The sequence below is a fragment of the Streptomyces sp. NPDC040610 genome, assembly GCF_055594065.1.
Genome location: NZ_JBVIXA010000007.1, coordinates 251,060 through 365,730, shown reverse-complemented (window position 1 = coordinate 365,730; position 114,671 = coordinate 251,060). Strand labels below are relative to the sequence as shown.

The 114,671-nt window shown below is 73.5% G+C and carries 97 protein-coding genes and 1 pseudogene (1 of these 98 cut by a window edge); 68 read left to right on the top strand and 30 right to left on the bottom strand.

Annotation, left to right across the window (positions count from 1 at the left end; all coding sequences use genetic code 11):
* Positions 1-57, bottom strand: the 5' end (the start) of a protein-coding gene (locus ACZ6AA_RS25280; protein WP_405662965.1) for a VOC family protein. The gene continues 303 nt to the left of window position 1, outside the view; only the first 57 of its 360 coding nucleotides appear in the window; the start codon lies at positions 55-57; the stop codon falls past the left edge of the window.
* A 136-nt stretch (positions 58-193) separates the two neighbouring features.
* Between ACZ6AA_RS25280 and ACZ6AA_RS25275 the strand changes: the two genes are divergently transcribed.
* Positions 194-910, top strand: a complete 717-nt coding sequence (locus tag ACZ6AA_RS25275; RefSeq protein WP_471460106.1) for a hypothetical protein — start codon at positions 194-196, stop codon at positions 908-910.
* Here the strand turns inward: ACZ6AA_RS25275 and ACZ6AA_RS25270 are convergent.
* Together ACZ6AA_RS25270 and ACZ6AA_RS25265 are read right to left on the bottom strand one after the other, a co-directional pair.
* The gene (locus ACZ6AA_RS25270) at positions 885-1,451 is read right to left on the bottom strand and encodes a hypothetical protein (RefSeq protein WP_468454598.1); all 567 of its coding nucleotides are present in this window, start codon (positions 1,449-1,451) and stop codon (positions 885-887) included. The two genes, ACZ6AA_RS25275 and ACZ6AA_RS25270, sit on opposite strands and share 26 nt — an antisense overlap.
* 84 nt (positions 1,452-1,535) lie before the next feature.
* Positions 1,536-2,639, bottom strand: coding sequence for an enolase C-terminal domain-like protein (locus ACZ6AA_RS25265; RefSeq protein WP_468482629.1), 1,104 nt, complete (start codon positions 2,637-2,639; stop codon positions 1,536-1,538).
* A gap of 149 nt (positions 2,640-2,788) precedes the next feature.
* Here ACZ6AA_RS25265 and ACZ6AA_RS25260 point away from each other — a divergent pair, with 149 nt between their 5' ends.
* From ACZ6AA_RS25260 to ACZ6AA_RS25210, 11 genes are all read left to right on the top strand, one after another.
* Positions 2,789-4,150: an NAD(P)/FAD-dependent oxidoreductase gene (locus tag ACZ6AA_RS25260; RefSeq protein WP_471460104.1), complete on the top strand. Its 1,362-nt coding sequence runs from the start codon at positions 2,789-2,791 to the stop codon at positions 4,148-4,150.
* A gap of 117 nt (positions 4,151-4,267) precedes the next feature.
* Positions 4,268-4,597, top strand: a complete 330-nt coding sequence (locus ACZ6AA_RS25255) for a gas vesicle protein GvpO (RefSeq protein WP_471460102.1) — start codon at positions 4,268-4,270, stop codon at positions 4,595-4,597.
* Positions 4,598-4,737: 140 nt separating this feature from the next.
* Complete coding sequence (locus ACZ6AA_RS25250) at positions 4,738-5,172, top strand: gas vesicle structural protein GvpA (RefSeq protein WP_468482627.1); 435 nt, start codon at positions 4,738-4,740, stop codon at positions 5,170-5,172.
* Complete coding sequence (locus ACZ6AA_RS25245) at positions 5,169-5,927, top strand: GvpL/GvpF family gas vesicle protein (protein ID WP_468454608.1); 759 nt, start codon at positions 5,169-5,171, stop codon at positions 5,925-5,927. Before ACZ6AA_RS25250 ends, ACZ6AA_RS25245 begins: the two co-directional genes overlap by 4 nt.
* A 15-nt stretch (positions 5,928-5,942) precedes the next feature.
* Positions 5,943-6,221, top strand: a complete 279-nt coding sequence (locus ACZ6AA_RS25240; RefSeq protein WP_468454610.1) for a gas vesicle protein GvpG — start codon at positions 5,943-5,945, stop codon at positions 6,219-6,221.
* 13 nt (positions 6,222-6,234) lie between these two features.
* Positions 6,235-6,831, top strand: a complete 597-nt coding sequence (locus tag ACZ6AA_RS25235; RefSeq protein ID WP_471460099.1) for a DNA primase — start codon at positions 6,235-6,237, stop codon at positions 6,829-6,831.
* The gene (locus tag ACZ6AA_RS25230) at positions 6,824-7,984 is read left to right on the top strand and encodes an SRPBCC family protein (protein ID WP_471460097.1); all 1,161 of its coding nucleotides are present in this window, start codon (positions 6,824-6,826) and stop codon (positions 7,982-7,984) included. The genes ACZ6AA_RS25235 and ACZ6AA_RS25230 overlap by 8 nt, the downstream gene beginning before the upstream one ends.
* Positions 7,981-8,379, top strand: coding sequence for a gas vesicle protein (locus ACZ6AA_RS25225; protein WP_468454616.1), 399 nt, complete (start codon positions 7,981-7,983; stop codon positions 8,377-8,379). The genes ACZ6AA_RS25230 and ACZ6AA_RS25225 overlap by 4 nt, the downstream gene beginning before the upstream one ends.
* Complete coding sequence (locus ACZ6AA_RS25220) at positions 8,369-9,244, top strand: GvpL/GvpF family gas vesicle protein (RefSeq protein WP_468454618.1); 876 nt, start codon at positions 8,369-8,371, stop codon at positions 9,242-9,244. The genes ACZ6AA_RS25225 and ACZ6AA_RS25220 overlap by 11 nt, the downstream gene beginning before the upstream one ends.
* Complete coding sequence (locus ACZ6AA_RS25215; protein WP_471460095.1) at positions 9,241-9,513, top strand: gas vesicle protein; 273 nt, start codon at positions 9,241-9,243, stop codon at positions 9,511-9,513. Before ACZ6AA_RS25220 ends, ACZ6AA_RS25215 begins: the two co-directional genes overlap by 4 nt.
* Before the next feature lie 65 nt (positions 9,514-9,578).
* Positions 9,579-9,848 carry a gas vesicle protein K gene (locus ACZ6AA_RS25210; RefSeq protein ID WP_468454622.1) on the top strand — a complete coding sequence of 90 codons (270 nt, stop codon included), beginning with the start codon at positions 9,579-9,581 and terminating at the stop codon, positions 9,846-9,848.
* A gap of 37 nt (positions 9,849-9,885) precedes the next feature.
* Here ACZ6AA_RS25210 and ACZ6AA_RS25205 read toward each other — a convergent pair whose 3' ends face one another.
* Positions 9,886-10,713 (bottom strand): class I SAM-dependent methyltransferase, encoded by an 828-nt coding sequence (locus ACZ6AA_RS25205; RefSeq protein WP_471460094.1) that lies wholly within the window; start codon positions 10,711-10,713, stop codon positions 9,886-9,888.
* A 78-nt stretch (positions 10,714-10,791) separates the two neighbouring features.
* Entirely contained in the window at positions 10,792-12,279 is a 1,488-nt protein-coding gene (locus ACZ6AA_RS25200; protein WP_468454626.1) for a phosphatase PAP2 family protein, read from the bottom strand.
* A gap of 160 nt (positions 12,280-12,439) precedes the next feature.
* On the opposite strand from ACZ6AA_RS25200, the gene ACZ6AA_RS25195 reads away from it, so the two are divergent.
* The 3 genes from ACZ6AA_RS25195 (at position 12,440) to ACZ6AA_RS25185 (ending at position 16,096) form a co-directional block, all read left to right on the top strand.
* The gene (locus tag ACZ6AA_RS25195; protein ID WP_468482622.1) at positions 12,440-14,068 is read left to right on the top strand and encodes an ABC-F family ATP-binding cassette domain-containing protein; all 1,629 of its coding nucleotides are present in this window, start codon (positions 12,440-12,442) and stop codon (positions 14,066-14,068) included.
* The gene (locus ACZ6AA_RS25190; RefSeq protein ID WP_468482621.1) at positions 14,035-15,084 is read left to right on the top strand and encodes an AraC family transcriptional regulator; all 1,050 of its coding nucleotides are present in this window, start codon (positions 14,035-14,037) and stop codon (positions 15,082-15,084) included. Before ACZ6AA_RS25195 ends, ACZ6AA_RS25190 begins: the two co-directional genes overlap by 34 nt.
* A 427-nt stretch (positions 15,085-15,511) precedes the next feature.
* Positions 15,512-16,096 carry a TIGR03086 family metal-binding protein gene (locus ACZ6AA_RS25185; protein WP_468454632.1) on the top strand — a complete coding sequence of 195 codons (585 nt, stop codon included), beginning with the start codon at positions 15,512-15,514 and terminating at the stop codon, positions 16,094-16,096.
* Between the two features lie 71 nt (positions 16,097-16,167).
* Here ACZ6AA_RS25185 and ACZ6AA_RS25180 read toward each other — a convergent pair whose 3' ends face one another.
* Together ACZ6AA_RS25180 and ACZ6AA_RS25175 are read right to left on the bottom strand one after the other, a co-directional pair.
* Positions 16,168-16,557: a CBS domain-containing protein gene (locus ACZ6AA_RS25180; RefSeq protein WP_468454634.1), complete on the bottom strand. Its 390-nt coding sequence runs from the start codon at positions 16,555-16,557 to the stop codon at positions 16,168-16,170.
* A gap of 138 nt (positions 16,558-16,695) precedes the next feature.
* Positions 16,696-17,070 (bottom strand): hypothetical protein, encoded by a 375-nt coding sequence (locus tag ACZ6AA_RS25175; protein WP_471460218.1) that lies wholly within the window; start codon positions 17,068-17,070, stop codon positions 16,696-16,698.
* Positions 17,071-17,336: 266 nt separating this feature from the next.
* Between ACZ6AA_RS25175 and ACZ6AA_RS25170 the strand changes: the two genes are divergently transcribed.
* Positions 17,337-18,275, top strand: coding sequence for an RNA polymerase sigma factor SigF (locus tag ACZ6AA_RS25170; RefSeq protein WP_471460092.1), 939 nt, complete (start codon positions 17,337-17,339; stop codon positions 18,273-18,275).
* Here ACZ6AA_RS25170 and ACZ6AA_RS25165 read toward each other — a convergent pair.
* The gene (locus ACZ6AA_RS25165) at positions 18,256-19,377 is read right to left on the bottom strand and encodes a PAS domain-containing protein (RefSeq protein WP_468454637.1); all 1,122 of its coding nucleotides are present in this window, start codon (positions 19,375-19,377) and stop codon (positions 18,256-18,258) included. The two genes, ACZ6AA_RS25170 and ACZ6AA_RS25165, sit on opposite strands and share 20 nt — an antisense overlap.
* An 81-nt stretch (positions 19,378-19,458) precedes the next feature.
* Between ACZ6AA_RS25165 and ACZ6AA_RS25160 the strand changes: the two genes are divergently transcribed.
* The 4 genes from ACZ6AA_RS25160 to ACZ6AA_RS25145 all read left to right on the top strand — a co-directional run bounded on the left by ACZ6AA_RS25160 (position 19,459) and on the right by ACZ6AA_RS25145 (position 23,528).
* The gene (locus ACZ6AA_RS25160) at positions 19,459-20,160 is read left to right on the top strand and encodes an ANTAR domain-containing response regulator (RefSeq protein WP_468454639.1); all 702 of its coding nucleotides are present in this window, start codon (positions 19,459-19,461) and stop codon (positions 20,158-20,160) included.
* Positions 20,161-20,238: 78 nt separating this feature from the next.
* Positions 20,239-21,066 carry a hypothetical protein gene (locus tag ACZ6AA_RS25155; protein WP_468482620.1) on the top strand — a complete coding sequence of 276 codons (828 nt, stop codon included), beginning with the start codon at positions 20,239-20,241 and terminating at the stop codon, positions 21,064-21,066.
* Between the two features lie 108 nt (positions 21,067-21,174).
* Entirely contained in the window at positions 21,175-22,422 is a 1,248-nt protein-coding gene (locus ACZ6AA_RS25150) for an aminotransferase class I/II-fold pyridoxal phosphate-dependent enzyme (protein WP_468454643.1), read from the top strand.
* Positions 22,404-23,528, top strand: a complete 1,125-nt coding sequence (locus ACZ6AA_RS25145) for an MBL fold metallo-hydrolase (RefSeq protein ID WP_468454645.1) — start codon at positions 22,404-22,406, stop codon at positions 23,526-23,528. The genes ACZ6AA_RS25150 and ACZ6AA_RS25145 overlap by 19 nt, the downstream gene beginning before the upstream one ends.
* 55 nt (positions 23,529-23,583) lie before the next feature.
* Here ACZ6AA_RS25145 and ACZ6AA_RS25140 read toward each other — a convergent pair whose 3' ends face one another.
* On the bottom strand, positions 23,584-24,216 hold the full coding sequence (locus ACZ6AA_RS25140) for a DedA family protein (RefSeq protein WP_468454647.1): 633 nt from the start codon (positions 24,214-24,216) through the stop codon (positions 23,584-23,586).
* Positions 24,213-25,010, bottom strand: coding sequence for an MBL fold metallo-hydrolase (locus ACZ6AA_RS25135; protein WP_471460088.1), 798 nt, complete (start codon positions 25,008-25,010; stop codon positions 24,213-24,215). Before ACZ6AA_RS25135 ends, ACZ6AA_RS25140 begins: the two co-directional genes overlap by 4 nt.
* Positions 25,011-25,092: 82 nt before the next feature.
* On the opposite strand from ACZ6AA_RS25135, the gene ACZ6AA_RS25130 reads away from it, so the two are divergent.
* The 3 genes from ACZ6AA_RS25130 (at position 25,093) to ACZ6AA_RS25120 (ending at position 30,181) form a co-directional block, all read left to right on the top strand.
* Positions 25,093-25,521 (top strand): hypothetical protein, encoded by a 429-nt coding sequence (locus ACZ6AA_RS25130; protein ID WP_468454651.1) that lies wholly within the window; start codon positions 25,093-25,095, stop codon positions 25,519-25,521.
* Positions 25,522-26,392: 871 nt separating this feature from the next.
* Positions 26,393-28,696: a phage holin family protein gene (locus ACZ6AA_RS25125; RefSeq protein ID WP_471460086.1), complete on the top strand. Its 2,304-nt coding sequence runs from the start codon at positions 26,393-26,395 to the stop codon at positions 28,694-28,696.
* Positions 28,697-28,780: 84 nt separating this feature from the next.
* Positions 28,781-30,181 (top strand): amino acid permease, encoded by a 1,401-nt coding sequence (locus tag ACZ6AA_RS25120; RefSeq protein WP_468454655.1) that lies wholly within the window; start codon positions 28,781-28,783, stop codon positions 30,179-30,181.
* 53 nt (positions 30,182-30,234) lie between these two features.
* On the opposite strand, the gene ACZ6AA_RS25115 is transcribed toward ACZ6AA_RS25120, so the two are convergent.
* Together ACZ6AA_RS25115 and ACZ6AA_RS25110 are read right to left on the bottom strand one after the other, a co-directional pair.
* The gene (locus tag ACZ6AA_RS25115; RefSeq protein ID WP_468454657.1) at positions 30,235-31,866 is read right to left on the bottom strand and encodes a DUF6345 domain-containing protein; all 1,632 of its coding nucleotides are present in this window, start codon (positions 31,864-31,866) and stop codon (positions 30,235-30,237) included.
* A 313-nt stretch (positions 31,867-32,179) separates the two neighbouring features.
* Positions 32,180-35,476 (bottom strand): S8 family peptidase, encoded by a 3,297-nt coding sequence (locus ACZ6AA_RS25110; protein ID WP_471460216.1) that lies wholly within the window; start codon positions 35,474-35,476, stop codon positions 32,180-32,182.
* A gap of 349 nt (positions 35,477-35,825) precedes the next feature.
* Between ACZ6AA_RS25110 and ACZ6AA_RS25105 the strand changes: the two genes are divergently transcribed.
* Complete coding sequence (locus tag ACZ6AA_RS25105; protein WP_144321797.1) at positions 35,826-36,251, top strand: OsmC family protein; 426 nt, start codon at positions 35,826-35,828, stop codon at positions 36,249-36,251.
* 201 nt (positions 36,252-36,452) lie between these two features.
* The gene (gene dnaK, locus ACZ6AA_RS25100) at positions 36,453-38,486 is read left to right on the top strand and encodes a molecular chaperone DnaK (protein ID WP_471460083.1); all 2,034 of its coding nucleotides are present in this window, start codon (positions 36,453-36,455) and stop codon (positions 38,484-38,486) included.
* 59 nt (positions 38,487-38,545) lie between these two features.
* Here the strand turns inward: dnaK and ACZ6AA_RS25095 are convergent, their stop codons facing one another.
* Positions 38,546-39,433 carry a helix-turn-helix domain-containing protein gene (locus ACZ6AA_RS25095; RefSeq protein WP_471460082.1) on the bottom strand — a complete coding sequence of 296 codons (888 nt, stop codon included), beginning with the start codon at positions 39,431-39,433 and terminating at the stop codon, positions 38,546-38,548.
* A gap of 67 nt (positions 39,434-39,500) precedes the next feature.
* On the opposite strand from ACZ6AA_RS25095, the gene ACZ6AA_RS25090 reads away from it, so the two are divergent.
* From ACZ6AA_RS25090 to ACZ6AA_RS25075, 4 genes are all read left to right on the top strand, one after another.
* Entirely contained in the window at positions 39,501-40,613 is a 1,113-nt protein-coding gene (locus tag ACZ6AA_RS25090) for an ADP-ribosylglycohydrolase family protein (protein ID WP_468454663.1), read from the top strand.
* 168 nt (positions 40,614-40,781) lie between these two features.
* On the top strand, positions 40,782-41,150 hold the full coding sequence (locus ACZ6AA_RS25085) for a 4a-hydroxytetrahydrobiopterin dehydratase (RefSeq protein ID WP_468454665.1): 369 nt from the start codon (positions 40,782-40,784) through the stop codon (positions 41,148-41,150).
* 193 nt (positions 41,151-41,343) lie between these two features.
* Positions 41,344-42,087 (top strand): class I SAM-dependent methyltransferase, encoded by a 744-nt coding sequence (locus tag ACZ6AA_RS25080; RefSeq protein WP_468454667.1) that lies wholly within the window; start codon positions 41,344-41,346, stop codon positions 42,085-42,087.
* A gap of 306 nt (positions 42,088-42,393) precedes the next feature.
* The gene (locus ACZ6AA_RS25075; protein WP_468454669.1) at positions 42,394-43,320 is read left to right on the top strand and encodes a methyltransferase; all 927 of its coding nucleotides are present in this window, start codon (positions 42,394-42,396) and stop codon (positions 43,318-43,320) included.
* A gap of 21 nt (positions 43,321-43,341) precedes the next feature.
* On the opposite strand, the gene ACZ6AA_RS25070 is transcribed toward ACZ6AA_RS25075, so the two are convergent.
* A complete protein-coding gene (locus ACZ6AA_RS25070) occupies positions 43,342-44,043 on the bottom strand; it encodes a bleomycin resistance protein (protein ID WP_468454671.1) in 702 nt (233 codons plus the stop codon).
* An 85-nt stretch (positions 44,044-44,128) separates the two neighbouring features.
* Entirely contained in the window at positions 44,129-45,679 is a 1,551-nt protein-coding gene (locus tag ACZ6AA_RS25065) for a glycosyltransferase family 39 protein (RefSeq protein WP_471460079.1), read from the bottom strand.
* A gap of 157 nt (positions 45,680-45,836) precedes the next feature.
* Between ACZ6AA_RS25065 and ACZ6AA_RS25060 the strand changes: the two genes are divergently transcribed.
* From ACZ6AA_RS25060 to ACZ6AA_RS25040, 5 genes are read left to right on the top strand one after another with little or no spacing between them, the layout of a single operon-like run.
* Positions 45,837-49,655, top strand: a complete 3,819-nt coding sequence (locus tag ACZ6AA_RS25060) for an nSTAND1 domain-containing NTPase (RefSeq protein ID WP_471460077.1) — start codon at positions 45,837-45,839, stop codon at positions 49,653-49,655.
* A 47-nt stretch (positions 49,656-49,702) separates the two neighbouring features.
* A complete protein-coding gene (locus tag ACZ6AA_RS25055) occupies positions 49,703-50,041 on the top strand; it encodes a CU044_2847 family protein (protein ID WP_468454676.1) in 339 nt (112 codons plus the stop codon).
* An 8-nt stretch (positions 50,042-50,049) separates the two neighbouring features.
* Positions 50,050-51,963, top strand: a complete 1,914-nt coding sequence (locus ACZ6AA_RS25050; RefSeq protein ID WP_471460075.1) for a VMAP-C domain-containing protein — start codon at positions 50,050-50,052, stop codon at positions 51,961-51,963.
* A gap of 1 nt (position 51,964) precedes the next feature.
* Entirely contained in the window at positions 51,965-53,221 is a 1,257-nt protein-coding gene (locus tag ACZ6AA_RS25045; RefSeq protein ID WP_471460073.1) for an AAA family ATPase, read from the top strand.
* A complete protein-coding gene (locus tag ACZ6AA_RS25040) occupies positions 53,211-57,611 on the top strand; it encodes an SAV_2336 N-terminal domain-related protein (protein ID WP_471460071.1) in 4,401 nt (1,466 codons plus the stop codon). Before ACZ6AA_RS25045 ends, ACZ6AA_RS25040 begins: the two co-directional genes overlap by 11 nt.
* 53 nt (positions 57,612-57,664) lie before the next feature.
* Here the strand turns inward: ACZ6AA_RS25040 and ACZ6AA_RS25035 are convergent, their stop codons facing one another.
* Entirely contained in the window at positions 57,665-58,447 is a 783-nt protein-coding gene (locus ACZ6AA_RS25035; protein ID WP_468455053.1) for an aldo/keto reductase, read from the bottom strand.
* A gap of 324 nt (positions 58,448-58,771) precedes the next feature.
* Between ACZ6AA_RS25035 and pqqA the strand changes: the two genes are divergently transcribed.
* From pqqA to ACZ6AA_RS24990, 9 genes are read left to right on the top strand one after another with little or no spacing between them, the layout of a single operon-like run.
* Positions 58,772-58,909, top strand: a complete 138-nt coding sequence (gene pqqA, locus ACZ6AA_RS25030; RefSeq protein WP_468454684.1) for a pyrroloquinoline quinone precursor peptide PqqA — start codon at positions 58,772-58,774, stop codon at positions 58,907-58,909.
* 9 nt (positions 58,910-58,918) lie between these two features.
* A complete protein-coding gene (gene pqqB / locus ACZ6AA_RS25025) occupies positions 58,919-59,830 on the top strand; it encodes a pyrroloquinoline quinone biosynthesis protein PqqB (protein WP_471460069.1) in 912 nt (303 codons plus the stop codon).
* Positions 59,827-60,615: a pyrroloquinoline-quinone synthase PqqC gene (gene pqqC, locus ACZ6AA_RS25020; RefSeq protein WP_471460067.1), complete on the top strand. Its 789-nt coding sequence runs from the start codon at positions 59,827-59,829 to the stop codon at positions 60,613-60,615. The genes pqqB and pqqC overlap by 4 nt, the downstream gene beginning before the upstream one ends.
* Positions 60,608-60,952, top strand: a complete 345-nt coding sequence (gene pqqD, locus ACZ6AA_RS25015) for a pyrroloquinoline quinone biosynthesis peptide chaperone PqqD (protein WP_471460065.1) — start codon at positions 60,608-60,610, stop codon at positions 60,950-60,952. Before pqqC ends, pqqD begins: the two co-directional genes overlap by 8 nt.
* A complete protein-coding gene (pqqE, locus tag ACZ6AA_RS25010) occupies positions 60,949-62,043 on the top strand; it encodes a pyrroloquinoline quinone biosynthesis protein PqqE (protein WP_471460063.1) in 1,095 nt (364 codons plus the stop codon). The genes pqqD and pqqE overlap by 4 nt, the downstream gene beginning before the upstream one ends.
* Positions 62,043-63,260: a glycoside hydrolase family 88/105 protein gene (locus tag ACZ6AA_RS25005; RefSeq protein ID WP_471460061.1), complete on the top strand. Its 1,218-nt coding sequence runs from the start codon at positions 62,043-62,045 to the stop codon at positions 63,258-63,260. Before pqqE ends, ACZ6AA_RS25005 begins: the two co-directional genes overlap by 1 nt.
* A gap of 7 nt (positions 63,261-63,267) precedes the next feature.
* Positions 63,268-64,062: a Tat pathway signal sequence domain protein gene (locus tag ACZ6AA_RS25000; protein ID WP_468482614.1), complete on the top strand. Its 795-nt coding sequence runs from the start codon at positions 63,268-63,270 to the stop codon at positions 64,060-64,062.
* Between the two features lie 40 nt (positions 64,063-64,102).
* Positions 64,103-65,128 (top strand): chitinase, encoded by a 1,026-nt coding sequence (locus ACZ6AA_RS24995; protein WP_471460059.1) that lies wholly within the window; start codon positions 64,103-64,105, stop codon positions 65,126-65,128.
* Positions 65,129-65,181: 53 nt separating this feature from the next.
* Entirely contained in the window at positions 65,182-66,300 is a 1,119-nt protein-coding gene (locus tag ACZ6AA_RS24990) for a PQQ-dependent sugar dehydrogenase (protein WP_468454700.1), read from the top strand.
* A gap of 47 nt (positions 66,301-66,347) precedes the next feature.
* Here the strand turns inward: ACZ6AA_RS24990 and ACZ6AA_RS24985 are convergent, their stop codons facing one another.
* Both ACZ6AA_RS24985 and ACZ6AA_RS24980 read right to left on the bottom strand, forming a co-directional pair.
* A complete protein-coding gene (locus tag ACZ6AA_RS24985; RefSeq protein ID WP_471460058.1) occupies positions 66,348-68,171 on the bottom strand; it encodes an AMP-dependent synthetase/ligase in 1,824 nt (607 codons plus the stop codon).
* A 204-nt stretch (positions 68,172-68,375) separates the two neighbouring features.
* Positions 68,376-69,890, bottom strand: coding sequence for an MFS transporter (locus ACZ6AA_RS24980; RefSeq protein WP_471460056.1), 1,515 nt, complete (start codon positions 69,888-69,890; stop codon positions 68,376-68,378).
* 125 nt (positions 69,891-70,015) lie between these two features.
* Between ACZ6AA_RS24980 and ACZ6AA_RS24975 the strand changes: the two genes are divergently transcribed.
* Complete coding sequence (locus ACZ6AA_RS24975) at positions 70,016-71,026, top strand: Lrp/AsnC family transcriptional regulator (protein ID WP_471460054.1); 1,011 nt, start codon at positions 70,016-70,018, stop codon at positions 71,024-71,026.
* Here the strand turns inward: ACZ6AA_RS24975 and ACZ6AA_RS24970 are convergent.
* Positions 71,023-71,892 (bottom strand): LysR substrate-binding domain-containing protein, encoded by an 870-nt coding sequence (locus ACZ6AA_RS24970; RefSeq protein ID WP_471460052.1) that lies wholly within the window; start codon positions 71,890-71,892, stop codon positions 71,023-71,025. The genes ACZ6AA_RS24975 and ACZ6AA_RS24970 overlap by 4 nt on opposite strands.
* A 180-nt stretch (positions 71,893-72,072) precedes the next feature.
* Here ACZ6AA_RS24970 and ACZ6AA_RS24965 point away from each other — a divergent pair, with 180 nt between their 5' ends.
* Positions 72,073-73,185 carry a bile acid:sodium symporter family protein gene (locus ACZ6AA_RS24965; protein WP_471460050.1) on the top strand — a complete coding sequence of 371 codons (1,113 nt, stop codon included), beginning with the start codon at positions 72,073-72,075 and terminating at the stop codon, positions 73,183-73,185.
* Here ACZ6AA_RS24965 and ACZ6AA_RS24960 read toward each other — a convergent pair.
* The 3 genes from ACZ6AA_RS24960 to ACZ6AA_RS24950 all read right to left on the bottom strand — a co-directional run bounded on the left by ACZ6AA_RS24960 (position 73,121) and on the right by ACZ6AA_RS24950 (position 77,485).
* On the bottom strand, positions 73,121-74,452 hold the full coding sequence (locus ACZ6AA_RS24960; RefSeq protein WP_471460048.1) for a DUF4185 domain-containing protein: 1,332 nt from the start codon (positions 74,450-74,452) through the stop codon (positions 73,121-73,123). The genes ACZ6AA_RS24965 and ACZ6AA_RS24960 overlap by 65 nt on opposite strands.
* 10 nt (positions 74,453-74,462) lie before the next feature.
* Positions 74,463-76,415 carry an exo-alpha-sialidase gene (locus ACZ6AA_RS24955; protein ID WP_471460047.1) on the bottom strand — a complete coding sequence of 651 codons (1,953 nt, stop codon included), beginning with the start codon at positions 76,413-76,415 and terminating at the stop codon, positions 74,463-74,465.
* A 146-nt stretch (positions 76,416-76,561) separates the two neighbouring features.
* Positions 76,562-77,485 (bottom strand): quinone oxidoreductase family protein, encoded by a 924-nt coding sequence (locus ACZ6AA_RS24950; protein WP_471460045.1) that lies wholly within the window; start codon positions 77,483-77,485, stop codon positions 76,562-76,564.
* A gap of 95 nt (positions 77,486-77,580) precedes the next feature.
* Between ACZ6AA_RS24950 and ACZ6AA_RS24945 the strand changes: the two genes are divergently transcribed.
* The gene (locus ACZ6AA_RS24945) at positions 77,581-78,087 is read left to right on the top strand and encodes a MarR family winged helix-turn-helix transcriptional regulator (RefSeq protein WP_471460043.1); all 507 of its coding nucleotides are present in this window, start codon (positions 77,581-77,583) and stop codon (positions 78,085-78,087) included.
* A 96-nt stretch (positions 78,088-78,183) separates the two neighbouring features.
* On the opposite strand, the gene fdhD is transcribed toward ACZ6AA_RS24945, so the two are convergent.
* The 8 genes from fdhD to ACZ6AA_RS24905 form a co-directional block, all read right to left on the bottom strand.
* The gene (gene fdhD, locus ACZ6AA_RS24940) at positions 78,184-79,050 is read right to left on the bottom strand and encodes a formate dehydrogenase accessory sulfurtransferase FdhD (protein ID WP_471460041.1); all 867 of its coding nucleotides are present in this window, start codon (positions 79,048-79,050) and stop codon (positions 78,184-78,186) included.
* A 5-nt stretch (positions 79,051-79,055) separates the two neighbouring features.
* Positions 79,056-79,916, bottom strand: coding sequence for a 2Fe-2S iron-sulfur cluster-binding protein (locus ACZ6AA_RS24935; protein ID WP_471460040.1), 861 nt, complete (start codon positions 79,914-79,916; stop codon positions 79,056-79,058).
* On the bottom strand, positions 79,913-81,850 hold the full coding sequence (locus ACZ6AA_RS24930; RefSeq protein ID WP_471460038.1) for an NADH-ubiquinone oxidoreductase-F iron-sulfur binding region domain-containing protein: 1,938 nt from the start codon (positions 81,848-81,850) through the stop codon (positions 79,913-79,915). The genes ACZ6AA_RS24935 and ACZ6AA_RS24930 overlap by 4 nt, the downstream gene beginning before the upstream one ends.
* A gap of 6 nt (positions 81,851-81,856) precedes the next feature.
* Positions 81,857-83,836 (bottom strand): molybdopterin oxidoreductase family protein, encoded by a 1,980-nt coding sequence (locus tag ACZ6AA_RS24925; protein ID WP_471460036.1) that lies wholly within the window; start codon positions 83,834-83,836, stop codon positions 81,857-81,859.
* Positions 83,833-84,813, bottom strand: coding sequence for a 2-dehydropantoate 2-reductase (locus ACZ6AA_RS24920; protein WP_471460034.1), 981 nt, complete (start codon positions 84,811-84,813; stop codon positions 83,833-83,835). Before ACZ6AA_RS24920 ends, ACZ6AA_RS24925 begins: the two co-directional genes overlap by 4 nt.
* Before the next feature lie 165 nt (positions 84,814-84,978).
* Positions 84,979-86,406: a rifampin monooxygenase gene (rox, locus tag ACZ6AA_RS24915; protein WP_471460032.1), complete on the bottom strand. Its 1,428-nt coding sequence runs from the start codon at positions 86,404-86,406 to the stop codon at positions 84,979-84,981.
* 204 nt (positions 86,407-86,610) lie between these two features.
* The gene (locus tag ACZ6AA_RS24910; RefSeq protein WP_468454729.1) at positions 86,611-87,147 is read right to left on the bottom strand and encodes a hypothetical protein; all 537 of its coding nucleotides are present in this window, start codon (positions 87,145-87,147) and stop codon (positions 86,611-86,613) included.
* Positions 87,148-87,151: 4 nt separating this feature from the next.
* Positions 87,152-87,922 carry a TSUP family transporter gene (locus ACZ6AA_RS24905; RefSeq protein WP_468482603.1) on the bottom strand — a complete coding sequence of 257 codons (771 nt, stop codon included), beginning with the start codon at positions 87,920-87,922 and terminating at the stop codon, positions 87,152-87,154.
* An 84-nt stretch (positions 87,923-88,006) separates the two neighbouring features.
* On the opposite strand from ACZ6AA_RS24905, the gene ACZ6AA_RS24900 reads away from it, so the two are divergent.
* The 22 genes and pseudogenes from ACZ6AA_RS24900 to ACZ6AA_RS24795 all read left to right on the top strand — a co-directional run bounded on the left by ACZ6AA_RS24900 (position 88,007) and on the right by ACZ6AA_RS24795 (position 114,518).
* The gene (locus ACZ6AA_RS24900) at positions 88,007-88,963 is read left to right on the top strand and encodes a LysR family transcriptional regulator (RefSeq protein WP_468454733.1); all 957 of its coding nucleotides are present in this window, start codon (positions 88,007-88,009) and stop codon (positions 88,961-88,963) included.
* A gap of 197 nt (positions 88,964-89,160) precedes the next feature.
* Complete coding sequence (locus tag ACZ6AA_RS24895) at positions 89,161-90,507, top strand: OFA family MFS transporter (RefSeq protein WP_471460030.1); 1,347 nt, start codon at positions 89,161-89,163, stop codon at positions 90,505-90,507.
* On the top strand, positions 90,464-90,625 hold the full coding sequence (locus ACZ6AA_RS24890) for an MFS transporter small subunit (protein ID WP_468454736.1): 162 nt from the start codon (positions 90,464-90,466) through the stop codon (positions 90,623-90,625). The genes ACZ6AA_RS24895 and ACZ6AA_RS24890 overlap by 44 nt, the downstream gene beginning before the upstream one ends.
* A gap of 132 nt (positions 90,626-90,757) precedes the next feature.
* Positions 90,758-91,705, top strand: coding sequence for a beta-ketoacyl-ACP synthase III (locus ACZ6AA_RS24885; protein WP_468454738.1), 948 nt, complete (start codon positions 90,758-90,760; stop codon positions 91,703-91,705).
* Positions 91,706-91,850: 145 nt separating this feature from the next.
* Positions 91,851-92,528 (top strand): GntR family transcriptional regulator, encoded by a 678-nt coding sequence (locus tag ACZ6AA_RS24880; RefSeq protein WP_468454740.1) that lies wholly within the window; start codon positions 91,851-91,853, stop codon positions 92,526-92,528.
* Between the two features lie 317 nt (positions 92,529-92,845).
* Positions 92,846-94,027: an ROK family transcriptional regulator gene (locus ACZ6AA_RS24875; RefSeq protein WP_289944158.1), complete on the top strand. Its 1,182-nt coding sequence runs from the start codon at positions 92,846-92,848 to the stop codon at positions 94,025-94,027.
* 212 nt (positions 94,028-94,239) lie between these two features.
* Entirely contained in the window at positions 94,240-95,826 is a 1,587-nt protein-coding gene (locus ACZ6AA_RS24870) for a sugar ABC transporter ATP-binding protein (protein ID WP_471460027.1), read from the top strand.
* Positions 95,823-96,842: an ABC transporter permease gene (locus tag ACZ6AA_RS24865; protein ID WP_468454744.1), complete on the top strand. Its 1,020-nt coding sequence runs from the start codon at positions 95,823-95,825 to the stop codon at positions 96,840-96,842. The genes ACZ6AA_RS24870 and ACZ6AA_RS24865 overlap by 4 nt, the downstream gene beginning before the upstream one ends.
* Before the next feature lie 13 nt (positions 96,843-96,855).
* Positions 96,856-97,899 carry a substrate-binding domain-containing protein gene (locus ACZ6AA_RS24860; protein WP_030360262.1) on the top strand — a complete coding sequence of 348 codons (1,044 nt, stop codon included), beginning with the start codon at positions 96,856-96,858 and terminating at the stop codon, positions 97,897-97,899.
* Positions 97,900-97,998: 99 nt separating this feature from the next.
* A complete protein-coding gene (locus ACZ6AA_RS24855) occupies positions 97,999-99,423 on the top strand; it encodes a Gfo/Idh/MocA family protein (protein WP_468454746.1) in 1,425 nt (474 codons plus the stop codon).
* Between the two features lie 12 nt (positions 99,424-99,435).
* Positions 99,436-100,440, top strand: a complete 1,005-nt coding sequence (locus ACZ6AA_RS24850) for a sugar phosphate isomerase/epimerase family protein (RefSeq protein ID WP_468454748.1) — start codon at positions 99,436-99,438, stop codon at positions 100,438-100,440.
* Between the two features lie 243 nt (positions 100,441-100,683).
* Positions 100,684-103,143 carry a PQQ-dependent sugar dehydrogenase gene (locus ACZ6AA_RS24845; RefSeq protein ID WP_471460024.1) on the top strand — a complete coding sequence of 820 codons (2,460 nt, stop codon included), beginning with the start codon at positions 100,684-100,686 and terminating at the stop codon, positions 103,141-103,143.
* A 15-nt stretch (positions 103,144-103,158) separates the two neighbouring features.
* Complete coding sequence (locus ACZ6AA_RS24840) at positions 103,159-104,589, top strand: ThuA domain-containing protein (RefSeq protein ID WP_468454752.1); 1,431 nt, start codon at positions 103,159-103,161, stop codon at positions 104,587-104,589.
* A gap of 241 nt (positions 104,590-104,830) precedes the next feature.
* Positions 104,831-105,400, top strand: a pseudogene (locus ACZ6AA_RS24835) (inositol-3-phosphate synthase); the annotation flags it as partial.
* A complete protein-coding gene (locus ACZ6AA_RS24830; protein ID WP_471460214.1) occupies positions 105,389-106,546 on the top strand; it encodes an inositol-3-phosphate synthase in 1,158 nt (385 codons plus the stop codon). The pseudogene ACZ6AA_RS24835 and the gene ACZ6AA_RS24830, both read left to right, overlap by 12 nt.
* A gap of 160 nt (positions 106,547-106,706) precedes the next feature.
* Complete coding sequence (locus ACZ6AA_RS24825; protein ID WP_471460022.1) at positions 106,707-107,966, top strand: UbiA family prenyltransferase; 1,260 nt, start codon at positions 106,707-106,709, stop codon at positions 107,964-107,966.
* The gene (locus ACZ6AA_RS24820; RefSeq protein WP_471460020.1) at positions 107,963-108,904 is read left to right on the top strand and encodes a sugar phosphate isomerase/epimerase family protein; all 942 of its coding nucleotides are present in this window, start codon (positions 107,963-107,965) and stop codon (positions 108,902-108,904) included. Before ACZ6AA_RS24825 ends, ACZ6AA_RS24820 begins: the two co-directional genes overlap by 4 nt.
* A complete protein-coding gene (locus ACZ6AA_RS24815) occupies positions 108,901-109,812 on the top strand; it encodes an EboA domain-containing protein (RefSeq protein ID WP_471460018.1) in 912 nt (303 codons plus the stop codon). The genes ACZ6AA_RS24820 and ACZ6AA_RS24815 overlap by 4 nt, the downstream gene beginning before the upstream one ends.
* Entirely contained in the window at positions 109,812-110,660 is an 849-nt protein-coding gene (locus ACZ6AA_RS24810) for a TatD family hydrolase (RefSeq protein ID WP_471460017.1), read from the top strand. Before ACZ6AA_RS24815 ends, ACZ6AA_RS24810 begins: the two co-directional genes overlap by 1 nt.
* 3 nt (positions 110,661-110,663) lie before the next feature.
* Entirely contained in the window at positions 110,664-111,872 is a 1,209-nt protein-coding gene (gene eboE / locus ACZ6AA_RS24805) for a metabolite traffic protein EboE (RefSeq protein ID WP_468454762.1), read from the top strand.
* Positions 111,869-113,269 (top strand): nucleotide pyrophosphatase/phosphodiesterase family protein, encoded by a 1,401-nt coding sequence (locus tag ACZ6AA_RS24800; RefSeq protein WP_468454764.1) that lies wholly within the window; start codon positions 111,869-111,871, stop codon positions 113,267-113,269. The genes eboE and ACZ6AA_RS24800 overlap by 4 nt, the downstream gene beginning before the upstream one ends.
* Before the next feature lie 184 nt (positions 113,270-113,453).
* A complete protein-coding gene (locus tag ACZ6AA_RS24795; protein ID WP_471460014.1) occupies positions 113,454-114,518 on the top strand; it encodes a sugar phosphate isomerase/epimerase family protein in 1,065 nt (354 codons plus the stop codon).
* Positions 114,519-114,671: the final 153 nt, after the last annotated feature.

Here is a 114,671-nt window from a genome sequence, read left to right as displayed (position 1 = left end):
GACGGACGCCTCCAAGTCGCTGACGCACACGCGCAGCACGGTTCCCAGGATCTCCATGGGGACGAGCCTAGTTGGCGCCGCGCGGACACGAGATCGTTTCCGGTTCTCGGGGCACCCGGGACCCGATGCCGTTACGCACCGCGGCCGTCGGGTACCCGTCCGCCCCGACCGCTTCGACAGGAAGGACGAGAAGATGCCGGTCCAGGACAAGAACGTACCGCTGACGGACAGGACCCTGGGCGACGCCCTGTCGCAGGTCGTCCGTGACGCGGTGCACGAGTCCCTGCGGGAGACGGTGCGGCAGTCGCTGCGCGAGGAGCTGCGCCACGAGTTGCGCGAGGAACTGCGCACGGAGGTCTCCGGGGTGGCGCGCAAGCAGCGCCGCAAGGCCGCGCTGTACGCGTCCTCCGGCGTCGCCGCCCTGTACGCGGGCGCCGCCGCCGCGCTCGCCCTCGGCCTGGTCATCGCCCTCGGCCTGCCCGGCTGGGCGGCCGCGCTGATCGTGACCGCGCTGCTCGCCGTGGCCGCCGTGGTGCTGCGCAACGCGGCCCGGTCCCCGGGGAAGGCCTCCGGGGCGCGTGAGGCTCCCAGGGCTCCGGCGGTCCCGGAGGCGCCTGCGCCCCGCGCGGCCGCCGCTGCTTCTGAGGCTCACGCCGCCCCCGAGGCTCCCGTGGTTCCCGAGGCGCCCGCACCCTCCACACCGACCGGGACCCCGGCGGCGACGAAGCCCTCGGCCGCCCCGCACACCCCGGCGACCCCGGCGAAGCCCGCGACCCCCGTGGAGCCCGCGCCCCCGACAACCCCGCCCGCCCCCACCGGCGGCACGCCCCCGACCGGCACCGCCGACTTCCCGACGGTCCCGCCGTCCCGCGAGCCCGAGCCCCTCAGGCCGCCCAACCCGCCCGTCTGATCACCTCCGCCGCGATGGCACCCACCGTCCGGCCGTCCGTCGGCACCCGGTGGGTGTCCGGCGGCACCAGCTCGTCCAGGTGCCGGGACATGAACGCGCTGCGCCGCAGATGCCGCTCCAGCTCCGAGCCCGACTCGCGCTGTTTGAGGCGCTGTTCGGCGGTGACGTCGGTCGCCGTGAGCAGGATCCGGATGATCCGGGGGTGGCCGAGGGCCTCGGTGAACAGCCACTCCTCGGAGGGCAGGACGCTCGCTGTGTTCGTGTAGACGAGGCGGCGGCAGCCGAGGTCGGCGTAGTTCGCCCAGAGGGCGGCGAGGTTGCGGCAGGTGAGCCGGGAGCGGTGAGGGTCGTCCGCCGGGGTGGGGTGGACGGCGTCCAGGAAGTCGCCCTCGACCAGGGCGTGGCCGACGTCCGCGGCCACCAACTGCGCCGCGACCTCCCAGCCGACGGAGGACTTCCCCACTCCTGAGCGGCCCCCGATCAGCACGACGTCCGGCCCCTCGTGCGGCCCGGCCGACCCCGTATCCCTCATCGCGTCCATGACCGCCGAGCATGCCCCCGCCCCGCCGTGCCGCGCGACCGATATTCACCGCACCTCACGCGACTCCACGCCGCGGACGCGCCCTCACGCGACCCGGTACTCCTCCACGTCCGGCGTGCGCAGCAGCAGCCCGTGGCCGGTGCCGCCGCCCGGGCGGACCGTGCCGCCGGTCGGGTCGAGGACGCCGTCGAAGAGGATCGACTCGACCCGGACGTGGTCGTGGAACCACTCGACGTGCCGCAGGTTCGGCACGCACGCCGCGACCGCCGCGTGCGCGTGCGGGGCACCGCGTGCCGACACCTCCAGGCCGTGGGCCTCGGCGAGCGCGGCGGCGCGCAGCCACGCGGTGAGGCCGCCGCAGCGGGTGGCATCGGCCTGGAGGCAGTCGACGGAGGGGACCATCCGGGCGAAGTAGGGGAGGCCGTGCCCGTACCCGCCCGCCGCGACGTCGCAGACGAGGGCGTCGCGCACCAGCGCGAGCCCCCGCAGGTCGTCGGGGGACACCGGCTCCTCGAACCAGCCCACGCCGTGCTCGGCGAGCACCCGGCCGATCCGTATCGCCTGCTTGCGGGTGTAGGCGCCGCCCGCGTCGACGTACAACTCGGCCTGCCGCCCGATGACATCGCGGGCCCGCCGCACCCGCGACACGTCGCGCGCCGCGGCCCGCCCCCAGCTCTCGCCGACCTTGATCTTGACGCGCGGTATCCGCTGGCCGTGCACCCAGCCGTTGAGCTGGGCCGCCAGATGCGTGTCGTGGTACGTGGTGAAGCCGCCGCTGCCGTAGACCGGCACGTCGTCGCGGGCCGCCCCGACGAGCCGGACCAGCGGGACCTCGAAGAGGCGGGCCTTGAGGTCCCACAGGGCGATGTCGAGGGCCGAGATCGCACGGGCGGCGAGGCCCTCGCGGCCGGTGTCGCGCACCGCCTTGGTGAGCGCGTCGTGCGCGGCGGGGATGTCGAGGGCGTCGCGGCCCGCGAGGACGGGCGAGAGCTGCTCCCGTACGAGGTCGACGGTGGCGGCGGGCGCGTAGGTCCAGCCGGTGCCGGTGGCGTCGCCCGCGGAGACCTCCGCGACGACGATCGTCGTGGTGTCCCACGCGAACGTGCCGTCGGCCTCGGGAGCGTCCGCCGGGATCGTGTACGCCGACACCATGGGCGGCTCCACGCTGACGTATCCGGACTCGGCCATGGGGCACACGCCCTTCGCTGTGGTGTGAAGGTCGGGTAACCCGGGGGCGCGGCGGCAAACGGCGGGCGTTTCACCGGGGGCGGGTCAGGGCACGCGGGAGGTCCGTTCCGGAACACACCGGACGTACCGGACCACGCCGGAGGCACACTGTGAGCCGAACTGCCAGCCGACCGCACGTCGTCATCGTCGGTGCCGGCTTCGCGGGGTTCCAGGCCGCCCGCACTCTGTCGCGACTTTCCCGAGGCCGGGCCGACATCACCCTGCTCAACCCCACCGACTACTTCCTGTACCTGCCGCTGCTTCCCCAGGTCGCCGCGGGCGTCCTCGAACCGCGCCGCGTCACCGTGTCGCTCTCGGGAGCGCTGCGCCGCGTACGCCTCGTGCTCGGCGAGGCCGACGGCATCGACCTGACGCGGCGCACCGTGCACTACGCCGACCCCGAGGGCCAGGACGGCGAACTCTCCTACGACCGCCTGGTGCTGGCCGTCGGCAGCGTCAACAAGCTGCTGCCCGTCCCCGGGGTCGCCGAGCACGCGCACGGCTTCCGCGGCCTGCCCGAGGCCCTGTACCTGCGCGACCACGTGACCCGGCAGATCGAGCTCGCCGCGGCCTCGGACGACGCCGCCGCGTGCCGGGCGCGCTGCACGTTCGTCGTGGCGGGCGCCGGTTACACGGGCGTGGAAGTCGCCGCGCACGGCGAGCTGTTCACGCGTTCGCTGGTACGGCGGCAGCCGCTGCGGACCGGGATCGAGCCGCGCTGGGTGCTGCTCGACATCGCCCCGCGGGTCCTGCCGGAGCTGGACCGGCGGCTGTCCGACACCGCGGACCGGGTGCTGCGGCGGCGCGGCGTGGAGGTCCGCACGGGGACGTCCGTGAAGGAGGCGACCCGCGAGGGCGTGCTCCTCTCTGACGGCGATCACCTGCCCACCCGCACCCTGCTGTGGTGCGTGGGCGTGCGGCCCGACCCGCTCGTCGCCGGGATCGGCAGTCCCCTGGAGCGGGGCCGGCTGCTCGTCGACCCGTTCCTGAACGTGCCGGACCACCCCGAGGTGTTCGCGTGCGGCGACGCGGCGGCCGTGCCCGACCTGACCGAGAAGGGGCAGTACACGGCGATGACCGCGCAGCACGCCTGGCGGCAGGGCAAGACCGCGGGCCACAACGTCGCCGCCTCCTTCGGCCGCGGCAAGCGGCGCCCCTACCGCCACCACGACCTCGGCTTCACCGTCGACCTCGGCGGCGTCAGCGGCGCCGCCAACCCGCTGGGCGTCCCGCTGTCCGGCCCCCTCGCCGGGGCCGTCACCCGCGGCTACCACCTGGCCGCGATGCCTGGCAACCGCGTCCGGGTCGCCGCCGACTGGCTCCTGGACGCCGTACTCCCGCGCCAGGGCGTGCAGTTGGGCCTCGTCCGGTCCTGGTCGGTGCCGCTGGACACGGCGTCGCCGGAGACCGCGCGGGTGGCGGGGGCGCCGGAGCGGACGCGGGACGCCGCCGAGCGGCCCCCGGAGCAGTAGCCGCGACGCACGGCGGGGCCCGTCGCGGGGTGCCGGGCGGCGCATCTCGGCGGTGCGGGCCCCGCACCCCACCGGTTTGGCCCGCGCCCACCGGGTCACTCGGACCAGGAGGTGGCCATGACCCAGACGTCAAGGAAGCAGAACACCAACAAGAGCCAGGCCGACACCGACGACCTGCCCGGGCCCGTCGCCGTGCTGCGCTGCGCGCGTGAGCAACTGGCGGAACTCACCGGCCTGACGGTCGAGTCCGTGTCGTCCTTCGAAAGGACCGAAGAGGGCTGGGACCTGGCCGTCGAGGTCGTCGAACTGGTCCGCGTGCCGGACACGATGAGCCTGCTCGCGACCTACGCCGTGACCCTCGACCCGCAGGGCGACCTGACCGGGTACCGGCGCGTGCGGCGCTACGAACGAGGGCGGGCCGACCCGCCCCGGCCGGGCGGCGGCTGACCCCCGCCCCGCCGGACGGCGACCGACCCGCCCCGGACCTCCGCGGCGCGCCCGAACGCCCCGGCTCCCCCGCCGGGCCCCGCACCCCCAGCCCTTCCCGACAACCCCCGACACTCCCCACGCAAGGAGGACAGCTCGGCATGACCGTCGTCCCAGCACAGCAGTCCGGCGGAGCAGGCGGCACCAGTGGCCTGTACGACGTCATCGAACTCATCCTGGACCGCGGGCTCGTCATCGACGCCTTCGTCCGTGTCTCGCTCGTCGGCATCGAGATCCTGAAGATCGACGTGCGGGTCGTGGTCGCGAGCGTCGACACGTATCTGCGGTTCGCCGAGGCCTGCAACCGCCTCGACCTGGAGGCGGGCCCGCACAAGAGCCCCGGCCTGCCCGACCTCGTCGGCGAGATCACCGAGTCCGGCGCGCGCGGCAAGTCCAAGGGCGCGCTCTCCGGCGCCGCCGAGACCGTCTCCGACGCGTTCCGGCAGGCCCGCGACGAGAGCCGCGGCGAGGAGGAGCCCGCGCGGCCGCGCGCCCGGCGCACATCGTCCCGCACCCGGAAGGAGGAGCAGGAGTGACCACGTACATCTACGGCATCGCCGCCACCACGCACCCGGCGCTTCCCGAGGGCATGGGCGGCATCGGCGACCCCGCGCACAAGGTCCGCGTCGTACGGCACGAAACCCTCGCCGCGCTCGTCTCCGACAGCCCCGAGGACCTGCGGCCCAAGCGGCGCGACCTGCTCGCGCACCAGAGCGTCCTGGACGAGGCGGGCGCGGGCGGACCGATCCTTCCGATGCGCTTCGGCAGCATCGCGCAGGACGACGACGCCGTCGTCGCGGTGCTCGCCGAGCAGGCCGAGCACTACGAGGAGCGGCTGCGCGCCCTCGAGGGCAAGGCCGAGTACAACGTGAAGGCCGCCCACGACGAGCAGGCCGTGCTGCACCAGGTGCTCGCCGAGAACCCCGAGCTGCGCTCCATGGTCGAAGCCAACCGGCAGGCGGGGGGCGGCAGTTACGAACAGAAGCTGCGCCTCGGCGAGCAGGTGACCGCGGCCGTGCGGGCCCGCGAGGCCGGGGACGGCGCCGAGGTGCGGCGCGTCCTTGAGCCGTGCGCCGACTCCGTGAGCGCCGGACCCGAGGGCACCGGCTGGCTCGCCAACGTGTCGTTCCTGGTGAGCCGCGACCGCGCCGACGGATTCGTCGCCGCCGTCGAGGAACTGCGCCGCAGCCGGCCCCACTTGGAGCTGCGCGTCCATGGCCCGCTGCCCCCGTACAGCTTCGTCGACCTGGGCCCGGCACGGCCCGCGGACGACGCGGCGGGCGTGGGCTGAGGCGGACGCCCGGCCATGGGACTCATCGGCGAACTGCTCGCCCTGCCACTGGCACCGGCCCGGGGCACCCTGTGGGTGCTCCGGCAGGTGGCCACGGAGGCCGAGCGGCAGTACTACGACCCGTCGGCCATCACCGAGGAACTCGCCCTGCTCGCCGAGCGGCTGGACGCCGGTGAGATCGACGAGGACGAGTTCGACCGCCGCGAGGACGAACTCCTCGCCCGTCTCGGCCACGGACCCGTCGGCGACGTGGCGCAGACGGACGACCGACCGCCGGCACCGTCAGGGCAGTGAGGACAGGAACGTCATGAATCGACTGGCAGTGGGCCTCGCCGTGGGCGCGGGGTACCTTCTCGGACGCACGAAGAAGGCGAAACTCGCCTTCGCCGTGGGCACGATGGTGGCGGGCCGCAGGCTCCAGCTGAGCCCGGGCGCGATCGCCGGCGCCGTGACCCGGCAACTGGAGAACAACCCGCAGTTCAAGGAGATCGGCGACCAGCTGAAGCAGGATCTGCGGGGCGTCGGCAAGGCGGCGACCGGCTCGCTGCTCGACCGGCAGCTCGAAGGCATCGCCGACCGGCTGCACGACCGCACCCTGGACGTGCGCGACCGGCTCTCGGGAGTCGCCCCCGACACGGACTCCGTGCCCGGCGCGGACAAGGCGTCGGACAAGGCCCGGGACACGGGCAAGAGCGCGGGCGGCGCGGCCAAGTCGGGGACCCGCAAGGCGGGTTCGGCGACGAAGAAGGCCACGTCGGCCGCCCGGGGCGAACGCAAGACGGGCCCGGACCGCAAGGCACAGGCCACGCGCGGCACGGCCGGAGCACGCGGCTCGCAGCAGCGCGGCACGCAGCGGCGCACCGCGAAGAAGGCCACCCGGGCGCGGGGAGGCAGCGATGACTGACACCCGCGAACAGACCCGCGATGACGCCGGGAACGGCAGCCGGTCCGAGGCCCCGAACATGCTGCGGTCCGCCGTCAACAGCCCGGCGGCGGACCGCCTGAAGGACGAGGCCAAGGCCTACGCGATGGCACAGGCGGAGCGCGCCCTGATCGGGGTCGGCCGCAAGCTCGGCGAGACCACCGTCAAGCTCAACGACATCGCGGACGGCCGCAGCCCCGGCTTCGGCAAGCTCGCCCTCGAAGGCGGCCGCAAGCTCGCCCAGGGCAAGGGCCCGCTGCGCAGCGCCGCGGAGCTGGGCGGCAGCCGCATCAAGGACTCCGTCAAGGGCGCCCTGAAGAACCTCACCGGGCGCCGCAAGAAGGGCGGGGGCGGCCAGAAGCCCACCGTCATCCTGGAGTACGTCGACGTCGGCGTGCCGGTGCGCGAGGCCTACGACCAGTGGACGCAGTTCCAGGAGTTCTCCACGTACGCCAAGGGCGTCAAGAGCGCGAGCGCGGCGGGCGACACGGACTCCGACTGGCAGCTCAAGGTCTTCTGGTCGAGCCGCAGTTGGAAGGCCCACGTCACCGAGCAGGTGCCGGACCAGCGGATCTCCTGGACGTCGGAGGGCGCGAAGGGCACCACGAAGGGCGTGGTCACCTTCCACCCGCTCGGCGAACAGCTGACCCGCGTCCTGCTCGTCGTCGAGTACTACCCGAAGGGCCTGTTCGAGAAGACCGGCAACATCTGGCGCGCCCAGGGCCGCCGGGTCCGCCTCGACCTCAAGCACTTCGCGCGGCACATCTCGATGCGCGGCGAGGCGAGCGACGGCTGGCGCGGCGAGATCCGCGACGGCGAGGTGGTGCGCGGCCACGAGGAGGCGGTCGCGGACGAGGAGGGCGCGCACGAGGAGGACGCGGAAGGCGCGCACGAGGAACACGAGGAAGAGGACCAGGGCGTGTACGAGGAGGAGGACGAGGACGGCGAGGGGGCCTACGACGAGGACGGTGAGGGGCCCTACGACGAGGTCGACGGGGACGCGCCCGCCGACGAGGAGGACGAGGCCGACGTGGACCCGGAGGCGGTCGACGACGGCGAGTACGTGGACGGCGATGACGCCGAGGACGCCGACGACGAACTCGTCGCTGCCGACGGCGGCCGGAACCGCCGATGACGACCGCGAGCCGGTTGCCCGAGCCCTACCCGCAGGGCGGTTCGAACCTTGCCGACATCCTCGAACGCGTCCTGGACAAGGGCATCGTCATCGCGGGGGACATCCGGATCAACCTGCTCGACATCGAACTCCTCACCATCAAGCTCCGCCTCGTCGTCGCCTCCGTGGAGCGCGCCAAGGAGATGGGCATCGACTGGTGGGAGGACGATCCGGCGCTGTCCAGCGGCGCGCGCAGGACCGCGCTCGCGCGGGAGAACGAGGAACTGCGCCGCCGTGTAGAGCAGTTGGAGGCGGGTGAGCCCGTGGCGGGCCGCGGCGCCCTCGACCGCGGCGGAAGCACCGCACCTGACGGCACCGGGCACGACGGCCGAGGAGAACGTGAACGTGAACGATGACCTGCGCTATGTGTACGCCGTGTGCCGCCCGCCGGCCGCGCCGCTGCACGCCGACCTCACCGGCGTGGGCGGCGCCCCGCCGCGCCAGCTCGCCCACGAGGGCCTGGTGGCCGTCGTCAGCCCCGTCCCCGAACGGGACTTCGGCCGGGAGGCGCTGCACGCGCACCTGGAGGACCTGCCCTGGCTGGCCGCGACGGCCCGCGCCCATCAGAACGTCGTGGCCGCCCTCGCGACCGTGACCTGTCCGCTGCCGCTGCGGCTCGGGACGGTCTTCCACGACGACAGCGCCGTACGCGCCATGCTGGAGGACGAGTCCGAGCGGCTGCACCGGATCCTGGACCGGATCGACGGCCACGTCGAGTGGGGCGTGAAGGTGTGGCTCGGCGCCTCGGCCGACGACGGGGGCGGCGGCGCGGACGGGGGCAGGGGCGCCGACGGGGCCGCCGCACCGCCGCCCTCGCGTGCGCCGAGGTCCGGGCGGGACTATCTGCGCCGCCGCAGGGCCGGGAACGCGGCGCGCGAGGAGGCCGTGGCGCGGGCCGAGGTGTTCACGCGGCGCCTGCACGGCGACCTCGCCCGGTACGCGGCCGACGCGCGGCTGCACCCCGTGCAGAGCGGGCCGCTCATCGACGCCGGATCCGGCCGGAACATCCTCAACTCCGCCTATCTGGTGCCCCGTACCGGGTCCGAGGAGTTCCTGGAACTGATCGGCCGCACCGAGGGAACCCGGCCGGGGCTGCGCGTGGAGGTGACCGGGCCGTGGGCGGCGTACTCCTTCACGGACGACCCCGGCGGCCCCGACGCGGGGGAGGAGGCGCACGGCGGGGAGGGCGCGGTACGCCAGGACGCGGGCGGGTCGCCGTGAGCGCGTCGGCCGACCGTGCCGGGCGTGCGTCCGTCGAGCCGTTCGCGCGGCGGGAGATCGCGCTCGTCGACGTCCTCGACCGGCTGCTGGCCGGTGGCGTGGTCATTGCGGGCGACATCACCCTGCGCATCGCGGACGTCGACCTCGTCCGCATCGACCTGAAGGCGCTGATCAGCGCGGTCAACGCACAGGTGCCTTCGCCGTGGCCGACGGCCGAGGGGGGCGACCGGGCCGGGGGTGAGCGGTGGGCCGCCCCGGAGAGGCCATAGACCCGGAGGTGTCATAAACCCGGGGCCGACATGAAGCCGGAGCCGACCATGAAGCGGGAGCCGTCATGAAGATGGACCTGGAACCGGACACCGTGGAGCGCGACCTCGTCGCCCTCGTCCTGACCGTCGTCGAGCTGCTGCGCGAACTGATGGAGCGCCAGGCCATCCGCCGCTTCGAGTCCGGCGAGCTGACGGAAGACCAGGAGGAGCGGGTCGGCATGACGTTGATGCTCCTGGAGGACCGCATGACGCGGCTCCGCGAGCGCTACGGGCTGCGCCCCGAGGACCTGAACCTGGACCTCGGCCCCCTGGGCCCGCTGCTGCCCCGGGAGTGAGCCCCCGCGCCGCCCCCGCCGACCGCGTCAGGTCACCTCACGCCCGGCACAGCAACTCCCCGTGCAGCACCACGAACCAGCCGTCCTCCGCCCGCCCCCACTCCCGCCAGGCCGCCGCGACCGCCGCGAGCTGCTCCTGGTCCGCGTGCCCGCCCGCCGTCGCCCGCTCCGCGTACGCGGACGCCACCGTGCGGTCCGCCCACAGCCCGCTCCACCAGGCCCGTTCCTCGGGCGTGCTGTAGCACCAGGTGCCCGCGGACGCCGTGACCTCGGTGAACCCGGCCTCCCGCGCCCAGGACTTGAGGCGCCGCCCGGCGTCCGGCTCGCCGCCGTTGGCGCGGGCGACCCGCCGGTACAGATCGAGCCAGTCGTCCAGGCCCGCCAGGCGCGGGTACCAGGTCATCGCCGCGTAGTCGCTGTCGCGCACCGCGACGACGCCGCCCGGGCGGCACACCCGGCGCATCTCGCGCAGCGCCCGCACGGGATCGCCGACGTGCTGGAGCACCTGGTGCGCGTGCACGACGTCGAAGGTGTCGTCGGGGTGGTCGAGAGCGTGCACGTCGGCGACGGTGAACGTCACGTTGTCCAGGCCGCGTTCGGCCGCCGTGGCGCGCGCCCGGTCCAGGATGTCGGGCGCGCGGTCGACGCCGGTGACGTGCCCGTCCGGGACCAGCGCGGCCAGGTCGGCGGTGATGGTGCCCGGGCCGCAGCCGACGTCGAGGATCCGCAGGTGCGGCCGGAGCGAGTCGAGGAGGTAGGCCGCCGAGTTGGCGGCGGTGCGCCAGGTGTGGGAGCGGAGCACGGACTCGTGGTGCCCGTGCGTGTAGACGGCGGTCTCGGCGTGGGGCGGCTGCGGTGCTGACATGACGGCACTGTAGGCCGCTCATGCCGAATAATGAGACCCCCGTCTCGCAATATGGTCAGCCGGGCTGGGCGGCGCTGGTCACCTCGCCAGCGACGGCCGATACACGGCCAGCGCCTCCGGCAGCTTGTCCAGGAGCAACTCACCCTCCACCGAGGCGAGTTCACCGTCGTAGGCGATCTTCGTGCCGGGTGCGAGCCCGTCGATGCGCAGGCGTCGCGGGCGGGCCGTGGTCTGGACGGGGGAGCGCTCCAGCGGAGCCGTCAGCGCCGCGGCGAGGAGCCGGGAGCCGGGCCTGCGGCCGCCGTGCACGACGCGCACGTCGAGCAGCCCGTCGGCGAGGTCGAAGCGCCGCGTGGGCGCCGGGCCCAGGCGGTTGTACGTGCAGTTCCCGGCGAAGAGCAGCCACAGCGGCCGCTCGGTGCCGCCGATCTCGGCGCGCAGCGGGTGCTGGTCGGAGCGCAGGACGCGCGCCGCGGCGAGCACCCCCGCGGGCCAGCCGCCGATCCGGGGCGACCACCGCTCCCGCTCGCGCACCAGCTCGGGGTAGACGCCGAGGCTGAAGGTGTTGAGGAAGTGCCCGGAACCGGTGTGGGAGCGGAAGCGGCCGACGTCCACCGCGACCGCGTCGCCCACCTCCACGGCCCGCGCCAGCTCGCGGGGCCCTTCCACCCCGAGGTCGTACGCGAAGTGGTTGAGCGTGCCGCCGGGCAGCACCGCGAGCGGCACGCCGTGCCGCAGGGCCACCGAGGCGGCCGCGTTGACGGTGCCGTCGCCGCCGCACACCCCGAGGGCGCGGGCGCGGACCGCGGCCTTCTCCAGCTCGGCCACGAGGCCGTCCGGCGCGCACGTCACCACCTCGGCGTGCGGCAGGACGTCGAGCAGCTCACGCACCCGGTCGGAGGTCTTCGCGCCGCTGTTGGTGACCACGACGAGGCCGCGCCCGCCGGGCAGGGCGGGGGCCTCGGCGCGCGGGCGGCCCGGCAGCGGCAGCTGGGACCGGGTCGGCACAAGGCCGCGTACGGCGAACGCGGCACCCGCGCCCAGGGCGGCGCCGGCGAGGACGTCGCTCGGGAAGTGCACGCCCGTGTAGACGCGGGACAGCGCGACGGCGCCCGCGAGCGGGGCGACGGCCGCGCCGAGCCGGGGCGACTCCAGGGCCACCCCGACCGCGAAGGCCGCCGCGGACGCCGCGTGCCCCGAGGGGAACGACGTGGTGACGGGCTGCCGCTTCAGCCTGCGCACGAGCGGCACGGTGTCCAGGGCGGGCCGGGGACGCCGCACGGAGCGCTTGCCGAGCGTGTTGATCGTCGCGGACGCCAGCGCGAGGGACGCCACGCCCCGGGCGGCGGCGCGCTTGGCCCGCGGGCCCCGGGTCGCGGCGAGCACGCCCGCCGTGGCGAACCACAGGCGCCCGTGGTTCGCGGCGTGGCTGAGCCGCGGAAGCAGCCGGTCGGCGCCTGGCCAGTACCGGGCGGCCACCGCGTCGAAGACCCGGCGGTCCAGCGCGATCAGTCGGTTCCGGGGCCCGCGGGCCGGGGACAGGGGGCGGTCGGCATCTGAGGTCATACGAGTCGCGTACCCCCCGGCGGCGATCTGCAACGGATCAACCCGCCGAGGCCCCCTGAGGCCGTCCTGGCGGCTCGGAGGTCCCCGGGGATCCGCCCGCCCAGGCCCCCTCCCGGGAAATCGTTTGCTGTCACCGAACGGCGCCCCGGACAATCGCCCCATGGGACATCTGGAAGCCGCGCACATCGAGTACTACCTGCCGGACGGGCGAGCGCTGCTCGGTGATGTCTCGTTCCGGGTGGGCGAGGGCGCGGCGGTGGCGCTGGTCGGGGCGAACGGCGCGGGCAAGACAACGCTGCTGCGGCTCATCGCGGGGGAGCTCAAGCCGCACGGCGGCACCGTCACGGTGTCCGGCGGCCTCGGCGTGATGCCCCAGTTCGTCGGCTCCGTGCGCGACGGCACGACCGTGCGCGACCTCCTGGTGTCCGTGGCGCAGCCCCGCATCCGCGAGGCAGCCCGGGCCGTCGACCGCGCCGAGCACGCCATCATGACGGTCGACGACGAGGCGGCCCAGCTCCAGTACGCCCAGGCGCTCTCCGACTGGGCGGAGGCCCGGGGGTACGAGGCCGAGACGCTGTGGGACATCTGCACGACGGCGGCGCTCGGCGTCCCGTACGACAAGGCCCAGTGGCGTGAGGTGCGCACGCTCTCCGGCGGCGAGCAGAAGCGCCTGGTCCTCGAAGCGCTGCTGCGCGGCACCGACGAGGTGCTGCTCCTGGACGAGCCCGACAACTACCTGGACGTCCCCGGCAAGCGCTGGCTGGAGCAGCGCCTGAAGGAGACCCGCAAGACCGTCCTGTTCGTCAGCCACGACCGGGAGCTCCTCGCCCGCTCCGCCGAGAAGATCGTCAGCGTGGAGCCCAGCCCCGGCGGCTCGGAGGTGTGGGTGCACGGCGCGGGCTTCGCGACGTACCACGAGGCGCGCCAGGAGCGCTTCGCGCGCTTCGAGGAGCTGCGCCGCCGCTGGGACGAGAAGCACGCCCAGCTCAAGAAGCTCGTCCTGGACATGCAGCAGTACGCCGCGCGCAGCGACGAGATGGCGTCCCGCTACCAGGCGGCGAAGACCCGGCTGCGCAAGTTCGAGGAGGCCGGACCGCCGCCCGAGCCGCCGCGCAAGCAGGACATCACCATGCGCCTGCACGGCGGCCGCACCGGCGTCCGGGCCGTCACCTGCAAGAACCTCGAACTGACCGGCCTGATGAAACCCTTCGACCTGGAGGTCTTCTACGGCGAGCGGGTCGCCGTCCTCGGCTCCAACGGCTCCGGCAAGTCGCACTTCCTGCGCCTCCTCGCGGGTGACACCGACAACCCGGTGGCACACACGGGGGAGTGGAAGCTCGGCGCCCGCGTCGTGCCGGGCCACTTCGCGCAGACCCACGCCCACCCGGAGCTGCTCGGCCGCACCCTCCTCGACATCCTGTGGCGCGAGCACGCCAAGGATCGGGGCGCGGCGATGTCCCGGCTGCGCCGCTACGAACTCACCGGGCAGGCCGAGCAGCGCTTCGAGAAGCTCTCCGGCGGCCAGCAGGCCCGCTTCCAGATCCTGCTCCTGGAGCTGGAGGGCGCCACCGCCCTGCTGCTCGACGAGCCCACCGACAACCTCGACCTGGAGTCGGCCGAGGCACTGCAGGAGGGCCTTGAGGCGTACGAGGGCACGGTGCTCGCCGTCACCCACGACCGCTGGTTCGCCCGCTCCTTCGACCGGTACCTGGTCTTCGGCGCCGACGGCCGCGTCCGGGAGACCCCGGAGGCCGTATGGGACGAGCAAAGAGTGGAACGGGCCCGCTAGCGCTGCGGGTAGCGTGGTCAAACCACGCCGTACGCTGCGCAGTTGGAGAGACCGTGGCCGCCAGGACACCTTTTCGGACCAGTGATGTGGACGAGGCCCGGGAGGTGTTGGTGGCTGCCTACTACAGCAATTTCCTGGACGTGCTCGACCGGCAGCGGTCCTTCCGCGCGGAGTTCACCATCGGGCACCTCGGCGCGCTCACCGTCGGGGGCCTGACCTGCGGCACGGACGTGCGCGTACGCCTCGGGGAACTCGGGGCGTACCACGTCAACATCCCGCTCAGCGGCCACATGGTCTGGCGCCAGGGCTCCGCCGCGTGCACGCTCACCACGTCCGAGAGCGCCGCCGTCTACCAGCCGTGCGGCGACACCGTCGTCGACCGCTGGTCGGGCGACTGCAGGGTGCTCGCCGTGAAGCTGGACCGGGTCGCTCTCGAGGACAGCCTGGAGACGCTGCTCGACCGGCCCACCCGCGGCCCGCTGCCGCTCGACCCCGGCTTCGACACCAGCCAGGGGCCCGGCCGGAGCTGGACCCGGCTCGTGCGCGCGGTCGCGGACGACCTCCTGGACGAGTCCGCGACGCTGAGCGGATCCCTGGTCGCCGCGCCCCTGCAGGAGGCGCTCCTGAACGGCCTGCTGCTCGCCGCCGGACACCGCTACCGCGACCAGCTCACCGACCCCGTCGCCCGGTTGCGGCCCGCGCCGGTCAAGCGCGCCATGGATGCCGTGCAGCAGCGCCCCGAGCACCCCTTCACCGCCGCGGCCCTCGCCGCCGAGGCCCGCGTCGGGGTGCGCTGGCTCCAGGAGGCCTTCCGCCGCTACGTGGGGATGTCCCCGATGGCGTACGTACGCGACGTAAGGCTGCAGCGCGTGCGGGACGAACTGCGCGCGGCCGTGCCCGAGGAGCGGTGCGTGAGCGACGTCGCCCACCGCTGGGGCTTCACGCACCTCGGCCGGTTCGCCGAGCAGTACCGGGCGCGCTTCGGGGAGCTGCCGTCGCAGACGCTGCGCGGGTGAGGGTGCGCGGCGGTGCGCGGGGCGGTGCGGTGCGGTCCGTGACGCGGAACGGCGTGTCGCGGTGCGTTATGCGGTGCGTTATTCGGACACCCGCCGCGTCGAGCGGATCGTGGGCCCGGGGGCGCCCGCCTAGGGTGTCGCAGGTGCCGGGTGGACCGGTCGCCGTCGCGGGAGCCCTAGCCTTCTTCCGGGGCGCCGGCCGTGGACGGAACCTCGGTGCTTCCGGCCCGGCGGAGCCCGCCGGGCCGGCTCGGACCGCGGGCCCGGTCGTTCCCCCTCGGCACCCGCGCGGTGCCATCGGGCCCGCCCTTCCGGCCTCTTTTCCGGCCTTCCGGCTCCCTCCCGCTGCCCGGCACGCACGGCGGGGTCACACTCGAAGGTGCGTGCGCACGGCCGTGCCGCGCACCGGAGACGCACCGGAGGCGGCATGAGCGCGACGGACACCACCCACCTGCTGCGGCGCCACGGCCGGGCCCTCGACCTGTTCACCGACCGGGTGCACGCCGTCCGCGCCGACCAGTGGGACGCGCCGACGCCCTGCACGGAGTGGACGGTACGTGACCTCGTCGGCCATCTCGTCGTCGAGCAGCTGTGGGTGCCGCCGCTGGTCCGCGACGGCGCCACCCTCGCGTCCGTCGGCGACAGCTTCGACGGCGACGTCCTCGGCCCCGACCCGGTCGCCTCCTGGGACACCGCGGCCGACGCGGCCCGCACCGCGTTCGGCGAGCCCGGTGCCCTGGACCGCGCCGTGCACCTCTCGTACGGCGAGACACCCGCGCCCGACTACTGCGCCCAGATGGTCACCGACCTCGTCGTGCACACCTGGGACCTGTCCCGGGCGACCGGCGCCGACGAACGGCTCCCGGACGACCTCGTCGCGGCTGCCCTGCGCGAAGTGACGCCGTACGCGGCCGAGTTGAGCAAGAGCGGCCTGTTCGGCCCCGCCGTGCGGCCCCCGGCGGGGGCGGACGCGCAGACCGAACTCCTGAACCTGCTGGGCCGGACTCCCTGACGCCCGGCCTTTGATGCCCGGCCCTTGACGCCCTGGCCCTGCGGACGCCCGGCCCCCGCACGCGGGACCGCTCAACTCCAGGCCCCGCCGCCCCGCTCGGCCGACAGATCACCGATGCTGACCATGCCGACGGGCCTGCCGTCCTCGACGACGGGCAGCCGGCGCACCGCGTGGGCCCGCATCAGGCCGACGGCCTCCGACACCGCGTCGTCGGGGGCGACCACCACGGGGTTCGGCGTGCACACGGACTGCGCGCTGACCGTCAGCGGGTCGGCGCCGTCGGCCACGGCGCGCAGCGTGATGTCCCGGTCGGTGAGCACCCCGAGGACCCGGCCGCCGCCCGTCACGACGACACCGCCGATGTCCTCGGCGCGCATCACCTGCGCGGCCTCCACCAGTGACGCGTCGGGCCTGACCGCCGCCACTCCCGGTGTCATGACGTCCCTCACGTACCGCTCCATGGCGTCGAGCCCCTCTTTCCGGTCCGTCCGGCCTTCCGTCCGAGCCACCGCTGTCCGGGTGCCCATCCGGCGGGGGTTCTCACATCGATGTTCAGGGTGGGCCGGGAGGACTGGGGGGAGGGGGCGGGAGCAGCGAGATCAGCCGAAGACGAGGCCCACGTCGTGCGTGACGCAGTGCTCCAGGACGGCGACCAGTTCGCGTACGTCGTCCACGCGCCGCCGGTGCGCCGGATCGGCGCCGCCCATGTGCCGCTCGTCGGCGATCTCCCGCAGGCGCGGCAGCATCGCGGCGCACTGGGCCGGGGCGAGGTCGGGGCCGTCGTCGTCGGCGTGGCCGAGCAGCGGCGCCAGCGGGGTGGAGGCGTCGCTCCAGGGGCTGCTGCCGCCGAAGCCGCGCATCGCGTCCGGCGCAAAGCCCTCGGCCCGCGCCGGCCACCGCCGGAACATCGAGAAGCCGGTGTACGACCACGAGACATCCGGGCTTTCGGCGTCGGCACCCGCCGGGTACGGCATCAGCCCCACCGCGCCCTCCTCTGCCTGGTCGGCGGCCGGACGCACAGGATACGGAGACGTCCTCGCCCGGCCGGTGCGGACCCGGTGCGTCCGGTGGGGCGTTTGCCCCGCGGCGCGCGGGGCAGGCGGAAAGACAGTGCTTCGGACCGGAGGCACGTCCGTGGGAGCGGTGTCGCTCGCCCGGGTGTGCCCAGGTGCGATGAGCGCACGCCCTCCCACGGTGACCGTCCACACCAGGCACCGGCTCAAAGGGAGTTGCACGCATCATGCGATCCGATGCAGCACGATTCCAGGACGCCACCCGCCACCACGGCGCCGTACGTCCCGCCCACCCCCAGCCCCCGCGTCCGCAGCGGACGCGTTCCAAGCGGCACCCGCACGACGACGCCCCCGACACCGCCGCGGCCTTCCGGCGGCTCTGCGAACTGCCCCACGGACCCGAACGCGACGCCCTGCGCGAAGAGTTGGTGCGGGCCTGGCTGCCCATGGCCGACCGGCTCGCGGGCCGCTTCCGCAACCGCGGCGAAGCCCTCGACGACCTGCGTCAGGTCGCCGCCCTCGGCCTGGTCAAGGCCGTCGACCGCTACGACCCCGAGCGCGGCAACGCCTTCGAGAGCTACGCCGTGCCGACCGTCACCGGCGAGATCAAGCGCCACTTCCGCGACCACATGTGGACCCTGCACGTGCCGCGCCGCGTGCAGGACCTGCGCAACCGCGTGCGGTTCGCCTGCCAGGACCTGACCCAGACCACCCCCGGACGCACCCCCAGCGTCGCCGAGATCGCCGAGCGGGCCGGGATGAGCGAGGAGGACGCGGCGACCGGACTCGAAGCGCTCGACAGCTTCACCGCACTGTCCCTGGACGCCGAACTCCCCGGCAGCGACGACGGCTACGCCCTGCGCGACACCCTCGGCGGCCCCGACCCCGCCCTCGACGTCGTCGTCGACCGCGAGGCCGTCAAACCCCGCCTCGCACAACTGCCGGAACGCGAACGGACCATCCTCTACCTGCGGTTCTTCCGCGACATGACACAGAGCCGCATCGCCGAGCACCTGGGCATCTCCCAGATGCACGTGTCGCGCCTGATCAGCCGCTGCTGCGGGCGGATGCGCGAGGAGGTCCTGCGCGAGGCGACCCACCACGCGGGCGCCGCCCGCCGCGAGGAGCGGGCCCGCGCCGCCCGGGTCACCCCGAGCGCCGCATAGCCAGGGCGATGTGCCGGGACATCACATCCACGGCGCGCGCCTCCGCCATCGAGAAGGCGAGGCGCGCGCCGGTCCTGAACAGGCTCAGCACCCCCTCGACCGGACCGCCGGGCCCCGGCGCGATCGGCACGCACAGCAGGGACGTGACATGCGCGCGCACCAGGACCGGGGCGCCGCTCGCGTCCCGGCCGAAGCTGTCCGGCGGATCCGGCCGCACCTGAAGCGTCGGCGCCCCGCAGCGCGCCGTCTCCATGACCAGCGGGCAGTCGGCCGGATCCTGCGCGAGGACGTCGGCGACCGGGCCGCCCTCGGGGCCGAGGACCGTGCGCCGCCGCGGCCGCTCGGTGCCCTCGTCGGCGATCACCCAGTCGGCGAACCGGCCGTGCAGCACCTCGGGGACCCGGGCGAGCACCCGGGTCGGGTCCCCGCTCGGCGCGGTGAGCAGCGTGACCGTCATGGCGTCGGTCAGTTCGACGAGTTCGGCGTTGCGGGTCGCCTCGGCGAGGTCCGGCGTCCGGCCCCGCACGCTGCGCGGCAGCGGGTCCCGGGTGCCCGGCGGCTGCAGGACGACGAGGACGACCGTACGGGGCTCGGTGCCGGGCCGCAGCGCGGTCAGCGTCGCCCGCACCGGGATCCGCGGCTGGTGCTGCAACCGGACCGTCAGGCTGCGGTCGCCCTCGCTGCGGGCCACCGCCGCGGCCTGCGAGCGGAACGCGGTCCGGTCGGACGGCGTCAGGAAACCGGCGAACGGCCGCCCCGTCGCGTACCCGCCGCGCACCCCCGTGAGGTCCGCCGCCGCGGCGTTCAGGCGCCGCACCACCGTCTCGCCGTCGACCAGCGCCACCGGCAGCGGGAACCGCTGGAACACGGTGCGCAGCAGCCGCTGTTCGTCCCGCACGGCCGTCGTGCCCGGCGCCGGGCCGTCCGCGGCGAGCCGCTCGAAACCGGGCCACAGCCGCTCCGCCACGTGGTCGAGCTCGAACAGCGCCGCGTCGAGCATGGTGCGCAGGTCGCCGGAGGGAACCGTGCGCGAAGCCTTCAACTCCGCGACCCGGCGCACGAAGTCCGCCAGGTCCTCGCCGAAACGGTCGGTGTCCGCCATGCCATGAACGTATCGGCTGGGGCCGTTTTCCGGGGGTGTCAGGGGGAACCCGACAGAGAGGAAACGAGGAGGCGCGTCACCATGCCGATGCTGCTCGGAACGGACGGGCCGGAATCCGCCCTGCCGGCCCGCAGGCTCTCGGAACTCGCCGAACAGGCGCTGCGCTGCACCACCGAGTGCTGCGGCGCCGGCGCGACCGTCACCGAGGGCGGCCAGGTCCACCCGGCCGCCGTCACCCACCCCGACCTGTCCGGCCTCGTCTCGGCGCAGCTGCGCTCCGGCGACGGGCCGATCCCCGCGGCCCAGGAGCGGGGCGCGCCGGTGGACGCGGAGGACCTGCTGCACGACGACCGCTGGCCGGAGTACCGCGCGCTCGCCCTGGACTCCGGGGTCCGCGCGAGCATCACGCTGCCCTTCCGGCGCTCCGGGCTCACCCTCACCCTCAGCCTGTTCAGCTTCCGCCCCGGCACCCTCGACGACGCGGGCTGCGGCCCCGCGCAGGCGCTCGGCGACCTCGCGGCGGCGGGCCTGGTCCGCGACCGCCACTACCGCGCCGCGCTCACGGAACTCGACCACCTGGGCGAGGCGCTGCGCACCCGCCCCGTCGTCGATCAGGCCTGCGGCATCATCATGCACATCGTGACCTGCGACGCCGACCGTGCCTTCACTCTTCTGCGCCGCATCTCCCAGCAGTCCAACCGGAAACTCGCCGAGGTGGCGGCTGCGCTGGTGGAGACGCGGGGCAGGGGTCTGGAGGCCGAGCTGACGGCACTGGCCGAGTGAGGCGCGGGGCCGGGGCCCCGGTCACCCGGCCGGAGGCCACACCGCGCGGATGACGCACCCCCACGCTCGAATGACCTCATGCGCACTTCCGTCCCGCACCTCGCCCTGACCCTCACCACGGCCGCCCTCTGCACCCTCGCCGCAGCCCCGTCCGCGTACGCGGGAGACGCCACCGCCGACGTCACGCCCAAGCACCTCGCCCCCGGCGAACAGATCACCGTCTCCGTGTCCTGCCCGGACACCGGCGGCACACCCCCGCAGACCATGACCGCCAGCTCCCAGGCCTTCGAGCAGGGCAGCGTCCAGCTCCAGCGCGTGCAGGGCGGCCAGGGGCTGCCGAACGAGCGGCAGCAGCACGAGCAGGGCGACCCGTACGGCCTCACCGACCCGCAGGGACTCGAACCCGGCACCGAGCCGGGCCTTGAGCCCGGCCTGGAGTCCGACCTCGGGACCGTACCCGGCGAGGAGGCCGGTCCCGGGACGGGCGCGGACATGGGGACGGGGGCGGACGCGGGGACAGGGGCGGGCGACGAGGCCGGGCTCAGGGACGACGCCGAGAACCCGGGCGGTGCCGGGGCCGCCTACCAGGGCACGGCCCGCATCGCCGCCGCCGCGTCCTTCGAGGGCGGCGGCCCGAACGCCGTGGGCCCCGAGTCGCAGTGGGCCGTGGACGGCGCCTGCCACGACGACGGCCGGTGGAAGGCGACGTTCACCGTCACCCGTACCGCCCACACCCCCACCCACGCCCCCACCCATACGGCCCCCGCCGCCCACGGCGTCCACGCCGGGCGCGACGGCGGCTTCACCGACTCCCCGGCGGCCATCGCCGCGGGTGGCCTGCTGGTCAGCGGGGCCCTGGGCGCCGCCGTCCACCGGCTGCGCCGCGACCGGACGTCCGCCCGCTGACCGCCGGTCAGGTCAAGTGGCCGACCACCGGGACGTGGAGCGGCGCCGCCGTGGGTACGGAGACACCCGACGGCACACGAGAGGTCACGGGAGCGCACGGAGGTACCCATGCGGCGGACGGACCACGAGGGCCGCGGCCGCGTCCGGTACGGCCCGCCCCTGCCGGAGCCCGGGCTCCCGGTCCTCGCGGAGCTGACCGCCGCCCTCGCGTCCGCCGCGGGCCGCTCGCACGCACAGCCGCCCGGCGGCGACCCGGCGCTGCTCGACGCGGCCTGCGGCTACTGGACCCGGCGCGGCCTGCCCGCCGAGCGCGACCACGTCGCCGCCGCGCCCGGCGCCGCGCCGCTGCTGCTCGCGCTCACCGCGGCCGTCGGCGGCGACGTCCTCCTGCCGCGCCCGTGCGCCGCCTGGTGGGAGCCCCAAGTGCGCCTGCTCGGCCGGTCGGTGTACCACGTGCCGACGCCCGCCGAGTGCGGCGGCGTCCCCGACCCGTACGCCCTCCTCGAAACCGTCCGCCGCGTCCGCGCCGAGGGCGGCTCGCCGCGCCTGCTCGTGATGTCGGTCGCCGACGACCCGACGGCCACCGTGCCGCCGCCCGACGTCGTGTACGAGGCCGTCGAGGCCGCGGCGGGCGAGGGCCTGCACATCGTCAGCGACGAGACCTGGCGCGACACCCTGCACCGCCCCCGCGAGACCGTCCTGGTCGGCCCCGCCGAGATGGCCCCCGAACGCGTCACCGTCGTCTGTGACCTGTCCGGCGCCTTCCTGCCGCCCGCCCTGCCCGCGGCCATCGCCCGGTTCCCGGCGGGCGGCCCCGCGGCGGCCCTGCGGGACCGCGTCCTGGACGTCCTCACCGCGCTCGGCGCGTCCCCGGCCGCACCGGTCGCCGCCGCGGCCGCGTACGCCCTGGGGGAACCGGACGAGATCACCGCCCGCCTGAGCGCCGCGACCCGGCTGCACGCGCGCGTGGCCGCGGCTGTCCGGCAGGCGGTGGTCGCGGCGGGCGGCTTCGCCCGGCCGCCGCGGGCGGGGCGGCACCTGTACGCCGACCTCGGGCCGCTGCGGTCCGACCTCGCCGCACGCGGGGTGACCGACGCGCAGGAACTGGAGGACTTCCTGGCCGCCCACCTCGGCATGCCCGCCCCCGGCGGCCACCGCTTCGGCGACGACATCGCCGCGCTGCGCGTCCGCCTGTCCACGGGGCCGTTCCTCGGCACGGACCCCGGGCAGCGGATGGCCGCGCTCGCCGCCCCCGACCCCCTGCAACTGCCGCACGTGGAACGGGCTTTGACCCTGTTCGGAGCGGCCTTCGACGACCTCCGTGCCGAAGCACAGCGATGGGAGCCTCCTCGGTGACGCAGCAGACGCAGCAGCAGCCACGGGACAGCGAACAGGCGGAGCAGACGCAGCCGGTACGGCGGGGGCGGGATGCCCCGGAAGGGCGGGACGCGCGGGGTGGCCGTGGCGGGCGGGCCGTGCGGACCGGTGCCGTTCCCGTCGCGCCGCGCACGCCCGGCGCCGTCCGGCTGTGGCCCAAGTCCTTCGCCGACCGGCTCACCGCGCCGCTGCCCGGGCTCCGGGCCTTCGCCCGGTTCGCCCGCGAGGGGGTGCTCAGGCCGCCGCCCGCGGCGCTCGCCGACGTCCCGCGGCTGCCGTACGCACCGGGCCCGCTGCCCCGCGTCGACGCGCGTACGGTCGCGGTGACCTGGGCCGGGCACGCCAGCTGGGTGGTGCGCGTCGGCGGGCTCACCGTCCTCACCGACCCCGTCTGGTCCCGCCGGATCCTCGGCACCCCCGCCCGGGTCACACCCGTCGGCGTCCCCTGGAGCGCGCTGCCCCGCGTCGACGCGGTGGTCATCAGCCACAACCACTACGACCACCTGGACGCGCCCACCCTCAGAAGGCTCCCGCGCGACACCCCCGTCCTCGTCCCCGCGGGCCTCGCCCGGTGGTTCACGCGCCGCCGCTTCACCCGGGTCGTCGAGCTCGACTGGTGGGAGGGCGCCGAACTCGGTCCGGGAGTGCGCTTCGACTTCGTACCGGCACACCACTGGTCCAAGCGGGGCCTGCGGGACACCTGCCGGAGCCTGTGGGGCGGCTGGGTGCTCACCGACGCGGACGGGCAGCGGGTGTACTTCGCCGGGGACACGGGATACGGGCACTGGTTCGAGCGGATCGGGGAGCGCTACCCCGGGATCGACTTGGCGCTGCTTCCCATCGGGGCGTACGAGCCGCGCTGGTGGCTGCGGGACGTGCACTGCGACCCGGAGGAGGCGGTGCGGGCCGCGCTGGACGTGGGGGCGCGGCGGATGGCGCCCATGCACTGGGGGACGTTCCTGCTGTCGGCGGAGCCGGTCCTCGAACCGCTGATGCGGGTGCGGGACGCCTGGGCGGCGGCCGGGAGGGAGCGGGGGGATCTGTGGGATCTGCCGGTGGGCGGGTCCCGGGTGCTTCCTGGCTGAGGTGCCGGTGCGTTCAGGCCGGTGCGTTCGAGCCGGTGTGATCGGGCCGGTGCGTTCAAGAGGCCGTCGAGCGGGCCCCGCGGAGGCGGCGCCACGCCGTCGGGGCCAGGCTGATGACGACCGTGAGGCCGACGGCCAGGGCCACGCCCTGCCAGGGCTCCTTGAACAGGGAGCCGCCGAGAATGCCGATGAGCTGGTACGTCACGGCCCAGGCCAGGCAGGCCGGGAGGTTGCCGCGGGCGAACCGGCGCAGGGGCAGCTTCGCGAGGAGGCAGGCCAGCATCACCGGGAGACGGCCCGCGGGGACGAGCCGCGACAGGACGAGCACCAGCACGCCGTGGTCCTGGAGCTTGTCCTGGGCCTGGGTGAGCCGCTCCTCCGGAGCCCGGTCCCGGATGGCCTCCAGCCAGCGCGAGCCGTTCTTCGACCGCATGCCGCGCTGCCCGAGCCAGTACAGGCCCATGTCCCCGGTGAACGCCGCGAGCGATGCCACCCCGAACACGATGAGCAGCGCGAACGGCGAGGTGTCGGACTGGTGGAAGGCCACCACCGCCGCCGAACTCACCAGCGCGCCCGTCGGCACCACAGGCACCAGCGCGCCGAGCACCACAAGCAGAAACAGCGACGGATAGCCCACCGCCTGCTGCGTGGATTCCGGCGTCACCGCCGCCGCGGCGGCGAGGATCATCGAGCGACCTCCGGCCGTACGGACTCGCCGTGCCCGAGCCGGTGCACGGCGACCTCCGGCGCGCGGCGGGCCGCCTGGCGGACGAACTCGTCCCCCGGGCCGTGGAATTCGTGCGGCCGCACCGCGTCCATGCCGATCGGCCAGTACGTGCCGTAGTGCACCGGCACCGCGCTGCGCGGCGCGATCCTGGCGAGGGCCTCGGCGGCGCGGGCCGGATCCAGGTGGCCGTGGCCGAGGTAGGGGCCCCAGCCGCCGACGGGAAGCAACGCCACGTCGACGGGCCCCACCTCGTCGGCCATCGCGTCGAACAGGCCCGTGTCGCCCGCGAAATACGTGCGGGCGCGGCCCTCGACGACATAGCCGAGGGCGGGGGAGCGGTGCGGGCCGAGGGGGAGGCGACGGCCGTCGTGGAGGGCGGGCACGACGCGCACGACCACGCCGCCGTCACCGCCGCCGCTCTCGACGGGCACCTCGTCGCCCGGAGCGACCTCCGTGAACCGCAGGTGGGACAGCCCGCGCAGGCCCGGCACGGAGCGGGGGGCGCCGCGCGGGACCAGGACGCGCGTGCCCGGGGCCAGGCGGGCCAGGGACGGCACGTGCAGATGGTCGGCGTGCAGATGCGACAGCAGGACGACGTCCGCGACGGCGGCCCGCGCGGGCGGAAGCGCCCCCCTGCGCCGGCGCAAGTGCGCGAGACGGCGCGCGAACAGCGGATCCGTCAGCACGCGGGTGCCCGAGTCCTCCACCGTGCACGTGGCATGGCCCCACCAGGTGACCGTGACGTCGGCCCGCACCCGTTCCTCCTTCGTGTGACTGTCTCCGAGCCTACGGCCAGGAGTAGTGTCGACGGCTGACGGCAGAGGTGAGGGGGACGCCATGGGAGATGCCGGCGGGGGGACCGCCCGCGCGGTGCGGGTCGCGGCGATCGCCAGCCTGACGCCCCTGGAGGAGCTGGACGCCGACCCCTTCCTCGTCGACTCGCGCAGCCAGCACGCCATGTGCGCGAAGTGGGCTGCCGCCCAGGGGTACGTGGTGACCCGCGAGCTCGTCGTCCGCGGTCTGCGCGCCGATCACGCCGTCCTCTGGGGCGACGTCGACTCCGGACTCGTCGACCTCTTCGTCGTCCCCTGCCGCCGTGTGCTCGAACTGGCCCTCCAGTCCGCCGACGAGTTCACCGCGGAGTGCGCGCGGCGCGGCGTGCGCATCGAGACGGCGGGGTTCGCCGAGCCGGCGTACGACTCGGGGATGAAGGCGCGGGTGCATCGGCGGCTGTCTATGCCTACGGCTGGGTACGACGGCTGCTGAGCCTGGCCCCGGGGCCTTCACCAGTCCTCGCCTCCGCCCTGCGGCAACCCTCCCGCCGCTCCGCGGCGGTCTCCCCCACCCACCCACCCGTTACCCCCGTCCCCGCCTCACCCTCGGCGGCCTGGCCCGCCCGCCCGTTGCTGTCGTCCCCGGCTCACTCTCGGCGGCCTGACCTGCCCGCCCGTTGCTGTCGTCCCCGGCTCACTCTCGGCGGCCTGACCTGCCCGCCCGTTGCTGTCGTCCCCGCCTCACTCTCGGCGGCCTGGCCCGGCCGCCCGTTGCTGTCGTCCCCGGCTCACTCTCGACGGCCCGGCCCGCCTGTCCGTTACTTCCGTCCCCGCCTTGCGCTCGGCGGGCCGGCTCGCCTGTCCGTTACTTCCGTCCCCGGCTCACCCTCGACGGTCCGGCCTGTCCGCCTGTTGCTGTCGTCCCCGGCTGGCTCTCGGCAGCCTGGCCTGTCCGCCTGTTGCTGTCGGTCTGCCTCGCCCTCGGTGGCTTGGCCCGTCCGCCCGTTGTGTGGTCTCCGGCTTGTCCTGGCGGCCCGCCCGCGGCTGCCGTCTCCGACTCGCCCTCGGTGGCCTGCCCCCCCCGGCCCACCCCTTTGAGGGCGTTGTCCCCGAGTGCCTCTCGGCGGCGCGAGGCGCGGCGTCCAGTGGTCGTCCTCCTCCGTCGGCCTTCGCGGTCCCCGGGGAGCCGGGGGTATGACGGGTTCGACAGCAACGGGCGGGTGGGTGGGGAGAGCCGCCGCGGAGCGGCGGGGAGGGTTGCCGGTGGGGGCCACGGTCGTGGGGGCGGGCGGGGTGGACGGTCGAGGCCCACGGCCTGTGACACGCTGGGGGCAAGGGCAGAGCACGTGAGGTGGGCGGACGCGGTGCGCGACGGACGATGGCGGGCAGTGGGACGCGCACTGTGGCGTGTGATCGCCGTATGGGCGGTGAGCACGGTCACGATGCTCGCCCTCGCCGGCATCCTCCCGGACTTCAAGCTCCAGTCGGACGACGGCGACAGCGCCACCCGCATCGCGATCACCGCGGCCCTGGGCGCGGGCGCCTTCGGCCTCCTGTCGGCCCTGGTGTGGCCGCTGCTCGTACGTGCGCTGCTCCTCGTACCGGCTCTGGTGCTCGGCCTGCTCAACTTCTTCCTGAACGGCTCCCTGCTGCTGCTCGCCCTGCGCCTCATCCCCGACGGCCGCGGCGACGCCAACGCCGAGACCGCCGTGGTCGTCGCGGCCGTCATGTCGGCCGTGGCCTCGGCGACCGGCGGCGCCCTGGCCGTCCGCGACGACGACGCCTACCGCCGCCGTCTGTACCGTCTCGCCGACCGAAGACGCCGCCGCGCCGCCGGGTCCCAGGGGCCGAGCACCCCGGGCATCCTCTTCCTGCAGCTGGACGGCGTCGGCCACGACGTCCTCCGCGACGCCGTCCGCAAGGGCCTCATGCCCACCGTCGCCCGCTGGCTCGGGGAGAGCGAAAGCGGCAGGGCGGGCGAGGGCGCGCCTGCGCGAGGGAGCAGCCCCCGGACGCCGGGCGCACCCTCCGTGCCCCCGACGCCCCCCACCCACCGCCTCACCCCCTGGCGCACCGACTGGTCCAGCCAGACCGGTGCCAGCCAGCTCGCCATCCTGCACGGCAGCAACTTCGACGTCCCCGCCTTCCGCTGGTACGAGAAGGACACCGGCGAGGTCATGGTGTCCAACCGCCCCGCCTCCGCCGTGGAGCTGCAGCGTCGGGCCGTCGCCCGCACCGGTGACCCGGGGCTGCTCGCCGACGACGGCGCCAGCCGCGGCAACCTGTTCAGCGGGGGCGCCGACCAGCTCGCCCTCGTCCTGTCGATGGCCGCGCGGCGCGACAAGCGCAACCGTTCCCGCGCCGGGTACTTCGCCTACTTCTCCGACCCCGCGAACGCGGTCCGCACCGCACTGTCCTTCGTCGCCGAGGTCGGCCGGGAGATCGGCGAGTCCACGCGCGCCCGGCTCTGCCGACGCCGCCCCCGCGTGAGCCGCGGCGGGCTCTACCCCTTCATCCGCGCCTTCGCCACCGTCGTGGAGCGCGACGTCGTCGTCGCCGCCGTCATCGGCGACATGCTCGCCGGGCGCGCCGCCGTCTACGCCGACCTCGTCGCCTACGACGAGGTCGCCCACCACTCGGGGCCCACCAGCGGCGACGCCGAGCGGGTGCTGCGCCGCCTGGACCGCTCCCTCGCCCTGATCGAGCAGGTCGCCGACCACGCGCCCCGCCGCTACCGCATCGTGCTGCTCTCCGACCACGGCCAGAGCCCCGGTGAGACCTTCCGCGCCCGCTACGGCCTGTCCCTCGCCGACCTGGTGCGGGCCGGGTGCGGGCTGCCCGTGCCCCGCAGGGCGCGGCGTACGCACAGCGGTGCCGAGGCCCGTTCGGCGGTGCGGGCCGCGCTGCGCCGTCCCGTCGAGGAGGGCGCGGACGAGCACCGGCCGGGCCGCCGCGCCGAGCCGATCGTCCTCGCCTCCGGCAACCTCGGCCTCGTCTCCTTCCCCGACGTGCACCACCGCATGACCCGCGAGGAGATCGACCGCCGCCACCCGGCGCTCCTGCCGACCCTCGCCAACCACCCCGGCGTCGGCTTCCTGCTCGTCCGCAGCGCCGAGCACGGCCCGCTCGTCCTCGGGGCGCGCGGCGCGGAGCTCCGCCTCGACGACGTCCCGGACGGCGCCGGTCCCGACGGCCTCGGCCCCCTCGACGACTTCGGGCCCGGCGCCGCCGACGCCGTGCGCCGCACCGACTCCTTCCCGCACACCGCCGACATCATGGTCAACTCCTGGTACGACCCCGAGGACGGCGAAGTCCTCGCCTTCGAGGAGCAGATCGGCTCCCACGGCGGGCTCGGCGGCGCCCAGTCCCGCCCGTTCCTGCTGTCCCCGCTCGCGCTGTCCCCGGCCGTCGAGGACGGCGGCGAACTCGTCGGCGCGGAGGCCGTGCACGCCGTACTGCGGAGGTGGCGGGAGGAGGAGTGCGGGCACGGGGCGGGGATGAAGGCCACGGCGGCCGCAGCCGAGCCCGTGGCCGCGGCCGCCCCCGCGGTGACCGCCGGCCCGACGGTCACCGACCCCGCCGCCCCCGCGGACGATTGCCTCCCCCAAGCCCCGCCTCCGACAGCTTTTCCTGTCGCCGACCACGCCGTACAGGACAAAACTTCTTGATTTTGCGCTGCGTGTGCCGTGCCCGACCATGGGCGGGCCCCCGGCGATCCCGGGCGCACGGCACAACGAGAGGCGCACCACCCCATGCACGACACCGGAACCGTTTCCACGTCGGCTCCGGCCCCTGACCTGGGGGAACTTCCGGCCGAGCGGGGCCAGGACGGCGGCGACAAGCACGCCCGCCGCTTCGGGCTCCCCATCGCCACCTGCCTCGTGATGGGCAACATCATCGGCGGCGGCATCTTCCTGCTGCCCGCCTCCGTCGCGCCGTTCGGCACCATCAGCCTCGTCGCGTTCGCCGTCCTGACGGCGGGTGCGATCTGTCTGGCGCTGGTCTTCGGGCGGCTCGCGAGCCGTGACCCGCGCACCGGCGGGCCGTATGTGTACGCGCGTGCCGCGTTCGGCGACTTCGCGGGGTTCCTCGCCGCCTGGTCGTACTGGATCACGACCTGGGTGTCGAACGCGGCGCTCGCCGTCGCCGCCGTCGGCTATCTCGACGTGCTGATACCGGTGGCGGACCACAAGTGGACCGCCTGCCTCGCCGCGCTGACGCTGCAACTGCTGCCCGCGCTCGCCAACTTCGCCGGGACCCGTTACGTCGGCGCCGTCCAACTCGTCGCCACCGTCCTGAAGTTCCTGCCGCTGCTGCTCGTCGCCTTCGGCGGTCTGTTCTTCTTCGACAGCGCGAACCTCGGGCCGTTCCGTGCGGGCGACGAGAGCCCCGTCGGCGCGGTGTCCGCGTCCGCCGCGATCCTGCTCTTCTCGTACCTGGGCGTGGAGTCCGCCGCCGTCAGCGCCGGTGAGGTGCGCGACCCCCGGCGCAACGTCGGGCGCGCCACCGTCCTCGGCACCCTCGGCGCCGCCCTCGTCTACCTCCTGGGCACCCTCGCCGTGTTCGGGACGGTCGCGCACGACAAGCTCGTCACCTCCACGGCGCCGTTCACGGACGCCGTGAACGCCATGTTCGGCGGCTCCTGGGGCGGCACGGCCGTGGCGCTCGCCGCGCTCGTGTCGATGGTCGGCGCCCTCAACGGATGGACGCTCCTGAGCGCCCAGACGCCGTACGCCGCCGCGCGCGACGGTCTCTTCCCGAGCGCGTTCGCCCGCAAGCGGCGCGGTGTGCCGACCGTCGGCGTCCTGGTCACCGTCGTCCTCGCCTCGCTGCTCACGGTCTACAACTACACGGCCGGTTCGGCGGGCGTCTTCGAAGTCCTCGTGCTCGTCACCACGTTCACCGCCACCGTGCCGTACCTCCTCGCCACCGCCGCGCAGATCTACTTCCTCGCCTCCGGGCAGGGCGAGCGCGTGCACCGGGGGCGCCTCGTGCGCGACGCGATCCTCGCCGCGCTCGCGTTCGGCTTCTCGATGTGGCTGGTCGCGGGCGCCGGGTACGCGGCGGTCTACCAGGGCGTGCTGTTCCTCTTCGTGGGTGTCCTCGTGTACGCGTGGATGGCGGCCCGCAAGCAGCGGACCGCCACCCAGTAGCGCCCTCTCTCCGTCACCCGGTCGACCCGTCCACCAGGCTGCCGGTCGACTCGTTACCTCGCCAGTGGCGCGATCACCCAGCGCTGCGTCTTGAAGCCGCTGTCCCGCGGGCCGATCTCGACCAGCTTGCGGGCCGCGAGATAGGCCTCGTTGCCCTCGACCTCGTAGCCGACCCGGAGCGTGCCGGGCACGTCCCTGATCTCGGGCCGCTGCTCCCGCCCGACCGCCGCCGGGTAGTCGCCGTCCTCGGGCGTGCCCCGGACCGCCAGCTCGGCGAGCAGCCGCTCCTGGGCCGCGGCGAGCGCCTCCTGCGGGTCGCGCGGGGCCGGTGCCGCGGCGCCCTCGGCTCCGGGAGGCGTCACGAGGGCGCCGGCCTCGCGCGTCGTGCCCGTCGCCGTACGCGTGGACAGCTGGGCCTGCACGACCGTGCCGTCGTTGTCGAGGCCGACCCGGATCACGCCGCGGTCCGGGGTGATGACGGGGACGCCGTCGAAGGCCTGCCGGAACGTGACGTGGGTCTGCAGCGACACCGGGGCGCCGATCTCCGAGCCGTCCTTCGTGCCGGAGTTCTGCATCAGGTCGTGCACACCGTCGACGATCAGTTCGGCGCCGTCGGCGTGCTGCTCGGCGAAGGCGCGCGCCAGCTCGACGGCGCGGTCGGTGGGCAGCGCCGTGGTGTTGCGGTGGTTGGGCTCGGCGAGCCGCACCCAGCGCACCGCGTGCGGGCCCGTGGACGCGACGCGGTCGCCGGAGGTGGCGCTGAGCACGCCCTGCCGGTCGACCTGGACCTCTTCGAGGGCCGCCGTCGGGAAGCTCGCGATCCGGCCCGCCCCGGCCAGCTCGGCGCTCGGGTCGCGCGGCGCGAGCTGGATCACCTGCGGGTTGTCCGGGGCGGCGGTGAGCTGCTCGGCGAGCGACTCGCGGGCGTTGTACCAGCGCCACGCGTACCAGTTGTCCGGCACGGCGTCGCGGTAGAAGTTCCGCTCGGTGTTGAGGCGGTTCACGGCCTCGGCCTGGGTGGCGCCGACCGCGCACACCGACGGGGCCTGGCCGTGGTGGATGTCCCAGCTCGCGTTCAGCCAGGCGTCGCAGTACGTCTGCCCGGACCGCCACTTGTCCCAGAACTTCCGGCCGTAGTCCGGGTGGTCGATGCTGGTGGTCTCGAAGCCGAAGAGCATCCGGAAGCCGACGTTCGGACCGGCCCAGGTGCGGATCGGGGAGTGCCCGGAGAGGACCCGCAGCGAGAAGCAGGTCGACCAGAAGATGTACCGGCACTTCTCGTTGCCGAGCGCCATCCGGTTGGAGGTCGCCTCGGTGCGCCCGTCCCAGGCCGCGCCGAGCGGCGCGTGGAAGACGCCGTTGCCGTCCATGTCGCCGTGGCCCGAGTGGTACACGGCGCACACCGCGTCCATCCCGTAGCGGTCCTGCCAGTTGTCGTAGGTCTCCTCGTACGCCCAGACCTGCACGCCCCCGTCGGCGAACCAGAAGTTGCGGTCGTAGAACTGCTGGAGGTACGCCAGCCAGCCGGTGGCGTCCTCGTGGGTGTAGAACAGCGGCGACGCGGTGGCGAACTTCTCGATGCTGAAGGCGCCCCACCAGCCGAACGTCGAGTCCCGGTCCCCGGCCGCGCCGGGCTTGTCGGGCTCGAGCGGCGACGGACCGCGGTCCGTATAGATCATGCGCATGCCTTACCCCCTGAGTGGTGCCCCCGATGTGCCCGGGCGTTGCGCCGCGCAGCCGTCACGTGGCTGGGTCCGCACGGTCGAGGGGGCCTAAAAGTGTCACCCCGTGGGGGCCTTGCCCAGTTGCCATTCCGGCCATAGGTACCCCGTACCGCCCATGTCGCGTGCCCCACGCGCCCCCGTGGCGGGGGCGCGTGGGGTGGTACAGGGCCGGGTGTCCGAGGGGGATCGGCGCACGGCACGGAACGCGCCACAGTGCCTCACTGTTCGTACCGCACCCCGCGCACCAGCGCGGCCCCCTCGAACACCCTTGGTGCTACTTGCCGTAGTACGCGTGGAGGACGGACAAGGTCGACTTGTTGCCCTTCCTGTCGGTGATCTTGGCGTGGAAGGAGATGCCCTTGCCCGCGGCGGGGTTCTTCACCGTGACGCGGCCGTCGGTGACCTTGAGCTCCTCCCAGTGGCGGCCGTAGTCGTAACTTGCGTACACGTGCAGCGACTTCAGGTTCGCCCCGGCCGCCGCGCCCTGCACGGTCACCGGCACCCGCTGCGTCTCGCCCGCGGGCGCCCGGCTGGTCAGGTCCAGCTTGGGCGCGAACCGGGCCGTGGACACCGGGAGTTCCTTCGGGCCGCCCCGCTTGGAGCGGAACGTCCAGGAGGCGTCGACGCGGGTGGAGGCCGCCGAGAGGGCGACCGAGCGCTTCACGGAGGTGGTCAGCCGGTATTCGGCGTCCGTGTCCGGAACGTCGAAGGCCCCGTCCTCACCCGAGAGCGGGTCCTCGTTGGCGCCGATCCTCCTGCCGTCGCGGTACAGCTCCGTCTTCGCCGAGGTGAGGTCCGTCCAGCCGACGTTGCCCTTCCCGTCGGCGAACAGCGGCAGGCTCCCGTACAGCTTCGAGCCGTCCCGGAACACACCCGCGTCCGCGCCGAGGCGCGGGCCGAACACGCCGACGCCGAACGACTCCTGATAGCTCCGCCCCGCCTTGTAGGCGCGCGGCTCGGCGAACCGGTAGTAGCTCTCGATGAGAGGGTTGCCCTCCTCGTCGACGCCACCGTACTGCTCGAAGCCGAGGTCCCACGTGACCTTGTCGAGCGCCGACAGATGCAGTGTCTTGGTGCGCGGCAGCTTCTGCAGCGGCGGGATCATGGAGATGCCGCCCGCCTCGGGGAGATATCCCGCCGCGCTCAGGCTGCCCGTCTTCCGCGCCGACGACGCCCCCATTTTCACCTTCACGGTCGCGAAGTCTGCGGGCTTGAGGTGCTTGACGTAGCCGGTGGCGAGCTTGGTCACCTTGCCGCCGACGAGCATCTCGTACGCGGTGTCGGCGCCCTTGCGCCAGGTGCCGAGCCACTGCTGGCCGAGCCCGTCGGGCACCGCGGGGCCGAGGTGGGCGGTGCGCATGCTCTGGAAGGCGCTGACGCGTAGGGCGCCCATCTCGTAGCCCGCGTAGGTGTAGCGCGCGTCCATGAAGGCGAGCTTCGCGCTCCGGTCCGGGACGGTGATGTCGACGGGCTCGGCCTTGCGGGCGTCGAGCGTGACCGTCATCTTCTTGTCGACGGTCAGCTTGGGCCGCACCAGCCAGTCGACACCCTTGTCCCCGTTCTGCGGATCGACGTAGACCGCGGAGTCCAGGAGGTAACTGCCCTTGGCCACGCGGACCTTGACGGTGCCCGAGGGATCGTACGGGAAGCGGTTCGTGCCGGTGTCGGCGCCGGTGATCGCCGACAGCATCGTCTCGTGGTGCGGCGCGGGCCGCCCGTCCCGGCCGATCGACTTCAGCGTCAGGTCGTACGACTCGACCTCGCGGTCGACCGCGGCGGCCGTGCGGACGCTCTGTCCGCCGCCGGTCGCCACCACGTACGCGGAGTAGCCGCCGTCGACCGCTCCGCCCAGGCGCGTGTCGGCCGTGAGGTCGACGGAGGCCGTGCCGCCCGCGGGGACGGTGACCTTCTTCGCGCCGAGGGCGAAGAGCCCGGCGGGCGCCGGACGCCCCTTCGGGTCGAGGGCCGACACGGTCAGGTCGAGGGTGACGTCCTTCGTGCCGCGATTCTTGTACGTCACCTTCTTGGTGACCGGCTTGTCGTCGGTGTGCGGCCACAGCTGGGTGCCGTAGTCGAGGGACACCGGGTCGGCGTACACGGTCTGCTTGATGGCCCTGTCGACGGCGATGCGGCCCGAACCCTGCTGGAAGGGCGTGTACTTGCCGCCCTTGGTGGACGCGGTGAGCGCGCCCTTCAGCTCCGGCTGCTTCCAGTCGGGGTGCTGCTGCTTGAGGAGGGCGGCGGCGCCCGCGGCGTGCGGGGTCGCCATCGAGGTGCCGGAGATCGTCAGATAGCCCTCGGGCTTCTGGCCGACCTCCTTCTCGATCTCGCTGCCGGGTGCGGCGGCCGCGGTGATGTCGACGCCGGGCCCGGTCACGTCCGGCTTGATGGCGCCGTCACCGACGCGCGGGCCCCGGCTGGAGAAGTCGGCGAGCTTGTCGTTGTCGTCGACCGCGCCGACGGTGAGCGCCGCGTCCGCGCTGCCCGGGGAGTTGACGGACCCCGGTTCGCCGCTGTTGCCCGCCGCGACGGCGAACAGGATGCCCTTCTCGGCGGAGACCCTGTTGATCGCGGCCTCCATCGGGTCGACGCCGGGCGTGTCGCCCCCGCCGAGGCTCATGTTCACCACGTCGGCGCCCTGGGCCGCGGCCCAGTCGATGCCCGCGATGATCTCGGAGTCGCTGCCCCGGCCGTCGTCCCCCAGGACCTTGCCGTTGAGGATCTTGGCGCCGGGCGCCACACCCTTGTACGCGGCGTTCTTGGCGCCCGTGCCCGCCGCGATGGACGCCACGTGCGTGCCGTGCCCGTACCGGTCCTTGCTGTCCGGCGACGGCGTGAAGTTCTTGTCCCCGACGACCTGTTCCTTCAGGTCCGGGTGGGTGGCGTCGACGCCGGTGTCCAGGACGGCGATCTTGACGCCCTTGCCGTCGTACCCGGCCTCCCACGCCTTCGGCACGCCGATCTGCTTGACGGACTTGTCCAGGCTCACCCGGCGGGTGCCGTCCAGCCACAACTGGCCGACCCCGGCGGCCGCGGTCGCCGCACCGCCCCGCTCGTCGGTGAGCGCCTTCCACAGCGCTGCCGCGTCCCGCTTCGGCGTCGTCACGGCGTCCGCGTTCAGCGACGTGAAGGAGCGGCGGACCGTGGTGTCACCGGCCGCGCGCACTCCGGCACGGGCGTCGCGGGCCGCGGTGCCCCGATAGCCGACGATGAGCTTCAGGCCGTCCTTCTGGGCCTCGCGGTTCGCCGTCCGGCTCAGCTCCGTGACGTCGAACAGGCGCTGGTCGACCCTGCCCGCGGCGATGAGCCGCTGTGCGTCGTACGGCAGGACCAGCGTGTGCCCGGCGAAGGCACGGGTGCGCACGGGTATGTGCTCGCGCCCCTTCGCGGGCCGGAATCCGGTGATCCGCCCCTTGGCGTCGACGGTGACGCGGTCACCGGTGACCAGGGTGAGGCGGTGCCCCGACCCCGGCTTCACGGCGGTCGGGCCGGTGCTCCGGTCGGTGGCGGCCGTGCCGGTGCCCCGGCTGTCCTGCGCGCGGTCCGGGTCCGCCGCCGCCGGGCCGGTCATGCCCGCGGCCAGCGCCACGGCCGCCGCAGCGGCGACGGTCGCCGCGTACGCTCTTCGCCGCCGGGGCGCCCCGCCCGCCCCTCGTGCCTCTGTCGTTCCCTCGGTGTGATGGTGCAACGTGTCCCTCGCGATCGTCGCGTCCTGGCCGAGGCGCTCGGTCGTGCGCCTCAACTCACCTCTTCAGACGCACGGTTGAGGCCATTACGTTGCATGGCGCACCTGGGACGTGCGGGGCGGCCCCGGGCCGGGCGGTCCCTCCTTCGGCGGCGCACGGCCGCCCGACGCGCGGACCGGCCCCGGAGTGTGATCGGATGGACCCCAAGGAACTTCACCGAAGGGATTTGGCATCGTGGCTACCACGCGCTCCGCACACACGGTCTGGGAAGGCAGCCTGACCGAGGGCTCCGGCACCGTCACCTTCGACTCCTCGGGCATCGGGCAGCAGGCCGTCTCCTGGCCGTCCCGCGCCGAGGAGGCGAACGGCAAGACCAGCCCCGAGGAGCTCATCGCCGCCGCGCACTCGAGCTGCTTCTCCATGGCTCTCTCCCACGGCCTCACCGGCGCGGGCACCCCGCCCACCAAGCTCGTCACGTCCGCCGACGTGACCTTCCAGCCGGGCACCGGCATCACCGGCATCCACCTCACCGTCGAGGGCGAGGTGCCCGGGCTCGACGAGGCCGCCTTCGTCTCGGCGGCCGAGGACGCCAAGGCCAACTGCCCGGTCAGCCAGGCGCTCACGGGCACGACGATCACCCTCTCGGCCAAGCTGGCCTGAGCCCCGCACGACCGCGACGAAGCCGCCGACCGGAGCCATCGGTCGGCGGCTTCGCCCTGTCCGTCGCCGGACGCCCCGCCCGGGCGTCCGGCCCCGGTGCCCGGCCCGCACACCCCGCCCCCGTACGCGGCATTGACAATGGCCCGCTCAAGTTTTGTGCTGGAGGGTGAAGTAGCGCCGCGTCGGAAGGGGTTGTTGGACATGGCACGTGCGGTCGGGATCGATCTCGGGACGACGAACTCGGTGGTGGCCGTCCTGGAGGGCGGCGAGCCAACCGTCATCGCGAACGCGGAGGGAGCCCGCACCACCCCGTCGGTCGTCGCCTTCGCCAAGAGCGGCGACGTTCTCGTCGGCGAGGTCGCCAAGCGCCAGGCGGTCACCAACGTGGAGCGCACCGCCCGCTCCGTCAAACGCCACATGGGCGACGGGAGCTGGCGCTTCCCGGAGGGCGGCTCCGGCATCGACGGCACCCGCTACACCGCTCAGGAGCTGTCCGCCCGCGTGCTGCAGAAACTCAAGCGGGACGCCGAGTCCTACCTTGGCGAGGACGTCACCGACGCGGTGATCACCGTGCCCGCGTACTTCGACGACGCCCAGCGCCAGGCCACCAAGGAGGCCGGGGAGATCGCGGGCCTGAAGGTCCTGCGCATCATCAACGAGCCGACGGCCGCCGCCCTCGCCTACGGCCTCGACAAGGGCGACGACCAGACCGTCCTCGTCTTCGACCTCGGCGGTGGCACCTTCGACGTGTCGCTCCTGGAGATGGGCGACGGCGTCATCGAGGTCAAGGCCACCAACGGCGACACCCAGCTCGGCGGCGACGACTGGGACCAGCGGGTCGTCGAGCACCTCGTACGGCAGTTCAAGAACGCGCACGGCATCGACCTCGGCAAGGACAAGATGGCGCTCCAGCGGCTGCGCGAAGGGGCCGAGAAGGCGAAGATCGAGCTGTCCTCGTCCAGCGAGACCGACATCAACCTGCCCTACGTCACCGCGTCCGCGGACGGCCCCCTGCACCTCGCCGAGAAGCTCACCCGGGCCCAGTTCCAGGAGCTGACCGCCGACCTCCTCGACCGCTGCAAGCGCCCCTTCGACCAGGCCGTCAAGGACGCCGGCGTGGAGCTCGCCGCCGTCGACCACGTCATCCTCGTCGGCGGCTCCACGCGGATGCCCGCCGTCGGCGACCTGGTGCGGGAACTCACCGGCAGGGACCCGCACAAGGGCGTCAACCCCGACGAGGTCGTGGCCCTCGGAGCGACCCTCCAGGCGGGCGTGATCCGCGGCGACGTGAAGGACGTCCTGCTGCTCGACGTGACACCGCTGTCCCTCGGCATCGAGACCAAGGGCGGCATCATGACCAAGCTCATCGAGCGCAACACCACCATCCCCACCCGCCGTTCGGAGACCTTCTCCACCGCCGAGGACAACCAGCCCTCGGTCGGCATCCAGGTCTTCCAGGGCGAGCGCGAGATCGCCGCGTACAACAAGAAGCTCGGCGTCTTCGACCTCACGGGCCTGCCGCCCGCACCCCGCGGCGTGCCGAAGATCGAGGTCACCTTCGACATCGACGCCAACGGCATCATGCATGTCTCCGCCAAGGACGAGGCCACCGGGCGTGAGCAGCGCATGACCGTCACCGGCGGCTCGGCGCTGCCCAAGGACGCCATCGACCGCATGGTCCGCGAGGCGGAGGCGCACGCCGAGGAGGACCGCAAGCGCCGCGAGGCCGCCGAGACCCGCAACCAGGCCGAGCAGCTCCTCTACCAGACCGAGCGGTTCCTGCGGGACAACGGCGGCGAGGACGGGCGCATCCCCGCCGACACCAAGGCCGAAGTGGAGGCCGCGGCGGACGAGTTGAGGCCCCTGCTCACCGGCGACGACACCCTCGCCATCCGGGCCGCGGCGGAGAAGCTCGCCGCCGTCAGCCAGCGGATGGGGCAGGCCATGTACGCGGCCGCGCAGGCGAACCAGGGCGACCAGGCCGGTCAGGGGGCTCAGGAGAGTGGCGGCGGCGCGCAGGACGCCCCGCCGCCGGGGGACGCCGCCGGGCAGGGAGACGGCGGGGCCGGGGCCCGGGGCGGCGCCGACGAGGGCGTCGTCGAGGCGGAGATTGTGGAGGACGAGCCGGAGGGCGGGAAGCGGACGGACGACGGGGCGGGGCAGGGCGGTGGCCCGGGGCACGGTGGTGGCCCCGGGCAGGGCAGCGGCGAGGACGGGCAGCCGCCCCGCGCCTGACGGCGATCAGGACCCGTCAGGCCCGGGCCCCCGTTCCCCGAGGGCGCGAGGCGCCCCGGCTACGCCTTGGACTGGAGGTACTTGACCGTCGCCGGGTCGGCCGGCAGCAGGGTCTCGATGGCCAGCTCGGCGACGGTCACGTCCATCGGCGTGTTGAACGTGGAGATCGACGACACGAAGGACAGCGTCCGGCCCTCGTGCTCGATCCTGAGCGGCAGCGCGAAGTGCGCCACGTTCCCGTCGGCGGCCGCGTCCTCGCCGGGATCGGCCACGGGGTACGCCGCCACCTCGTCGTACAGCGCCTTCAGCTCCGCCGACCGGTGCAGGGCGATCTGCCGCCCCATCTGGTGCAGCAGGTGCTCGCGCCACTCCCGCAGATTGCGGATCTTCGGGGCGAGGCCGCGCGGGTGCAGGACGAGCCGGATCGCGTTCGGAGGCTGTTCGAGCAGATCCTCGGGGATGCCGTCGAGGAGCATCGCGATGCCGCTGTTCGCGGCGACCACCTGGTACGTGGCGTCGACGACCAGGGCCGGATACGGCTCGTAGCCCTGCAGCAGCTGTTCGAGACCGGCGCGCAGCGTGGCCATCGACGGATCGTCCAGCGGCGTCTGCTTGAAGCGGGGCGCGTACCCGGCGGCGAGCAGCAGCGCGTTGCGTTCGCGCACGGGCACGTCCAGGTGCTCGGCGAGCTTCAGGACGAAGTCCTCGCTGGGCTTGGCGCGGCCCGTCTCCACGAAGCTGATGTGGCGTGCGGAGGAGTCCGCGCGCAGGGCGAGATCCAGCTGGCTGACGCGCCGCTCCTCCCGCCAGGCGCGCAGCAGCGCGCCCACCTCGGACGGCTCGGCCGCACCGGACGGCGCGGCGGCGCGTGGGCCCTTGGCACGGGTGGCCCGGGCGTTCTGGGGGCCGACTTCACTGTTCCGGCGGCGAGGCGCGACAGTTGGCATGGCAAAACGGTAATCGAGCAAGACGGTAATCGAGCAAGACGGCAATCGAGGAGGAGCGGAGGAGCGCATGACGAATCCATGGGACCCGCTGTCGTGGGAGGCCACCGCCGCGTACCGGGCCCGGGTGCGCGGCTGTCTGCTCGGCGGCGCGGTCGGAGACGCGCTCGGGTACGCGGTCGAGTTCAGCTCCCTCGACGCCATCCGCGCCGACCACGGCCCGCGCGGACTGCGGGCACCGGTGGCCGACGCGACCGGCGTCAGCCGGATCAGCGACGACACCCAGATGACGCTGTTCACCGCCGAGGCCCTGCGGACCGCGCACGCCCGCGAGCGCCGCAAGGGCATCGGGGGCGCGGCGCCGAGGCTGGTGCAGCAGGCGTATCTGCGCTGGCTGGACACCCAGCACAAGCCGCGCCCCGAGCCCCGGCCGAACCTGGGCGCCGACCCGTCGGACGCCCCGCAGGGACCCCCGCACCCCGCCGACCTCAGCTCCCAGGCCTGGCTGTACGCCCGGCGGGCCCCCGGCAACGCCTGCCTGAGCGGAGCGGCGCAGGGCTACGCGCCCGACCCCGCCCTGGAGCTCGGCCCGCACGGCCGCGTCAACCCCGATTCCAAGGGGTGCGGCACCGTGATGCGCTCGGCACCCTTCGGGCTCACGCGCGCACCCGCCGACCGCGCCTTCGAACTCGCCGCGCGCTGCGCCCAGATCACCCACGGCCACCCGACCGGCTACTACGCGGCGGGCGCGCTCGCCGCGATCGTCGCGCACCTCGTCGAGGGCGACTCCCTGGAGGGCGCCGTCCTGCGCACCCTGCGGCTGCTCACCCGCTACACCGGACACGAGGAGACGTCCACGGCCCTGACCGCCGCCGTCGACCTGGCCGCCGCGGGCGGGCCGAGCGCGGAGCGCGTCGCGTCCCTGGGCGAGGGCTGGGTCGCCGAGGAGGCCCTGGCCATCGGCGTGTACGCCGCCCTCGCCTGCCCCGGCGTCGAGGACGCGCTGCTCCTCGCCGTGAACCACTCGGGCGACAGCGACTCCACCGGCTCCGTCTGCGGCAACCTTCTCGGGGCGCTGCGCGGCGACCACGAACTGCCCGAGGAGTGGGTGCGGTTGACCGAGGGCCGCGCGGTGATCGCGGCGGTGGCGGACGACTTGGCGGGGGAGTGCGCGCGGCGCTGAGGGCCCGCCGGGCGGGGGCGGTCGCGCGGCGGGGGCGTCGGCCGCGCGGCCGGATGTGTGCGGCGGTGGCCCGCGGAGGTGTGCCGCCGGCGCTCCGCCCGGCAGGGTGCTGTGGCAGGCTGGCAGGACAGGGTGCACACCCGCACAAACGCAGGAAGGAGCGCGGCCATGCCTCTCGAACCGCTGTCGCAGAAGGAGATCGAGGACCGGCTCGCCGAGCTTCCCGGCTGGTCCCTCACGTCGGGCGGCACCGAGTCCGCCGCCTCCGCCGGATCGGGTGCCTCCGCCGGATCCACTGCCGCCGAGGTGAAGCTCACCCGCGCCTACGGCCTCCCCTCGCACTTCGCGGCGACCGCGTTCGTCGTGCACATCTCCCAGGTCCAGGAGGAACTGGACCACCACGCCGAGCTGACCCTCGGCTACAACACCGTCACCCTCGCCGTGAACACCCACAGCGCGGGCGGCACCCTCACCGACCTCGATTTCGAACTGGCCCGCAGGGTCGAGGCACTGGCGACGGGCCACGGAGCGGAATGATGCGGGACGGAACGGGGCGGGCCGCCGTGGCGGGACGTGCGCTGCCTCCTGGGGTACGTCCCGGGGCGGCCGTGCGCCGGTCGCCCGGGCCGGTCACGGCCATGCGGCGCCCGCCCGGTGCGCGACCCGCAGGAAGCCGTCCGCCGGGACCGGGGCCCGGCCGGGGCCGCGCGGGGTCCGGAGCGGGTGCCTGATGCTCGACTACGGCAAGGAGGCGGTGCGGTACGACGCGTCGCGCGGGGGTGAGCCACGGGCCGTGGCCGCCGCCGACGCGGTGCTCTCGCTGCTGCCGCCGGGGACGGACGCGCTGCTCGACGTGGCCTGCGGCACGGGCCTGGTCACGCGGTGCCTCGCGACGCGGCCGGGGCTGCGGGTGGTGGGTGTGGACGCGGCGTACGCCATGGCGCGGATGGCCGCCGACCGCGTACCCGGTGGGATCGTGCTCGGGGACAGCAGGCGCCTGCCGTTCCCCGACGCCACCTTCGACGCGGCGACGGCGGTGTGGCTGCTGCATCTGCTGTCCGACCCGGACGAGGCGGCCGCCGTCGTCGGGGAGTGCGCACGGGTGCTCCGGCCCGGCGGGGTCCTCGTCACCACCGTCGACAAGGCCGCCTCGCACGACGTGGGCAGCGACATCGACGCGGCGCTCGCGGGCCGCCCCGTGCGCTCGGCGGTCGACGGGGCGGCCCGCGTCGAGCAGTACGCGGCCGCGTACGGTCTCATCCGCGCGGGCCGGGCCCGCTTCCGGGGCCACGGCCAGGGCCGCAGCCCCCGCAGCACGGCCGAGGACCTGCGCCGGGGCTGGTTCACCAGCGTCCCGCCGGACAGCCCACTGGCGACCCGCTTCGAGCGCCGCCTCGCGGAACTCCCGGACCAGGAAGTCCGGCGCCCCGACCCGGAGTTCGCCCTGCACGCGTTCCGCAAGCCGCTGGACTGAGGAGTCGGGCCCCGACCCCGCCCGGGCACCGCTTTGCCGAAACGGCAACGCAGATGGCCGAACTCGCTGGAGAAGGGGCAGGCTGGCGACGTAACCACAAACGGGTGCGGAAGCGCTGAGGGCGTAGGAGAGGCGGCGGTGGCTGTGGCGGAGCATGAGGGTGCGGCGCACGGGGCGGACGCGGGGCAGGGGCGCGGGGCTGAGCGCGGGTCTGGCCATGGGTATGGCCACGGGGGCGGCCAGGGCGAAGGCCATGGCCATGGGCACGGGCACAGCCACGGGCACGCCGACATCGACTGGGCCGTCATGGCCCCCGTCCTTGAGCAGAACGCGGAGGTCACGGCCCCCGTCTACCGCGAGGTGGCGGCCTGGCTGCGTGACCTGCGCGAGGTACGCGAGGGCGGGCGCTCCGGAGTCGATGGTCGCCCCGGTGCCGACGGCCGCCCCGCAGTCGACGGTCGCGCCGACGGGAGCCCCGCCGACGGCGACCCGTCCCTGATCGTCGACGCGGGCAGCGGCCCGGGCGTCGTCACCTGCCTGTTCGCCGAGGTGTTCCCGCAGGCCCAGGTGATCGCTGCGGACCCCGAGGAGGCGCTCTTGGAGCGCACGGTGGAGCGGGCGGCACGCCTCGGCCTCGCGGACCGGGTGCGCACGCACCGCGCGGAACTCCCCGACGGCCTCGGCGAGTTGCCGCCCGCCGACCTCATCTGGGCGGCGCGCTCCGTGCACCACGTGGGCGACCAGGTGGCCGCCCTGACGGCGCTCGCGGACCGGCTCGCGCCGGGCGGCACGCTCGCGATCCTGGAAGGGGGCCTCGCGCCGCGCAGCCTCCCGCGCGACTTCGGCATCGGCCGCCCCGGGCTCCAGGCCCGCCTGGACGCGGCCAACGAGGAGTGGTTCGCGCGGATGCGGGCCGACCTGCCGGGCGCGAAGGAGGCGACGGAGGACTGGGCCGCGCTGCTCACGGCGGCGGGCCTGCGCCACGTGGCGACGCGCAGCTTCCTCGTCGACCTGCCCGCGCCGCTGGACGACGGGGCCCGCGACCACATCGTCACCACCTTCGGCCGCTACCGCGACCTCGCCGCCGACACCGAGAATCCGATCCTCGCCCCCGAGGACCGCGCCACCCTCGACCGCCTCCTCGACCCGCAGGACCCCGAGAGCCTGCACCGGCGCGCCGACCTGTTCCTGCTGACGGCGCACACGGTGCATGTGGCGGTGCGGGAGGCGTGAGCCGCTCACCCGCCCGCCCCCTCACCCCCGCAACTCCTCCAACCGCACCAACGCGTCCCGCACCGCCACCCGTTCCTCCTCCGTGAGCTGGACCCCGGCAGCCCGTTCGAGCAGCCGCGCCGCGAGCGCGTCCTCCCCGAGCCGCTGGGCGATGTCCCCGCGCAGCACCAGGAGCCGCAGGTGCTGCGCGGGCGTGGGCTGTTCGTCGGTCAGGGCGAGGGCCCGGTCGATGACCTTCGCGGCGCCCGCGAGGTCCTCCTTGGAGTCGACGAAGACGTCCGCGAGGTGCAGGGCCCGCGCGAAGGTCTCCTTCGGGGCGGGCCGGTGCGTCTGGTCGTCGCTGATCGGCTGGCCGACGCGGATGCTGTTCCCCGCCGGGTCGGTCATCAGGAACTGCCGCACCCCGTACGACATGTCCTTCAGCGGCCCGATGCGCGGCAGCCCCCGGCTCGGGATCCTCCCGTACGCGGCCTTGAGCCCCGCGCGGAAGGCGGTGTGCAGCGAGTCCACGTCGTCCGTGAGGATGTAGCACCCCGATATCGACGCGGCGGGGTCGTACTGCTTCATGCCGAAGAACTGCAGCTCCACGGTGCCGCGTTCGACGACGGCGTACGCGTACGGGCTCTTCTGGAGGTAGGTCGTCTCGAACCCCAGGGCGGTGTAGAAGTCGACGATCGGCTGGACGGTCACGCAGGGCAGCAGGGGGATGGTTTTCTCGGCCATGCCGGTCAGTCTAATCAAACTTGAATAGATGGAGTGAGGGGTTACGCCTCGACAGCAGGGACTCCCTTGCGGGCGGTCGCCGGTCTCAGCAGTGGCCAGGCCGGGCGTACAGAGTCACGCGGGCGTGCGAGGACCGCCAGGAGCGGCACGCCTCGAAGCCGTCGCCGAGAACGTCCCGCTTCGCGGCGGCCAGGGCGGCCGGGTCCGCGGGGGCGCCGGTGGGATCGCCGACCGCGAGGACGCGGTCCTGTGCGCGCACGCGGGCGCGGAGCGTGGCAGCGGGGACCTCGCTGCCGTACAGGGTGTGGGAGGCGGACGGGCTCCGGTCCAGGGCCACGTCGCGCAGGCCGTCAGCCGCCCAGGGGTGGGGGAGCGTGGACACGCGGCGCCAGTGCGGCAGATACAGCACGGCGTCGCCGTCCGACCCGAGGGCGTGCATCGCCCGTGCGACGGCGCTGACATCGTCGCTGCGCCCTGCCGGTGTGCGCAGCTCCGCCATGGCCGGGACCTGCACGACCACCGCGACCGCGGCGACGGCACCGGCGACGGCCGCGCGCCACCCGCGGGCACGGGCCGCGCGGTCGAGGGCCGCGCCGACAAGCAGGGCGAACCCCGCGAGGCAGTACAGGACGTAGCGGTCGACGTAGAGGGGTTTGACCACGGCGAGCAGCATCAGAAGCAGGGTGGGTGCGGCGAGGAGCGCGAAGGCGAGACGAGGGAGGCGGGTGGACTCCCAGGGGTCCCGGGTGGACTCCCGGGCCCTGGCCGGTGCGCTCCACACGAGGAACGTGGCGCAGGCGAGCCCGATCACGCACAGGCGGACCGCGCCGGTGTATGCGTCGGTGTTGACCTCGAGCCAGTCCACCTGAGCCGATTGGCGTCGGCTGAACAGGGCAAGCGGTGTGACCGCGACGACCACCGCGGCGGCGGCAGCGGCCCACTGACGACGCGCGCCCCGCCCCACCGCCACCGCGTGCGCCGGCAGCGCGAACACCGCGAACTCGTGCAGCAGGCAGGCCGCCAGCATGAGCGGCGCGTACCCCGCCCAGAACCGGGGCCGTGGCGCCTCGGCCGCGCGCACCAGCGCATACGTCGCCCAGACGACGAGCGCGCACACCATCGCGTACGAACGCCCCTCCTGCGCGAAGCGCTGCACCGGCGGCTGCGCCGCGAAGGCGGCTCCGGCGAGCAGTCCGGCGCGCGGCCCCTGGAGCCGCCGCCCGATGAGGGCCACGCCCGCCGTCGTGGCGGCTGTCGCCAGGACGGACGGCAGCCTCAGCACGAGCAGCGGGTCGATGTCCCCGAAGAGCGAGCAGAGCGTGAACAGGCCTTTCATCAGGAGGTAGTAGAGCCCATGCACGGCGTCGGCCGTGCCCAACGTCTGCCACAGGTCGCCGACTCCGCGGTTCGCCATGTCGTACGTCACCGCTTCGTCGCGCCACATGGCGCCACCGCGCCGGATGCCCCACACGCCGAGCGCGAGCGACAGCAGCACCCCGGGAAGGGCCGCCGCGGCTGCCGCCCGGCGGGTGCGCGCGGGTCTGCGCGGAGCGGGCTCGAGGTGGCGGGCCGGGGTGGCCGGGCGGGCTGTCTGAACGGCGGCGATGGCGTGCTCCTGGGCGTGAACGTCGGACAAGGGGGCCTCGTGCGATGACCGACGGGGTCTCGTCCGATGACCGAAAGCCGAGTTCAGCGGCGCGCCCATTGATAGGCAGCCCCGCTTCGCCGCGCCTATCAATTGCTAGCGTGGGAGAGGACTTTGATCAGGGGGCGGCCACGGGGGGCGGTTCTGGATGGGGCGTCGCGAGAAACCGCTGGAGCCGTCCGCGGGGCCGGTGCAACGGCTCGCGTACGAGCTGCGCGAGCTCCGCGCGGAGGCGGGCGGACCGACGTACCGCACGCTCGCGCACCGTGTCCCGTACTCCGCGCCCACGCTGTCGGCCGCCGCCGCGGGCGAACGCCTCCCGTCACTGCCGGTGCTGCTCGCCTACGTCGAGGCCTGCGGCGGGGGCGTCGAGGAGGCGGAGGAGTGGGAGCGGCGTTGGTACGAGACGCTGGCCGCCGCCGAACCGGCCCCCGACGGGGGAGAGTCTCCCTACCCCGGCCTCGCCCGCTTCGGCCCCGCCGACCGCTCCCGCTACCACGGCCGCGACGACCTGGTCGCCGAACTCCTCGCCCTCACGGCCCGCCGCCGCGTCACCGCGATCGTCGGGGCGTCGGGCAGCGGCAAGTCGTCGCTGCTGCGGGCGGGGTTGGTGCCGGTTCTACGGGAGTCGGGGGCTGGGGAGGCGGACGCCCCGGCTGATGCGGCTCGGCCACGCGCCGAGACTTCCGAGGGGGCGGCAGCTGAGGGAGTGCTGCCCCGGGGTGCGCGTGCCGGGCGGACGGCCGACGCCTCAGGCGCGGTGCGGCTCGCCGCGATCCGTATCCTCACGCCCGGCGAGCGCCCGGCCCACACCCACCGCGCCCTCTTCGAACCCGATGGCGGCGCGGGCGACACCCTCCTCGTCGTCGACCAGTTCGAGGAGGTCTTCTCGCTCTGCCGCGACCGGGCCGAACGCGACAGGTTCCTCCAACGACTGCTCGCCGCCCGCGACCCCGGCAGCCGACTGCGCGTCGTCCTCGCCGTGCGCGCCGACTTCTACGGCCGGTGCGCCGAGCACGGCCCCCTCGCCGACGTCCTGCGCGACGCGGCCCTCCTCGTCGGCCCCATGCCGCCGCACCGCCTCCGCGAGGCCATCGTCCGGCCCGCCGCCGCCGAACGCCTCGTCGTGGAGCGTGCGTTGACCGCGCGCATGGTCGCCGACGTCGGCGACGAGCCGGGCGGCCTGCCGCTCATGGCGCACGCGCTGCGCGAAGTCTGGCGGCGGCGGAGCGGCAAGACGCTGACCCTGGCGGCGTACGAGGCGATCGGCGGTGTGCGCGGCGCCATCGCGCACACCGCCGAGGACGTCTTCGGGAGCTTCGGCGCCGCCGAGGCCGCGACGGTGCGGGCGCTGCTGTTGCGGATGGTCGCGCCGGGTGACGGCACGCAGGACACCCGGCGCACCGTCGACCGCGCGGAGCTGCCCGCCGACTGCGGCGCCGTACTCGAACGCCTCGTCGCCGCCCGGCTGCTGACCGTCGACGGCTCCCGCGTCGACCTGGCCCACGAGGCGCTGATCAGCGCGTGGCCCCGCCTGCGCGGCTGGATCGAGACGGACCGCGAACGGCTGCGGCTGCACCGCTCGCTCACCGAGGCGGCCCTGATCTGGCGCGATCTGGACCGCGACCCCGGGGCGCTCTACCGGGGCACGCGCCTGGCGGCCGCCCGTGAGGCCTTCACCGACGCCTCCGGAGCCGAGGAACTCACCGCTCTGGAGCGCGAGTTCCTCGACACGGCGGTCGCTGCGCACGACCACGGCGCCCGCGTGCGGGCCCGCTCCGTGCGCCGCACCCGTACGCTCCTGTCGGCGCTCGCCGTCCTGCTGTGCCTCGCGGCGGTCGCGGGCACGGTCGCCTGGCAGCAGAACCGTGCGAGCGACCGCCGGGCCGCCGAGGCCGAGGCCCGCCGCATCGCGGGCATCGCCCAGACCCTGCGTGCCTCGGACCCGCGCACCGCGATGCGTCTGGGCGTCGCGGCGTGGCGGATCGCGGATCTGCCGGAGACGCGGGAGGCGGTGCGGACGGCGGGGGCGCAGCGGGAGAAGGGCTCGTTCTTGGGCAGCGCCGCCTTGAACACGCTGGACGCGCGGGGCGGCATGAGTGCGGACGGCCGTGAGGCGATCGTGACCGACCGTGGCCGGGTGACGCGGTGGGACCTGCGCGACGGGAGGCGCGTCGCGACGTACGACATGCCCGGTGGCTCCCAGGAGTTCTACTTGGTCAGTGGCGACGGGCGCCTCATCGCCAAGCCGGGGAAGCGCGGCTACACCATGTGGGACGTGCGGAAGGGCCGCGTCCTGGGGAAGCCGCTCGGGCCGGGCTACGCAGCCGACACGGAGGCGGACTTCGGCGCGGACAACCGGTCGTTCGTCATCCAGACGAGGCGCCGTGACGGGACCGCCGTCGAGGTGTGGGACGTACGGCGGCAGCGCAGGGTCGCGCGGTTCACCGGGGACATCACGAGCAACAGCCCCTTCCCGCTGCTCAGCCCCGATGGGCGGCTGCTCGCCACCTGCTCGAACGACGGGCGTCGCCTGACCGTTCGGCAGTTCGGCGGCGCACGGCCTCTGCGTATGACCTGGCCGTCAAAGGTGCAGAGGCAGGCCTGCGGCGCCGAGGAGTGGACCTTCACACCGGACAGCCGTGCTGTCGCCTTCACCGCCGAGGGCGGCTTCCGTACCTGGGAGGTGCGGTCCGCACGGGAGCGCCCACGCATCGACCTGCCCTACGCCGAGGAACGATCCGTGGACTTCAGCGCGGACGGTACCTGGGCGGCCACGGTCAGCGGCAGGCAGGTCGCCCTGTGGCGGACGGCGACGCCCGGCACGCCGCTGATGCGGCACACCCTTGAGAGCCGCGGTGTCGGCGGTGTACGTCTGGACGAGTCGGATGGCGCCGTCCGGCTCCAGGACGGAGCGCGCATGATCGCCATCGACGTGCGTGACGTCCTCAAGAACAGATGGCTCGAACAGCCTCTTGAATCAGCCGAGTTCAGCCCGGACGGGCGCACGCTGGCAGCCGCCCAGGCGCGAGGGAAGGGCACGGCGATCCAACTGCGCGACGCCCGTCGTGGCGGCGTCACCACCTCGCTCCTGAGTCGGACGTGCCAGTCCTGCGACCGCCCCCTCCTCGCGTTCTCCCCGAGCGGTGGACGCCTCGCGTACGCGAGCGACGAGAAGGGCCAGGGGGCGACGACCGTCCGCCGGTGGAACGTCGCCACGGGCCGCCAGGAGCCGCGTACGACGGTCCCGTCGACCGTCGAGAGCCTCGCCGTACCCGACCAGGGCCGTCCCCTCACCACATCGGGAACGCCCGCCGAGATGAACGACGACGAGAACCGGCAGGTCGATGTCTGGAGAGTGGACGGCGGCACCGAGACCCGGCTGCTGCGTCGGCGCACCACTGCCTTCGGCAGCGTGCTGTCGTCCGACGGCCGCACCATCCTGACACTGAGCGGCAACCTGATCGACCTCCGAACCGGCCGGTCGACAAGCGTCCTGCGCGGCGCGAGCCAGGTGGAGACGGCGGTCTTCAGCCCGGACGGCCGCTTCCTCGCCGTGTCCGAAGGCGGCGGCAAGGTCACCCTGTGGAACGCACACGGCACCCGCCTGCTCGGCCTCCTCACACCCGGCTCCTACGACATCGCCGCGGGCGATCCGCTGCTCCTCGCCTTCTCGCCCGACAGCCACCACCTGGCCCTGGGCCGCGAGGACGGCACCGTACGCCTCTGGGAGACCGGCACCCCGCGCCTCGCCAGCGCCGAATACCCCGGCACCGACGGCCCCGTCCTCGCCCTCGGCTTCACCCGCGACGAACTGCGCGTCACCACCCCACGCACCCCCGTCCGCACCCTCCCCCTCTCCCCGGAGCGGGTCGCCGACCGGGCCTGTGCGCGTGCCGGAGGTGGTCTCACCCGTAACGAATGGCGGACGTATTTGCCCACTCTGGAGTATCGGCGGACGTGTTGAGGGATGGTGGGGGGAGGGAACGGGACACCTGACCCAGGGGGGCGCGGATGGCGAACGAGCTGATGCGGTGGGAGTCGGACGAGGGGCCGGTCGTCGTGGAGGTGGACTCCAGGGACCCGGGGTACAGGTCCGTGTCGCGGCGGGACGGCGACGGTGAGATCCACGATGTGGAGGGCCGGTTCGAGTCGGCGCTCAGCAACGTGCGCGGCGCCGCGCTCTCCGCCCTGCGGACCTTCCGTACGCAGGCACTCGACCCCGACGAGATCTCGCTGGAGTTCGGGGTCAAGCTGAGCGCCGCCGCGGGCGCCGTCATCGCGAAGACCGCCGCCGAGGGGCACTTGACCGTCAAACTCACCTGGTCCCGCGAGGACGCGCAAGGCGAATAATGGCGGACATGCACTGGCGTGCCCGCATCGGCACGGTCGGCGGTGCGCCGCTGGGCGCGGGCGTCCTTGTCGACAGCACCCGCCTGATCACCTGCGCCCACGTCGTCGACGGCCTGCGCGAGATCCGTGTGGCGCTGCCCGGCCGCGCCGACGGACTGCGGGCCACCGTGTCCTGGTCCGGGGACTGGCGGCGCTTCGGCGACACCGGCGACATCGCGGTGCTCACGCTCGACGAACCCTTACGCGTACCGGCCTGCGTCTTCGCCCCGCTCGGCGCGCTGCGGCCGCGCGCGGGCCGCACCGCGTACGTGCTGCGCGCCCTCGGCTTCCCCGAAGGGCACGAGGAGAACGGCACCCATGTCACGCTGCGCACCAGTGAGGACCGGCAACTGAGCAGTGAATGGCTGGAGATGGATGTCGAGCAGGCCCATCTCCAGCGCCTGGACGAGGGGTTCAGCGGCGCCGCCGTGTACGACATCGAGTCCCGCCAGGTCGTCGGGATCGTCACCGACGCGGTACTCGCCGGCGACCAGGAGGGCTACCTGGGCCGGATGCTCTCCCTGGACGTCATCCGCCGCCACTGGGAGGGCCTGGACGACCTGCTGCCCCTCGACTGGCTGCCGCCCGCGCCGCGACGCGAGCTGCGCGCCCTGTTCGATGGCATTCAAGTCGAGCCGAACGCACTGGAGTTGGCGGTGCGGCGGGCCTTTCCCACGCTGCGGCGCGATCCGCCGCCCTTCCGGTCGGTGTGGCAGACGGTCCGGTACGTCGCCGAGGAGCTGACCGGCGAGGACCGGCTCGCCCGGCTCCTCTGGGAACTCGGGCAGTGGTCGCCGGGCGGCAGCGGGCCGGGCGTCGCGGCCTGGACTCGGCGGTGGGTCCCTGGCGATCGGGAGGGGGAGTGGGAGGGGGAGGGAGAGAGGGTGGGGGAGCCCGGCGCGGGGCTTCATGGAGGGATCCAGGGGTGGCGTCCCGGAGAGAGACAGGGGGGACGTCACGGCGGGATCCGTGGAGGGGGTTACGGGGGGATCCAGGGCGGGCCCCACGCCGGGCCGGGTGAAGGGCCGGGCGGGGGCGCTCGGGCCGAGGCGCCCCCTCCCACCGGCTCCGTCGTGTTCCGCGCCGAGCCCATGACCCGCGGCGGCAGCCTGGAGCTGTCCGTGTGCACAGTCGTCGACGGCGTGCCGGTGGGGAGGGCCGGGCCCGTGCGGATCCGCCGTCAGCAGTTGCAGGCGCGCGTCGAGGCACTGCTCGCCGAACAGGTCGGCAGGATCCACGAGTTCGACTGGATGCTGGAGTTCGTGGTGCCGCCGGGGCTGATGAGTGAGCCGTACGAGGAGTGGCACATCCGTGAGCCCGGTGCCGCCCGGCCCCGCCCCATGCGCACCGTGCCCGTCGTCGTCCGGCACGTGGAACGCCTCAAGCCGCTGACCGTCTCCCGGCTCACCCGCAAACGCTGGGAGACCGTCCGGGCACGCGGCGAGACCCGGCCCGTGCCCGTCGACTGCGGACTTCGCTACGGCTACGAGCAGTTCTACGGCTGGCTCGACGCCGACGACGACCTGTGCGCCCTCGCGTACGCCGCCCGGCCCGTCGACGACTGGCTCTCGGCCGCCCTCGACACCGGAGTGCCCATCATGCTGTGGCGGCGGCACGACTGTGGCGACGACGACCACGCGATGTGCGCGCCCAAGGCGTTCCTGGACCGGCTCACCGAGGCGGTCGCCACCCTGGAGCCCGACCGACTGCCCGTGGAAATCATGAAGTTGCGCAAGGAGGCGCGCTCCCCGCACAAAGGGGACGCCGATCACTGCGGGCACCGCCTGACGTTGTTCTGGGACGACCCGGAGCGCATGCCTGATCCACCGCTGGCCATGGGGAACACCATGGGGAGCCCGATGGGGAACAAAGGGAGCGCCTGAGATGCCGACGCCGCCGACGCCAGCCTCGTCCGACCCACCGCCGCACACCCCGCCTTCCGGCCCTCCGCCTTCCGGCCCTCCGCCTTCCGGCCCTCCGCCCTCCGACTCCTCGCCCCCTGGCCCTGCGCCCTCCAGCCCCCCGACCTCCTGGCAGATCTACTCCGGCACCCGCACCCCGCACGACGGCATCACGCGCCTCCCGGCCCCGCCGCCCTGGCGGACCTTCAAGGGCGGCCCGCCCCTGCCCACCCCGCCCGGCGACTCCGGCAACCAGCACGCGGCCGTCAGCTACCGCCCGAGCGCCGACGCCGTCCGCCAGGTCAACGCCGCCCTCTATCTGCGCAGGCCGCTCCTGGTCACCGGCGCCCCCGGCACCGGCAAGTCCTCCCTCGCCTACGCCGTCGCCCACGAGCTGGGGCTCGGCAAGGTCCTGCACTGGCCGATCACCAGCCGCGTCACGCTCCGCGACGGCCTCTACGCGTACGACCCCCTGACCCGCCTCTACGCCGCCGAACGCGCACGCCACGACGGCACGGGCGGCAACGGCGCGGGAGGCAACGGGGCGAGCGAGGCGCGGGGCAACGGGGTGGACGGCGGCGGTGCGGACAGCGCCGGGGCAGGCGACCGCCCGGCGGGCGACGACATCGGCGACTACCTCCGCCTCGGCCCCCTCGGCACCGCCCTGCTGCCGTTCGCCCGGCCCCGCGTCCTGCTCGTCGACGAGATCGACAAGAGCGACATCGACCTGCCCAACGACCTGCTCACCATCTTCGAGAAGGGCTCCTACGAACTCGTCGAGCTGGCCCGCCGCGCGGCACCCACCGCCCGGGTGATGACGGCCGACAGCACCAAGGACCGGGTGGAGATCCGCGACGGCACCGTCACCTGCCGGGCCTTCCCCCTCGTCGTCATGACGAGCAACGGCGAACGCGAGTTCCCGCCCGCGTTCCTGCGCCGCTGCGTCACCGTGGACCTGAAGCAGCCCGCGACCCTCGACGAGCTGACCGCCATCGTCCGTGAGCACCTGGGCCCCGTCGTCGAGGATGCGGACGGGGCGCTCCCGGCCGGGGTGCGGGACGTCATCCAGCGCTTCTTCGACCGGCGCAGCGGCGGTCTGCTCGCCAACGACCAACTCCTCAACGCCATCTACATGTGCCACCACGCGGCCCTCACGGAATCGCCCGAGAGCGTCGCGAAGCTGGCCGACCAGGTGATGCCGTTCCTGACCGCCGAGGCGGCGCGGTCCGATGACGCTTGACCGGCTGCGGGACCTGCTTGCCGCCCTCGGGCCGCCCGTCACTCCGCTGGCCCTCGCCGAGATGCTGTGGCTCGCGGAGCGGCTGCCGCCGGGCGAGGACGGAGCCGGGGGCGGGCAGCTGCCGCCGCTCGGCGAGGGGAGGGTGGGAGGCACCCGCACGCCCGGCCGTCCCGGCGGCCACGGCCCGGGAGCCGGGGGAGGCGGAGGAGCCGGGGGAGCCGAGAGCGCCGGAGGATCCGGTGAGGCCGAAGGCGGCAGCCCCGGCCACGACGGCCGCGACCCCTCCGGACCGGCCCGCACGGACGCCGACGCGGCCACCACCGACCCCGGCGCGACCACCACCGACACCGCCCCCAAGGCCCCCAGAGCCGCCCTGCACCTCCCACGCGGCGCCCCCCACCCCGGCGCCGACGCCGACGACGTCCTCGTACCCGCCCCGCAGGCCCTGCGCCACGAGCTGGCGATCCAGCGCGCCCTGCGCCCCCTGAAGCAGCGCGTCCCCGACCGTCGCCGCCGCGTCCTCGACGAGGCGGCGACGGCCGCGCGCGCCGCGGAACACCCCGGTTCGCTCCCGTGGGCCCCGGTCCTCGTGCCCGCCACCGACCGCCTGCTCAGCCTCGCCCTCGTCGTCGACACCGGCCCGGCCATGACCGTGTGGCGGCCCCTTGTACGGGAGTTGCGCGAGGCCATGCAGCGCACCGGCGCGTTCCGTGACGTCCGCGTGTGGCACCTCGCCGACCTCGGGAAGCGCGTCGGCGTGCGCTCCTCGCCCCGCGGCCCGGCCATCGCCCCCGCGGCCGTGCTCGACCCGACGGGCCGTCAGGTCGTCCTCGTCCTCAGCGACTGCTCGGGCCCCCACTGGTGGGGCGGCCGCGCGGGCCCCGCCCTGCACCTGTGGGCCGGGCGCGGCCCCACCGCGCTCCTCCAGCCGCTCCCCGAACGCCTCTGGCGGCGCACCGCCGCCCCCGCCGTCCCCGGCCGCGCCATCGCCTCCCGCGCGGGCGCCCCCAACACGGCCCTGCGGTTCACCCCGCACGACGGCAGCGCCCGCCGCCCCGCCGGGGCCGTCCCGGTCCCCGTCCTGGAGCTCGCCCCCGAGTGGCTGGCCGACTGGGCCGGTCTCCTCATGGCCCAGGGCGACCACCACCGCGACACCGCCGTCACCTACGTCACCGCCGACGCCTGCCCGCAGGAGCAACCCGTCGCCGAAGAGGGCGACTTGCCGATCACCGAACGCATCCTCCGCTTCCAGTCTGCCGCCTCGCCCACGGCCGCCGACCTCGCGGCGCACGTCGCCCTCTCGGTGCCCGCGCTGCCGGTGATGCGCCTCATCCAGCAGCGCGTCACCCCCGGCTCCCGGCCGAGCGACCTCGCCGAGGTGCTGTTGAGCGGCCTCCTTGAGCCGGTCGACCCGGCCAGCGGCCTCTACGACTTCGTACCGGGAGCGCGCAGCGCCCTGCTCCAGACCCTGCCGCGCCCCGAGTCCCTGGCCGTCGCCGAACTCCTCGGCCGCATCGGCGCGGAGATCGAGGCCCGGGCGGGCTCGGCGACGCGCGCGTTCCGGGCGGTGGTGGCCGTGGCGGAGGGGGCGGGCAGCCGGGGGCTCGGGGCGGCGGGGGAGCCGTTCGCGCTGGTGAGCGAGGAGGCGTTGGGGCTGTTGCGGGGGCGGGCGATACCGGTGGTGGAGCGGCCGGTTGAGGCGGAGCGGCCGACGGCAGTGGAGGGGGAGTCGGTCACCGCGCCGCCCCCGCCGGCCCTGTCGGCGGCGGTGAACATCCCGAGGCCCAGCGCGGCGTTCGTCGGCCGGTCCGGGGAACTCCAGCGCCTCGAAGCGGACCTCTTCGGAACAGACGTCCCCTCCGACAGGTTGCGGGTGGTCGTCGTCCACGGCATGGCGGGCGTGGGCAAGACGGAGCTCGCGGCGGCGTGGGTGGAGAGGACGGTGCCGACCCGCCCGCGGGGGACCTGGTGGTGGGTGCGTGCGGACTCGGCGGAGGAGATACGCGAGGGTCTGCTCGCGCTGGCCCACGCACTGAACCCCGCTGTCGTGGGCGCGCTGCCCCGGAGCGCGGGCGTCGAATGGGCCGTGTGGTGGCTGGCCTCGCACTCGGACTGGGTGCTCATCCTCGACGACGTGCGCGACTCCGCCGACGTGCGGGACGTCCTGGCCCGACTCGGTGCCGGTGGCCGGGTCCTGATGACGAGTCGGATCACGACCGGGTGGGGTCCGACGTTTCTCGCGGGCCAGGGGGCCGTCCTGACGCCGATGAACCTCGGGTCTCTCCAACTCCCCGAGGCCGTCGAATTGTTGACCACGTTGGCGGGCAAGGCCGCGGCGCTGGACGGCGCGGCGGCCCTCTGTGAGGAACTCGACTGTCATCCGCTCGCGGTGACGCGGGCCGCCGTGAACATCGCCCGTACGAGAATGTCCGTCAAGGAGTACCGGAGGCTGACCGGCCGCCGTCAGGGCGGCGACCGGAGTTCCCTCTTGCGGAAGGTGGTGCGCGCGTCCGAGGATCCCTTGGCGGCGCGGGTCCTGAACGTGCTCGCGTGGCTGGCCCCCGATCCCGTACCGCGCTCGGTGGTGTCCCGCGTGGCAAGTGTCCGGGAGCTGGGCAGAGCCCTGCGGTTTCTGGAAATCCTCGGCCTCGTCGGTGTCGACGACGAGGTGATCCAGGTGCACCCCGGAGTCCAGCACGCGGTCCGCACGGCGGACGACTCCACTCCGTTCCGGAGCCGCGAGGCCGTCGGCTGGGCCCGTGCCGAGGCCGCCGTCTGCCTCGCCAACACCCTGCCGCGGGACCCGAAGGCCGTCTACACCTGGCCACGCTGGCGCGAAGTGCTGCCGCACGTCCTCGCGTTGGCGGAGCACGTCCGGCCCGAGGACGACTCCGCGCCGCTCGCCTCCTCGCTCGCGCTGACGGCGGGATACGTCCTCGCCCAAGGGCAGCCGGAACGGGCCGTCGGGATGCTGGAGCGTGCCGTCGAGAGCCTGCGCAGGATCTCCGGGGCGGACGCGCCCGAGACCCTGGCCGCGTCCGGGCAGCTCGCAGGGGCGTACCGTGCGGCAGGGGACGCGCGGCGGGCCGTCGCGCTGTACGAGAGCATGGTGCTCGCCCTGGGCAGGACGCTCGGCGCGGGCCAGAGCGAGACCCTCGCGCTCCGCCTCGAACTCGCGGCGACGCACCTGGAACTGGGATCCGTGCCGGAGGCCCGGCAGCAGTTCGACGCGGTGCTCCAGCTCAGCACGGAGAGGTACCCGCAGGACGACGAGCACGCGCTGGCCGCACGCGCGGGCCTGGCGGACACCGTGCTGGAGGACAACGCGCAGGAGGCGGTGTCCCTGTACGAGGACACCCGGGCGGAGTGCCGCAGGATGCTGGGCGACGAGCACCCCCTCACGATCGACGTACGCGGCAAGCTGTCCGCCGCCGCCCACCGGGCGGGCGACCACACGCGGGCGCAGAGCACGGCGGAGTCGACGCTGGCCTCCTGCCGCCGCGCCTTCGGGGACGACCACCCGCGGACCATCAGGGCCATGAGCGACCTGGCGTACTTGTACGAGGACTCCGAACGCCTGCGGCCCTGGGCGGTCGAGGCGTACGAGGAGGCGCTGGCGAACAGCACGGCGGTACGCGGCCCGCGGCATCCGGAGACCCTGGCCCTGGGGGACCGGCTCGCGGGGGTGCACACGCGGGACGAGAACTGGCAGCGTGCGATCGCGCTGTACGAGAAGTCGCTCGCGGCCCGCGCCGCCGGGCTGGGCGACGACCATCCGGAGACCCTGCGCACGGTGGAACACCTCGCCGGGGCGCACGGCTCCGCGGGGGCCTGGGACAAGGCCGTCGCGCTGCGCGAGCGCGTCCTCGACGCCCGGAGGAGAGCGCTGGGGGACGGGCACGCCGACACCTGGCCGTCCTACGACCGGCTCGCGGACGCCCAGCGCGAGGCCGGCAACGTACAGGACGCCCTCCAGCTGTACGAGCGGGTCCTGGACTTCAGGAGGGCGGCGCTGGGCAGGCAGCACCACGACACCGTGACGACCCTGGAGGCCGTGGCGCGCGTGCGCTTGGACGCCGACGACGTGGACCAGGCCCTCGCCGCGTACGTGCAGGCCATGGAGTTGCGGCGGGGTGCGCAGGGGGAGCTGCACCCCGACACGCTCGCCGCCGTCCGCCGTGTCGCCTGGCTGTACGCGCAGACGGGTGACACGCAGAGCGCCGTCGTGACGTACCGCAGGACCGTGAACCACTGCGCCGCCGTGGGCGATGTCTGGCACGCGGTCGCCCTGCTGGAGTGGGCACGTGCGCATGTGGCCCCCGCACTCGGCGACGACCATCCGGAGTCCCTCAGGATCCAGGAAGAGCTGAATCACCTGCGCCGCCGCTGAAGGGGCGGCGCAGGTGGTCCGCAGGAGTCACCTGTCCGTCAGGACTGCCGGAACTACATCTCCGCCGGGTCGGGGCCGAGCCGCCGGTCCTCGTTCAGCGCGCTGATCGCCGCCATGTCCTCCGGGTCCAGCTCGAAGCCGAACACGTCGATGTTCTCCTTGATGCGGGAGGGGGTCACCGACTTGGGGATGACCACGTTCCCGAGCTGGATGTGCCAGCGGAGCACGATCTGCGCGGGCGTGCGCCCGTGCTTCTGGGCGATGGCGATGATCGCCGGGACCTCCAGGAGGCCCTTGCCCTGGCCGAGCGGCGACCAGGCCTCCGTGGCGATGCCCTGCTGGGCGTGATACTCACGGGAGGCGCGCTGCTGGAGGTGCGGGTGCAGCTCGATCTGGTTCACCGCGGGGATCACCGACGTGGCGTCGATGAGGCGGTCCAGGTGCTCCGGCAGGAAGTTGGAGACGCCGATGGACTTGGCGCGGCCGTCGGCGAGAATCTTCTCGAAGGCCTTGTACGTGTCGATGTACGTGTCCGCGGACGGCATCGGCCAGTGGATCAGGTACAGATCGACGTAGTCCAGGCCCAGCTTCTCCAGGGAGGTGTCGAACGCGCGCAGCGTCGAGTCGTACCCCTGTCGGTCGTTCCAGAGCTTCGTCGTGACGAAGAGCTTGTCGCGGTCGATTCCGGAGGCGGCGATGCCCTTGCCGGTGCCCACTTCGTTCTCGTAGACGGCCGCCGTGTCGATGCTGCGGTACCCGGACTCCAGGGCCGTCGCCACGGCCCGCTCCGCCTCGTCGTCCGGCACCTGCCAGACACCGAAGCCCAGCTGCGGCATCTCGATGCCGTTGTTCAGGATGATCGGGGGGACCTTGCTCACGAGCTCTCGATCCTTATACGTCGTCGGGTGGTACATCCATGGTCAACGATCAGGGACCGGGCCGCATTCCTGGCGTGGCGTTCCCGCTGTCCGGCGCCCTGAGAATGGCTAGATATAGCTCCGACCTTATCGGTCCGAACCATTGACCGCGTCCCGTCATGACGCAACTCTGTTGCACGTCACTGAACGCAGGCCATCCATGTGAACACCCAAGGCGCATGTGTGGCAACTCGTCTCAGTGACTCCTGAACCCCCACTTTTCAGGAAGGCAGGAACACGCACATGAACACTCATGAGACGGAGACCCCGGAGGTCGCCCCGGTCTCTCCCGAGACCGGGCCCATCGGCTGGCAGACCCCCGAGTACACGGTCGTGGAGACCTCGCTCGAGGTCACCGCGTACCGCCTCGCCGACCGGTAGACCCGCCCGATGCTGCTCCAGGTGCTCGGCACCGCGGCGGGCGGCGGGCTCCCCCAGTGGAACTGCGCGTGCCCCGGCTGTGCCGGGGCACGCGCCCACCCGGAACGCCGCCGCCTGCACGCCTCGCTCGCCCTGCGCGCGAGCCCCGGCCGCTGGTACGTCGTCAACGCCACCCCCGACATCGGCGAACAGATCGAGACCTGCCCCGGCCTGCTCCCCGAACCGGGCCCCACCGCCGACACCCGGCTCTCCCCGCTCGCCGGCGTCGTCCTCACCGACGCCGAACTCGACCACACCCTCGGCATCGCCCGGCTCCGGGAGGCCCGCGACGGCGTCGACGTGTTCGCCACCGCGCCCGTGCTCGGCGCCGTCCGGGACCGCCTCGGACTCGGCGCCGTGCTCGGCCCGTACACGCCGACGCGCTGGCACGAACTCACGGGCGCCGGGCGGCAACTGAACGACCAGTCAGCAGTGCGGGTCGCCGCGGTGCGGATTTCGGCCAAGCGGCCGCGCTACGCCGCCGACCTCGGCCCGGACGACGCCGCCTGGTCCGTCGCCCTGCGCCTGCACGACACCGGGACGGGCCGCACCGCCTTGTACGCCCCGGCGCTCGCCGCCTGGACCGACGCCTTCGAGGAGGCCGCCCGCGAGGCGGACGTCGTCCTCGTCGACGGCACCTTCTGGGACGAGGAGGAACCCCGGCGGGCCGGATTCAGCGACCGCACGGCCACCGGCATGGGCCATCTGCCCATCTCCGGACCCGACGGCACCGCCCACCGCCTCGCCGCGCTGCCCGGACGATGCCTCTACACGCACCTGAACAACACCAACCCGCTCGGCGACCCGAGCGCCGAACAGCACAAGCAACTCGCCGACCGGGGGCTCGAAGTCGCGCAGGACCGGATGGTGATCGAGCTGTGACCACGACCGTCAAGACTGTGACGGGCCCCGGGGCGGGGGCCGACCGGGCGCCCTGGACCCCCGACGAACTCACCGCGCGGCTGCGCGCCGTCTCCGCCGCCCGCTACCACGACCGCCACCCCTTCAACGTACGCATGCACGAAGGCACCCTGACCCGCGCCGAGTTGCGCCGCTGGATCGCCAACCGCTTCCACTACCAGCGGCACATCCCCGTCAAGGACGCCCTGATCCTCGCCAAGTTCGACGACCCCGCGCTGCGCCGGGGCTGGTCGCGGCGGATCAGGGACCACGACGGGGAGCGACCCGGCGAGGGCGGCATCGAGCGGTGGCTGCGGCTCGGCGAGGCCGCGGGCATCGCGCGCGCGGAGCTGTGGGACACCTCCCGGGTGCTGCCCGGGGTGCGGCTCGCCGTCGACGGATACGTCAACTTCTGCCGCCTGCGGCCCGCGCTCGACGCCGTCGCCGCCTCGCTCACCGAGCTGTCCGCGCCCGACCTGATGCGCACCCGCATCGCCGCGTTCGAGCGGCACTATCCGTGGATCGACACGGAAGGGCTCACCTACTTCCGGGGCCGCGTCGGCCAGGGCAGCAGGGACGGACAGGAAGCCCTTGGCCTGGTGCGCGCCTGGGCCCGCACCCGTGAGGAGCAGGAGCGGGCTGTGGCGGCGCTCGCCTTCAAGTGCGATGTGCTGTGGTCGCTGCTCGACGCGGTGGACGGGGCTTCCGACGGGGCTCATGGCGGGGCTTCCGGCGAGGGTGCGGGGGAGGGGGACGGTGATGCGTGAGACCTTCGTGGACGGTCGGGCGCCGGTCGCCGAGAGGCCGGGCGTCGTCGGTCGGGGCGTTGGCGAGGGCGAGCCCGTACGTCCCGACTGGCGCCCCGTCCTCGCCCGCTCCGTCGTCCTGCGCCGCGACCGGGTGCGCGGCGCCGACCTGCTCCTGTTGCCCGAGCGCGTCGTGGTGCTGCGGGGCGCGGCCGCGAGCATCGTGGCGCTGTGCGACGGGGAGCGCGATGTGGCCGGGATCGTCGAGGAGCTGGAGCGGCGCCACCCGGGCGCGCCGGTCCGCGCCGAAGTCCCGGTGTTCCTGGGCCGGTTGCGGGCGCAGAGGTGGCTGCGATGAGCCCTGCCCCCGAACCGCCCTGGGCCCTCCTCGCCGAGCTGACCCACGGCTGCCCGCTCCGCTGCGCCTACTGCTCCAACCCGGTCAAACTGAACAGTCGGTCAGCAGAACTGTCCGGCGCCGAGTGGGGCGACGTACTGCGGCAGGCCGCCGACCTGGGCGTCGTCCAGACGCATCTGTCGGGCGGCGAGCCGCTGCTGCGCCGCGATCTGCGCGACATCGTCGCGGCGGCGGACGCGGCGGGCATCCACACGCAGCTCGTCACCAGCGGCGTCGGCCTGCACGAGGCGCGCCTGGCCGGGCTCGTCGACGCGGGCCTGCGCAGCGTCCAGCTGTCCGTGCAGCACGCCGACCCCGCCCGCGCCGACCTCATCGCCGGGGCCCGGGCCACCCGCGCGAAGGAGCGCGCCGCCCGCCTCGTCCGCGAGGCAGGCCTGCCGCTCGGTCTCAACGCCGTCCTGCACCGCGCCAACCTCGACGCCGTCGACGCCCTCGTGGAGCTGGGCCTCGCCTGGGGCGCCGACCGGATCGAGCTGGCCAACACCCAGTTCTACGGCTGGGCGCTGCGCAACCGCGACGCCCTGCTTCCCGACCCGGAGCAGGTGGCCCGCGCCCGGGTGACCCTGGAGCGGTGGCGGGTCCGGCTCGGCGGCCGGATGGAGCTGGTGTGGGTCGCGCCCGACTACGTGGACGCCACCGCCAAGCCGTGCATGGGCGGCTGGGGCGCGGTGTCCCTGACCGTCGCACCCGACGGCACGGTGTTGCCCTGCCCGGCCGCGGCGGAGCTGCTCGGTGCGGACGCGCCCAACGTACGGGACCGGCCGCTCGACTGGATCTGGCGGGAGTCGCCCGCGTTCACCCGCTACCGGGGCGAGGACTGGATGCGCGAGCCCTGCCGCTCCTGCGAGCTGCGCACCGTCGACTTCGGCGGCTGCCGCTGCCAGGCCCACGCCCTGACCGGCGACGCCGCCCGCACGGACCCCGCCTGCCACCGCTCGCCCGACCACGGCGTGGTGCGCGCCCTGGTCGACGCGGCACGCGGGCCCGCACCGGACCACCCCGGCTACGCCTACCGCGAGGGAGGAACCTGATGCGCCGCCCCGGCTCACCCACCTCACCGATACCGGCCCTGCTGCGGCTGGCCGCGCTCCTCGCCGGATGCGCCGCCCTCGCCGCGCAGACGGCCCCCGCGGCGGCCGATGCCGCACCCGCCGCCGACCGGGCGCCCACCGCGCGGCCCCAAGGCACGGACTGGTCCGTCGCGATGGTCGAGTCGACCACGACCCGCTTCACGCCCGCCACCATCGGCGGCTGGTCCTACCCCGTCGGCCTCTACCTCTTCGGCCAGTACCAGACGTATCAACGCACCCACGACGAGCGCTACTTGGCGTACATCAAGAGCTACGTCGACCGCTTCGTCGACAGCGAGGGGAACATCGGGCAGAAGTTCAACAGCCTCGACAGCATCCAGGCCGGGCGGCTCCTGGTGATCCTGCACCACGAGACCGGCGAGGACCGCTACCGCGTCGCCGCCCGGAAGATCAGGGACCGTCTGAGGACCTACCCGCGCACCGAGGACGGCGGCTTCTGGCACGCCGACACCACGAGCCGCGCGCACCAACTCTGGTCGGACGGCGTCTACATGGTCACGCCGTTCCTGGTCGAGTACGGCAAGGAGTTCGGCGACGAGACGTACACCGACCGCGAGGCCGTCGAGCAGCTGAACGTGTACGCGCGCCGTCTCCAGGCGGACAACGGCCTGCTCCAGCACGCCTACGACGAGTCGCGGACCGCGCCCTGGGCCGACAAGGACACCGGGCGTGCCCCGGAGCAGTGGTGCCGGGCGATCGGCTGGTACTCCATGGCCGCCGTGAACGTCCTGGACGCCACTCCGCGCAGCGACCCCGGGCGGCCCGAACTGCTCAGCCACGTACGGAAGTTGGCGGACGGGATCGCGCGGACCCAGGACCCGGGGACCGGCCGCTGGTTCCAGGTCGTGAACAAGGGGGCGGAGAGCGGCAACTGGACCGAGACGTCCTGCTCCAGCATGTTCACCTTCGCCCTGTCGCGCGCCGCCGAGAAGGGCTACGTCCCGCCGTCGTACCAGGGCGTCGCGCGCCGCGGATACGCGGGTGTCCTGAAGAAGATCTCACTCGGCTCCGACGGGCTCACCAACCTCACGGACATCTCCATCGGCACCAACGTCGGCGACTACGCCTTCTACACGGCCCGGCCCCGGCAGACCAACGACTTCCACGGCCTCGGGGCATTTCTGATCATGAACGAGCAGCTCAGGAAGAAGAGGTGAGCCCCTTATGACCCCCTCCCGCAGAGCCCTGCTCGCGGCGGCGCTCGGCACCGGCGCGGGCGCGGCCGCCACCGCGGCGGGACTCTCACCGGCCGCCGCCGCGCCCACCGCGGACTGGCAGTTGCGCTGGTCACCGTCCGCCCGTGACGTCGGCCTGCGCGCCTTCGAGACGTTGGAGGACGACCGCGCCGACTCGCACCCGGCTGCGAAACCGCACATCTTCGCCGAGGGCGACAACTTCCGCTTCACCATGCACACCGTCGACCGCGACACCAGCACCGACCGGCAGCGCCACGAGGTCACGGGGCTGCGGAACGGCGACTCCTTCCTGAAGTGGCAGAAGGGCCAGACCTGGCGGGTCACGTACCGCATGTTCCTGCCCAGCACGCTGAAGGCGACGACGAGCTTCACGCACATCATGCAGATGAAGCAGCCCGGCGCGGGCAGCGCGCCGATCGTCGTGCAGTCGCTGCGCCGGGTCGACGGCAAGCAGACCATCGAGCTGAAGATCTTCGAGCAGGACATCCTCGTCGGCCGTACCGACCTTGCGCCGCTGCACGACAAGTGGACCGACGTCGACTTCCAGATCAAGATCGGCGACGGGGCGTCGGGGTCCGTGCGCTGGATCCTCAAGAGCGGCGGGGCGACCGTCGTCGACACGTCGAAGTCCGGCGTCGACACCTTCCTCGCCGACCGGGTGCGGCCCAAGTGGGGCATCTACCGCTCTCTCGGCGACAGTTCGGGCTCGCTGCAGAACACGTACATGCTCCTGACGGGCATGCGCGGCTATCAACTCGTGTGAATTCCGGCCGACTCGTGCGAAGCATCTGAAAGGAATCCCCGTGCGCCGACTCATGGGCCTGGGCGGACTCGCCCTCGCCGCCGCCCTCGGACTGTCCCCGCTGCCCGCGACCACGAACGCCTCCGCGTCCGCCTCCCAGGCCGAGGCCGCTCCCCGGGCCGAGGCCGCTCCCCGGGCCGCGGGCACGATCCACGCCGCCCCCTACGAGTACCTGGGCTGGGGCAATCCGCAGAAGCCCACCGACGTGATGGCCGCGACCGGCGTGAAGTGGTTCACGCTGGCGTTCATCCTGTCCGACGGCGGCTGCAATCCGGCCTGGGACGGCAGCAGGCCGCTCAAGGGCGGCTCCGACGAGTTGGCCATCAAGTCCATCCGCGCGGCCGGCGGCGACATCGTCGTGTCCGTCGGCGGCTGGAGCGGCGCCAAGCTCGGCGAGAAGTGCTCCAGCGCCGGAGCGCTCGCAGCCGCGTACCAAAAGGTCATCGACGCCTACAAGTTGAAGGCGTTCGACGTCGACATCGAGAACACCGAGTTCAACAACCCCACCGTGCGGCAGCGCGTCGTCGACGCGCTGAAGATCGTGGAGCAGAGGAACCCGGGCATCGTCACCTACGTCACCCTCGGCACCACCCCGAACGGCCCCGACGCCACCGGCAAGGACCTCATCCAGCGCGGCGCCCGGGCCGGGCTCGCCGCCGACGCCTGGGTGATCATGCCGTTCGACTTCGACGGCCACAGCGGCACCATGGGCGACGCCTCGGTGAGCGCCCTCGAAGGCCTGAAGGGCACGGTCAAGAGCGCCTACGGCTACAGCGACACCGACGCCTACAAGCACATCGGCGTCTCGTCCATGAACGGCAAGACGGACGTCGCCGGGGAGACCGTCACCACCGCCGACTTCAAGAAGATCCTCGGCTACGCCCGGCAGCACCACATCGCGCGCTTCGCCTTCTGGTCCGTCAACCGCGACCGGTCCTGCGCGGGCGGCGGCGCGGGCGACTCGTGCAGCGGCATCGGCCAGCAGCCGTATGAGTTCACCAAGATCGTGGCGCAGTACGGAGGCTGACTGCTCGTCACCCCGTCATCCCAGGAACGGATTTACAACCCCCACATCCCCACATGGAGGCACTCGTGCACGACAACAGGAGCAAGGGCCGACCGGCCCGGAAGGCGGCGCTCGCCGCGACGGCCGCACTGACGGCGGGACTTGTGGCGTACGTCCCGTCGGTGTCGGCCGCCCCGGCCGCGCCCGCCGGCGAGCCCACCGACATCAAGACCATCTCCAGCGGCTGGACCATACCCTGGGGCACGTCCTGGCTGCCCGACGGCAAGTCCGCGCTCGTCACCGAGCGGGACGACTTCCGGGTCTGGTCGATCTCGGCCGACGGCGCGACGAAGAAGCAGCTCGGCACCGTGCCCGAGTCCCAGACGACGGGCGGCGAGGGCGGTCTCATGGGCGTCGCCGTGGACCCCCAGTGGGCGACGAACCACTACGTGTACGTCATGCACACCTCGTCCGAGGGCAACCGCGTCGCGCGCATGACGTACGACGGCTCCTCCCTCAGCGGCTACACCGTGCTGCTCAAGGGCATCAAGAAGGCCAGATACCACAACGGCGGGCGCCTCGCCTTCGGCCCCGACGGCTATCTGTACGCCACCACGGGCGACGCCCAGGACCGCCCGCTCGCGCAGGACAAGAACTCCCTCAACGGCAAGATCCTGCGCATGACCCGGGACGGCAAGCCCGCCCCCGGCAACCCCTTCGGCAACTACGTCTACAGCCTCGGCCACCGCAACCCGCAGGGCATCGCCTTCGACCCGCAGGGCCGCCTGTGGGAGGCCGAGCTGGGCGACGCCACCAGGGACGAGCTGAACCTCATCAAGCCCGGCAAGAACTACGGCTGGCCCACCTGCGAGGGCAACTGCAACGTCTCCGGCATGACCAACCCGAAGAAGACCTGGGGCGTGGCGGAGGCCTCCCCGAGCGGGGTGGCGATCGTCGACGGCGCGGTCTACATGGCCGCCCTCAAGGGCCAGCGCATGTGGCGCATCCCGATCAACGCCGACAACGAGAACGTCGGCACGGCCAAGGCGTTCTATGTCGGCCAGTACGGCCGCCTGCGCGCGGTCACCGCCGTGCCGGGCGCGAAGGCGCTGTGGCTGTCCACGACCAACGCGGACGGCAACGGCGGCCAGCCGGACGGGGCGGACAAGATCTTCCGCGTGACCATCGGCTAGCAGGAGGGCCCCGGCCCGGCCCCATGGGCACCGTCCGGGCGGGCGGGTCAGGTGCGGTAGAGCGCCTCGACCTCGTCCGCGTACGCCTGCTCGATGGCCTTGCGCTTGAGCTTCAGCGAAGGCGTGAGCAGGCCGTGCTCCTCGGTGAACTGGTGGGCCAGGATGCGGAAGGTGCGGATCGACTCGGCCTGGGAGACCAGGGTGTTGGCGGCGACCACGGCGCGCCGCACCTCGGTCTCCAGGTCGGGGTCGCGGACCAGGTCACCGGGGGGCATGGGGGGTTTGTTGCGCATGGAGAGCCAGTGCTCGACGGCCTCCGCGTCGAGGGTGACGAGGGCGGCGATGTAGGGACGGTCGTTGCCGACGACGATGCACTGGGCGACCAGCGGGTGGTCGCGGACGCGCTCCTCCAGTTGTGCCGGTGAGACGCTCTTGCCGCCGGAGGTCACCAGGATCTCCTTCTTGCGGCCCGTGATGGTGAGATAGCCGTCGTCGTCGAGGGAACCCAGGTCGCCGGTGGCGAGCCAGCCGTCGTGCAGGGCCGCGTCGGTGGCCTTGGGGTCGTTGAGGTAGCCCTGGAAGACATGGCCGCCGCGCAGCCACACCTCGCCGTCCTCGGCGATGTGCACGGTGGTGCCGGGGATGGCCTGGCCGACCGTGCCGTAGCGGGTGCGCTCGGGCGGGTTGGCGGTCGCGGCGGCCGTGGACTCGGTCAGGCCGTACCCCTCGAAGACCTGCACGCCGGCGCCCGCGAAGAACAGGCCGAGGCGCCGGTCCATCGCCGAGCCGCCGGACATCGCGTGCCGCACCCTGCCGCCCATGGCGTCGCGGACCTTGGCGTAGACGAGCTTGTCGAAGACCTGGTGCTGCATGCGCAGCGCCGCCGAAGGACCCGGTCCGGTGCCGAACGCCTTGGCCTCCGTCGCGTCGGCGTACCGCACCGCCGCCTCCACCGCCTTGTCGAACGGGCCCGCCCTGCCCTCCCGGTCGGCCTTGCGGCGGGCCGCGTTGAAGACCTTCTCGAAGATGTACGGCACGGCCAGGATGAACGTCGGCCGGAACGCGGCGAAGTCGGGGATCAGGGCGGCGGCGTTCAGGCTCGGCTGGTGGCCGAACTTGACGCGGGCGCGCACCGCGGCGATCTGCACCATGCGGCCGAAGACGTGCGCGAGCGGCAGGAACAGCAGGGTCGACGGCTCGTCGCCGCGCTTGCCGCGGAACACCGGCTCCCAGCGCTCGATGAGCGTGTCCACCTCGAACATGAAGTTCGCGTGGGTCAGGACGCAGCCCTTGGGGCGGCCCGTGGTGCCGGAGGTGTAGATCACGGTGGCCACGGAGTCCGGTGTGACCGCGCGGCGGTGGCGGTGCACCACCTCGTCGTCCAGGTCCCGCCCGGCCTCGGAGAGTTCGCGTACCGCGTCGCCGTCGAGCTGCCAGAGGCGGCGCAGCTGGGGCAGCCGGTCGACGACCGAGCCGATGGTCATCGCGTGGTCCTCGTGCTCGACCATCGCCGCCGACACCTGCGCGTCGTGCAGCATCCAGAAGACCTGCTCGGCCGACGACGTCGGATACACGGGGACGACCTGCGCGCCCACGGTCCACAGGGCGAAGTCGAACAGCGTCCACTCGTAGCGGGTGCGGCACATGATGGCGACCCGGTCGCCGAACCGCACCCCCTGCGTGAGCAGCCCCTTGGCGAGCGCCAGGACCTCGTCGCGGAACTCCGCCGACGTCACGTCCTGCCACACCCCGTCGCGCTTGCGGCCGAGGACGACGCGGACCGGATCCTCAAGGGCATGGTCGAACACGGCGTCGGCAAGGCCGCCCACCCGCGGCGCCGACGCCATGGGAGGGTTCGTGAACTCGCGCAATGGTGCTCCTTGTGGCGCTCCGCACAGCGCCGGTGACGGTACCCCACCCCGATCCCTTCCGGGAGGGGGGTGGGAAGCACCCATAGGTGCACGATCGTCACAGGTCAGCAGGTGAAATGCGGCCACAAGGGAAGGGGCAGGACAGATTACTGACGGCTGAGTAAGTTTCGGTGGCGTAATCTCCACCGAATCTGTACCGGGCGATTACCCCTGGAACTGCTTCACGGGCGTCGGCTCCGAGGCCGCCGAAGGGGCCTGACCTGCACCGGACGCGGGTTTGGTCCGGACCATGAGGAGCACCGCGAGCCCCGCGGCGACCCCCACCGCACCGGCCGTGAGCGACGCCCCGTTGAGCCCGGTGGCGAACGCCTCCCGCACGTCGTGCGCGGACACCTGCCCGGCCAGCGCGGACGCCCCGCCCCCGGCGGCCGTGTGCGCCGCGTCCTGCCCGATCGAGTCCTGCATCCGGGAGGTCAGGACCGTGCCGAACACCGCGACGCCGAGCGCGTACCCGAGCTGCCGGAACGTGTTGACGGCGCCGCCCGCCATGCCCGCGTGCCGCGGCGGCACCGCCGCGAGCGCCGCCCCCGCGAGCCCCGGCGCGACCAGGCCCGTGCCGATGCCCGCCAGCGTGAGACCCGGCACCAGGGCCTGCCACGACGACCCGGCGTCGAGCGTCGCCATCGCCAGGCCCCCCGCGCCGATCAGCAGCAGCCCGCCGCCGATGACGTACCGCGCGGGCGCCCCGTGCAGCAGCCTCCCGCCGACCGCCGCCACCACGAACGACGTCGCCGCCAGCGGGAGCAGCACCAGGCTGCCGCGGATCGGGCTCATGCCGAGCACGGTCTGCAGCCAGATCGAGAGGTACGGGATCACGGCGAAGGCCGCCGCGTTGTAGCCGATCGCGCCGATCAGGACGCCGGTGAACGCGGGCTCGCGCAGCAGCCGCAGGTCGATCAGCGGGTGCGCGACACGGCGTTCGACGGCCACGAACGCGATCAGCGCGAGCGCCGCGACCGCGAAGGTCACGCCGGTGCGCGCCGACGTCCAGCCCTCGGCGGACGCCCGCACCGCCCCGTACGTCAGCGCCCCCGCGAACAGAGCGAACGTCACCGTGCCCGCCCAGTCCACGCGCCGCGCCGGGGCTCCCGTCGACTGCGCGGGCCGCGCCGACTCCGGCACCCAGCGCAGCGTCAGCCACACCGCGGCCACACTCACCGGCAGGTTCACGAAGAAGATCCACCGCCAGCCGGGCCCCTCCGTGAGCAGCCCGCCGAAGATCGGTCCGAGCGCGGCAGCACCCCCGCTGACCGCGCCCCACACGCCGAGCGCCACCGAGCGCTGCCTGCCCTGGTAGGCGGCCCCCAGCAGCGGCAGCGTCGTCGCGAACATCGCCGCCGCGCCGAGCCCCTGCACCGCCCGCGCGGCCACCAGGACCTCCGCGTTCGACGCGAGCCCGCAGCCCAGCGACGCCACCGCGAACACGACGGTGCCCGCGACCTGTGTCCGGCGCCGTCCCAGGACGTCGGCGGCGGCGCCGACGCCGAGCAGCAGCGCGGCGAGGGCGAGGGCGTAGCCGTCGATCACCCACTGCAGATCGCTCAGCGACGCGTCGAGCGCCCGCGCCATGTCGGGCAGCGCCACCACCACGATCGTCACGTCCAGCAACAGCATGAATGTGCCCAGGCACACCGCGGTCAGCGGCCCCCATGTGCGCATCTTCTTCACTCCCTGTGCAGCGTCCCAAGAATTCGTACGACGACGTACGATCCTTCAGAGCCGCACGATCATGACGGCTGTCAGCCGTATTCCGGCAGGATCCGACACGAGAGGGGTTCACGCGGATGGAATCCCACACATCCCGCACATCGCGCACGTCCCGCACGCCCGGCGCGCTCGACGAGCTGGACATGAAGCTCCTGCACGCCCTGGAGACCGACGGGCGCGCGCCCTTCAGCAAGATCGCGGCGGTCCTCGGCGTCTCCGACCAGACCATCGCGCGCCGCTACCGGAAGCTCACCGCCGAGGGCGGCCTGAACGTGGTCGGCGTGCGCAACGCGGAGCGGCTCGGCACGGACTTCTGGATGCTGCGCCTGCGCTGCACGCCCGAGGGTGCGCAGACCATCGCGAACGCGCTCGCCCGCCGCCCCGACACCTCCTGGGTGGCCCTGATGTCGGGCGGCACGGAGGTGACGTGCATGACGCGCCCCCGCAGCCCCGGCGACCACGACGACCTGCTCCTCGGCAAGCTGCCGCGCACGCCGCACATCGTGGAGATCCGCGCGTTCCAGCTCCTGCACAGCTTCTTCGGCGGGCCGCGCGGCTGGCTCAGCAAGTTCGCGCCGCTGAGCGAGGCGCAGCTCGACGCGCTGACCCCGCGGCTCCCGCCCGCCACAGGGGCCCCGGCCCGCATCGCGCCCGGGGACGAGGCGCTGGTGACCGCGCTCGAAGCGGACGGCCGCGCCACATATCCCGAACTGCAGCGCGCCACCGGCCTCTCGGAGTCGTCCGTGAAGCGCCGCCTGACCGCTCTCCTGGAGTCGCGGGCGCTCTTTGTCGACGTCGAGTACACGCCCGAGCTGCTCGGGTATCACGTGGCCGCGTCCCTGTGGATCACCGCCGCCCCGGCCGCCCTGCACTCCGTGGGCGAGGCGCTCGCGTCCCACTACGAGATCGCGTTCGCCTCGGCCACCGCGGGGCCCTCGAACCTGCTCGCCACGGTCGTCGCCCGCGACACCGCGGGGCTGTACGCCTACATCAGTGGGAAACTCGGGCAGTTGGAGGGCGTGCAGCACGTGGAGACGGCCCCGTTCCTGCGCCGGGTCAAGCAGTTGACGTACCGTCAGGGCCGCTAGTCGCGTCCCCGCTGCAACCTGTCCCCGCCCGCGAGGATCGCCGCCGCCAGGGCCTCCGCCGCGCCCCGCGCCGCCGTCCCCCGCTCCCCGTGCCGCAGCACGAAGTCCACCGCGCCCAGCTCCGGCAGCCCCGCCCGGTCCGGGAGCCGGGTCAGCCCCGGGGGGATCAGGCCCCGTGAGTGCGCCATCACGCCGAGCCCCGCGCGGGCCGCGGCCACCAGGCCGTTGAGGCTGCCGCTGGTGCAGGCCACGCGCCAGGGGCGGCCGCTGCGCTCCAGGGCCTCCATGGCGAGGGCGCGGGTGATGCCAGGGGGCGGATACACGATGAGGGGCACCGGCAGGGCCGGGTCGAGGCGGAGCCGGGGCGCGCCGATCCACACCAGGTCGTCGTGCCAGACCAGCTCGCCGCGCGGGTCCTCGGGGCGGCGCTTGGCGAGGACCAGGTCGAGCTTGCCCGCGTCGAGGCGCTCGTGCAGCGTGCCGGACAGCTCGACGGTCAGCTCCAGGTCGACCTCCGGGTGTCCGCGCCGGAAGGACTCCAGGATGTCGGTGAGCCGGGTCAGGACGAAGTCCTCCGACGCGCCGAAGCGCAGCCGCCCGCCCGGCCGCGCCCCGGTGAAGTACGCGGCCGCCTGCTCGTGCACCTCCAGGATGCGGCGGGCGAAGCCGAGCATCGCCTCACCGGCCTCCGTCGGCTCCACGCTGTGGGTGTCCCGCGTGAACAGCGGCCGCCCCGTCGCGTCCTCCAGGCGCCGCACGTGCTGGCTCACCGTCGACTGGCGCAGGCTGAGGCGGCGCGCGGCCTGCGTGAAGCTCAACGTCTGGGCCACCGCGAGGAACGTACGGAGCTGAACGGGGTCGTACACCCTCCCAGGCTATCGCGGAACGTGATGACAGTCAGAGCGGTGTGCGGGATTCCCGATCGCGGCGAGGAGGAGGAGCATGGAGAGGGCACGTACCGCCCCGGAGCCGGAACCAAGATCCACCGAGCCTCCGGCAGACCGAGCGCATGGAGCACTGTGAAACGCCCGTCCTGGCCTTCCTGGATGCCGATCGACCCGTACATCGCGGCTCTCCTGGGCACGGTGGGACTCGCGGCGCTCCTGCCCGCCCGCGGCACGGCCGCCGATGTCGCGTCCGGCGCCTCGACCACCGCCGTCGCGCTGCTCTTCTTCCTGTACGGGGCGCGGCTCTCCACCCGCGAGGCGATGGACGGCCTGCGCCACTGGCGGCTGCACCTCACCGTGCTGCTCTGCACGTTCGCGATCTTCCCGCTGCTCGGCCTCGCGGCCAAGGGGCTCGTGCCCCACGTCCTGACGCCCGCGCTCTACAGCGGCCTGCTGTTCCTGACGCTCGTGCCCTCGACGATCCAGTCGTCCATCGCCTTCACGTCGATGGCGCGCGGCAACGTCCCCGCGGCGATCTGCGCGGGCTCGTTCTCCTCGCTCGCGGGCATCGTGCTCACACCGCTGCTCGCGGCCGGGCTGCTCGGCCACGGCGCGGTCGGCTTCTCCACGGACTCGCTCCTGAAGATCGTGCTGCAACTCCTGGTGCCGTTCCTCGCGGGGCAGTTCCTGCGCCGGTGGGTCGGGGGGTTCATCGCCCGCAACAAGAAGGTGCTCTCCTTCGTCGACCGGGGCTCGATCCTGCTCGTCGTCTACACCGCGTTCAGCCAGGGCATGGTCGAGGGCATCTGGCACCGGGTCACCCCGGCCCGGCTCGGCGCGCTGCTCGGCGTCGAGGCGGTGCTGCTCGCCGCGATGCTCTCCCTGACCTGGTACGGCGCGAAGAAGCTCGGGTTCGGGCGGGCCGACCGGATCGCGATCCAGTTCGCCGGGTCGAAGAAGTCCCTGGCGGCCGGGCTGCCCATGGCGAGCGTCCTGTTCGGCGCCCAGGCCTCCCTCGCGGTGCTCCCGCTGATGCTGTTCCACCAGATGCAGCTCATGGTCTGCGCGGTGATCGCCAAGCGCCGCTCGCGGGACCCGGAGGCGGTCGCGGACCGGGCCGCGGAGGCGGGCGAGTCAGGGCGCGCGCAGGCGGGGGAGTCAGGGCGCGCGGGTGAGGGTCCCGGCGCCCGGGGCGGAACCGGTCCCGTCAGCTCTCGCGCTGGAAGCGCAGCGACACGAACCGCGGCCGGTACAGCTCCACGTTCCGGTTGATGTGCGCCTGGGCGTTCGCCGCCGCCGCGTCCAGCCAGTTGACGTCGTAGCTCACCACGAGCCGCCCGTCGCCGCTCACGGCCGGGTGGGCCTGCGGGTTGTAGGGCGCCGCGGCCGCCGTGTCCGGGGCGCCCGCGCCGCTCCCGCCGCCCCCGGCGCCCACGCTGTCCTTAGGCAGCGGCGGCGCGAACGCCTTGGCGGGCCCGCGCCAGGGACCGGTGGGGGAGCACGACCAGTACGACGTGACGTGTCTCAGGCCCTCGGCGCCCGCGGCCATGGTGAGCAGGACGTACGTCCCCCGCGTGCGGACCACGGTGAAGGCGCTGCCCACGCCCTTGTGGTCGCCGTTGCCGAGGACCGGGCGCGGCTTGCCCGTGCGGGTCCAGTCCCCGCCGTCCCAGTACTTCCAGGCGCCGGGGTCGGCGAGGCCGCCGTGCCGGACGCGGGCGACGTAGGCGTGCGAGGAGGGGCGGGCGGCGGCCTGCGCGTCGGTGCCGCCGAAGACGTAGGTCCACTCGCCGTCGTCGACGGTCGTCGTGCCGTAGAGGACCCGCTTCTCGGGGTCGGCGACGCCGCGCTGGTCCGAGATCTGCGTGATGTTCTCGACGCGCAGGTCCGGCAGGGACAGCGTGGCGACCTCGGTGGCGGCGGGCACCCCGTAGATCCAGGGGCCCGGGGCCTTCGCGCGGGTCCACAGGAGCACCCGCAGGACGTCCTCGTCGGCGCCCGGCGAGCGCGGCTCGACCTTCGCGGAGACCGGCCAGCGCCACTGCCCCGGCGCCGGATCGGCGAACATCGGGGTCGTGAGCGTACGCTCCAGGGCTCCCGAACGGTCCGTCACCACACCGGAGTTGCGCACCATCGGGGCGCTCGTGTCGCGCCACGCGTGCGGCTGGCCCTGCGGGTTGGGCGGCGCGTGCACCTGCCCGAGGAAGGTGTCGGAGAACAGCCAGAGCACCCGCCCGTCCGGAAGCTTCACCGAGTGCGTGCCGTCGCCGCCCGTCCAGTCGTCGGTGCGGGCGCCGTCGTCGCCGTACGAGGCGAAGGCGCCGGTGAGCTTCGGCTCGGGCGCGGACGAGGCGACGGTGGTGGCCGCGCACGCCGGACCGCCCTCCCGGTCGTTCTCGCCGTCCGGGAGGGCGGTCAGGAGCAGGGCGGCGCAGGCCAGGGCGAGCAGCAGGACGATCCAGGTCCTGCGCGCGCCCCGGCCGCCCGGGGGTCCGCCCTCGGTGGACGGATCTGCGTACGGCGTCGTGGTGGCGGACACGCCCGGGACGCTAGTTCCCCGGACGCACCCGGTCCATGGGCAGCCAGGTGACGGTGTTCCACGTCACAGCGGAGGACGGCGCCCGGTCGGACCCGAGCCGCGTCACCTCCTCGTCGCTCAACGCCCGCTCGAACACGCCCACTTGGTCGATGGCACCGGTGAAGTGGGCCCGGCTGTCCATGCGCTGGCCGATGTGCACGCCGAACGGCGAGTTGCGGCTGACGCTGCCGGGGATGTCGGGCCGGGAGAGCCGGTTGCCGTCGAGGAACAGGGACAGCTCGCCGTCGCCGCGGCGCAGCGCGACGTGGTGCCACTGGCCGTCGTTGTACGCGCCCTCGGTGCTCAGCGACACCGAGCGGGGCGGGCTGCCGCCGTCGCGGGTGGTGATGAGGCCCGTGACGCGGTTGTTCGCGGGCTCCCCGCGCAGCCACACCTGCGGCTGGCCGGTGCCGACACCGCCCATCCAGAGCAGCGGCTGCTCACCGCTCGTCGCCGAGTAGCGGAACCACAGCGAGGCCGTGAAGTCCTGGCTGTGCAGGGGGAGCCGGGAGCTGTACGGCAGCCGTACGGCGTCGTCGACCCCGTCGAAGGCGAGCGCCTGGCCGCCGAACACGCCGTCCGTGGGGCGGGCGCCGCCGAGCACCGCCGCGTCCCGCGCTCCCGGAGCCCAGTCGCTGGTGCGCGGGTCCGGGCCGCGGCGGGGCTTCAGCCACTCCTCGGTGAAGCGCGTGAAGCGGATCTCGTCGCGGGCGTCCACCGCGCCGCCCTCGTACATCAGGCCCACCCGCTCGTCGTCGACGGCCACCATGTCCGAGTAGCCGGACCAGTCGGTGGTGACGACCGTGGAGCGGTCGAAGCTGTCCCAGGTGCGGCCGCCGTCGTAGGAGGAGCGGACCGTCATGGTGCGGCGCCGGTCCGGGTCGCCGGGCGCGGCGAGCAGGAGCCGGCCGCCGAAGCGGAGCGTGGAGCCCTGCACCTGCGGGGTGTACAGGTCGGGGCTGGCCTCGAAGGAGCCGGTGAAGCTCTCGCCGCCGTCGCGGCTGACGACGTGGTCGCGGTGCCCGAGGTCGGTGCCGTCCTGCTCGCGCCCGGACACATAGATCGTGCCGTCCGCGCGCTCCGTGAGGGTCATCTCCGACGGCTTCTGCCGGAAGGTGCCGTCGCTCGCGGAGATCGGGTACGAGTCCGTGGCGCCGATCCTCCAGGTGTCGCCGCCGTCGTCGCTGACGACCAGCGAGGCGTGGTTCTCGGTGACCCGGCTGCCGTTCCACGACTCGGCGTTGACGGTCAGGACCAGACGGCCCTTGTGCCGCCCCCGGCTGAGCTGGATGCCGTGCACGGGTCCGGTGGCGTACCAGGAGTTCCAGGACTCGGGCAGGATCTCGTCGCTCAGGTCGCGCGGCTTGGACCAGGTCGCGCCGTCGTCGTCGCTGTACTGCAGATGGGGCGTGCGCTCGCACGGCACCTCGCAGTTCTTGCCGTCCGTGCGGCCCGGGTTGTACGTCTCGGCGAGCAGGATCCGGCCCGTCTCGCGGTCGACGACGGGCGCGGGGTTGCCGTGCGTGTCGCCGCCGCCCTCGTTGATGACCCGCATCGGGCCCCAGGTCCGGCCGCCGTCGTGGCTGCGCTTGAGGACCAGGTCGATGTCACCGGCGTCGCTGCAGTCGTTGACGCGTCCCTCGGCGAAGGCGAGCAGCGTTCCCTTCGCCGTCTTCACGATCGCTGGTATCCGGAAGCACGAGTAGCCGGGATCCTGGGAAGCCTTGAACAGGACCTGCTGCTCGAACGGAGCCCTCGTCTCTCCCGCGGCCCGGGCCGCGCCGCCGAGCGCGGGCGGCAGCGCGAGGGCGGCGAGCGCGGTGGCGGTCAGCGCGGCGACGGTACGCCGCCTGGGGGACAAAAGGAGCTGGGGGAACCGGGGGGACCGGGCGGATCTGAGGCGTACACGGAGTCTCGACGGCATGGTGCGGGCCCTTCATGTCGACCGGACATTCGGACATCCCACGTCCAACGTGCGCGTCACTGAAGCTACTTGGGGGCCTTGGAGCAACACAAGAAGCGTGCGCGTAACGGAATCCCGGCGGGGCGCCGGGCGCGGATGTCGCAAGATTACGGGGTAAGTACGACTTTTCCGGTGTTGACGCGCGACTCGATTGCCGCGTGTGCCGCGGCCGCGTCCGCCAGGTCGAACTCGGCGTGCACGGCGGGCCGCAGCTCACCCGAGTGGAACAGCCGCCACAGGTCCCGGCGCCACTCCTCGTACAGCTCCGGCCGCCCCCGCGCGATCAGCGCCATCTGAAAGCCCGTCACCGACTTGGCCCCGACGAGCAGATCGTAGGCCGACAGGGTGCCACCGCCCGAGCTGTACGCCACCAGCCTGCCGTGCGGCGCGAGCGCGGCGACGGCCGGGCCGAGCAGTTCCCCGCCCACGCCGTCCAGGCAGTAGTCGACGGGCTCGCCCCAGTCCGGCGCGTCGTAGTGGACGACGTCGTCGGCGCCGAGGCCGCGCACGAAGTCGGCCTTCGAGGGATCCGAGACCGCGCCCACGACACGCGCGGCGCCGCGCAGCTTCGCCAGGCGCACCGCCAGGTGGCCGACGCCGCTCGCCGCCGCCGTGATGAGCGCGGTCTCACCCGCGGCGGGGCGGGCGGCCTCGAGGGCGCCGCGGGCGACCAGGCCGCTGCGGACCAGGGCCACGGCGTCGACCGCGCTCGCGCCGTCGGGCACGGGGGAGGCCATCGCGGTGTGCAGCAGGGCGTAGTCCGCGTAGCCGTGCCCGAAGACCAGGCCCGTGACCCGGTCGCCGGGCGCGAAGCCGGTCACGCCGTCGCCCGCGCGGACCACCTCGCCCGCGATCTCCCCGCCGAGCGCGACGGGTTCGGCGGACTCGCGCACCTTGCGGACGACGGGCAGGGTCACGCCGACGGCCGCGACCCGGACGAGCAACTCGCCCGGGCCGGGTTGGGGGACCGGGGCCTCCTCGACGAACAGGACCTCGGGGCCGCCTTGCCGCTCGTACCGGACGCGACGCATCCGCACCTCCACGCACTCGTCGGGAATCGTTGGGAGTCCCAACGGTAATCGCAAACTCATGGGGAAGTCCAACGATTCTTGGATAGGCTCACGCCATGCCCGAGACCCAGCCGACCCGCACGTCGTCCACACCGTCCACACCGTCCACGTCGACCGCGCCGACCGCCGCCCCCACCGTGCCCACCGCCATCCGCACCCTCCCCAGCTGGCTGCTCGGCCGGGCCGCCGCCCGCGGCCGCGGCCTGGTCGCCGAGGCGCTCGCCGCCGAGGGCATGAAGATGTGGCACCACGTCGTGCTCGCCGCCGTGGCCGACCTCGGCCCGGTGGCCCAGGCCGACCTCGGCCGGGGCATCCAGCTCGACCCCAAGGACCTCGTCGGCGTCCTGAACGACCTGCAGGGGGCCGGGCTCGTGGAACGCACTCCCGACCCCAAGGACCGCCGTAAGAACGCCGTCACCCTCACCACCGACGGGCGCGCCCTGCTGCGCCGGTGCGCCACGGCGGCGCGGGCCGCCAACGCCGACCTGCTGGCGCCCCTGTCGGCTGCCGAGCGGGAGGCGTTCCTGGACATGCTGGAGAGGGTCGCGCGGGTCGACGAGTGAGCCTGGGAGACGCGGGCGGCGCTGGGGCCCGGCCGGCGCAGGGGGCGCTCCCCGCCGGGCCGGGACCCCGTCGCCGTGTCGCGGCGGGAGCGCCGGTCAGGTCCGCGCGGCCGCGGTCCGCAGGGCCAGGCGGTGCTCGCCCGCGTACACGTTCATGGAGGAGCCGCGCAGGAAGCCGACCAGGGTCAGGCCGGTCTCGGCGGCGAGGTCGACGGCGAGCGACGAGGGCGCGGACACCGCCGCGAGCACCGGGATGCCCGCCATCACGGCCTTCTGTGCCAGCTCGAAGGAGGCACGCCCCGACACCATCAGGACGCTGCGGGTGAGCGGCAGGCGGCCGTCCTGGAGCGCCCGGCCCACCAGCTTGTCGACGGCGTTGTGGCGGCCCACGTCCTCGCGCACGTCGACGAGGTCGCCGTCCTCGGTGAACAGCGCCGCCGCGTGCAGCCCCCCGGTCCGGTCGAAGACCCGCTGGGCCGCGCGCAGCCGGTCGGGGAGGCGGGCGAGCAGCTCGGGCGTCAGCCGGACCGGGGGAGTGCCGTGCCCCTCGGGGTCGTCGTCGATCGGCCAGCGGGCGGTGGTGCGGACCGCGTCCAGGCTGGCCTTGCCGCACAGCCCGCACGACGAGGTCGTATAGACATTGCGCTCAAGAGTGATGTCCGGGAGGACGACACCGTCCGCCGTCGACACGTCCACCACGTTGTACGTGTTCGAGCCGTCCGCCGTCGCCCCCGCGCAGTACACGATGTTCCGCAGCTCGTCCGCCGAGCCCAGCACTCCCTCGCTGACGAGGAACCCGGCCGCGAGCGCGAAGTCGTCGCCGGGCGTGCGCATGGTGATCGCGAGCGGCTTGCCGTTGAGGCGTATCTCCAGGGGCTCCTCCGCGACGAGCGTGTCCGGCCGCTCGCTGACCGCGCCGTCGCGGATGCGGATGACGCGGCGGCGTTCCGTGACTCGTCCCATGTCGATCAGTCCCGGTTCTGTACGTGCTGGTAGCCGAAGCGGCCCTTGATGCAGAGGTTGCCGTGGGTCACCGGGCTGTCGTGCGGCGAGGTGACCTTCACGATTTCATTGTCCTGCACGTGCAGGGTGAGGTTGCAGCCGACTCCGCAGTACGCGCAGACGGTGGTCGTCTCCGTCTGCGCGGCCTCGTCCCAGGTCCCGGCGGCACGCATGTCGAACTCGCTCTTGAAGCTGAGGGCGCCCGTCGGGCACACCTCCACGCAGTTGCCGCAGTACACGCACGCCGAGTCGGTCAGCGGAGCGTCGTGCTCGACGGCGATGCGGGCGTCGAAGCCGCGCCCCACGACGGAGATCGCGAAGCTGTTCTGCCACTGCTCACCGCACGCGTCCACGCACTTGTAGCAGAGGATGCACTTGTCGTAGTCGCGCACGTACAGATCGTTGTCGACCTTGGGGGACTCGTTGAGGCGCGCCGCGTCCGGGCCGAACCGGTCGGGCTTCGCCTCGTACTCCTTCAGCCACTCGGCCGCGTGGGGCGTGGTCGACAAGTCGACGGACGACGCGAGGAGTTCGAGGACGATCCTGCGGCTGTGCCGCGTCCGCTCCGTGTCCGTGCGCACCGCCATCCCGGGCTCGGCGCGCCGCGAACAGGCCGGGGCGAGCGTCCGGGCGCCCTCGACCTCCACGACGCACACCCGGCAGGCGTTCTTCGGCCTCAGTGTGTCGCCCTCGCACAGGGTCGGCACGTCCTTGCCCGCGGCCCGGCAGGCGTCGAGGACCGTGCCGCCCTCGGGCACGCGCACGGGCTCGCCGTCGAGCGTGAACTCGACCAGGCGGCGCGGCGGTTGCAGCGGGATGGCGGTCATTCGTACGCCCCCAGACGGTCGATGGCGGATTCCACGGCGTTCCACGCGGTCTGGCCCAGGCCGCAGATCGAGGCGTCCCGCATGGCCTGCCCGACGTCGCGCAGGAGCGCGATGTCGGCGGCCGCGGCCGCGCCCGTGCGGTCGGCGATGCGGTGCAGGGCCTCCTCCTGCCGGACCGTGCCGACCCGGCACGGCACGCACTGGCCGCACGACTCGTCGCGGAAGAACTCGGCGACGCGAAGCAGCAGTCGGGGCAGCGGCACGGAGTCGTCGATCGCGAGCACCACCCCGGAGCCGAGCGTCGTCCCCGCCTCCCGCGTGCCCTCGAACGTCAGCGGGATGTCCAGCTCGTCCGGCCGTACGAAGCCGCCCGCGGCGCCGCCGAGGAGGATCGCCCGCAGGTTGTCCGGCGTGCCCGCGAGGCCGAGGAGATCGCCGAGGGTCGCGCCGAACGGCAGCTCGTAGAGGCCCGGGCGGGCCACGGCCCCCGAGACGCAGAACAGCTTGGGGCCGGTGGACTTCTGGGTGCCGATCGCCGCGTACGCCGCCGCGCCCATGGTGAGGACGGGCAGCACGTTCACCAGCGTCTCGACGTTGTTCTCGGCCGTGGGCTTGCCGAACAGGCCCTTCTCCACGGGGAACGGCGGCTTGGAGCGGGGCTCGCCCCTGTACCCCTCGATCGAGTTGAACAGCGCCGTCTCCTCGCCGCAGATGTACGCGCCCGCGCCGCGCCGGATCTCAATGTCGAAGGAGAACCCCTGGCCGAGGATGTCGTCGCCGAGGAGGCCGCGGGCGCGGGCCTGGTCGAGGGCGTGCTCCAGGGTGCGCAGCGCCCGCGGGTACTCGCCGCGCAGGTACAGGTATCCGTGCCGGGCGCCCACCGCGTACGCCGCGATCGTCATCGACTCCACCAGCGCGTACGGGTCGCCCTCCATCAGCACCCGGTCCTTGAACGTGCCCGGCTCCGACTCGTCCGCGTTGCACACCAGATAGTGCGGGTGGTCCGGCTGGGACGCCGTCGCCTGCCACTTCCGTCCCGTCGGGAAGGCGGCGCCGCCCCGGCCCACCAGGCCCGCGTCGGTGACCTCGCGGATCACGGCCGCGGGGCCGAGGGCGAAGGCTCGGCGGAGGGCCGTGTAGCCGCCGTGGGCGCGGTAGTCGTCCAGGGAGGACGGGTCGACGAGGCCTATGCGGCGCAGGAGGATCAGGTCGGGGGACCCGGCTTGGGGGACGGCGTGGGCGGGTGGGGGTTCGTTGTCCGGCCCGGCTGGGAGCCCCCAATCCCACCCCTTCCCGTAACTGGGGCTCCGCCCCAGACCCCGCTCCTCAAACGCCGGAGGGGCTGGATCTTGCGGCACATATCCAGCCCGTCCGGCGTTTGAGGACGAGGCGCGGAGCGCCGATAGCGGGGGTCCGGGGGCGGAGCCCCCGGTTTCGGGAAGGGGTGGGATGGGGGAGCCCCCGGCAGGGCCCCCCGCCCGCACCACCAACACCGCAGGCGCCCGCTCGCACAGCCCCAGGCAGGGGCTGGCCTCCACGTCCACCCCCTCGGCGGAGCCGGACGGCGGCTCGGCGCCCCGCACCGCGCAGGCGAGATCGGTGCAGACCCGCACCACGGTCCGCGCCCGCGGCTTCAGCGAGAACATGGAGTAGAACGTGGCGACCCCGTACGCCTCGGCGGGCGGCACGGTGAGCCGCCGGCACAGATAGTCGAGCCCGCCCTCACTGATCCACCCCACGCGGTCGTTGAGCGCGTGCAACCCCGGCAGCAGCAGATCCCGCCGCTCCCGGGCGGCCCGCCCACCCCGGGCCCACCGAAGATCCGCGTCGGAGCGGTTCGCGCCCTCCCACGCCGACCCCGGCGGCCCGAGGAGCGCGTCCACCGCGTCCCGTTCCTCGTCGGTCGGCTTGCTGTCGCCGAAGCGCAGGTCCACGTACCGTCAACTCCCCACAGTCAGCTTCTCGATGCGGATCGCGGACGCCTTGAACTCGGCTGTCCCCGCGATCGGGCAATTCGCCTCGATCGTCAGCTGGTTGGTGTCCACCTCGTCGGGAAAGTGCATGGTCATGAAGGCGAGCCCGGGCCGCAGGCCGGGGTCGACCCACACCGGCGCGACGACGGCCCCGCGCCGCGAGGACACCCGCACCTCCTCGCCCACCACGACCCCGTACCGCTCCGCGTCCTCGGGGCACAGCTCGACGTACTCGCCGCGCCGCAGCGGGGAGGCGAAACTCCCGCTCTGCACACCGGTGTTGTAGGAGTCGAGCCGCCGCCCCGTCGTGAGCCGCAGCGGGAACGACTCGTCGGTGAGGTCGACGGGCGGGTCGTCGTGCACGAGGCCGAAGGGGGCGCGCGGCCCGCGCCGGGCCGGGTCGGCCTCCCAGAGCCGCCCGTGCAGGAAGCTGGAGGGCAGGCGGTCGAGGTCGGGGCAGGGCCACTGGAGGCCCTGGTGCTCGTCCAGGCGGTCGTACGTCATGCCGAAGTGGTCGGGCGAGAGGGACCGCAGTTCGTCCCAGACGGCCCGGGAGTCGGTGAACTTCCAGTCGTGGCCGAGGCGGGCGGCGACCTCACAGATGATGTCGATGTCCTCGCGCGCCTCGCCGGGCGGCGTGAGCGCGGCCCGCACCCGCTGCACGCGCCGCTCGCTGTTGGTGGTCGTGCCGTCGGTCTCCGCCCACGCGGCGGTGGCGGGAAGGACCACGTCGGCCATCTCGGCGGTCTTCGTCAGGAAGATGTCCTGCACGACCAGATGGTCGAGGGCGGCGAGCCGCCGGGCCGCCTGCTCGCTGTCGGCCTCCGATTGCGCCGGGTTCTCGCCGATGCAGTAGACGGCCCGCAGTCCGCCGCTCTCCATGGCCTCGAACATGTCCGTGAGCGTCATGCCGTACCGCGGCTGGATGACCGTGTCCCAGGCCCGTTCGAACTTGTGCCGGTGCCCGTCGTCGAGGATGTCCTGGAAGCCGGGCAGGCGGTTGGGGATGGCGCCCATGTCGCCGCCGCCCTGCACGTTGTTCTGGCCGCGCAGCGGCTGCACCCCGGCGCCGTAGCGGCCGACGTGCCCGGTGAGCAGCGCCAGGTTGATGAGCGCCCGGACGTTGTCGGTGCCGTTGTGGTGCTCGGTGATGCCGAGCGTCCAGCAGAGCTGGGCGCGTTCGGCGGTGGCGTACGCGTGCGCCAGATCGCGGATCGCGGCGGCGGGCACGCCCGTCACCTTCTCGGCGAGGGTGAGGGTCCACGGCTCGACCAGCGCGGCGTACTCCGCGAAGCCGGACGTGGCGCGCTCGATGAACAGGGTGTTGTGCAGGCCCGCGTGGATGATCTCGCGGCCGACGGCGTGCGCGAGGGCGATGTCCGTGCCCACGTTCGGGCCGAGCCAGCTCTCCGCCCACTCGGCGGTGGAGGTGCGGCGCGGGTCGACGGCGTACATCCGGGCTCCGCCCCGGATGCCCTTCAGGACGTGCTGGAAGAAGATCGGGTGCGCGAAGCGGGCGTTGGAGCCCCACATCACGATGAGGTCGGTGTGCTCGACCTCCTCGTAGGACGAGGTGCCGCCGCCGGAGCCGAAGGCGGCGGAGAGACCCGCGACGCTCGGGGCGTGGCAGGTGCGGTTGCAGGAGTCGACGTTGTTGGTGCCCATGACGACGCGGGTGAACTTCTGCGCCACGTAGTTCATCTCGTTGGTGGCGCGGGCGCAGGAGAGCATCGCGAAGGCGTCCGGGCCGTGCGTGTCGCGGGCGTGCCGGAAGCCGTCGGCGGCGCGGGCCAGGGCCTCGTCCCAACTGGCCGCGCGCAGCGGCCCGTTGCGGCTGTCGCGGACGAGGGGGTGGGTGAGGCGGGTGTACGTCTTGGGGGCGCGGTCGCGCTTGCGGTTCCCCCGGGCGGGGTCCTGCCGGGTCCGGGTGCGGTCTGGCTTGGTCACGCTACGGCGCTCCTCATGCCGTGGGCGAGCAGGTCCGAGAGGGCGTGCACGGTGCGCAGGGTGGGCACGGGCACGCCGGTGATCTCCGCGAGTTCCACGACGGCGGCGAGCAGCACGTCGAGTTCGAGCGGCTTGCCGCGCTCCAGGTCCTGGAGCGTGGAGGTGCGGTGGTCGCCGACGCGCTCGGCGCCCGCCAGCCGCCGCTCGATGGAGATGTCCGGCTCGCAGCCGAGTGCCGCGGCGACGGCCAGGGTCTCGGCCATCATGATCTCGATGACGCGGCGGGTGCCGCCGTGCAGACACATCTCGCGCATGGTGGCGCGGGCGAGGGCGCTGATCGGGTTGAAGGAGATGTTGCCGAGCAGTTTGATCCAGATGTCGCCGCGCACGTCCGGCTCCACCGGGCACTTCAGGCCGCCCGCGCGCATCGCCGCGCTGAAGTCGAGACAGCGCGCCGACCGGGTGCGGTCCGGCTCGCCGATGGAGAAGCGGGTGCCTTCCAAGTGCCGTACGACGCCCGGCTCGGCGAGCTCCGTCGCCGCGTACACCACGCAGCCGACGGCCCTGCGCGGCGCGAGCACCGCGCTGACGGCGCCGCCCGGGTCCACGCTCTCCAGGCGGTGCCCGTCGTGCGGACCGCCGTGGCGGTGGAAGTACCACCAGGGGATGCCGTTCTGGGCGGCGACCACGGTCGTCCCGGCGTGCAGCAACGGTTCGACGAGCGGCCCGCACGCCGCGTACGAAGTGGCCTTCAGGCCGAGGAAGACGAAGTCGACGGGGCCGATGTCGGCCGGGTCGGCGGTGGCGTGGGCCCGCGCGGTGAAGTCACCGCGCGGGCTGAGCACGCGAACGCCGTGCTGCCGCATGGCCGCCAAGTGCGGGCCGCGGGCCACGAGATGGACGTCCGCTCCCGCGCGGTGCAGGGCGGCTCCGACGTAGGCGCCGATGGCACCGGCGCCCAGGACTGCGACTTTCACGATGGCGCGCTCCGTTCGGTTGAGGGTTCCGACGGACCGGCAGCGCTCTCAGGCTGCGCTGGTCGCGCGTGGCCGAGAAGCCACACACGGTAGATGGAATATTGTCTACAGTATGGAAGTTGGGGCAGCAAGGGGTTGGGCGAGCCCTCTCTCGCCGACCCCGTGTCAGCTCGCGGCGGCCCCGAACCACCGGGGCAACCGGCCCTCCAGCTCCCGCTGGTCCTCGCCGGCCCACGCCACGTGCCCGTCCGGCCGCAACAGGACCGCGGGCACGTCCAGTTCCTCACTCGTGTCGACGACGTGGTCGACCCGGTCCGCCCAGCCCGCCACCGAGAGCCGGCCGGTCTGGTCGAGCAGCAGCCCGCGGCCGCCGTGCATGAGCCCGTACAAGCGGCCCCTCTTCAACTCCACGTCCCGCAGCCGTCGGCCGAGCAGGTCGTGCCCCGCGCCGAAGTCGTAGCGGATCCCGATCGCGGTGATCTTCTCGATCAGGTGCCGGTTCACGTTCTCGAAGCCCGTCAGCTCCGCGAGGAGCCGGCGCACCGCGAGCGCGCCCGGGTCGTCGGACATCAGGTGGATCTGCGCGCGGGTGTTGTCGAGGACGTCCGCGGCCACCGGGTGCCGTTCGGCGTGGTAGCTGTCGAGCAGCCCCTCCGGCGCCCAGCCGTGCACGGCGGCGGCCAGCTTCCAGCCGAGGTTGACCGCGTCCTGGATGCCGAGGTTGAGGCCCTGCCCGCCGGTCGGCGGGTGGATGTGCGCCGCGTCGCCCGCGAGCAGCGCCCGGCCGACCCGGTAGCGCTCGGCCTGCCGCGTCGCGTCGCCGAACCGGGACAGCCAGCGCGGCGAGTGCGCGCCCAGATCGGTCCCGGCGAACGCCCGCAGTTGCTGCTTGAACTCCTCCAGGGTCGGCGGGGTCGTCCGGTCCTCGGACACCCCGTCGGCGGGCACGATCACGCGGTACAGGCCGTCCCCCATGGGCATCGCGCCGAACCGCTGCTGGGTCTTGCGGACCTCCGCCACGACCTCCGTCAGCGTCTCCTGCGACACGCCGAGCTCCATCGCGCCGAGCAGGGTCTCGACCCGCGCGGGCTCCCCGGGGAAGTCGACGCCGAGCAGCTTGCGCACCGTGCTGCGGCCGCCGTCGCAGCCCACCAGATAGCGCGAGCGCAGCCGCGTGCCGTCGGCGAGCCCGACCTCCACCCCGTCCTCGTCCTGGCTCAGCGCCACCACCTCGCAGCCGCGCCGGATCTCGACACCCGACTCGGTGGCGCGCTCGGTGAGGATCCGCTCGGTGATCTCCTGCGGGATGCCGAGGACGTACGAGTGCGCGGTGTCGAGGTCCTCGGGCCACGAGGCGCCGAGACCGGCGAAGAAGCCCCCGACCGTGAACTGCTTCCCGAGCGGCAGGAACTTCTCCAGCAGTCCGCGCTGGTCCATCAGCTCGATGCTGCGCACGTGCAGCCCCTGCGCACGGGACTGCTTGGTCGGCTCCTTCTCCTTCTCCAGGACGACCACCCGCACATCGTGCAGCCGCAGTTCAGCGGCCAGCATCAAGCCGGTCGGGCCGCCGCCGGTGATGATCACGTCAAACATGGAACCCCCCATGAAGCAAACAAATGCGTACGTACTTCGCGAACTCTTGATTTCCCCAGGTCGTGGCCCGGGTCGGTCATTGTGCGCCATGCCCCGGGCCTTGCCGCAAGCCCCCTCGTGCGCTATACCTTGAGAGTGGCAAGGAGGCGTTTCACTCCTTGCCTTCTTGCATGTATGGGCGGACTCGCCCGTACGGGCGGCTGTTCACGGGTGGCCGCGGGGCGCGGGCCGGAGCAGGGGGCCGGACACCGGTGCGCCCCCGAGATCGCCGTCGCCGTCCTGATGCCGCAGGACCCAGTCGTCGAGGTCCCGCGCGGCCTCCATCGGCTCCCTGAGCAGGTACGACCGCCACCCGTCGGGCTTGCCGACGGCCGCGTCGGACTCGTCGCCGGGGGAGCGCGGTCGCTCGCGGAAGCGCGCCTCGGCGGCCACGAAACGCTGCCGGGCCGCCCCCGCCGACACGTTCAGCGCGGCCCCGACCACCCGCCAGTCCGCCCCGGCGGCCCGCTCGTACACGGCGGCCGCCGTCAGCAGCCGGTGCGCCGCCCCGACCAGCCGGACCGCGTCGGCCAGCGCACTGCCCGGGGCGGTCGAGGTGCCGTCCCCGCGCAGCTCGTCCGGGCCCACGGCGACGGCGGCGCGGGCGAGTTCGGCCAGTTCGTACGCCTCGTAGGCGAGGGCCACGCGGGCGCGTGCCGCCTCCGTCCACGGTGGGGCGGCCGCCGGGTCGGGTGCGGTCATCGCGTCACCCTCGGACGAAGTACAGGACCGTCATCGTGACCGCCGTGGTCAGCACGACGGCGCGCAGCAGCCGCGCCGGGAGACGGCGCGCCAGGTGGGCGCCCCCGAAGCCACCGGCCACCGCGCCCGTCAGGAGGGCGCCGAGGACCAGCGGGGTGTCCAGGGCGTCCGAGGCCACGAGGAACAGCGCAGCCGCCGTCAGATACACCGCGGCGACCTGCGCGATCCGCATCGGGTTGCCCGCCGCGGCGTCCAGGCCCAGGCCGACGCTCCACAGGGCCAGCATCATGATGCCTACGGCCCCGCCGAAGTATCCGCCGTACACCGCGAGGGCGAACTGTGCGGCGAGGACCGCCCGGGGCCCCAGGGCGACCGGGCCCTCGGAGCCCCCGGAGCCTCCGCCCAAGGCGTCGAGGACACGGCGGCCGCAGGCCAGGAGCACCGTGGCGAAGGCGAGCAGCCACGGCACCGCCGCCTCGAACGACGCCGCGGGCAGCGTGAGCAGCAGCCCGGCGCCGAGCCCGCCGCCGAGGGCGCTCACCCCGGTGAGGGCCCGCGTGGACACCGCGCCGACCGGGCCGAGTTCGCGCCGGTAGACCCAGGCGCCCGCCACCGCCCCCGGCACCAGGGCGACGGTCGAGGACGCGTTCGCCGTCACGGGCGGCACCCCGGCCGCGACCAGCGCGGGCAGCGCCACGAACGTGCCCCCGCCGCCCAGCGCGTTGAGGCCGCCGGCGGCGACCCCGGCGAGCAGCACCCACAGCGTCTCGGACATCTGCCGAGCATCGGCCCCCGGGCGGTACGCCCACAATGCGTGATCCGCGTACCCAGCCTTAGGCCCTGACATAGGCTGACCAGGGTGCGCTACGACCTGGACGATCTGCGGCTCTTCCTCGGCATCGTGACGGAGGGCTCCATCACGGCGGGCGCACGGCGTGTGCACCTGAGCCTGCCCTCGGCCAGCGCCCGGGTGCGCGCCCTCGAACACCACGCCGGGGTGCCGCTCCTGATCCGGGGCAGACGGGGCGTGCGGCCCACCCCGGCGGGCGCCACTCTGGCCCGGCACGCGCGTGAGGTCCTGGCCCAGACGGCCCGGCTCGACAGCGCCGTCGCCGGCTACACCCGGGCCCCGGCCGCCCCGCTGAAGCTGCTGTGCGGGGGTTCCGCCCGCTACCGGCTCGTCCCGCAGGCCCTCGTCACCTTCCTCGGCGCCCACCCGGACGTCGACGTCGCGGTGTCCGAGCACCGCACCCCGCAGACCCTGCGACGTCTGGCCGACGGCGAGGCGGACCTGGGCGTCGTGGTCGACGACGAGGCCCGCGACTGCGGCCTGGTCACGGAACTCCTCGGGGACGACTCGCTCGTGGTCATCGGCCAGGCGGGCGGGGTGCTCTCCGGACGGGCCGCGCTGACCTATGACGAGGTCGCCGAGCACCCGCTCGTCGGCCTCGACGCGGGCTCCTCGCTGCGCCGCTGGATCGAGTCGCACCTCGGCCCGCACGCGCCGGTCGTACGCCACCGCACCACCGCGTCCGACCTCGACGTCCTCGTCTCCCTCGCCGCCGCCGGGGTCGGCCTCGCCGTCGTACCGCGCCGCGCCGTCGACCCCCGCCGGCCCCTCGACGTGTGCGCACTGCGGGAGCCCTGGGCGCGCCGCCACCACCTGCTGGCCTGGGGCGTCACGGACGGATCCGCGTCGACGGCGACGCGGGCGCTGGCCGAGCACTTGCGGCGGGCGGCGCTCGCGGAGGGCGCGTTCGGCGGCGGGGACGCGGCGGTGGCGTTCGGCGGGGGTGCCGAGGCGGCCGACCGGTAGTCCGGCCGCGTCCCCGGACGCCGCACGCGTACAGCCCGGCCGCGTACCCGGACACCGCACCCGTGCAGCCCGGCCGCGTACTCGGACATCACACCCGTACAGAACGCTCAAACACCGCACCCGAACATTGCATACCGTCGACGAATCCCGGTCCGCCCCCTTCCCAACGGCCTCCTTGATTCCTACCGTTCGGGATCATGAGGCCCCCCGTCGCACCCCCCGGCTGGAGCCGCTGGCTCGTGCCGCCCGCCGCCCTGTCGGTGCATCTCTCGATCGGCCAGGCCTATGCCTGGAGTGTGTTCAAACCGCCCCTGGAGTCCGCGCTCGACCTCAGCGGCACCCAGAGCGCGCTGCCGTTCCAGCTCGGCATCGTCATGCTCGGCCTGTCCGCCGCGTTCGGCGGCACCCTCGTGGAGCGCAATGGGCCGCGCTGGGCGATGTCCGTCGCGCTCGTCTGCTTCTCCTCCGGCTTCCTGATCGCCGCGCTCGGCGCCGCGACCCGCCAGTACTGGCTGATCGTCCTCGGCTACGGCTTCGTCGGCGGCATCGGGCTCGGCATCGGCTACATCTCCCCGGTGTCCACGCTCATCAAGTGGTTCCCCGACCGCCCGGGCATGGCCACCGGCATCGCGATCATGGGCTTCGGCGGCGGCGCGCTGATCGCCTCGCCGTGGTCGGCGCAGATGCTGGAGGCGTTCGGCTCCGACTCCTCGGGCATCGCGCTCGCGTTTTTGGTGCACGGTCTGACGTACGCGGTGTTCATGGCGCTCGGCGTGGTCCTGGTGCGGGTGCCGAGGTCGGAGGGCGCGCGTGCCCCCGGGGCTCCGGCGCCGCTGGACGGGCCGCAGGTGTCGGCGCGGCAGGCTGTGCGCACCCCGCAGTTCTGGTGCCTGTGGGTGGTCCTGTGCATGAACGTGACCGCGGGGATCGGCATCCTGGAGAAGGCCGCGCCGATGATCACCGACTTCTTCGCGGACACCTCGACGCCCGTCTCCGCGTCGGCGGCCGCGGGCTTCGTCGCGCTGCTCTCGGCGGCGAACATGGCGGGCCGCATCGGCTGGTCGTCCGCGTCCGACCTCGTCGGCCGCAAGAACGTCTACCGCCTCTACCTGGGCGCGGGCGCGCTCATGTACCTCCTCATCGCCCGCTTCGGCGACGACTCCAAGCCTCTGTTCATCGTCTGTGCCCTGGTCATCCTCTCCTTCTACGGCGGCGGCTTCGCGACCATCCCGGCGTACTTGAAGGACCTCTTCGGCACCTACCAGGTCGGCGCGATCCACGGGCGGCTGCTCACCGCCTGGTCGCTCGCCGGGGTGCTCGGCCCGCTGATCGTGAACTGGGTGGCCGACCGCCAGGAGGAGGCGGGCAAGCACGGCCCCGGCCTCTACGGCGTCTCCCTGTCCATCATGATCGGCCTGCTCGTCATCGGGTTCGTGGCCAATGAGCTGGTACGTCCCGTGCACGCCCGCCACCACATCTCCGCCCCGAAGGAGCCGTCCGATGACAACGCCGCCGACGCCGCCGGATCAGCCGCACGCAAGTGACCAGGACCTGCCGCGCCGCCGCCCGCTGATCGTCGGGGCCTGGCTCTGGGTCGCCCTTCCGCTCGCGTACGGCGTCTACGAGCTCGTACACAAGGCCAAACAGCTCTTCACCGGGTGACACGATGTGGCGAAGCATCCAAAGCGGACGCCCCTTTCCTGTCGCATTACCTCACCTGTTACCCGTGAGTCGCTGAGCAGACTGGACGGTCACGCACGTCCCGCACTGCCTGCACCACGAGGGGATCCGCCCATGCCCGGCTCACGCATCGCCGCCGTCGGCCACTACCAGCCCGCCAAGGTGCTCACGAACGACGACTTGACGGGCATGGTCGACACCAGCGACGAGTGGATCCGTTCCCGGGTGGGCATCCGCACCCGCCACATCGGGGGCCCCGAGGAGCCGGTCGACGAGCTCGCCGCGCACGCCGCCGCGAAGGCGCTCGCCTCCGCGGGCAGCGCGCCGTCGTCCGTGGACCTGGTCGTCGTCGCCACGTCCACGGCCATCGACCGCTCGCCGAACATGGCCGCGCGGGTCGCCGCCCGCCTCGGCCTCGCCTCGCCCGCCGCGATGGACGTCAACGTCGTCTGCGCGGGCTTCACGCACGCGCTCGCCACCGCCGACCACGCCGTACGGGCCGGGGCGGCGAGCCGGGCGCTGGTCATCGGCGCCGACAAGATGTCCGACGTCACGGACTGGACCGACCGCACGACGTGCGTGCTCGTCGGCGACGGGGCGGGTGCGGCCGTCGTCGAGCCGTGCGCGGAGGGGGAGGAGCCCGGGATCGGGCCGGTCCTGTGGGGCTCGGTGCCGGAGATGGGGCACGCGGTGCGCATCGAGGGGATGCCGCCGCGGTTCGCACAGGAGGGGCAGAGCGTCTACCGGTGGGCCACCACGCGGCTGCCGCCGCTGGCCCGCGCCGCCTGCGAACGCGCCGGTCTGGTCCCCGCCGACCTCGCGGCGGTCGTCCTGCACCAGGCCAACCTGCGCATCGTCGAGCCGCTCGCCGAGCGCATCGGCGCCGTCAACGCGGTCGTCGCGCGGGACGTGGTGGACTCCGGGAACACCTCGGCCGCTTCGGTGCCGCTCGCCCTGTCCAAGCTGGTCGAGCGGGGCGAGATCTCCAAGGGGGATCCGGTGCTGCTGTTCGGGTTCGGGGGGAACCTGTCGTACGCGGGGCAGGTCGTGCGCTGTCCGTGAGGCGGCCTTTGCTCGCGCGAGATGCCGTCCGCCGTTGTGACGCGTCCAACTGCCCCTGGTACTGGCCCTTGCGCTCGGTAAACTGTAGACAAAAGCCAATCCGTTTGGCTTGACTTGGCTTGACGTCGTCCAGGAGGGGGCCGGGATGTTGTCCGCAGGACTGCCACAGGGGACGGTGCCCAAGTTGGAACGGCCGGGCCCGCTGCGCGAACGGGTCTACGAGGCGCTGCTGGAACTCATCACCACGCGCGCCCTGCGCCCCGGCCAGCACCTCGTCGAGAGCGAACTCGCCGGGCACCTGGGGGTGTCCAGGCAGCCCGTGCGTGAGGCGCTGCAGCGGCTGAACACCGAGGGGTGGGTGGATCTGCGGCCCGCGCAGGGGGCGTTCGTGCACGAGCCGACGGAGGAGGAGGCCGACCAACTCCTCACCGTCCGCACCCTCTTGGAGGCCGAGGCCGCGCGGCTCGCCGCCGCCAACGCCGGTACGGCCGGGATCACCGCCCTCGAAGAGCTGTGCGCCAAGGGCGAGTCGGCCGTCGCCGACGGCGACGTGGACCTCGTCGTCGCCACGAACGCGGCGTTCCACGCCAAGGTGATGGAACTGGCCGGGAACGTCGTCCTCGCCGAGCTGGCCGGGCAGGTCGACCGGCGCGTCCGCTGGTACTACACGCCGGTGGCCCGGCAGCGCGGCAAGCAGTCCTGGATCGAGCATCGCGAACTCATCGCCGCGATCGCCGCCCGGGACGAAGCCCGGGCGACGGAGGTCATGCGGGCGCATACGGAGCACACGCGGAAGACGTACCACGCGCGTGAGGCGCCCTGACCGGGCCTGTCCGGGGTGGCCTGTCCCACCCGCCCATGGCCCCCACCCCCTCTTTTCAGCCCGTCCGGCGCTTGAGGACGAGGCGCGGAGCGCCGATACGGGGTCCGGGGCGGAGCCCCGGTTTCGGGAAGGGGCGGGATTGGGGGCCCCTGGCAAGGCCCCACCCCACCCCCCTTTGTCCTCGGACTGGAGAAAGTCGGAGGGAATTCGGGCGCAACTTCTTCCCAGCTCCGGCAACCGCTGCTACGTTCCCCTCGAAAGCCCAACGAACACACACGGGATTCGGCCGAACAGGCGGGGAGGGGCGCGTGAGACGTATGACGGCTCGACCCGCCAACGCGCACCAGGCGCGGCTACTGCGGCTGCTGCGCGACGGAGGGCCCAACTCCCGCGCCCAACTGGGCGACCAGGTCGACCTCTCCCGGTCCAAACTGGCCGTGGAGGTGGACCGCCTCCTGGAAACAGGCCTGGTGGTCGCCGACGGCCTCGCGGCGTCCCGAGGCGGCCGCCGCTCCCACAACATCCGCCTGGCCCCGGCCCTCCGCTTCCTCGGCGTGGACATCGGCGCGACCTCGGTCGACGTCGCCGTCACCAACGCCGAGCTGGAGGTACTCGGCCACATCAACCAGCCCATGGACGTGCGCGAGGGCCCGGTCGCGGTCTTCGAGCAAGTCCTCGCCATGGCGGCCAAGTTGCGCGCCTCGGGACTCGCGGAGGGGTTCGACGGCGCCGGTATCGGCGTACCGGGCCCCGTCCGCTTCCCCGAGGGCGTCCCGGTCGCGCCGCCGATCATGCCCGGCTGGGACGGCTTCCCCGTACGGGAGGCGCTCAGCCAGGACCTCGGCTGCCCGGTGATGGTCGACAACGACGTGAACCTGATGGCGATGGGCGAGCAGCACGCGGGCGTCGCCCGCTCCGTGGGCGACTTCCTGTGCGTCAAGATCGGCACCGGCATCGGCTGCGGCATCGTCGTCGGCGGCGAGGTGTACCGCGGTACGACGGGCAGCGCGGGCGACATCGGCCACATCCAGGTCGAGCCGGACGGCCGCCCGTGCGCGTGCGGCAACAAGGGCTGCCTGGAGGCGTACTTCAGCGGCGCCGCGCTCGCCCGCGACGCCGAGGAGGCCGCCCACCAGGGGCGTTCGCCGGAGCTCTGCACCCGCTTCGAGAACTCCGGCGCGCTCACGGCCGTCGACGTCGCCGCGGCGGCGGCCGCCGGTGACGCCACCGCCCTCGACCTGATCCGCGCCGGCGGCAACCGCACCGGCCAGGTCATCGCGGGCCTCGTCAGCTTCTTCAACCCCGGCCTCGTGGTGATCGGCGGCGGCGTCACCGGCCTCGGCCACACGCTGCTCGCCGCGATCCGCACCCAGGTCTACCGCCAGTCGCTGCCCCTCGCGACCGGCAACCTCCCCATCGTCCTCGGTGAGCTGGGCCCCACCGCCGGAGTCATCGGCGGCGCCCGCCTCATCAGCGACCACCTGTTCTCCCCGGCCTAGCCGCCCCGGACGTACGCGGTACGCGCGAGCGACGGCCGCAGCACCTTGATCGATATTGTCATGCCCTTAACAAGATCGCCCTGCCCTTCCCCGTCGGCTCCATCGGATCCAGCGCACCCATCGGCTCCGTCAGCTCCATCAACTCCGTCCCAACGCTCTCCCCTTCGCCCTGCTCTGCCCTGAAACCGGCCGCACCCCCCGAGGGAACCGTCATGGCACCAGAACCACCCCTGCTCACCATGTCCGGCATCACCAAGTCGTTCCCCGGCGTCCGCGCGCTCGACGGCGTCGACCTGCAGGTGCAGGCCGGTGAGGTGCACTGTCTGCTCGGCCAGAACGGCGCCGGCAAGTCCACGCTCATCAAGGTCCTCGCAGGCGCCCACCAGCCGGACGACGGCACCATCGCCTGGCGCGGCGACGAGGTCACCCTGCGCTCGCCGATCGCCGCCATGCGCCTCGGCATCGCCACCATCTACCAGGAACTCGACCTGGTGGAGGGCCTGTCCGTCGCCGAGAACGTCTACCTCGGGCACGAGCCGACCGCCGCCGGTTTCATGGTGCGCGGCCGCGACGCACGCGCGTCGACGGCCGCGCTCCTGAGGCGGCTCGGACACAGCGAGATCGACCCGGCGCGGCTCGTCGGGGACCTGTCCGCGGCCCAGCAGCAGATCGTGTCGATGGCCCGCGCGCTCTCCCACGAGGTGCGGCTGATCGTCATGGACGAGCCGTCCGCCGCGCTCGACCCGGACGAGGTCGACAACCTCTTCCGCATCGTGGGCGATCTGACGGCCGACGGCGTCGCCGTCGTCTACATCTCCCACCGCCTGGAGGAGATCCGGCGCATCGGCGACCGCGTCACCGTCCTGAAGGACGGCCGCGCCGTCGCCGTCGGCCTGCCCGCCAAGGAGACACCGACACGCGAGGTCATCGCCCTGATGACGGGTCGCAACGTCGAGTACGTCTTCCCGGAGCGGACGCCTCGCGATCAGGAGGGCGCCCCCCGGCCCGAACCTGTGCTCGTCGTACAAGGCCTCACCAGGGACGGCGAGTTCGCGCCCCTCGACCTCGAACTGCGCCCCGGTGAGATCGTCGGACTCGCCGGGCTCGTCGGCTCCGGGCGTTCGGAGATCCTGGAGACCATCTACGGCGCCCGCAAGCCGACGGGTGGTCAAGTCCGGGTCGAAGGAAGGGTGTTGCGGCCCGGAAGCGTCCGCGCCGCGGTACGCGCCGGGCTCGGTCTCGCCCCCGAGGAGCGCAAGGCGCAGGGCCTGCTCATGCTGGAGTCCGTCACCCGCAATGTGTCCGTGTCCTCCATGTCCCGTTTCTCGTACGGGGGTTGGCTGGACCGGTCGAAGGAGCGCGAGGCCGCGCGCACCGCGACGCGGGAGCTGTCGCTGCGGCCCGACAATCCCTCGGTCCCCGTGCGCACCCTCTCCGGCGGCAACCAGCAGAAGGCGGTCCTCGCCCGGTGGCTGCTGCGCGGCTGCCGCGTCCTGCTGCTCGACGAGCCGACCCGCGGCGTCGACGTCGGCGCCCGCGCCGAGCTGTACACCGTCATCCGGCGGCTCGCCGACGAGGGCCTCGCCGTCCTCCTCGTCTCCAGCGAGGTGCCGGAGGTCCTCGGCCTAGCCGACCGCGTCCTCGTCCTGCGCGAGGGCCGGGTCGTCCACACCGCACCCGCGCACGACCTCGACGAACACCGCGTACTCGACCTCGTCCTGGCATCGAGCGCGCCAGGACCGACCCTCACCGAGGGCCCCCACGGCCCCGCCACCACGGAAGGAAGCCCGGCGTCATGACGCAGCCCGCATCGCCCGCCCGGCCCGTCACCGAGAAGAGTCCGCCGGCCGACGACCACAAGAGCCCGTGGCGGTCCCTCGTCCCCCGCGTCGACATGCGCACGCTGTCGCTGCTCGGCGTGCTCGCCACCCTCGTCGTGATCGGTGGTGTCACGGAGCCCGACGCGTTCCTCGACACCGACAATCTGCAGCTGATCCTCACTCAGGCGTCGGTGATCGGCGTCGTCACGGTCGGCATGACCTTCGTGATCATCTCCGGCGGCATCGACCTGTCGGTGGGTGCGATCGTCGCGCTGGCGTCGGTGTGGGCGACGACGGTGGCCACGCAGGAGTACGGCTTCGCCGGGATCCTGTTCACGGCCGTGATCGTGGGTCTGGGCTGCGGGCTCGTGAACGGGCTGCTGATCGCGTACGGCGGGATCGTGCCGTTCATCGCGACGCTGGCCATGCTCGCCTCGGGCCGCGGCCTCGCCCTTGAGATCACCGACGGCAAGACCCAGATGGTCACCGTGGACGGCGTCCTGAAGCTGGGGGAGCGCGAGCACTACGTCCTCGGCATCCCGCCGCTCGTGATCGTCTTCGCGGCCGTGACGGTGGTCGGCTGGCTGTTGCTGAACCGCACGACCTTCGGGCGGCGGTCGGTGGCGGTGGGCGGCAACGCCGAGGCGGCGCGGCTCGCGGGCATCGACGTACGGCGGCAGCGGCTCTATCTGTATCTCCTCTCGGGGCTGTGCTGCGGCATCGCGGCCTTCCTGCTGATCGTCCTCGCGGGGTCGGGTCAGAACACCAACGGCAATCTGTACGAGCTGGACGCCATCGCGGCCGTGATCATCGGCGGCACGTTGCTCAGCGGGGGCCGGGGCACGATCACCGGGTCCGTGCTCGGCGTCCTGATCTTCACCACGATCACCAACATCTTCGCGCTCAACAACCTGGAGACCGCCGTCCAGCAGATCGCCAAGGGCGCGATCATCGTGGCCGCGGTCCTCGTCCAGCGGCGTACGGCTACCACGTAAGGGGTTCACTGTCATGCCAGATTTCGCGAGCCGCAGAGGACTGCTCTTCGGAGCGGCCGCCGTGTCGGCCGGTGCCGTACTCACCGGCTGCACCAGCAACGAGTCCAAGGACGACGACTCGCCGTCCGACAACAACCAGGCCGTCGCCGACGACAAGCCCGGCAAGAAGGTCACCATCGGCTTCGCCGGTCCACAGGCCGACCACGGCTGGCTGAACGCCATCAACGACAACGCCAAGTCGCGGGCGAAGAAGTACAAGGACGTCACGCTGGAGGCCACCGAGGGCTCCAACGACACCGCGGCCCAGATCGGCCAGGTCGAGACCCTCATCAACAAGAAGGTCGACGTCCTCGTCATCCTTCCCGCCGACGGCAAGGCCCTCACCCAGGTCGGCCTGAAGGCGATGAAGGCCGGGATCCCCGTCGTCAACCTCGACCGGATCTTCGCGTCCGCGCAGGCGTACCGCTGCTGGATCGGCGGCGACAACTACGGCATGGGCCTCAACGCCGGGCACTACATCGGCGAGAAGCTGAAGGGCAAGAAGAACGCCAAGGTCGTCGAGCTGGCCGGTCTGGACAATCTGGAGCTGACCAAGCAGCGCACCAAGGGCTTCGACGACGCGCTGAAGAACTACTCGAACATCGAGAAGGTCGCCCGGCAGGCGGCCGAGTTCACCGTCGAGTCCGGGCAGTCGAAGATGTCGCAGCTGCTCCAGGCGCAGAAGAACTTCGACGCGCTCTGGAACCACGACGACGACCAGGGCGTCGGTGCCCTGCGGGCCATCAAGCAGGCCGGGCGTGACGACTTCCTGATGGTCGGCGGCGCGGGCGCGCTCTCCGCGTTCCAGGAGATCAAGCAGGACCGGGGCGTGCTGAAGGCCACCGTTCTGTACCCGCCGACGATGGCGGCCTCCGCGATCGACCTGGCGCGGGCGCTCGGCCAGGGCAAGGGCGTCAGCGGCATGGCCGAGTTCGAGATCCCGGCCTCCCTGACGCTCTACTCGGCCGTCGTCGACAAAGACAACGTCGACCAGTACATGTCCACCGGCTTCAAGTGAGGCGGCCCGGCCGGCATCCGGCACGGGAGCGCTCCCGTGCCGGACGCGGGGAGCTGAGCGCCGAGTTGAGTCGACGCGTCGACGAGGAGGAGTTACCGCATGAGTGAGACGGAGCACGAGGCCGGTCCCGGGGCAGACGGCGCCCACTCCGGCAACGCCCACGGGGCCGAGCCGGGGACGGCACGCGCCGACGGGGGTGCGGTGGGCGTGGAGCGGGGTGCGGCGGGGGCCGACCGGGATGCGGCGGGGGCCGACCGGGGTGCGGCGGGCGCCGGACCGCGCCGGGTGGGCGTCGGCATGGTCGGCTACGCCTTCATGGGCGCCGCCCACTCCCAGGGCTGGCGGACCGTCGGCCATGTCTTCGACCTGCCCCTGGGCGCGCGGCTCGCCGCCGTGTGCGGGCGCGACGGCACCGCCGTGCGCGCCGCCGCCGACCGGCTCGGCTGGGCCGCCGCCGAGACCGACTGGCGCGCCCTGATCGCCCGCGACGACGTCGACATCGTCGACATCTGCACGCCGGGCGACAGCCACGCGGAGATCGCCATCGCCGCGCTGGACGCGGGCAAGCACGTGCTGTGCGAGAAGCCGCTGGCCAACACCGTCGAGGAGGCCGAAGCCATGGCGGCCGCCGCCGAACGGGCCGCCGCGCGCGGCCAGGTGGCGATGGTCGGCTTCAACTACCGCCGCGTGCCCGCCCTCGCCCTGGCCCGCAGGATGGTCGTCGAGGGACGCCTCGGGGCGCTGCGGCACGTCCGTCTCACCTACCTCCAGGACTGGCTGGTCGACCCCGGCTTCCCGCTGACCTGGCGGCTGCGCAAGGACCGCGCGGGCTCCGGCGCGCTCGGCGACCTCGGCGCGCACATCGTGGACCTCGCGCAGTTCCTCACCGGCGAGGCCGTCGCGGGCGTCTCGGCGCTGACGGAGACCTTCGTACGCGAACGGCCGCTGCCCGAGGGCTCCTCCACCGGGATCACTGCGGCAGGCACCGGGGCCGAGCCGGGTTCCGGGGCGGGCGGCGGGTCCGAGACCGGGACCGCCGCGTTCGGGCAGGTCACCGTCGACGACGCCGCCGTCTTCACGGCACGCTTCCCCTCCGGCGCCCTCGCCACCTTCGAGGCCACCCGGTTCGCCACCGGCCGCAAGAACGCCCTGCGACTCGAACTCAACGGCTCCGAGGGCTCGCTGGCCTTCGACCTGGAGCGCCTGAACGAACTCTCCTTCCACGACCACACCGAGCCCGCCGCCTCCTCCGGCTTCCGCCGCATCCTCGTCACCGAACCCGGCCACCCCTATCTGGAGGCGTGGTGGCCGCCGGGGCACGGACTCGGCTACGAGCACACCTTCGTGCACCAGGCCCGCGACCTGCTCCACGCCATCGCCACGGGCACCGCGCCCGCGCCCTCCTTCGCGGACGGACTCTCGGTGCAGCGGGTCCTCGCGGCCGTCGAGGAGAGCGCCGAGAAGAACGCCGTGTACACCCCCGTACCCACCGCCCCTGTCCACGCCAGCGTCAACCTCGTCTGAGGAGGCTCGCCGATGCCCCGCTCGTTCACGCTCTTCACCGGCCAGTGGGCGGACCTGCCCCTGGAGGAGGTCTGCACCCTGGCCCGCGACTTCGGCTACGACGGCCTCGAACTCGCCTGCTGGGGCGACCACTTCGAGGTCGACAAGGCCCTGTCCGACCCCGGCTACGTCGACGGACGGCACGCCCTGCTCGACAAGTACGGCCTGAAGTGCTGGGCCATCTCCAACCACCTGGTCGGCCAGGCGGTCTGCGACGCGATCATCGACGAGCGCCATCAGGCGATCCTGCCGTCCCGCATCTGGGGCGACGGCGACGCGGAGGGCGTACGGCAGCGGGCCGCGGCCGAGATGGCGGACACCGCGCGGGCCGCGGCGAAGTTCGGCGTGGACACCGTCGTCGGCTTCACGGGCTCGGCGATCTGGCATCTGGTGGCGATGTTCCCGCCCGCCCCGGAGTCGATGATCGAGCGCGGCTACGAGGACTTCGCGGAGCGCTGGAACCCGATCCTGGACGTCTTCGACGCCGAGGGCGTCCGCTTCGCACACGAGGTCCACCCCTCGGAGATCGCGTACGACTACTGGACGACGCACAGGACCCTGGACGCCATCGGCCACCGTCCGGCCTTCGGCCTCAACTTCGACCCCTCCCACTTCGTGTGGCAGGACCTCGACCCGGTCGGCTTCCTCTACGACTTCCGGGACCGGATCTACCACGTCGACTGCAAGGAGGCCCGCAAGCGCCTCGACGGCCGCAACGGCCGCCTCGGCTCCCATCTGCCCTGGGGCGACCCGCGGCGCGGCTGGGACTTCGTCTCCACCGGCCACGGGGACGTCCCCTGGGAGGACGTGTTCCGGATGCTGCGCTCGATCGGCTACGAAGGGCCCGTCTCGGTGGAGTGGGAGGACGCCGGGATGGACCGGCTGCAAGGGGCTCCGGAGGCCCTGAGGCATCTCAAGGCGTACGACTTCGAGCCTCCGACGGCCTCGTTCGACGCGGCGTTCGGCGGCGAGAAGTAGCTGGTCACGGGGGACCGCGGAGCCCGTCGGCGGGGCTCCGCGGTGCACCGGCCTGCCCGGAACCGAGTTTGTCCACGCGCGGGAAGAAGTCCAACTAAAGGGCTGTGCAAGGGCTTTTCGCCGAGGACAAACCTGGCTACCGTCCCTGATGTGTACAGGACATAGACCCCTCCCGGGGTGACGGCGCATCCCGGGCGCCACACCCGCACCCCCACAGCGAACGGCCCCCGACCGGAGGACCCCGTGCACAGACTCCGCCCACGCAACCGCAGCGGCCTCGCCCTGCTCACCGGAACCCTGCTCACCGCCGCCACCCTCACCTTCACCGCGCCCCACGCGGGCGCCCAGGCGGAACCGCGGCCGCGGGCACAGCCGAAGGCCGAGGACTTCCAGCAGGTCACCCTCGCCAAGGGCGAGCCGGAGATGGGCGAGCCGATGACGCTCGCCGTGCTCCCCGACCGCTCCGTCCTGCACACCTCCCGCGACGGCACCGTCCGCCTGACCGACGCCACCGGGCAGACCAAGGTCGCCGGGAAGATCCCCGTCTACAGCCACGACGAAGAAGGCCTCCAGGGCGTCGGCGTCGACCCGGGCTTCGCCAAGAACAGGGCCGTCTACTTCTATTACGCCCCGCCCCTGAGCACCCCCGCGGGCGACGCCCCCAACGACGGCACCGCGGCCGACTTCAAGAAGTTCGACGGCGTGAACCGGCTCTCCCGCTTCGTCCTGAAGGCCGACGGCACCCTGGACGCCAAGAGCGAGAAGAAGGTCCTCGACGTCCCGGCGAGCCGCGGCATCTGCTGCCACGTCGGCGGCGACATCGACTTCGACAAGAACGGCAACCTCTACCTGTCGACCGGCGACGACTCCAACCCCTTCGCCTCCGACGGCTACACCCCCATCGACGAGCGGGCCACCCGCAACCCCGCCTACGACGCCCGGCGCTCCGCCGGGAACACCAACGACCTGCGCGGCAAGATCCTGCGCATCAAGGTGCGGGGGGACGGCTCCTACTCCGTGCCCAGCGGGAACCTCTTCAAGAAGGGCACCAGGAAGACCCGCCCCGAGATCTACGCGATGGGCTTCCGCAACCCCTTCCGGATGAGCGTCGACAAGCCCACCGGCATCGTCCACGTCGGCGACTACGGCCCCGACGCGGGCAAGGCCGACCCCAAGCGCGGCCCCGCGGGACAGGTCGAGTTCGCCCGCGTCACCAAGCCCGGCAACTACGGCTGGCCGTACTGCACCGGCAAGAACGAGGCGTACATCGACTACGACTTCGCCACCGGCGCCTCCGGCTCGGCCTTCGACTGCGCCGCGCCGAAGAACACCTCGCCGCACAACACCGGCCTCACCGCGCTGCCCCCGGCGCAGGCCGCCTGGATCCCCTACGACGGCGGGTCCGTTCCCGAGTTCGGCACCGGCTCGGAGTCGCCGATGGGCGGCCCCGTCTACCGCTACGACGCGCGGCTGGACTCGCCCGTCAAGTTCCCGCAGGCGTACGACGGGAACTACTTCGCCGGTGAGTTCGGACGCCGCTGGATCAAGCGCATCGACCAGGGCGCCGACGGCACCGTGAAGTCCATCAACGCCTTCCCCTGGAAGGGGACCCAGGTGATGGACATGGAGTTCGGCCCCGACGGCGCCCTGTACGTCCTGGACTACGGCACCGGCTTCTTCAACGGCGACGAGCACTCCGCCCTCTACCGCATCGAGAACGCCACCGGCGGCCACTCGCCGGTCGTCGAGGCCGAGGCGTCCGTGACCAGCGGCCAGGCCCCCCTCGCCACCAAGTTCACGGCGAAGGCCACGGACGCGGACGGCGACGCGCTGACGTACAGCTGGGACTTCGGGGACGGCGGCAAGTCCACGGAGCAGAACCCCTCGCACACGTACGACAAGAACGGCGTCTACACCGCGACCGTCACCGCCAAGGACCCCTCGGGCCGCACCGGCACCGCGAGCGCGCACGTCACCGTCGGCAACACCGCGCCCACCGTGAAGCTGGAACTCCCCGAGGACGGGCAGCTGTTCACCTTCGGCGACAAGGTGCCCTTCAAGGTGACCGTGACCGACCCGGAGGACGGCACGATCGACTGCTCCAAGGTCAAGGTCACCCACATCCTCGGCCACGACAGCCACGGCCACCCCGTGACCTCCGCCAACGGCTGCGAGGGCACCCTGCAGACCACCGCTGACGGCGAACACGACCCGAACGCCAACATCTTCGGGGTCTTCGACGCCGAGTACACCGACAAGGGCGCGAACGGCCAGCCCGCGCTCACCACCCACGACCAGAACGTCGTCCAGCCCAAGCACCGCCAGGGCGAGCACTACGGCGACTCCAAGGGCGTCTCCGTCGTCAGCCACACCCCCGCCCACGGCGGCAAGACCGTCGGCGACATCCACAACGGCGACTGGGTCTCCTTCAAGCCGTACGTCCTCTCCAACGCCACGAAGCTGACCGCACGCGTGGCCTCCGCCGGCTCCGGCGGCACCCTCGAAGTACGCGCCGGATCGGCCGACGGCACGCTCCTCGGCAGCGCGAAGGTCGACCCCACCGGGTCCTGGGAGACGTACACCGACGTTCAAACCGGCCTCGCCGGAGCACCCGCCGGGACGACGACGCTGTTCCTCGTCTTCAAGGGCGAAGGCACCGGCGCGCTCTACGACGTCGACGACTTCACCATCACCACGAGCTGAGGAAGGGGGCACCCCATGCGCGCACCAGCACGTCTGATCACCGCGACGGCGGCCGCCGCCCTGCTGATCGGCTGCGTGTCGGGCCCGGCTGCGTCCGACTCGGACTCCGCCCGCCCGGACGGCGACCGGAAGAAGGCGGGCGAACGGGTCCTGGTCTTCTCCAAGACGGCCGGGTTCCGCCACGACTCCATCCCCGACGGCATCAAGGCCGTCAAGGACCTCGGCGCCCGACACGGCTTCACCGTCGACGCGACCGAGAACGCGGGCGCCTTCACCTCCAAGAACCTCGCCCGCTACGACGCCGTCATCTGGCTCTCCACCACCGGGGACGTCCTGAACGGCACACAGCAGGCCGCCTTCGAGCGCTACATCCGCGCGGGCGGCGGCTACGTCGGCGTCCACGCCGCCGCCGACACCGAGTACGACTGGCCCTTCTACGGCCGCCTCGCGGGCGCCTACTTCCAGTCCCACCCCGCGATCCAGCCCGCGAAGATCAAGGTCGAGGACCACGCCCACCCGGCCACCGCCCACCTCGGCGCGGTCTTGGACCGCACCGACGAGTGGTACAACTACCGCGCCAACCCGCGCGACCGGGCCCGCGTCCTCGCCTCCCTCGACGAGTCGTCCTACAGCGGCGGCTCCATGGGCGGCGACCATCCCATCGCCTGGTGCCAGGGCTCCGTCGACGGCACCCCAGGGCGCTCCTTCTACACCGGCGGCGGCCACACCAAGGAGTCCTACGCCGACCCCGCCTTCCGCACCCACCTCCTGGGCGGCATCCGCTACGCCGTCGGCGCAGCCCAGGCCGACTGCCGTCCCGAACAGGGCTACACCCCGCTCTTCGACGGCACCGCCGCGTCCCTCGCCCGCTGGAAGCAGGCCGGTCCCGGCTCCTTCGAGCGGAAGGACGACGGCACCATCACCTCGGTCGGCGGCATGGGCCTGCTCTGGTACGAACCCCAGCAGTTCGGCTCGTACTCCCTGAAGCTCGACTGGAAGATCTCCGGCGCCGACAAGGACGACAACTCCGGGATCTTCCTGGGCTTCCCGCCCTCCGACGACCCCTGGACCGCCGTCAACAACGGCTACGAGATCCAGATCGACGCCACCGACGTCCCCGAGAAGACCACCGGCTCGGTCTACGGCTTCAAGTCCGCCGACCTCGCCGCCCGCGACCGGGCCCTGAACCCGCCGGGGGAGTGGAACACCTACGAACTCCGCGTCGAGGGCGAGCACCTGCAGATCTGGCTCAACGGCGTGAAGATCAACGACTTCACCAACACCGACCCGGCACGGAGCCTGCGCGACGGCCACATCGGCATCCAGAACCACGGCGCCGACGACCAGGTCACGTTCCGCGACATCCGCATCAAGGAGCTCCCCACCGGCAAGGGGCTCCCCACCGGCCCGGACCTGCCCACCCACGGGGAGGTGGGCAGCCGCTAGACGACGGTGGGCGGAGGACGCCGGACCTCCGCCCACCGTCTTGCCCCACCCGCCGCGCGCGGGGCGGGGGCTGCTCCGTGCGGGGCGGGACGCGGTCCTTGTTGGGGGACGGGGTCCGCTCTGTGCGGTGCGGGGTTCGCTTCGCGCGGGGTGGAGTTCGCCTCGTGCGACGCGGGCCCAGGTCCGTGTGGTGCGGGTGATGTACCGCAGGGCGCGGGCCCAGGTCCGTGTGGTGCCGGTGATGTACCGCAAGGCGCGGGCCCCGTTCCGCGAGGCGCGGGTGACGACCGTACGTGTCCGACGACAGGAGGCAGCCGTGTCCACCGAGTCCCCTTCTGCCAGCGCGCGCCCGACCGCTTCCACCGCCCCGGGCTCGACCGGGGTGTGGCTGATCGGAGCGCGCGGCTCCGTCGCGACGACAGCCATCGCGGGCTGCGCGGCGATGTCGGCGGGGCTGCACCCGCCCACCGGCCTGGTCACCGAGACACCTCCCTTCTCCGGCACCGGACTGCCAACGTTGTCCTCCCTCGTCTTCGGCGGGCACGACACCATGGAGTGCCCGCTCCCCAAACGTGCCGAACACCTCGCCGCCGGAGGCGTCCTGCCCCACGGCCTCCCCGCCGCCGTGCACGCCGAACTGGCCGCCGCCGACGCCGAGATACGCCCGGGCGGCCCCCTCCCCGGCGACTCCCGCACCGACGACGAACTGATCACCGCCTTCGCCGAGGAGATCCGCGACTTCGCCCACCGCCACCGGCTGGCCCGCGTGGTCGTGATCAACGTGGCCTCGACGGAACCGGTGGTCGTCCCGGGGGGACCGGCTGCGGGCTCGACGGGGTCGGTGTCCGCTTCGGCTAGGTCGGCCTCCCCTTCCGACGGGTCGGTGTCGGGCTTGGGCGGGTCGGCGTCGGCTTCCGACGGGTCGGTGTCGGGCTTGGGCGGGTCGGCGTCGGCTTCCGACGGGTTGACGTCCGGCTCGGTCAGATCGGCGTCCGGCTTGGGAGGGACTGCGTCCGGCTCGGGCAGGTCGGGGCCTGGATCGGGCGGGTCGGCGTATGCCTCGGGCGGCGGCGCCTCGGACCCGGCTGGTCCGGCGTCCTCGCCCGATGCGGGGCCTGCCTCCGCCGAACGATCCCTCACCTCGGCCGGGTCGGCCCGTGCCTCGATGGATCCGACCCTGGACCTGACCGGGTCGGTCCCTGCCTCGGCCGACCCGGCCCTGAGCCCAGCAGGGTCGGCCCCCGCCGCCCCCGAATCGGCGCCCGCCCCAGCCGAACCACCCCCCATCTCCTCCTCCGACCGGCTACCGCCCAGTTCCCTCTACGCCGCCGCCGCGCTCCGCGCCGGTGCCCCCTACGTCAACTTCACCCCCTCGACCGGCCTGCACCACCCCGCCCTCGCCGAGCTGGCCGCCGCCGCCGGGCTGCCCTTCGCCGGGCGGGACGGCAAGACCGGGCAGACCCTGCTCCGGTCCGTGCTCGGCCCGATGTTCGCCCAGCGCGCCCTGGCCGTCCGTGCCTGGTCCGGCACCAACCTCCTCGGCGGCGGCGACGGCGCCGCCCTCGCCGATCCCGCCGCGGCCGCCGCCAAGAACGCGGGCAAGGAACGCGTCCTCGCCGACACCCTCGGCACCGTCCCCGAGGGCGAGGTCCACATCGACGACGTCCCCGCCCTCGGCGACTGGAAGACCGCCTGGGACCACATCGCCTTCGACGGTTTCCTCGGCACCCGCATGACCCTCCAGACCACCTGGCAGGGCTGCGACTCGGCCCTCGCCGCGCCCCTCATCCTGGACCTGGCCCGCCTCCTCGCCCGCGCCCACGAAGCGGGACTCGACGGACCACGCCCCGAACTCGCCTTCTACTTCAAGGACCCCGACCCCGGCGCCTCCTCCGCCCTGCCCGACCAGCACCTCGCTCTCCTCGCCTTCGCCGACCGCCTCCGGGAGACCACATGAACGCCCGGCGCCCGGTGCCACATCGGCCGCCTCACCCCCTGCCCGCGTCGGCCCCCGTCACTGCGCCCGCCGCCGCACCGCCACGGCTGCCCGCGCCCCTGTCACTCCTCTCCGCCCTGTCCTCCCTCTCCGCCTTCTCCGCGCGTCCCGAGGAGGCCTCATGAACCTCCGCGCCTGGGCCGAACTCCTCCGCCTGCCCGCCCTGTTCACCGTCCCCGGTGACGCCCTCGCGGGCGCCGCGGCCACCGGCCTGCGCCCCGGCCGGGGCACCTTCCTCGCCATCGGCTCCTCCGTCTGCCTGTACGAAGCCGGGATGGCCTTGAACGACTGGGCCGACCGCGACGAGGACGCCGTCGACCGCCCCCACCGCCCCATCCCCTCGGGCCGCGTCACCCCCACCGCCGCCCTCACCGCCGCGGTCGCGCTCACCGCGGGCGGCCTCGCCCTGGCCTCCCGCGCGGGCCGCCCCGCCCTCGCCACCGCCACCGCCCTCGCGGGTACGGTCTGGGCGTACGACCTGGGCCTCAAGCGCACCCCCGCAGGTCCCGTGGCCATGGCGGCGGCCCGGGGCCTTGACCTGCTGCTGGGCGCCACCGCCACGGCAACAGCGGCGGGCGCTCGGGCGGACGCGGGCGCACGTCCGTCCTCGGCCGCGGGTTCCGGTGCGGCACAGGCCGTTGCGCAGACCCCAGTCGGGGGAGCCCGTACCGGCGAGGCCCTGGCAACCTGCCCCACCAGGCCCGGTCCGACGTACCCTGCCAGGCCCGGCGCGACGGACCCCGTCAGGCCCGGCGCGACGCACTCCGTCAGGTCCGAGGCGACGCTTCCCGCCAAGGCCTCGACCGCACCCCACCGCAGCGCACCCCACCGCACCGACCTCCACCTCCCAGACCGCCACCGCACCCGCACTCGCCCTCACCGCCCAGGCCCCGCGACAGCGGCCCGTGCCGCCCTGCCCGCCGCAGCCACCCTCGCCGCCCACACCCTCGCCGTGACCACGGTGTCCCGGAACGAGACCCAGGGCGGCTCGACCGGGGCCCCGTTGGGCGCCCTCGCCACGACGCTCGCGCTCGGGCACGCCGTGGCGTACACCTCACACCCCCCGGTGGGTCGGCGGACCGCAGCCGCCGCCGGCCCGCCGGGCACCACCTTCGGCCTCCCGGGCACCGCGTCCGTCCGGTCGAGCACCACCCTCGCCCTCGGCACGGCCTACGCCACCACGGCCGCCCGCCCCTACCTCCACGCGGCCCTGAACCCCTCACCTCCCTTGACCCAACGCGCCGTCGGCGGCGGCATCCGTGCCCTGATCCCGCTCCAGGCCGCCCTCGCGGCCCGCTCCGGTGCCCTCGGCACGGCCCTGGTCACGGCGGCCCTGGCCCCGCTGGCCCGCCGGTTCGCCCGCAAGGTGAGTGTGACGTGAGCGCGGGCGACGGCACGATCGCGCGCGGGACGTCGGCCGCACCCGTGCGACCCCGGTTCGGCTACGGCACCAACGGGCTCACCGACCTGCGGCTCGACGACGCCCTCGGCCTGCTCGCCGACCTCGGCTACGCCGGGGTCGGACTGACCCTCGACCACATGCACCTCGACCCCCTCGCGCCCGACCTGGCCGCCCGCACCCGCCGTGTGGCCCGGCGCCTGAACCGGCTCGGCCTGACCGTCACCGTCGAGACGGGCGCCCGCTATGTCCTCGACCCGCGCCGCAAGCACGGCCCCTCCCTTCTGGATCCCGACCCCCAGCGCCGCGCCGACCGCGTACGCCTGCTCGTCCGCGCCGTCCAGGTCGCCGCGGACCTGGACGCCCACGCCGTCCACTGCTTCAGCGGCATCACCCCTGACGGCACCGACGACACCACCGCCTGGCAGCGCCTCGCCGACGCCCTCACCCCCGTCCTCGCCGCCGCGTCCGGCGCCGGAGTACCTCTCGCCATCGAGCCCGAACCCGGCCATCTGCTCGCCACGCTCGCCGACTTCCACCACCTCCGTCATCTGCTGGGCGACCCCGAACCCCTGGGCCTGACCCTCGACATCGGCCACTGCCAGTGCCTCGAACCCGAGTCACCCGCCGACTGCGTCCGCGCCGCCGCGCCCTGGCTCCGGCACGTCCAGATCGAGGACATGCGCCGCGGCGTCCACAAACACCTTCCGTTCGGCGACGGCGAGATCGACTTCCCGCCCGTCCTGCGCGCCCTAGCCGCCACCGGCTACCAGGGCCTGACCGTCGTCGAACTGCCCCGCCACTCCCACGCGGGCCCCGAACTCGCCTCCCGTTCCCTTGAGTTCCTGCGCCGGGCCGACCGGATCGCCGTCACCGGTTCCGCCGCCCGCGAGGCCGCACCCCGAGGAGGAACCTCGTGAGCGACAGCCCGCCGACCCTCACGGCCGACCTCCCCCCGGTCGCCGACCTCCGCTCCCGCCTCGACGCCGCCCTCGACGACGCCGGCCGTACCTGGCTCGACCAGGCCGTCACCGCGGCCGCCGCGAACCCCGCCGGCAACACCTCCCCGCACGGAACCTCGGCCCGGGCGACCTCGGCCCAGGACACCTTCGTCGAATCCACCTCCGCTCAACCCGGCACGGCCGCCCACCTCCCCGCGTCCGGCGCCACCCCTGCCTGGGAGCTGCGCTTCGCCGAAGCGGGCCGCCGTTGCGGGCCCGACCACGCCGACGCCGCCCGGCTGGTCCTCCTGCACGCCGCCCGCGCCGACACCGCTACCCTCACCCGGCTCTACGAACAGGGCACCGCCACCGAACGCCGCGCCGTCCTGGGCGCCCTGCCGCACCTGGTGCCGGGGCCCGACGCACTGCCGCTGGTCGAGGACGCGCTGCGCACCAACGACACCCGGCTCGTCGCCACCGCCCTCGGCCCCTACGCCGCGCGGCACCTGGCCCCCCACGACTGGCGTCACGCCGTCCTCAAGTGCCTGTTCACCGGCGTCCCCGTCGACGCCGTCGCCGGTCTCGCCCACCGCGCCCGGGCCGATACCGAGCTGGCCCGCATGCTCGGCGACTACGCCGCCGAACGCACCGCCGCCGACCGCGCCGTCCCCGGAGATCTGTACCGCGTCCTGGCCCTGACCGACCCACCGACGGCGACCGACAGCGACACCCCGGCAACCCCCGGCCCCGACGACCGCGCCACGAGCCCCGACCACCCGGCGGCCGCGAACCCCGACCACCCGGCGGCCACCGGCCCAGACCACCCGGCGGCCCCCGCGCCCTTCGCGGCCCCTTCGACGTCCACCGGCGAGGAGCAGGAGTCCTGATGCGCATCTTCGACCCCCACATCCATATGACCTCCCGCACCACCGACGACTACGAGGCGATGCACGCCGCCGGGGTCCGCGCCGTCGTCGAGCCCGCGTTCTGGCTCGGCCAGCCCCGCACCTCGCCCGCCTCCTTCGTCGACTACTTCGACGCCCTCCTCGGCTGGGAACCCTTCCGCGCCGCCCAGTACGGCATCGCCCACCACTGCACGATCGCGCTCAACCCCAAGGAGGCGAACGACCCGCGGTGCACGCCGGTCCTCGATCTGCTGCCGCGCTATCTCGTCAAGGACAACGTCGTCGCCGTCGGTGAGATCGGCTACGACTCCATGACCCCGGCCGAGGACACCGCGCTCTCGGCCCAGCTGCAGCTCGCGGCCGACCATGAACTGCCCGCCCTCGTGCACACCCCGCACCGCGACAAGCTGGCGGGCCTGCGCCGCACCCTCGATGTCGTGAGGGAGTCCGCGCTGCCCCTGGAGCGGGTCCTGATCGACCATCTCAACGAGACCACCGTCAAGGAAGCCAAGGACGCGGGCTGCTGGCTCGGCTTCTCCGTCTATCCGGACACCAAGATGGACGAGGACCGGATGGTCGCGATCCTGCACGAGTACGGCCCCGAACAAGTGCTGGTCAACTCGGCCGCCGACTGGGGCAAGAGCGATCCGCTCAAGACCCGCAAGGTCGGCGACGCCATGCTGGCGGCGGGGTTCTCCCCGGACGACGTCGACCGGGTGCTGTGGCGCAACCCCGTGGCCTTCTACGGGCTCAGCGGCCGCCTCGCCCTCGACGTCACCGACACCGAGGCCACCCACGAGGGCAACTCCATCCTGCGCGGCGGTGCCTGAGCCATGCGCTTCCGCCACCCCGACGGGTCCATCATCCACCTCGCGTACTGCACGAACGTCCACCCCGCCGAGACCCTCGACGGCGTCCTCGCCCAGCTGCGCGACCACTGCGAACCCGTCCGCAAGCGCCTCGGCCGCGACCGCATCGGCATCGGCCTCTGGCTCGCCAAGGACGCCGCCCACGCCCTGGTCACCGACCCGGCCGCACTGCGCGGACTGCGCGCCGAACTGGACCGGCGCGGCCTGGAAGTCGTCACCCTCAACGGCTTCCCCTATGAGGGCTTCGGCGCCGAAGAGGTCAAGTACCGCGTCTACAAACCGGACTGGGCCGACCCCGAACGCCTCACCCACACCACCGCCCTGGCCCGCGTCCTCGCCCAACTGCTGCCGGACGACGTCACCGAGGGCACCATCTCCACCCTTCCGCTCGCCTGGCGCACCACCTTCGACGCCCCTCGCGCCGCCGAGGCCCGCTCCGCCCTGCTCGCGCTCGCCCAACGCCTGGACGCCCTCGCCGAGCTGACCGGCAAGTCCATCCGCGTCGGCCTCGAACCCGAACCGGGCTGCACCGTGGAGACCACCGGCGACGCCATCGCCCCCCTCACCGCGATCGGCCACGACCGCATCGGCATCTGCGTGGACACCTGCCATCTCGCCACCTCCTTCGAAGACCCGGGGACCGCGCTCGACGCACTCGCCGCCGCGGACATTCCCGTCGTCAAGTCCCAGCTCTCCGCCGCCCTGCACGCCGAACACCCCCATCTGCCGGACGTCCGCGCGGCCCTCGCCGCCTTCGACGAACCCCGCTTCCTGCACCAGACCCGCACCCTGCCCCAGGAGCCCGGCGGGGCCGCCGCCGGCGGGACCCTCGTCGCCACCGCCCTGCGCGGCACCGACGACCTCGGCGAGGCCCTCACCCGCCACGCCCTGCCCGACTCGGCGCCCTGGCGCGCCCACTTCCACGTCCCCCTGCACGCGCCTCCCGCCGCGCCCCTCACCTCCACGCTCCCCGTCCTGAAGGACACGCTCACCCGGCTCGTCGGCGGACCGCACCCCCGCACCCGCCATCTCGAAGTCGAGACCTACACCTGGCAGGCCCTCCCGCCCGAGCTGCGCCCCCGCGCCCGCCCCCAGCTCGCCGACGGCATCGCCGCCGAACTCACCCTCGCCCGCGACCTGCTGACCGAGCTCGGCCTGAAGGAACTGCCATGACCCCTCCCGCCCCGGCACAGCCGAACCCACTGCTCGTCCTCGACGTCGTCGGCCTCACCCCCCATCTGCTCGAGCACATGCCGCACCTCGCGGCTCTCGCCCGGTCCGGCTCCCGCGCGTCCCTGGGCACCGTCCTGCCCGCCGTCACCTGCGCCGCCCAGTCGACCTTCCTCACCGGGACCATGCCCGCCGAACACGGCATCGTCGGCAACGGCTGGTACTTCCGCGAGCTCGGCGACGTCCTGCTGTGGCGCCAGCACAACGGCCTGGTCTCCGGCGACAAGCTGTGGGACGCCGCCCGCCGCGCCCACCCCGGCTACACCGTCGCCAACATCTGCTGGTGGTACGCGATGGGCGCCGACACCGACTTCACCGTCACCCCCCGTCCCGTCTACTACGCCGACGGCCGCAAGGAACCCGACTGCTACACCCGGCCCCCGGCCCTGCACGACGAACTCACCGAGAAACTCGGCACCTTCCCCCTCTTCCACTTCTGGGGCCCGGGCGCGGACATCGTCTCCAGCCGCTGGATCGTCGACGCCACCCGCCACATCCTCACCACCCGTCGGCCCGACCTGGCCCTGTGCTACCTCCCTCACCTCGACTACGACCTGCAGCGCTTCGGCCCCGACGACCCGCGCTCGCACCAGGCGGCCGCCGACCTGGACACGGCACTGGCCCCGCTCCTGGACCAGGCGAAGGCGGAGGGCCGCACCGTCGTCGCCCTGTCCGAGTACGGCATCACCCGGGTCAGCCGCCCCGTCGACATCAACCGCGCCCTGCGCCGCGCCGGACTCCTGGAAGTGCACACGCAGGACGGCATGGAATACCTCGATCCGATGGCGTCCCGCGCCTTCGCCGTCGCCGACCACCAGATCGCGCACGTCTACGTCCGGCGGCCCGAGGACCTGGAGGCCACCCGCGCCGCCCTCGCCGACCTGCCCGGCATCGAGCAACTCCTCGACGACGAGGGCAAGAAGGCCCACCACCTGGACCATCCCCGCTCCGGCGAGCTCGTCGCGGTCGCCGAGCCGGACGCCTGGTTCACGTACTACTACTGGCTCGACGACGCCCACGCGCCCGACTTCGCGCAGCTCGTCGAGATCCACCGCAAACCCGGCTACGACCCCGTCGAGCTGTTCCTGGACCCCCAGGACCCCTACGTCCGCCTCAAGGCCGCGGGCGCCCTCGCCCGCAAGAAGCTCGGCATGCGCTACCGCATGGCGGTGGTGCCCCTGGACCCCTCACCTATTCGCGGCAGCCACGGCCGCCTCCCCACGAGCGATGACCTTGATTCCGGGCCGCTCATCCTGTGCTCCACCCCCCACGCCGTCACCGGCCGCGTCGCGGCCACCGATGTGAAATCGCTCCTGCTGCGCCTCGCCGGCCTGCACTGAGCGATCTGTCTCCACTGAACCAGAGGGCGCGGACCACGGCATCAGGGTCCGCCCCCGACCTCACCCTGATCCGTTATTCGAACTGATCCCTGATCCCTGATTCCTGGTCCCTGAATCCTGATCAGTCCTCGATCCGTGATCAGCCCCCGACCCCTGAACCCGAACCCAGCCAGGGAGATACCGCATGAGCCGCAAGCACACCCCGGACGACCCCGAGGTCGCCCACAGACTCAGTCGCCGCGGCATGCTCGGCGTCGCTGCGGGCACCACCGCGGCCGCGCTCGTCGGCGCCGTCGCCGCCACGGCACCCGCGGCCGCGGCCGAGCCCGCCGCGGCGGCGCGGGGCAAGGGCCGCGGCCGCCCCGTCCTGCCGCCCGGCCGCCTCGGCATCCAGCTCTACAGCCTCCGCGACCGGGTCTCCACCGCCGGATTCGCCACTGTCTTCCGCGAGTTGGAGCGCTACGGCTACGACGAGGTCGAGTTCGCCGGATACACCCAGGGCTCCGCCGGACCCATCACGCTCGCGCAGCTCAAGCGGCTGGCCCACGACCACGGACTGAACCCGATCGGCAGCCACGTCGGCTACTACGACGACGGCAACCCGAACGCGTACACCTTCGCGCAGAACCTCACCAAGGTCCTCGACGACGCCGAAGCGCTCGGCCTCAAGCACATCGGCACCGCGTCGGGTCCCTTCCGCTACGGCTCGACCGTCGACGGGTGGAAGCGGGCCGCGGAGGACTTCAACACGTACGGAGAAGCGGCCCGCGCGCGGGGGATGAAGTTCTACCAGCACAACCATGCCGAGGAGTTCTCCTTCGCCACGGACAAGCCGAACGTGCGCCTCTACGACGTGCTGCTGGCCGAGACCGACCCGGACCACGTGTTCCTGGAGATGGACATCTACTGGGCGTACTCGGCGCAGTTCCGCTTCGGCAAGCAGGTGGACGGCACTCCGCGGCCCTTCGACCCGCTGGACTACGTCCTCAAGCGGCCGCACCGCTACCCGCTGTTCCACGTCAAGGACGGTATCCGGGACGACTCCGCCCGGGACGGCTACCGCATGTCGGACGTCGGTGACGGCGACATCGACTACAAGAGGTTCCTGTCCAAGGTGACCGCCCGCACCCACCACGGCCGCCGCTACCACCACTGGCAGGCCGAGCACGACAACCCTGCCGAGTCCTACGCGTTCGCCCGCAAGTCCAGCGCGCACCTGCACTCCCTGCGGGAGCGCTGCGGCGACTGAAGCAGCCGCGGGGCCGAGCACGAGGGAACGGCGCGCCGCGGGGAGCGGCACAGGGGGAGGGGGGGGGGGGGGGGGGGGGGGGGGGGGGGGGGGGGGGGGGGGGAGGAGAGGAAGAAAACGAGGAGTACGGAGGGGAGGGGGAGGTGAGAGGGG

Bases quoted from the DNA above. Each gene is read 5' to 3' on its own strand.
- ACZ6AA_RS25275 (WP_471460106.1), top strand. From the start codon at position 194: ATGCCGGTCCAGGACAAGAACGTACCGCTGACGGACAGGACCCTGGGC.
- ACZ6AA_RS25270 (WP_468454598.1), bottom strand. From the start codon at position 1,451: ATGGACGCGATGAGGGATACGGGGTCGGCCGGGCCGCACGAGGGGCCG.
- ACZ6AA_RS25265 (WP_468482629.1), bottom strand. From the start codon at position 2,639: ATGGCCGAGTCCGGATACGTCAGCGTGGAGCCGCCCATGGTGTCGGCG.
- ACZ6AA_RS25255 (WP_471460102.1), top strand. From the start codon at position 4,268: ATGACCCAGACGTCAAGGAAGCAGAACACCAACAAGAGCCAGGCCGAC.
- ACZ6AA_RS25250 (WP_468482627.1), top strand. From the start codon at position 4,738: ATGACCGTCGTCCCAGCACAGCAGTCCGGCGGAGCAGGCGGCACCAGT.
- ACZ6AA_RS25240 (WP_468454610.1), top strand. From the start codon at position 5,943: ATGGGACTCATCGGCGAACTGCTCGCCCTGCCACTGGCACCGGCCCGG.
- ACZ6AA_RS25235 (WP_471460099.1), top strand. From the start codon at position 6,235: ATGAATCGACTGGCAGTGGGCCTCGCCGTGGGCGCGGGGTACCTTCTC.
- ACZ6AA_RS25230 (WP_471460097.1), top strand. From the start codon at position 6,824: ATGACTGACACCCGCGAACAGACCCGCGATGACGCCGGGAACGGCAGC.
- ACZ6AA_RS25225 (WP_468454616.1), top strand. From the start codon at position 7,981: ATGACGACCGCGAGCCGGTTGCCCGAGCCCTACCCGCAGGGCGGTTCG.
- ACZ6AA_RS25210 (WP_468454622.1), top strand. From the start codon at position 9,579: ATGAAGATGGACCTGGAACCGGACACCGTGGAGCGCGACCTCGTCGCC.
- ACZ6AA_RS25205 (WP_471460094.1), bottom strand. From the start codon at position 10,713: ATGTCAGCACCGCAGCCGCCCCACGCCGAGACCGCCGTCTACACGCAC.
- ACZ6AA_RS25200 (WP_468454626.1), bottom strand. From the start codon at position 12,279: ATGACCTCAGATGCCGACCGCCCCCTGTCCCCGGCCCGCGGGCCCCGG.
- ACZ6AA_RS25195 (WP_468482622.1), top strand. From the start codon at position 12,440: ATGGGACATCTGGAAGCCGCGCACATCGAGTACTACCTGCCGGACGGG.
- ACZ6AA_RS25190 (WP_468482621.1), top strand. From the start codon at position 14,035: ATGGGACGAGCAAAGAGTGGAACGGGCCCGCTAGCGCTGCGGGTAGCG.
- ACZ6AA_RS25185 (WP_468454632.1), top strand. From the start codon at position 15,512: ATGAGCGCGACGGACACCACCCACCTGCTGCGGCGCCACGGCCGGGCC.
- ACZ6AA_RS25180 (WP_468454634.1), bottom strand. From the start codon at position 16,557: ATGGAGCGGTACGTGAGGGACGTCATGACACCGGGAGTGGCGGCGGTC.
- ACZ6AA_RS25175 (WP_471460218.1), bottom strand. From the start codon at position 17,070: ATGCCGTACCCGGCGGGTGCCGACGCCGAAAGCCCGGATGTCTCGTGG.
- ACZ6AA_RS25170 (WP_471460092.1), top strand. From the start codon at position 17,337: ATGCGATCCGATGCAGCACGATTCCAGGACGCCACCCGCCACCACGGC.
- ACZ6AA_RS25165 (WP_468454637.1), bottom strand. From the start codon at position 19,377: ATGGCGGACACCGACCGTTTCGGCGAGGACCTGGCGGACTTCGTGCGC.
- ACZ6AA_RS25160 (WP_468454639.1), top strand. From the start codon at position 19,459: ATGCCGATGCTGCTCGGAACGGACGGGCCGGAATCCGCCCTGCCGGCC.
- ACZ6AA_RS25155 (WP_468482620.1), top strand. From the start codon at position 20,239: ATGCGCACTTCCGTCCCGCACCTCGCCCTGACCCTCACCACGGCCGCC.
- ACZ6AA_RS25150 (WP_468454643.1), top strand. From the start codon at position 21,175: ATGCGGCGGACGGACCACGAGGGCCGCGGCCGCGTCCGGTACGGCCCG.
- ACZ6AA_RS25145 (WP_468454645.1), top strand. From the start codon at position 22,404: ATGGGAGCCTCCTCGGTGACGCAGCAGACGCAGCAGCAGCCACGGGAC.
- ACZ6AA_RS25140 (WP_468454647.1), bottom strand. From the start codon at position 24,216: ATGATCCTCGCCGCCGCGGCGGCGGTGACGCCGGAATCCACGCAGCAG.
- ACZ6AA_RS25130 (WP_468454651.1), top strand. From the start codon at position 25,093: ATGGGAGATGCCGGCGGGGGGACCGCCCGCGCGGTGCGGGTCGCGGCG.
- ACZ6AA_RS25120 (WP_468454655.1), top strand. From the start codon at position 28,781: ATGCACGACACCGGAACCGTTTCCACGTCGGCTCCGGCCCCTGACCTG.
- ACZ6AA_RS25115 (WP_468454657.1), bottom strand. From the start codon at position 31,866: ATGCGCATGATCTATACGGACCGCGGTCCGTCGCCGCTCGAGCCCGAC.
- ACZ6AA_RS25110 (WP_471460216.1), bottom strand. From the start codon at position 35,476: ATGACCGGCCCGGCGGCGGCGGACCCGGACCGCGCGCAGGACAGCCGG.
- dnaK (WP_471460083.1), top strand. From the start codon at position 36,453: ATGGCACGTGCGGTCGGGATCGATCTCGGGACGACGAACTCGGTGGTG.
- ACZ6AA_RS25095 (WP_471460082.1), bottom strand. From the start codon at position 39,433: ATGCCAACTGTCGCGCCTCGCCGCCGGAACAGTGAAGTCGGCCCCCAG.
- ACZ6AA_RS25090 (WP_468454663.1), top strand. From the start codon at position 39,501: ATGACGAATCCATGGGACCCGCTGTCGTGGGAGGCCACCGCCGCGTAC.
- ACZ6AA_RS25085 (WP_468454665.1), top strand. From the start codon at position 40,782: ATGCCTCTCGAACCGCTGTCGCAGAAGGAGATCGAGGACCGGCTCGCC.
- ACZ6AA_RS25080 (WP_468454667.1), top strand. From the start codon at position 41,344: ATGCTCGACTACGGCAAGGAGGCGGTGCGGTACGACGCGTCGCGCGGG.
- ACZ6AA_RS25075 (WP_468454669.1), top strand. From the start codon at position 42,394: ATGGCCCCCGTCCTTGAGCAGAACGCGGAGGTCACGGCCCCCGTCTAC.
- ACZ6AA_RS25070 (WP_468454671.1), bottom strand. From the start codon at position 44,043: ATGGCCGAGAAAACCATCCCCCTGCTGCCCTGCGTGACCGTCCAGCCG.
- ACZ6AA_RS25060 (WP_471460077.1), top strand. From the start codon at position 45,837: ATGGGGCGTCGCGAGAAACCGCTGGAGCCGTCCGCGGGGCCGGTGCAA.
- ACZ6AA_RS25055 (WP_468454676.1), top strand. From the start codon at position 49,703: ATGGCGAACGAGCTGATGCGGTGGGAGTCGGACGAGGGGCCGGTCGTC.
- ACZ6AA_RS25050 (WP_471460075.1), top strand. From the start codon at position 50,050: ATGCACTGGCGTGCCCGCATCGGCACGGTCGGCGGTGCGCCGCTGGGC.
- ACZ6AA_RS25045 (WP_471460073.1), top strand. From the start codon at position 51,965: ATGCCGACGCCGCCGACGCCAGCCTCGTCCGACCCACCGCCGCACACC.
- ACZ6AA_RS25040 (WP_471460071.1), top strand. From the start codon at position 53,211: ATGACGCTTGACCGGCTGCGGGACCTGCTTGCCGCCCTCGGGCCGCCC.
- ACZ6AA_RS25035 (WP_468455053.1), bottom strand. From the start codon at position 58,447: ATGCCGCAGCTGGGCTTCGGTGTCTGGCAGGTGCCGGACGACGAGGCG.
- pqqA (WP_468454684.1), top strand. From the start codon at position 58,772: ATGAACACTCATGAGACGGAGACCCCGGAGGTCGCCCCGGTCTCTCCC.
- pqqB (WP_471460069.1), top strand. From the start codon at position 58,919: ATGCTGCTCCAGGTGCTCGGCACCGCGGCGGGCGGCGGGCTCCCCCAG.
- pqqD (WP_471460065.1), top strand. From the start codon at position 60,608: ATGCGTGAGACCTTCGTGGACGGTCGGGCGCCGGTCGCCGAGAGGCCG.
- pqqE (WP_471460063.1), top strand. From the start codon at position 60,949: ATGAGCCCTGCCCCCGAACCGCCCTGGGCCCTCCTCGCCGAGCTGACC.
- ACZ6AA_RS25005 (WP_471460061.1), top strand. From the start codon at position 62,043: ATGCGCCGCCCCGGCTCACCCACCTCACCGATACCGGCCCTGCTGCGG.
- ACZ6AA_RS25000 (WP_468482614.1), top strand. From the start codon at position 63,268: ATGACCCCCTCCCGCAGAGCCCTGCTCGCGGCGGCGCTCGGCACCGGC.
- ACZ6AA_RS24990 (WP_468454700.1), top strand. From the start codon at position 65,182: ATGGAGGCACTCGTGCACGACAACAGGAGCAAGGGCCGACCGGCCCGG.
- ACZ6AA_RS24980 (WP_471460056.1), bottom strand. From the start codon at position 69,890: ATGCGCACATGGGGGCCGCTGACCGCGGTGTGCCTGGGCACATTCATG.
- ACZ6AA_RS24975 (WP_471460054.1), top strand. From the start codon at position 70,016: ATGGAATCCCACACATCCCGCACATCGCGCACGTCCCGCACGCCCGGC.
- ACZ6AA_RS24965 (WP_471460050.1), top strand. From the start codon at position 72,073: ATGCCGATCGACCCGTACATCGCGGCTCTCCTGGGCACGGTGGGACTC.
- ACZ6AA_RS24955 (WP_471460047.1), bottom strand. From the start codon at position 76,415: ATGCCGTCGAGACTCCGTGTACGCCTCAGATCCGCCCGGTCCCCCCGG.
- ACZ6AA_RS24950 (WP_471460045.1), bottom strand. From the start codon at position 77,485: ATGCGTCGCGTCCGGTACGAGCGGCAAGGCGGCCCCGAGGTCCTGTTC.
- ACZ6AA_RS24945 (WP_471460043.1), top strand. From the start codon at position 77,581: ATGCCCGAGACCCAGCCGACCCGCACGTCGTCCACACCGTCCACACCG.
- fdhD (WP_471460041.1), bottom strand. From the start codon at position 79,050: ATGGGACGAGTCACGGAACGCCGCCGCGTCATCCGCATCCGCGACGGC.
- ACZ6AA_RS24935 (WP_471460040.1), bottom strand. From the start codon at position 79,916: ATGACCGCCATCCCGCTGCAACCGCCGCGCCGCCTGGTCGAGTTCACG.
- rox (WP_471460032.1), bottom strand. From the start codon at position 86,406: ATGTTTGACGTGATCATCACCGGCGGCGGCCCGACCGGCTTGATGCTG.
- ACZ6AA_RS24910 (WP_468454729.1), bottom strand. From the start codon at position 87,147: ATGACCGCACCCGACCCGGCGGCCGCCCCACCGTGGACGGAGGCGGCA.
- ACZ6AA_RS24905 (WP_468482603.1), bottom strand. From the start codon at position 87,922: ATGTCCGAGACGCTGTGGGTGCTGCTCGCCGGGGTCGCCGCCGGCGGC.
- ACZ6AA_RS24895 (WP_471460030.1), top strand. From the start codon at position 89,161: ATGAGGCCCCCCGTCGCACCCCCCGGCTGGAGCCGCTGGCTCGTGCCG.
- ACZ6AA_RS24890 (WP_468454736.1), top strand. From the start codon at position 90,464: ATGACAACGCCGCCGACGCCGCCGGATCAGCCGCACGCAAGTGACCAG.
- ACZ6AA_RS24885 (WP_468454738.1), top strand. From the start codon at position 90,758: ATGCCCGGCTCACGCATCGCCGCCGTCGGCCACTACCAGCCCGCCAAG.
- ACZ6AA_RS24880 (WP_468454740.1), top strand. From the start codon at position 91,851: ATGTTGTCCGCAGGACTGCCACAGGGGACGGTGCCCAAGTTGGAACGG.
- ACZ6AA_RS24875 (WP_289944158.1), top strand. From the start codon at position 92,846: ATGACGGCTCGACCCGCCAACGCGCACCAGGCGCGGCTACTGCGGCTG.
- ACZ6AA_RS24870 (WP_471460027.1), top strand. From the start codon at position 94,240: ATGGCACCAGAACCACCCCTGCTCACCATGTCCGGCATCACCAAGTCG.
- ACZ6AA_RS24865 (WP_468454744.1), top strand. From the start codon at position 95,823: ATGACGCAGCCCGCATCGCCCGCCCGGCCCGTCACCGAGAAGAGTCCG.
- ACZ6AA_RS24860 (WP_030360262.1), top strand. From the start codon at position 96,856: ATGCCAGATTTCGCGAGCCGCAGAGGACTGCTCTTCGGAGCGGCCGCC.
- ACZ6AA_RS24855 (WP_468454746.1), top strand. From the start codon at position 97,999: ATGAGTGAGACGGAGCACGAGGCCGGTCCCGGGGCAGACGGCGCCCAC.
- ACZ6AA_RS24850 (WP_468454748.1), top strand. From the start codon at position 99,436: ATGCCCCGCTCGTTCACGCTCTTCACCGGCCAGTGGGCGGACCTGCCC.
- ACZ6AA_RS24840 (WP_468454752.1), top strand. From the start codon at position 103,159: ATGCGCGCACCAGCACGTCTGATCACCGCGACGGCGGCCGCCGCCCTG.
- ACZ6AA_RS24825 (WP_471460022.1), top strand. From the start codon at position 106,707: ATGAACCTCCGCGCCTGGGCCGAACTCCTCCGCCTGCCCGCCCTGTTC.
- ACZ6AA_RS24810 (WP_471460017.1), top strand. From the start codon at position 109,812: ATGCGCATCTTCGACCCCCACATCCATATGACCTCCCGCACCACCGAC.
- eboE (WP_468454762.1), top strand. From the start codon at position 110,664: ATGCGCTTCCGCCACCCCGACGGGTCCATCATCCACCTCGCGTACTGC.
- ACZ6AA_RS24800 (WP_468454764.1), top strand. From the start codon at position 111,869: ATGACCCCTCCCGCCCCGGCACAGCCGAACCCACTGCTCGTCCTCGAC.
- ACZ6AA_RS24795 (WP_471460014.1), top strand. From the start codon at position 113,454: ATGAGCCGCAAGCACACCCCGGACGACCCCGAGGTCGCCCACAGACTC.